102 protein-coding genes and 1 tRNA gene (2 of these 103 cut by a window edge) are annotated in these 115,343 nt (G+C 71.0%); 68 read left to right on the top strand and 35 right to left on the bottom strand.

Features of this window, described 5'->3' with window-relative positions:
• A protein-coding gene (gene dnaE, locus AB8O64_RS09725) for a DNA polymerase III subunit alpha (protein ID WP_366685359.1) crosses the window boundary here: on the top strand, window positions 1–555 show its end. 2,985 nt of this gene lie to the left of the window's left edge; 555 of the gene's 3,540 nt are visible here — the last part of the coding sequence; the start codon falls outside the window, past its left edge; its stop codon occupies window positions 553–555.
• A gap of 173 nt (window positions 556–728) precedes the next feature.
• Here the strand turns inward: dnaE and AB8O64_RS09720 are convergent, their stop codons facing one another.
• Complete coding sequence (locus AB8O64_RS09720) at window positions 729–902, bottom strand: hypothetical protein (protein WP_184730600.1); 174 nt, start codon at window positions 900–902, stop codon at window positions 729–731.
• A gap of 267 nt (window positions 903–1,169) precedes the next feature.
• Between AB8O64_RS09720 and AB8O64_RS09715 the strand changes: the two genes are divergently transcribed.
• The 4 genes from AB8O64_RS09715 (at window position 1,170) to AB8O64_RS09700 (ending at window position 5,312) form a co-directional block, all read left to right on the top strand.
• Window positions 1,170–2,504 (top strand): NYN domain-containing protein, encoded by a 1,335-nt coding sequence (locus AB8O64_RS09715; protein WP_370418783.1) that lies wholly within the window; start codon window positions 1,170–1,172, stop codon window positions 2,502–2,504.
• 166 nt (window positions 2,505–2,670) lie between these two features.
• The gene (locus tag AB8O64_RS09710; protein ID WP_365190739.1) at window positions 2,671–3,699 is read left to right on the top strand and encodes an ABC transporter ATP-binding protein; all 1,029 of its coding nucleotides are present in this window, start codon (window positions 2,671–2,673) and stop codon (window positions 3,697–3,699) included.
• Window positions 3,700–3,747: 48 nt separating this feature from the next.
• Complete coding sequence (locus tag AB8O64_RS09705) at window positions 3,748–4,608, top strand: ABC transporter permease (protein ID WP_370418782.1); 861 nt, start codon at window positions 3,748–3,750, stop codon at window positions 4,606–4,608.
• A gap of 59 nt (window positions 4,609–4,667) precedes the next feature.
• Complete coding sequence (locus tag AB8O64_RS09700) at window positions 4,668–5,312, top strand: ABC transporter permease (RefSeq protein ID WP_370418781.1); 645 nt, start codon at window positions 4,668–4,670, stop codon at window positions 5,310–5,312.
• A gap of 260 nt (window positions 5,313–5,572) precedes the next feature.
• Here AB8O64_RS09700 and ybaK read toward each other — a convergent pair whose 3' ends face one another.
• From ybaK to AB8O64_RS09685, 3 genes are all read right to left on the bottom strand, one after another.
• On the bottom strand, window positions 5,573–6,073 hold the full coding sequence (gene ybaK, locus AB8O64_RS09695) for a Cys-tRNA(Pro) deacylase (RefSeq protein WP_370418780.1): 501 nt from the start codon (window positions 6,071–6,073) through the stop codon (window positions 5,573–5,575).
• 56 nt (window positions 6,074–6,129) lie between these two features.
• On the bottom strand, window positions 6,130–6,867 hold the full coding sequence (locus tag AB8O64_RS09690) for an LON peptidase substrate-binding domain-containing protein (RefSeq protein ID WP_356450901.1): 738 nt from the start codon (window positions 6,865–6,867) through the stop codon (window positions 6,130–6,132).
• A 64-nt stretch (window positions 6,868–6,931) separates the two neighbouring features.
• A complete protein-coding gene (locus AB8O64_RS09685; RefSeq protein ID WP_370418779.1) occupies window positions 6,932–8,530 on the bottom strand; it encodes an oxidoreductase in 1,599 nt (532 codons plus the stop codon).
• A gap of 189 nt (window positions 8,531–8,719) precedes the next feature.
• On the opposite strand from AB8O64_RS09685, the gene hisD reads away from it, so the two are divergent.
• The 8 genes from hisD to hisF all read left to right on the top strand — a co-directional run bounded on the left by hisD (window position 8,720) and on the right by hisF (window position 14,585).
• The gene (gene hisD, locus AB8O64_RS09680) at window positions 8,720–10,027 is read left to right on the top strand and encodes a histidinol dehydrogenase (RefSeq protein WP_370418778.1); all 1,308 of its coding nucleotides are present in this window, start codon (window positions 8,720–8,722) and stop codon (window positions 10,025–10,027) included.
• A complete protein-coding gene (locus tag AB8O64_RS09675) occupies window positions 10,028–11,152 on the top strand; it encodes a histidinol-phosphate transaminase (RefSeq protein WP_370418777.1) in 1,125 nt (374 codons plus the stop codon).
• A 118-nt stretch (window positions 11,153–11,270) separates the two neighbouring features.
• A complete protein-coding gene (hisB, locus tag AB8O64_RS09670; protein ID WP_370418776.1) occupies window positions 11,271–11,864 on the top strand; it encodes an imidazoleglycerol-phosphate dehydratase HisB in 594 nt (197 codons plus the stop codon).
• Window positions 11,861–12,028 (top strand): hypothetical protein, encoded by a 168-nt coding sequence (locus AB8O64_RS09665; protein WP_165451513.1) that lies wholly within the window; start codon window positions 11,861–11,863, stop codon window positions 12,026–12,028. Before hisB ends, AB8O64_RS09665 begins: the two co-directional genes overlap by 4 nt.
• A complete protein-coding gene (gene hisH, locus AB8O64_RS09660; protein ID WP_362217533.1) occupies window positions 12,025–12,666 on the top strand; it encodes an imidazole glycerol phosphate synthase subunit HisH in 642 nt (213 codons plus the stop codon). Before AB8O64_RS09665 ends, hisH begins: the two co-directional genes overlap by 4 nt.
• Window positions 12,667–12,697: 31 nt before the next feature.
• Window positions 12,698–13,429, top strand: a complete 732-nt coding sequence (gene priA, locus AB8O64_RS09655; protein WP_130877296.1) for a bifunctional 1-(5-phosphoribosyl)-5-((5-phosphoribosylamino)methylideneamino)imidazole-4-carboxamide isomerase/phosphoribosylanthranilate isomerase PriA — start codon at window positions 12,698–12,700, stop codon at window positions 13,427–13,429.
• On the top strand, window positions 13,426–13,833 hold the full coding sequence (locus tag AB8O64_RS09650) for a RidA family protein (RefSeq protein WP_362217536.1): 408 nt from the start codon (window positions 13,426–13,428) through the stop codon (window positions 13,831–13,833). Before priA ends, AB8O64_RS09650 begins: the two co-directional genes overlap by 4 nt.
• Window positions 13,830–14,585, top strand: a complete 756-nt coding sequence (gene hisF / locus AB8O64_RS09645; RefSeq protein WP_370418775.1) for an imidazole glycerol phosphate synthase subunit HisF — start codon at window positions 13,830–13,832, stop codon at window positions 14,583–14,585. The genes AB8O64_RS09650 and hisF overlap by 4 nt, the downstream gene beginning before the upstream one ends.
• Before the next feature lie 268 nt (window positions 14,586–14,853).
• On the opposite strand, the gene AB8O64_RS09640 is transcribed toward hisF, so the two are convergent.
• The 3 genes from AB8O64_RS09640 to AB8O64_RS09630 all read right to left on the bottom strand — a co-directional run bounded on the left by AB8O64_RS09640 (window position 14,854) and on the right by AB8O64_RS09630 (window position 17,025).
• Entirely contained in the window at window positions 14,854–15,393 is a 540-nt protein-coding gene (locus AB8O64_RS09640; RefSeq protein WP_370418774.1) for a DoxX family protein, read from the bottom strand.
• Between the two features lie 61 nt (window positions 15,394–15,454).
• Window positions 15,455–16,087 (bottom strand): TIGR03085 family metal-binding protein, encoded by a 633-nt coding sequence (locus AB8O64_RS09635; protein WP_370418773.1) that lies wholly within the window; start codon window positions 16,085–16,087, stop codon window positions 15,455–15,457.
• Between the two features lie 80 nt (window positions 16,088–16,167).
• On the bottom strand, window positions 16,168–17,025 hold the full coding sequence (locus tag AB8O64_RS09630) for a septum formation family protein (protein WP_370418772.1): 858 nt from the start codon (window positions 17,023–17,025) through the stop codon (window positions 16,168–16,170).
• An 82-nt stretch (window positions 17,026–17,107) separates the two neighbouring features.
• Between AB8O64_RS09630 and hisI the strand changes: the two genes are divergently transcribed.
• From hisI to AB8O64_RS09550, 16 genes are all read left to right on the top strand, one after another.
• On the top strand, window positions 17,108–17,530 hold the full coding sequence (hisI, locus tag AB8O64_RS09625) for a phosphoribosyl-AMP cyclohydrolase (protein WP_370418771.1): 423 nt from the start codon (window positions 17,108–17,110) through the stop codon (window positions 17,528–17,530).
• Window positions 17,531–17,622: 92 nt separating this feature from the next.
• Entirely contained in the window at window positions 17,623–19,110 is a 1,488-nt protein-coding gene (locus AB8O64_RS09620) for an anthranilate synthase component I (RefSeq protein WP_370423831.1), read from the top strand.
• A gap of 108 nt (window positions 19,111–19,218) precedes the next feature.
• Window positions 19,219–19,887 carry a TIGR02234 family membrane protein gene (locus tag AB8O64_RS09615; protein WP_370418770.1) on the top strand — a complete coding sequence of 223 codons (669 nt, stop codon included), beginning with the start codon at window positions 19,219–19,221 and terminating at the stop codon, window positions 19,885–19,887.
• Window positions 19,888–19,999: 112 nt separating this feature from the next.
• Window positions 20,000–20,236: an HGxxPAAW family protein gene (locus tag AB8O64_RS09610; RefSeq protein WP_370418769.1), complete on the top strand. Its 237-nt coding sequence runs from the start codon at window positions 20,000–20,002 to the stop codon at window positions 20,234–20,236.
• Between the two features lie 222 nt (window positions 20,237–20,458).
• Window positions 20,459–20,881, top strand: a complete 423-nt coding sequence (locus AB8O64_RS09605; RefSeq protein ID WP_370418768.1) for a DUF2752 domain-containing protein — start codon at window positions 20,459–20,461, stop codon at window positions 20,879–20,881.
• Between the two features lie 132 nt (window positions 20,882–21,013).
• A complete protein-coding gene (trpC, locus tag AB8O64_RS09600; RefSeq protein WP_184730640.1) occupies window positions 21,014–21,823 on the top strand; it encodes an indole-3-glycerol phosphate synthase TrpC in 810 nt (269 codons plus the stop codon).
• A gap of 8 nt (window positions 21,824–21,831) precedes the next feature.
• Window positions 21,832–22,119: a tryptophan biosynthesis modulator TrpM gene (gene trpM, locus AB8O64_RS09595; RefSeq protein ID WP_370418767.1), complete on the top strand. Its 288-nt coding sequence runs from the start codon at window positions 21,832–21,834 to the stop codon at window positions 22,117–22,119.
• Between the two features lie 56 nt (window positions 22,120–22,175).
• Window positions 22,176–23,420, top strand: coding sequence for a tryptophan synthase subunit beta (trpB, locus tag AB8O64_RS09590; RefSeq protein WP_370418766.1), 1,245 nt, complete (start codon window positions 22,176–22,178; stop codon window positions 23,418–23,420).
• Window positions 23,420–24,235, top strand: coding sequence for a tryptophan synthase subunit alpha (gene trpA, locus AB8O64_RS09585; protein ID WP_370418765.1), 816 nt, complete (start codon window positions 23,420–23,422; stop codon window positions 24,233–24,235). The genes trpB and trpA overlap by 1 nt, the downstream gene beginning before the upstream one ends.
• Before the next feature lie 65 nt (window positions 24,236–24,300).
• Window positions 24,301–25,080 (top strand): DsbA family protein, encoded by a 780-nt coding sequence (locus tag AB8O64_RS09580; protein ID WP_370418764.1) that lies wholly within the window; start codon window positions 24,301–24,303, stop codon window positions 25,078–25,080.
• 129 nt (window positions 25,081–25,209) lie between these two features.
• Entirely contained in the window at window positions 25,210–26,244 is a 1,035-nt protein-coding gene (lgt, locus tag AB8O64_RS09575) for a prolipoprotein diacylglyceryl transferase (RefSeq protein WP_370418763.1), read from the top strand.
• A 215-nt stretch (window positions 26,245–26,459) separates the two neighbouring features.
• A complete protein-coding gene (locus tag AB8O64_RS09570) occupies window positions 26,460–27,191 on the top strand; it encodes a VIT1/CCC1 transporter family protein (RefSeq protein ID WP_356450864.1) in 732 nt (243 codons plus the stop codon).
• Window positions 27,192–27,476: 285 nt separating this feature from the next.
• Window positions 27,477–32,066, top strand: coding sequence for a glutamate synthase large subunit (gene gltB / locus AB8O64_RS09565; protein ID WP_370418762.1), 4,590 nt, complete (start codon window positions 27,477–27,479; stop codon window positions 32,064–32,066).
• Window positions 32,059–33,519, top strand: coding sequence for a glutamate synthase subunit beta (locus AB8O64_RS09560; protein ID WP_370418761.1), 1,461 nt, complete (start codon window positions 32,059–32,061; stop codon window positions 33,517–33,519). Before gltB ends, AB8O64_RS09560 begins: the two co-directional genes overlap by 8 nt.
• A gap of 303 nt (window positions 33,520–33,822) precedes the next feature.
• A complete protein-coding gene (locus AB8O64_RS09555) occupies window positions 33,823–34,314 on the top strand; it encodes a DUF2975 domain-containing protein (protein WP_370418760.1) in 492 nt (163 codons plus the stop codon).
• Window positions 34,314–34,535: a helix-turn-helix domain-containing protein gene (locus tag AB8O64_RS09550; protein ID WP_370418759.1), complete on the top strand. Its 222-nt coding sequence runs from the start codon at window positions 34,314–34,316 to the stop codon at window positions 34,533–34,535. Before AB8O64_RS09555 ends, AB8O64_RS09550 begins: the two co-directional genes overlap by 1 nt.
• A 93-nt stretch (window positions 34,536–34,628) precedes the next feature.
• Here AB8O64_RS09550 and AB8O64_RS09545 read toward each other — a convergent pair whose 3' ends face one another.
• The 6 genes from AB8O64_RS09545 to AB8O64_RS09520 all read right to left on the bottom strand — a co-directional run bounded on the left by AB8O64_RS09545 (window position 34,629) and on the right by AB8O64_RS09520 (window position 39,139).
• Complete coding sequence (locus tag AB8O64_RS09545) at window positions 34,629–35,015, bottom strand: nuclear transport factor 2 family protein (protein ID WP_370418758.1); 387 nt, start codon at window positions 35,013–35,015, stop codon at window positions 34,629–34,631.
• Window positions 35,016–35,221: 206 nt separating this feature from the next.
• A complete protein-coding gene (locus tag AB8O64_RS09540) occupies window positions 35,222–35,419 on the bottom strand; it encodes a contact-dependent growth inhibition system immunity protein (RefSeq protein ID WP_370418757.1) in 198 nt (65 codons plus the stop codon).
• 268 nt (window positions 35,420–35,687) lie between these two features.
• The gene (locus tag AB8O64_RS09535; RefSeq protein WP_370418756.1) at window positions 35,688–36,359 is read right to left on the bottom strand and encodes a calcium-binding protein; all 672 of its coding nucleotides are present in this window, start codon (window positions 36,357–36,359) and stop codon (window positions 35,688–35,690) included.
• Window positions 36,356–37,549, bottom strand: a complete 1,194-nt coding sequence (wecB, locus tag AB8O64_RS09530) for a non-hydrolyzing UDP-N-acetylglucosamine 2-epimerase (protein ID WP_370418755.1) — start codon at window positions 37,547–37,549, stop codon at window positions 36,356–36,358. The genes AB8O64_RS09535 and wecB overlap by 4 nt, the downstream gene beginning before the upstream one ends.
• A gap of 175 nt (window positions 37,550–37,724) precedes the next feature.
• On the bottom strand, window positions 37,725–38,978 hold the full coding sequence (locus tag AB8O64_RS09525) for a glycosyltransferase (protein WP_356450855.1): 1,254 nt from the start codon (window positions 38,976–38,978) through the stop codon (window positions 37,725–37,727).
• Window positions 38,975–39,139, bottom strand: a complete 165-nt coding sequence (locus AB8O64_RS09520; protein ID WP_165451512.1) for a hypothetical protein — start codon at window positions 39,137–39,139, stop codon at window positions 38,975–38,977. Before AB8O64_RS09520 ends, AB8O64_RS09525 begins: the two co-directional genes overlap by 4 nt.
• A 368-nt stretch (window positions 39,140–39,507) precedes the next feature.
• Between AB8O64_RS09520 and AB8O64_RS09515 the strand changes: the two genes are divergently transcribed.
• On the top strand, window positions 39,508–41,457 hold the full coding sequence (locus AB8O64_RS09515; protein ID WP_370418754.1) for a DUF2334 domain-containing protein: 1,950 nt from the start codon (window positions 39,508–39,510) through the stop codon (window positions 41,455–41,457).
• Window positions 41,454–42,542, top strand: a complete 1,089-nt coding sequence (locus tag AB8O64_RS09510; protein ID WP_370418753.1) for a hypothetical protein — start codon at window positions 41,454–41,456, stop codon at window positions 42,540–42,542. The genes AB8O64_RS09515 and AB8O64_RS09510 overlap by 4 nt, the downstream gene beginning before the upstream one ends.
• Window positions 42,543–42,562: 20 nt before the next feature.
• Here the strand turns inward: AB8O64_RS09510 and AB8O64_RS09505 are convergent, their stop codons facing one another.
• Window positions 42,563–43,435, bottom strand: coding sequence for a hypothetical protein (locus AB8O64_RS09505; RefSeq protein ID WP_370423830.1), 873 nt, complete (start codon window positions 43,433–43,435; stop codon window positions 42,563–42,565).
• 284 nt (window positions 43,436–43,719) lie between these two features.
• On the opposite strand from AB8O64_RS09505, the gene AB8O64_RS09500 reads away from it, so the two are divergent.
• The 5 genes from AB8O64_RS09500 to AB8O64_RS09480 all read left to right on the top strand — a co-directional run bounded on the left by AB8O64_RS09500 (window position 43,720) and on the right by AB8O64_RS09480 (window position 48,452).
• Window positions 43,720–44,526, top strand: a complete 807-nt coding sequence (locus tag AB8O64_RS09500; protein WP_370418752.1) for a trypsin-like serine protease — start codon at window positions 43,720–43,722, stop codon at window positions 44,524–44,526.
• A 309-nt stretch (window positions 44,527–44,835) separates the two neighbouring features.
• Window positions 44,836–45,639: a hypothetical protein gene (locus AB8O64_RS09495; protein ID WP_370418751.1), complete on the top strand. Its 804-nt coding sequence runs from the start codon at window positions 44,836–44,838 to the stop codon at window positions 45,637–45,639.
• Window positions 45,640–45,825: 186 nt separating this feature from the next.
• Window positions 45,826–46,503 (top strand): response regulator, encoded by a 678-nt coding sequence (locus AB8O64_RS09490; RefSeq protein ID WP_370418750.1) that lies wholly within the window; start codon window positions 45,826–45,828, stop codon window positions 46,501–46,503.
• Window positions 46,500–47,660, top strand: a complete 1,161-nt coding sequence (locus AB8O64_RS09485) for a sensor histidine kinase (RefSeq protein WP_370418749.1) — start codon at window positions 46,500–46,502, stop codon at window positions 47,658–47,660. The genes AB8O64_RS09490 and AB8O64_RS09485 overlap by 4 nt, the downstream gene beginning before the upstream one ends.
• Before the next feature lie 96 nt (window positions 47,661–47,756).
• The gene (locus AB8O64_RS09480) at window positions 47,757–48,452 is read left to right on the top strand and encodes an MBL fold metallo-hydrolase (protein WP_370418748.1); all 696 of its coding nucleotides are present in this window, start codon (window positions 47,757–47,759) and stop codon (window positions 48,450–48,452) included.
• A gap of 61 nt (window positions 48,453–48,513) precedes the next feature.
• Here the strand turns inward: AB8O64_RS09480 and AB8O64_RS09475 are convergent, their stop codons facing one another.
• A complete protein-coding gene (locus tag AB8O64_RS09475) occupies window positions 48,514–48,912 on the bottom strand; it encodes a VOC family protein (protein WP_370418747.1) in 399 nt (132 codons plus the stop codon).
• Window positions 48,913–49,092: 180 nt separating this feature from the next.
• On the opposite strand from AB8O64_RS09475, the gene AB8O64_RS09470 reads away from it, so the two are divergent.
• From AB8O64_RS09470 to pepN, 4 genes are all read left to right on the top strand, one after another.
• A complete protein-coding gene (locus AB8O64_RS09470; RefSeq protein WP_370418746.1) occupies window positions 49,093–52,251 on the top strand; it encodes an endo-alpha-N-acetylgalactosaminidase family protein in 3,159 nt (1,052 codons plus the stop codon).
• A 173-nt stretch (window positions 52,252–52,424) separates the two neighbouring features.
• Window positions 52,425–53,315, top strand: coding sequence for an AraC family transcriptional regulator (locus tag AB8O64_RS09465; protein WP_365371119.1), 891 nt, complete (start codon window positions 52,425–52,427; stop codon window positions 53,313–53,315).
• An 11-nt stretch (window positions 53,316–53,326) separates the two neighbouring features.
• Window positions 53,327–53,659 (top strand): chorismate mutase, encoded by a 333-nt coding sequence (locus AB8O64_RS09460; RefSeq protein WP_356450834.1) that lies wholly within the window; start codon window positions 53,327–53,329, stop codon window positions 53,657–53,659.
• Window positions 53,660–53,805: 146 nt separating this feature from the next.
• Entirely contained in the window at window positions 53,806–56,433 is a 2,628-nt protein-coding gene (pepN, locus tag AB8O64_RS09455; RefSeq protein ID WP_370418745.1) for an aminopeptidase N, read from the top strand.
• A 108-nt stretch (window positions 56,434–56,541) separates the two neighbouring features.
• Here the strand turns inward: pepN and AB8O64_RS09450 are convergent, their stop codons facing one another.
• On the bottom strand, window positions 56,542–57,093 hold the full coding sequence (locus tag AB8O64_RS09450) for a F0F1 ATP synthase subunit B (protein WP_184730681.1): 552 nt from the start codon (window positions 57,091–57,093) through the stop codon (window positions 56,542–56,544).
• Between the two features lie 382 nt (window positions 57,094–57,475).
• Here AB8O64_RS09450 and AB8O64_RS09445 point away from each other — a divergent pair, with 382 nt between their 5' ends.
• The 11 genes from AB8O64_RS09445 to AB8O64_RS09395 all read left to right on the top strand — a co-directional run bounded on the left by AB8O64_RS09445 (window position 57,476) and on the right by AB8O64_RS09395 (window position 69,748).
• On the top strand, window positions 57,476–58,900 hold the full coding sequence (locus AB8O64_RS09445; protein WP_370418744.1) for an aspartate aminotransferase family protein: 1,425 nt from the start codon (window positions 57,476–57,478) through the stop codon (window positions 58,898–58,900).
• On the top strand, window positions 58,897–60,324 hold the full coding sequence (locus tag AB8O64_RS09440; protein ID WP_370418743.1) for a lysine N(6)-hydroxylase/L-ornithine N(5)-oxygenase family protein: 1,428 nt from the start codon (window positions 58,897–58,899) through the stop codon (window positions 60,322–60,324). The genes AB8O64_RS09445 and AB8O64_RS09440 overlap by 4 nt, the downstream gene beginning before the upstream one ends.
• 211 nt (window positions 60,325–60,535) lie before the next feature.
• Complete coding sequence (locus AB8O64_RS09435; protein WP_370418742.1) at window positions 60,536–61,150, top strand: phosphoribosylanthranilate isomerase; 615 nt, start codon at window positions 60,536–60,538, stop codon at window positions 61,148–61,150.
• A 401-nt stretch (window positions 61,151–61,551) separates the two neighbouring features.
• On the top strand, window positions 61,552–62,787 hold the full coding sequence (locus AB8O64_RS09430; protein WP_370418741.1) for a hypothetical protein: 1,236 nt from the start codon (window positions 61,552–61,554) through the stop codon (window positions 62,785–62,787).
• 89 nt (window positions 62,788–62,876) lie between these two features.
• On the top strand, window positions 62,877–63,509 hold the full coding sequence (pdxH, locus tag AB8O64_RS09425) for a pyridoxamine 5'-phosphate oxidase (RefSeq protein WP_370418740.1): 633 nt from the start codon (window positions 62,877–62,879) through the stop codon (window positions 63,507–63,509).
• Between the two features lie 20 nt (window positions 63,510–63,529).
• Complete coding sequence (locus AB8O64_RS09420; RefSeq protein WP_356450824.1) at window positions 63,530–64,222, top strand: phenylalanine--tRNA ligase beta subunit-related protein; 693 nt, start codon at window positions 63,530–63,532, stop codon at window positions 64,220–64,222.
• A gap of 23 nt (window positions 64,223–64,245) precedes the next feature.
• A complete protein-coding gene (locus AB8O64_RS09415) occupies window positions 64,246–64,947 on the top strand; it encodes a YggS family pyridoxal phosphate-dependent enzyme (RefSeq protein ID WP_370418739.1) in 702 nt (233 codons plus the stop codon).
• Window positions 64,948–65,004: 57 nt separating this feature from the next.
• Window positions 65,005–67,116, top strand: a complete 2,112-nt coding sequence (locus AB8O64_RS09410) for an NAD(P)-binding protein (protein ID WP_370418738.1) — start codon at window positions 65,005–65,007, stop codon at window positions 67,114–67,116.
• Between the two features lie 132 nt (window positions 67,117–67,248).
• Window positions 67,249–68,262 carry an anthranilate phosphoribosyltransferase gene (gene trpD, locus AB8O64_RS09405; RefSeq protein WP_370418737.1) on the top strand — a complete coding sequence of 338 codons (1,014 nt, stop codon included), beginning with the start codon at window positions 67,249–67,251 and terminating at the stop codon, window positions 68,260–68,262.
• 45 nt (window positions 68,263–68,307) lie between these two features.
• Window positions 68,308–69,102 carry an indole-3-glycerol phosphate synthase TrpC gene (trpC, locus tag AB8O64_RS09400; RefSeq protein WP_370418736.1) on the top strand — a complete coding sequence of 265 codons (795 nt, stop codon included), beginning with the start codon at window positions 68,308–68,310 and terminating at the stop codon, window positions 69,100–69,102.
• A 25-nt stretch (window positions 69,103–69,127) separates the two neighbouring features.
• The gene (locus AB8O64_RS09395; protein WP_356450815.1) at window positions 69,128–69,748 is read left to right on the top strand and encodes a LysE family translocator; all 621 of its coding nucleotides are present in this window, start codon (window positions 69,128–69,130) and stop codon (window positions 69,746–69,748) included.
• Between the two features lie 93 nt (window positions 69,749–69,841).
• Here AB8O64_RS09395 and AB8O64_RS09390 read toward each other — a convergent pair whose 3' ends face one another.
• Both AB8O64_RS09390 and AB8O64_RS09385 read right to left on the bottom strand, forming a co-directional pair.
• On the bottom strand, window positions 69,842–70,393 hold the full coding sequence (locus AB8O64_RS09390; protein WP_370418735.1) for a hypothetical protein: 552 nt from the start codon (window positions 70,391–70,393) through the stop codon (window positions 69,842–69,844).
• A 91-nt stretch (window positions 70,394–70,484) separates the two neighbouring features.
• Complete coding sequence (locus tag AB8O64_RS09385; protein ID WP_370418734.1) at window positions 70,485–72,290, bottom strand: bifunctional UDP-sugar hydrolase/5'-nucleotidase; 1,806 nt, start codon at window positions 72,288–72,290, stop codon at window positions 70,485–70,487.
• A 182-nt stretch (window positions 72,291–72,472) separates the two neighbouring features.
• Here AB8O64_RS09385 and AB8O64_RS09380 point away from each other — a divergent pair, with 182 nt between their 5' ends.
• The gene (locus tag AB8O64_RS09380) at window positions 72,473–73,174 is read left to right on the top strand and encodes an SIMPL domain-containing protein (RefSeq protein ID WP_370418733.1); all 702 of its coding nucleotides are present in this window, start codon (window positions 72,473–72,475) and stop codon (window positions 73,172–73,174) included.
• A 155-nt stretch (window positions 73,175–73,329) separates the two neighbouring features.
• Window positions 73,330–74,754, top strand: coding sequence for a pyruvate kinase (gene pyk / locus AB8O64_RS09375; RefSeq protein ID WP_365371091.1), 1,425 nt, complete (start codon window positions 73,330–73,332; stop codon window positions 74,752–74,754).
• Between the two features lies 1 nt (window position 74,755).
• On the opposite strand, the gene AB8O64_RS09370 is transcribed toward pyk, so the two are convergent.
• Together AB8O64_RS09370 and AB8O64_RS09365 are read right to left on the bottom strand one after the other, a co-directional pair.
• Window positions 74,756–75,526, bottom strand: a complete 771-nt coding sequence (locus AB8O64_RS09370) for a transcriptional regulator (protein ID WP_370418732.1) — start codon at window positions 75,524–75,526, stop codon at window positions 74,756–74,758.
• Window positions 75,527–75,644: 118 nt separating this feature from the next.
• Window positions 75,645–75,719 (bottom strand) — tRNA-Leu (locus tag AB8O64_RS09365).
• 94 nt (window positions 75,720–75,813) lie between these two features.
• Between AB8O64_RS09365 and AB8O64_RS09360 the strand changes: the two genes are divergently transcribed.
• Entirely contained in the window at window positions 75,814–76,476 is a 663-nt protein-coding gene (locus AB8O64_RS09360) for an ANTAR domain-containing response regulator (protein WP_370418731.1), read from the top strand.
• A gap of 69 nt (window positions 76,477–76,545) precedes the next feature.
• Here the strand turns inward: AB8O64_RS09360 and AB8O64_RS09355 are convergent, their stop codons facing one another.
• The 7 genes from AB8O64_RS09355 to AB8O64_RS09325 form a co-directional block, all read right to left on the bottom strand.
• The gene (locus tag AB8O64_RS09355; RefSeq protein ID WP_370418730.1) at window positions 76,546–77,262 is read right to left on the bottom strand and encodes an ABC transporter ATP-binding protein; all 717 of its coding nucleotides are present in this window, start codon (window positions 77,260–77,262) and stop codon (window positions 76,546–76,548) included.
• Window positions 77,259–78,149 (bottom strand): ABC transporter ATP-binding protein, encoded by an 891-nt coding sequence (locus tag AB8O64_RS09350; protein ID WP_370418729.1) that lies wholly within the window; start codon window positions 78,147–78,149, stop codon window positions 77,259–77,261. Before AB8O64_RS09350 ends, AB8O64_RS09355 begins: the two co-directional genes overlap by 4 nt.
• 5 nt (window positions 78,150–78,154) lie before the next feature.
• Window positions 78,155–79,969 carry a branched-chain amino acid ABC transporter permease gene (locus tag AB8O64_RS09345; RefSeq protein ID WP_370418728.1) on the bottom strand — a complete coding sequence of 605 codons (1,815 nt, stop codon included), beginning with the start codon at window positions 79,967–79,969 and terminating at the stop codon, window positions 78,155–78,157.
• Window positions 79,970–79,974: 5 nt separating this feature from the next.
• Entirely contained in the window at window positions 79,975–80,904 is a 930-nt protein-coding gene (locus AB8O64_RS09340; protein WP_370418727.1) for a branched-chain amino acid ABC transporter permease, read from the bottom strand.
• 120 nt (window positions 80,905–81,024) lie between these two features.
• Window positions 81,025–82,239, bottom strand: a complete 1,215-nt coding sequence (locus AB8O64_RS09335; RefSeq protein ID WP_370423829.1) for a branched-chain amino acid ABC transporter substrate-binding protein — start codon at window positions 82,237–82,239, stop codon at window positions 81,025–81,027.
• A gap of 631 nt (window positions 82,240–82,870) precedes the next feature.
• Window positions 82,871–83,329, bottom strand: coding sequence for a PaaI family thioesterase (locus AB8O64_RS09330; RefSeq protein WP_370418726.1), 459 nt, complete (start codon window positions 83,327–83,329; stop codon window positions 82,871–82,873).
• Window positions 83,330–83,414: 85 nt separating this feature from the next.
• A complete protein-coding gene (locus AB8O64_RS09325) occupies window positions 83,415–85,697 on the bottom strand; it encodes an FdhF/YdeP family oxidoreductase (RefSeq protein WP_370418725.1) in 2,283 nt (760 codons plus the stop codon).
• 244 nt (window positions 85,698–85,941) lie between these two features.
• Between AB8O64_RS09325 and polA the strand changes: the two genes are divergently transcribed.
• The 4 genes from polA (at window position 85,942) to AB8O64_RS09305 (ending at window position 90,189) form a co-directional block, all read left to right on the top strand.
• A complete protein-coding gene (gene polA, locus AB8O64_RS09320) occupies window positions 85,942–88,599 on the top strand; it encodes a DNA polymerase I (protein ID WP_370423828.1) in 2,658 nt (885 codons plus the stop codon).
• A gap of 189 nt (window positions 88,600–88,788) precedes the next feature.
• Complete coding sequence (locus tag AB8O64_RS09315; RefSeq protein ID WP_370418724.1) at window positions 88,789–88,923, top strand: SPW_0924 family protein; 135 nt, start codon at window positions 88,789–88,791, stop codon at window positions 88,921–88,923.
• A gap of 13 nt (window positions 88,924–88,936) precedes the next feature.
• Window positions 88,937–89,890, top strand: coding sequence for a DUF3068 domain-containing protein (locus tag AB8O64_RS09310; protein WP_370418723.1), 954 nt, complete (start codon window positions 88,937–88,939; stop codon window positions 89,888–89,890).
• A 107-nt stretch (window positions 89,891–89,997) separates the two neighbouring features.
• Window positions 89,998–90,189 (top strand): hypothetical protein, encoded by a 192-nt coding sequence (locus AB8O64_RS09305; protein WP_356450794.1) that lies wholly within the window; start codon window positions 89,998–90,000, stop codon window positions 90,187–90,189.
• A 54-nt stretch (window positions 90,190–90,243) separates the two neighbouring features.
• Here the strand turns inward: AB8O64_RS09305 and hrpB are convergent, their stop codons facing one another.
• Window positions 90,244–92,856 (bottom strand): ATP-dependent helicase HrpB, encoded by a 2,613-nt coding sequence (gene hrpB, locus AB8O64_RS09300; protein ID WP_370418722.1) that lies wholly within the window; start codon window positions 92,854–92,856, stop codon window positions 90,244–90,246.
• Window positions 92,857–92,927: 71 nt separating this feature from the next.
• Window positions 92,928–93,731, bottom strand: a complete 804-nt coding sequence (locus tag AB8O64_RS09295) for a class I SAM-dependent methyltransferase (RefSeq protein ID WP_370418721.1) — start codon at window positions 93,729–93,731, stop codon at window positions 92,928–92,930.
• A gap of 389 nt (window positions 93,732–94,120) precedes the next feature.
• Here AB8O64_RS09295 and rpsA point away from each other — a divergent pair, with 389 nt between their 5' ends.
• From rpsA to coaE, 3 genes are all read left to right on the top strand, one after another.
• Window positions 94,121–95,635 carry a 30S ribosomal protein S1 gene (gene rpsA / locus AB8O64_RS09290; RefSeq protein WP_130877236.1) on the top strand — a complete coding sequence of 505 codons (1,515 nt, stop codon included), beginning with the start codon at window positions 94,121–94,123 and terminating at the stop codon, window positions 95,633–95,635.
• 296 nt (window positions 95,636–95,931) lie between these two features.
• Window positions 95,932–96,876: a PAC2 family protein gene (locus AB8O64_RS09285; protein ID WP_356450788.1), complete on the top strand. Its 945-nt coding sequence runs from the start codon at window positions 95,932–95,934 to the stop codon at window positions 96,874–96,876.
• Window positions 96,877–96,901: 25 nt separating this feature from the next.
• Window positions 96,902–97,510, top strand: coding sequence for a dephospho-CoA kinase (gene coaE, locus AB8O64_RS09280; protein ID WP_370418720.1), 609 nt, complete (start codon window positions 96,902–96,904; stop codon window positions 97,508–97,510).
• Window positions 97,511–97,528: 18 nt separating this feature from the next.
• Here the strand turns inward: coaE and AB8O64_RS09275 are convergent, their stop codons facing one another.
• Window positions 97,529–97,798 (bottom strand): DUF6343 family protein, encoded by a 270-nt coding sequence (locus AB8O64_RS09275; RefSeq protein ID WP_356450996.1) that lies wholly within the window; start codon window positions 97,796–97,798, stop codon window positions 97,529–97,531.
• 225 nt (window positions 97,799–98,023) lie between these two features.
• Here AB8O64_RS09275 and AB8O64_RS09270 point away from each other — a divergent pair, with 225 nt between their 5' ends.
• Window positions 98,024–100,924: a DEAD/DEAH box helicase gene (locus AB8O64_RS09270; protein WP_370418719.1), complete on the top strand. Its 2,901-nt coding sequence runs from the start codon at window positions 98,024–98,026 to the stop codon at window positions 100,922–100,924.
• Window positions 100,921–102,120 carry an SWIM zinc finger family protein gene (locus tag AB8O64_RS09265; RefSeq protein ID WP_370418718.1) on the top strand — a complete coding sequence of 400 codons (1,200 nt, stop codon included), beginning with the start codon at window positions 100,921–100,923 and terminating at the stop codon, window positions 102,118–102,120. The genes AB8O64_RS09270 and AB8O64_RS09265 overlap by 4 nt, the downstream gene beginning before the upstream one ends.
• A gap of 27 nt (window positions 102,121–102,147) precedes the next feature.
• Here the strand turns inward: AB8O64_RS09265 and AB8O64_RS09260 are convergent, their stop codons facing one another.
• Together AB8O64_RS09260 and AB8O64_RS09255 are read right to left on the bottom strand one after the other, a co-directional pair.
• Window positions 102,148–102,720, bottom strand: coding sequence for a methylated-DNA--[protein]-cysteine S-methyltransferase (locus AB8O64_RS09260; RefSeq protein ID WP_370423827.1), 573 nt, complete (start codon window positions 102,718–102,720; stop codon window positions 102,148–102,150).
• A gap of 80 nt (window positions 102,721–102,800) precedes the next feature.
• The gene (locus AB8O64_RS09255) at window positions 102,801–103,745 is read right to left on the bottom strand and encodes a glycerophosphodiester phosphodiesterase (RefSeq protein WP_370418717.1); all 945 of its coding nucleotides are present in this window, start codon (window positions 103,743–103,745) and stop codon (window positions 102,801–102,803) included.
• A gap of 215 nt (window positions 103,746–103,960) precedes the next feature.
• Between AB8O64_RS09255 and uvrB the strand changes: the two genes are divergently transcribed.
• From uvrB to AB8O64_RS09235, 4 genes are all read left to right on the top strand, one after another.
• Entirely contained in the window at window positions 103,961–106,093 is a 2,133-nt protein-coding gene (gene uvrB, locus AB8O64_RS09250) for an excinuclease ABC subunit UvrB (protein WP_370418716.1), read from the top strand.
• Between the two features lie 214 nt (window positions 106,094–106,307).
• Window positions 106,308–106,886, top strand: a complete 579-nt coding sequence (locus tag AB8O64_RS09245) for a TerD family protein (protein ID WP_130877228.1) — start codon at window positions 106,308–106,310, stop codon at window positions 106,884–106,886.
• A gap of 116 nt (window positions 106,887–107,002) precedes the next feature.
• Window positions 107,003–108,970 (top strand): TerD family protein, encoded by a 1,968-nt coding sequence (locus AB8O64_RS09240; RefSeq protein WP_370418715.1) that lies wholly within the window; start codon window positions 107,003–107,005, stop codon window positions 108,968–108,970.
• 188 nt (window positions 108,971–109,158) lie between these two features.
• Window positions 109,159–110,154, top strand: a complete 996-nt coding sequence (locus tag AB8O64_RS09235; protein WP_370418714.1) for a TerC family protein — start codon at window positions 109,159–109,161, stop codon at window positions 110,152–110,154.
• A gap of 157 nt (window positions 110,155–110,311) precedes the next feature.
• Here AB8O64_RS09235 and AB8O64_RS09230 read toward each other — a convergent pair whose 3' ends face one another.
• From AB8O64_RS09230 to AB8O64_RS09220, 3 genes are all read right to left on the bottom strand, one after another.
• Window positions 110,312–111,598, bottom strand: a complete 1,287-nt coding sequence (locus tag AB8O64_RS09230) for an MFS transporter (protein ID WP_370418713.1) — start codon at window positions 111,596–111,598, stop codon at window positions 110,312–110,314.
• 328 nt (window positions 111,599–111,926) lie between these two features.
• Window positions 111,927–112,583, bottom strand: a complete 657-nt coding sequence (locus tag AB8O64_RS09225; RefSeq protein WP_370418712.1) for an MBL fold metallo-hydrolase — start codon at window positions 112,581–112,583, stop codon at window positions 111,927–111,929.
• A gap of 9 nt (window positions 112,584–112,592) precedes the next feature.
• Window positions 112,593–113,291 carry a maleylpyruvate isomerase family mycothiol-dependent enzyme gene (locus tag AB8O64_RS09220; protein WP_370418711.1) on the bottom strand — a complete coding sequence of 233 codons (699 nt, stop codon included), beginning with the start codon at window positions 113,289–113,291 and terminating at the stop codon, window positions 112,593–112,595.
• A 249-nt stretch (window positions 113,292–113,540) separates the two neighbouring features.
• Between AB8O64_RS09220 and uvrA the strand changes: the two genes are divergently transcribed.
• Window positions 113,541–115,343, top strand: the 5' portion of a protein-coding gene (gene uvrA, locus AB8O64_RS09215) for an excinuclease ABC subunit UvrA (RefSeq protein ID WP_370418710.1). Its footprint extends 1,278 nt past the window's final position; 1,803 of the gene's 3,081 nt are visible here — the first part of the coding sequence; it begins with the start codon at window positions 113,541–113,543; the stop codon falls past the right edge of the window.

Genomic DNA, 115,343 nt, shown 5'->3' with positions numbered 1-115,343 from the left:
CACGTGCTGAACGACAAGGCCGACGCCGCGATCTCCCAGCTCACCGGCGGTGAGCACGCCGACGGCGCGATCGTGACCATCGGCGGCATCATCTCCGGCCTCCAGCGCAAGATGACCAAGCAGGGCAACGCCTGGGCCATCGCCACCGTCGAGGACCTGGCCGGTTCCATCGACTGCATGTTCTTCCCCGCCACCTACCAGCTGGTCTCCACCCAGCTCGTCGAGGACGCCGTCGTCTTCGTCAAGGGGCGGCTCGACAAGCGCGAGGACATCCCCCGTCTGGTCGCCATGGAGCTGATGGTCCCCGACCTGTCCAACGCCGGGACCAACGCCCCCGTGATCATCACCATCCCCACGGTCAAGGTCACCCCGCCGCTGGTGGAGAAGCTCGGCCAGGTCCTCACCCACCACCGCGGCTCCACCGAGGTGCGGATCAAGCTCCAGGGCGCGCGCAAGACGACCGTGCTGCGCCTGGACCGCCACCGGGTGACACCGGACCCGGCGCTTTTCGGCGACCTCAAGGTCCTGCTCGGCCCCTCCTGCCTGGCGGGCTGAGCGGATCCGGCCGGGCCTGACCGGGGGTCCGGCCGGGGTCCGGCCGGGGGTCGACCGGGACAGACTGACAATTCCGTCATATGGCAACGTGGGGCGCGCCCGGGTCAACCGGACGCGCCCCACTCGCACTTCAAGGCGCCGGGCCGGTTCCGGCCGGATGGTCCGGCGGCCGCTCAGTTGTGGCCGAAGCGCTTCTGCCGGCCCTTGCGCGCCATGTCCCCCGGGGTCACCTGGGACTGCCGCTGGTCGGCCTGGGCCTCCATCGAGGAGCTCTTCGCCTGCTGCGTACCGCGCTCGGCCGCACTGCTCTTCTGCTGCTCCCGGTTCTGCTTCCTGTTCTTGGCCATGCTGCTGTGCCTCCAAGTCGGGGTTGCCCCCCGCCGAACACATTGGCACGCGCCGGCGAACCGTGCATTTCGGGTAATTACCGTGCGTGATAGATGCACTTATCGATCTGTGCCCGTATCCGCCACGCCGATGATCCAGTTCGGACTGATAACCCCCGTGCGGTCGGGCAGACTCCAAGGAAAGCCAAGGCAAACCAGGGGCACGACCGTGCCGGGGGGCGACCGCACTTCTGGACTGACAGCAAACTGACAGAAAGAGGGTGGAACGTGGACCGCTGCGTCGTCCTGGTGGACGCCGGCTATCTGCTGGGCGCCGCCGCGAGCCTGCTGGCCGGGGAACCCGCCCGGTCCCGCATCACCGTCGATCACGCGACCCTCATCCAGGGGCTGCGCGAGCGGGCCGAAGCCGAGACGCAGCGCCCGCTGCTGCGGATCTACTGGTTCGACGGGGCCCCCGACCGGGTGCCGCAGCCCGAGCACCGCAGGCTCCGGGTCATGCCCCGGGTCACCGTCCGGCTGGGCGCCCTGACCCGCAGCGACGGCCGGTGGGCCCAGAAGGGGGTCGACGCGGCCATGCACGCCGAGCTCACCGAGCTGGCCCGCAACCGCGCCTGCTCCGACATCGTGCTCGTCACCGGCGACGGCGATCTGCTCCCGGGGCTGATGTCCGCCAAGGAGCACGGCGTCGCCGTCCACCTGTGGGCCGTCCAGGCCGCCGACGGCGACTACAACCAGTCCGAGGACCTCGTCGCCGAAGCCGACGAGCGGCGCGTCCTGGACCGCACCTGGATCACCCGGGCCGTCCGCGCCAAGGAGCTCACCGGCATCTGCGCCCCGCAGCCCGCGCCCCGGCCCGAGATCGCCGCGATCCTCTCCGCGCCGCTCCCCGAGACCGCGGCGGCCGCCGCTGCCGCCGCCGCGAGCCGCGCGGCCGAGGCCCGCCCCGACCGGCGCAACGGCACCCGGCCCGCCGCCCCCGCCGAGCCCTGCCCCGACACCTGCCCCGAGTCGGAACGTGGCTCGGAGTCCCCCGGCAGCAAGGGCGTGCCCACCCCGAAGGACCTCGCCGGCCTCGCCCGGGGCCTGGCCGGATCGACACCCCAGAACGGCTCGGACCGGCCGGGGCAGGCCGCCGGTCAAGGAAGCCAAGGCGGCCAAGGATCGGCCCCCGCCCCCAACGCCACCCTCCGCTGGTCCTCCGACAAGGGCTGGGTCGAGCGCGCCGGGAACGGCCTGGGCGAGCCGCCCGAAACGGCCTCCCTCCCCATGCTCGCCCAGCTCACCAGCGCCGAGCAGCGCTGGGCCGACCGGGAGGAGGACATCACCACCGTCGGCGGCGACCCCTTCGAGGTCGGCCAGGTCTTCGCCCGCCGCTGGACCGAGCGCCTCACCGACTCCGTCCACCTCCAGCACCTCTCCACCGAGTACCCGCGCATCCCGCACCGCATCGACGGCGAGCTGCTGCGGTACGCGGCCCGCTTCGGGCTGCTCGCGCACAAGGACGACCAGATCGACGAGCACGACCGCTATGCGATCCGGGCGGGATTCTGGCGCGAGATCGACGCGCGCACGGCCGCGGAGCACGCCCCCGCGGGCGACTGAGCAGGAGAACGAGCCGGAGAACGAGCCGATGAACGCCCCAGGCCTCCTTCCCGCCGCGACGGCGGCCACCTGCGGGGGCGGGCCCGGCGGCACGGAACGTCCCCCGCGTGCGCCACCCCGAAGCAAGCCGCGGGCGCCGGAGCGCGTACCCTCATAGCTCGTGAGGATGGGCGCGAAACAGGCGGAGCGGGGCTCCCCAGGGCGGGCGACGGACGACGCGGTGTGCACCGTGCGCGGCCTGGTCAAGACCTACCCCGCCGCGCGCGGCCGGCGGGGCGCCCCCGGCGCGGCCGCCGTGCGGGCCTCCGACGGCATCGACCTCGACGTCCGGCGCGGCGAGATCTTCGGGCTGCTCGGCCCCAACGGCGCCGGCAAGTCCACGCTCGTACGCCAGCTCACCGGTCTGCTGCGGCCCGACGCGGGCAGCGTCGACCTGCTCGGCCACGACCTCGTACGCCACCCCGAGCGCGCCTCCAGGCTCGTCGGCTACCTCGGCCAGGAGTCCACCGCGCTCGACGAGCTCACGGTGTCCCTGGCCGCGGAGACCACCGGACGGCTGCGTGGCCTCGCCCTGCGCGACGCCCGCGCCGAGCGCGACGCCGTCATCGACGAACTGGGCCTCGCCCCGATCGCCGGCCGGCCGCTGAAGAAGCTCTCCGGCGGCCAGCGCCGGCTCGCCTGCTTCGCCGCGACCCTCGTCGGGGAACGGCCCGTGCTCGTCCTGGACGAGCCCACCACCGGCATGGACCCCGTCGCGCGCCGTGCCGTCTGGGCCGCCGTCGACCGGCGGCGCGCCGAGCGCGGCGCGACGGTGCTGCTCGTCACCCACAACGTCATCGAGGCCGAGACCGTCCTCGACCGGGTCGCCGTCCTCGAACGCGGCCGGATCATCGCCTGCGACACCCCCACCGGCCTCAAGGAGCTCGTCGGCGACGAGGTCCGCGTCGAACTCGTCTGGCGCGCCGAGCCCCCGCTGGACATCCCCGAGGTCGCGGCACTGCGCGACGCGGCCCACGAGTCGGGCCGCCGCTGGTCGCTGCGGCTCGCCCCCGCCGAGGCACGGGCCGCCGTGGCCGCCGTGACCGGCGGTCCCGCCTTCGCCGCGCTCGACGACTTCACGCTGGCCACCCCGAGCCTGGAGGACGTCTATCTGGCGCTCGGCGGCGACCGCACGGAGGGACTGGTGAAGGGGTGACCCATTCATGACGGGCCACTGGACCGGACCGAACAGGAGCTGTGCCGGGTGACTGCTGTATCCGCAGAGGTGGTGTCCGGCCGGGCCGGGACCAAGGACCCGGCACGCTCCGAGGACCGCGCCCGCCCCCGGTCCGACGGCGACGGTGACGGCGCCGCCCCGCTCGCTCCCCGGGCGCGGCTGCTGCCCGCCCTGGTCGCCGTGTACCGGGCGCAGCTCTCGCGCGCCCGGGTGGCCCGGATCCCGCTGCTGTTCGTCGCGACGTTCCAGTCCGTCGGGATCATGGTCCTGATGCGCGGCGTCGTGGACGGCGGGGACGAGGCGCGGGCCGTGGTCGCCGGGTCCAGCGTGCTGGTCGTGGCGTTCGTCGCGCTGAACCTCCTCGCCCAGTACTTCGGGCAGCTGCGCGCCAGCGGCGGACTCGACCACTACGCGACCCTCCCGGTGCCGCCCGCGGCGGTGGTGCTGGGCGCGGCGGCGGCGTACGCGTCCTTCACCGTGCCCGGCACGGCCGTCACGGCGGTCGTCGGAAGCGCCCTGTTCCATCTGCCGATGACCCATCTGTGGGTGCTCGTCGCGGTGATCCCGCTGGCCGGTGCGGCCCTCGCCGGGCTCGGCGCGGCGCTCGGGCTGCTCGCGCCCCGGCAGGAACTGGCGACGCTGTGCGGTCAGTTGGGCATGTCCGCGGCACTGCTGCTGGGTGTGCTCCCGGCCGCGCACCTGCCCGCCCCCATCGGCTACGCACGCGATCTGCTGCCCTCCACCTACGGCGTGGAGGCCCTGGCGCGGACCTTCGACGAGCGGCCCGACTGGCTGCTGGTGGCCGCGGACCTCGGGGTGTGCGCCGCCGTCGGCGTGGTCTCGCTGGCCGTCGCCACCTGGGCGTACCGCCGGGCGGCCGTGCGGTGACGCGCCGCAGCGGCGGTCCTGCCGCCGACGGCACGTCGTCGACCTGGCACGATGGCAAGGTGACCGCACCGCTGACGCCGCACGAACCCCCGCACGACCCCGCGCACGATCCCTCGCAGGTCCCGCCGCACACTCTCGTGCACCGGGAGACCGCCGACGGGGCCGCCGACGGCCCGGGGCTCCACGTCGAGCTGCGCCAGGCCGCGGCCGTCGCCGCGGTGGTGAGCCTGGCCGGGGTGCTGCTGGGACTGCTGTGGCTGTGGCTGGCACCGCGCGTGCCGCTGATCTCGGACGGCAAGGCCGTCTACCTCAAGGCCACCGAGGGCGAGCAGGCGATCGGCGCGGACGGCACCTTCGTGCTGCTGGCGGTGGGCTTCGGCGCGGTGAGCGCGGCCCTGGTCTTCTGGTTCTTCCGCCGCGGCGGGATCCCCCTCGTCATCGGGCTGGCGCTCGGCTCGCTGCTCGCGTCGGTGATCGGCTGGCGGCTGGGGGTGTGGCTCGGCCCGAGTTCCGATGTGGCCGCGAGTGCCCGGGCCGCCGGCCGGGGCGTGGTCTTCGACGCCCCGCTCCGGCTGGCCGCCAAGGGCGCCCTGCTGTTCTGGGCCCTGTCCGCGATGGCCGTCCACCTCGGCCTCACCGCGGCGTTCGGCCCCCGCGACCCCGAGCCGGACTGGGCCGAGCCCGGCCTTCCGCCGAAGCCGTAGCGCCCTGCGGGCGCGTCCTCAATCGCCGGACGGGCTCAAAGAGCCCGTCCGGCGATTGAGGACACCGCCGCGCTACGCGGGACGCCTCCCGTGGTTGGCCCGGTTCTTCTTCAGGCGCCAGCGGCGCTTGCGGGTGCGCTTCGACATGGGCGGTCCCTCCCTGGACGGGACGCGCGTACGGCGGCCCGCCCCTCGGTCGTAATGGAGGGACGCGCAACAGTCCAGGCCCACGGCAAGGAGCGCGGGAGCGTACGGGTCGTTCAGGGGCGGGCGATGGGCGCGAGCACCGCGCCCGTCAGCGTCGCGAGGTCGTCGGGCGACAGCTCGACCTCCAGGCCGCGCCGCCCCGCCGAGACACAGATCGTCGCGAACGTCCCCGCCGAGGCGTCCAGCGCCGTCGGCAGCCGCTTGCGCTGGCCGAGCGGCGAGATCCCGCCCCGCACATACCCCGTGGTGCGCTCCGCGGCCGCCGGGTCGGCCATCGCCGCCCGCTTGCCGCCGACCGCGGCCGCGAGGGCCTTGAGGTCGAGCGAACCCGAGACGGGCACGACGGCCACGGTCAGCGCGCCGTCCACCTCGGCCACCAGGGTCTTGAACACCCGGCTCGGATCGACGCCGAGTGCCTCGGCGGCCTCCTCGCCGTAGGAGGGGGTGGCCGGGTCGTGCTCGTAGGCGCGCACGGAGAAGACGGCGCCCGCCTTCTCCAGGGCGACGATCGCGGGCGTGGCACCGGACTGCTGCTTCCTGGCCTTCTTCGCCAAGACCGACGCCTTTCGTTGGAGTTCTCTGGGGAGCTCCGCCGGAGTACCGCCGGGGCTCAGTTGGGGCTCGTCGGCCGCCGGGTGAGATCCGTGGCCGGGAGCGACGGGAGCTTACCGATCACCGCGGTCTCGGCGCGCAGCAATTTCAGCTCCGCCGCCAGCCGGGCCGCCGTGTCCGGGGCCTCCAGCAGCCGCTGCTTGGCCGGGGTGTCCAGCACCGCCGCGGCCGCCACCAGATAGGACAGCACCGACGGCTCGCCGGGCAGGTCCGCCTCCCCGTTCAGCGAGCGCTCGCGCGCCCCCGCCAGCCGCTTCTGGTAGGCCCGGAAGGCCCGCACGACACCGGAGGCCAGCGCGCCCGCCTCCTCGCCCTGCTCCTCCTCGATGGTCTCGACCTCACCCGTCAGATACGGGCCCGAGGCGTCGACGGACAGCAGCCGGAAACGGGTGGTGCCGGTGGCCAGCACCTCGTACGTGCCGTTCTCCCGCTCGCGGATCGTCGCCGCGTCCGCCGTGCAGCCCACCAGGTGGAACGCCTTGATCGGGTCGGCGCCGAAGCCGGAGGCCGGCCCCGGCTCCGGCCGGGCGCCCTCGGGCAGACCGGGCGCGCTGGGCGCGACCTCGCTGCCGTCGCGGATGGCGACGACGCCGAAGCGGCGCGGCTCGTCCTCCGGCAGGGCCGACAGATCGCGCATCAGCGCGCGGTACCGCTGCTCGAAGACGTTCAGCGGGAGGACGAGTCCCGGGAACAGCACCGAGTTCAGCGGGAAGAGCGGAAGGCGCGCGGTGGTCACAGCCGGTAAGCCTAATGGCCCCGGAAGGCGGCGAAGGCGGCCGGGATTTTCCCGGACCGCGGTTTCACTGACGGCGCAGCAACCGGGAGGCCCCGGCGGCGACCGTGGTGGCCAGCACCCAGCCGAGCAGGATCAAGACCGTCACCACCCACTGGGCGGCCCCGACGGGTTTCCAGAAATTGCCCTGCCCCAGGTCGATGACCGGCAGCAGCAGATCCAGGGTGTACAGCACGGGACTCCAGTCCGGCCCCTCGCCCTCCTTCAGGGGCGCCACCGGGCGCCAGGTGAAATACACCGTGCCCAGCGCCCACAGCACCGCCATCCACACCGCGGCCCGCCCGGGGCGGTAGCCGTACGCCACCGTCCAGTCCTGGAGGTACCCCCACGCCTTCCCGGCCAGCGGCAGCGTCTCCCGTCTGCGGCGCTGCTTGGCGAGCAGCACCGCGCGCGCGTCCGCGTCCTCGCCACTGGCCCGCAGGGCGCCCGCCAGCCGCTCGTACGGCTCCGGGGCGTACTCCGGGGTGGCGGCCGCCACCCACTCCAGCCGCCGGCCCAGCGGGAACTGGCCCAGCGGTATCAGGTGCTCGTAGAAGAACCCCGCCATCACCAGGCCCCCGGGCCCCGGCCAGCTGTCCGCCCGGTCGACCAGATTGGCCACCCGCGCCCCCGACAGCACCACCCGCCCGCGCTGCTGCCGCTCCCCGAGGAAGCGCAGCTCGGGCGTCTGGACCCGGCGCAGCGACAGCTCCTGGTCCGCCTCCATCACGAAGCGGGCCTGGCTGAGGTCCACCGCGTCGCCGAACCGCCCGTCGTCGAGCCGCACCCCGCCCTGGCACTCGAAGCTCTGCAGCCGGGTGCCGCGCTCGGGGGTGTTGGTGATGCCGTACGGGGGAGTGGCGCCGGCGAAGGGCGAACCGCTGACGCCGGCCGCCGTCAGATAGAGAGTGCGCTCCACGGTCAGCTGCGGGGCGTTGAAGGCCCGCCGGCCGAAGGGGTTGTTCAGCGAGCTGCCGCGCAGGCTCAGCGAGGCGCCTATCTTCGCGCCGCGCATGCTCAGCTCCCCGTCGGAACGCATCATCTCGGCCTGCAGGTCCTGCCCGACGGTCAGCCCGTCCGCGGCGATGGACAACCCGCGCCGGTCCCGGCGCACCATCATCTGGTTGAGCAGCAGGTCCGACCCGATGTGCGCGTCCGTCAGCCGGATGCCGCTGGGGATGACACAGCGCGGCAGATGCAGATCGCCCTCGGTGGTCAGCCGGGCGGCCTCCAGCCGGGGGATCGCGCAGCCCACCAGCCGCAGGGTGGTGAAACGGCTCTCCGGTAACAGGATCTGCTGCTCGAACCGGCAATTGTGCATCTCGACATACGGGACGACCGTCCCGCCCGAGAGATCCAGCGTGCCGGTGACGTGCACGCCGTTGAGCTTCAGGGCACAGACCCGCCCCGGCTGGGCGGGCGGGCCGTCCAGGAGCAGCAGGGCGACGACCCGGGCCCGCACACTGCGCTCGGGGCCCCAGGTGTGCGGGCCGGTCGGGTCGTTGCGCTCGGGATAAGGGGTGCGCAGATCGTGGGTGCTGCCATTGCGGAACGCCTGCCACATGCCCCACTCGGCGGTGGTGAGATCGAGCCCGATGGGCGGTTCGCCGTCACGTGGCTCGGTCACGGCCGTTTCCCTCCCGTCACCTGTACCACTTGTACAGGGTCCCCATTCCCGCTCTGTGCCCGCTTGAACGCCGATAGTGATGATCAACTGTTCTTCGGGCACCCGACCGTGGCCGACGGCCCCGACGCGACGTATCACTGAGTGGTACGGCGCGCCGTGTGCCGGGACGGGTCTGAGACAATTGGCGGTGTGATCTCCCGAATCGATCTGCGCGGTACCGCCTCGGGCGTCGACCGCGACCTGCTGCCCCGAGCCGAACTCGACGTCGAGGCCGCCCTGGAAAAGGTGCGGCCCATCTGCGAGGACGTGCATCATCGCGGCACCGCGGCCCTGATCGACTACGCGGAGCGGTTCGACGGCGTCCGGATCGACCGGGTGCGTGTCGCCCCCGAGGAGATCACCGGCGCCCTCCAGCGGCTGGATCCGGCCGTCCGGGCCGCGTTGGAGGAGTCCATCCGCCGCGCCCGCATCGTCCACCGCGAGCAGCGGCGCACCGACAAGACGGTCAAGGTCGTCCCCGGCGGCACCGTCACCGAGCGCTGGGTCCCGGTCGAGCGCGTCGGGCTGTACGTGCCCGGCGGCAACGCCGTCTACCCCTCGTCCGTCGTGATGAACGTCGTCCCCGCGCAGGAGGCCGGCGTCACCTCGCTCGCCGTCTCCTCACCGCCGCAGAAGGACTTCGGCGGCCTGCCGCACCCCACGATCCTCGCCGCCTGCGCCCTCCTCGGCGTCGACGAGGTCTACGCCGCCGGCGGCGCCCAGGCGATCGCCATGTTCGCCTACGGCACCGACGAGTGCCGCCCCGCGCAGCTGGTCACCGGCCCCGGGAACATCTGGGTCGCCGCCGCCAAGCGGCTGCTCAAGGGCCGCATCGGCATCGACGCCGAGGCCGGCCCGACCGAGATCGCGATCCTCGCCGACGACACCGCCGACGCGGCGCACGTCGCCGCCGACCTGATCAGCCAGGCCGAGCACGACGTGCTGGCCGCCGCCGTCCTCGTCACCCCCTCCGAGGCGCTCGCCGAGGCCGTCGAGGCCGAGCTGAAGACACAGGTCGCCGCCACCAAGCACCAGGAGCGGATCACCGAGGCGCTCGCCGGACGCCAGTCCGGCATCGTCCTCGTCGACGACCTCGACCAGGGCCTCGCCGTCGTCGACGCCTACGCGGCCGAGCACTTGGAGATCCAGACCGCGAACGCCGCCGAGGTCGCCGCCCGGGTACGCAACGCCGGAGCGATCTTCGTCGGCCCGTACGCGCCGGTCTCGCTCGGCGACTACTGCGCCGGCTCCAACCACGTCCTGCCCACCGGTGGCTGCGCCTGCCACTCCTCCGGCCTGTCCGTGCAGTCCTTCCTACGCGGCATCCACGTCGTCGACTACACCCGCGACGCGCTCGCCGAGGTCACCCACCACGTGGTCACCCTCGCCGAGGCCGAGGACCTGCCCGCACACGGAGCCGCGCTCAAGGCGAGGTTCGGCTGGAAGGTACCGAAGTAAGTGACCGGCAATCCCCCCACGTCCCCCTGGGACGACCTCCCCGTCCGGGACGAACTGCGCGGCAAGTCCCCCTACGGGGCGCCCCAGCTCGACGTGCCCGTCCGCCTGAACACCAACGAGAACCCCTACCCGCTGCCCGAGCCCCTCGTCGCCCGGATCGCCGAGCGCGTCACCGAGGCGGCCCGGCACCTCAACCGCTACCCCGACCGGGACGCGGTCGAGCTCCGCACCGAGCTGGCGAAGTACCTCACCCGCACCGCCGGGCACGAGGTCGGCCTCCCCAACGTCTGGGCGGCCAACGGCTCCAACGAGGTCCTGCAGCAACTGCTCCAGACCTTCGGCGGCCCCGGCCGCACGGCGATGGGCTTCGAGCCCTCGTACTCCATGCACGCCCTGATCTCGCGCGGCACCGGCACCGGCTGGATCGCCGGACCGCGCACCGCGGACTTCACCATCGACGTCGACGCGGCCGTCCGAGCCATCGGCGAGCAGCGGCCCGACGTGGTCTTCATCTGCTCCCCGAACAACCCCACCGGCACCGCCGTCGACGCCGGCACCGTCCTGCGGCTGTACGAGGCCGCGCAGGCGGCGAAGCCCTCGATCGTGGTCGTGGACGAGGCGTACGGCGAGTTCAGCCACCACCCCTCGCTGCTGCCGCTCATCGAGGGCCGCCCGCACCTCGTCGTCTCCCGGACCATGTCCAAGGCCTTCGGCGCGGCCGGACTGCGCCTGGGCTATCTGGCCGCCCACCCCGCCGTGGTCGACGCCGTCCAGCTCGTCCGCCTGCCGTACCACCTCTCGTCCGTCACCCAGGCCACCGCCCTCGCGGCCCTGGAGCACACCGATACGCTGCTCGCCTACGTCGAACAGCTCAAGGCCGAGCGCGACCGCATCGTCACCGAGCTGCGCGCGATGGGCTGCGAGGTGACGGAGTCCGACGCCAATTTCGTGCAGTTCGGACGCTTCGAGGACAGCCACGCGGCGTGGCAGGCCATCCTCGACCACGGCGTCCTGGTCCGGGACAACGGCGTACCGGGCTGGCTGCGGGTCACCGCGGGCACCCCGGCGGAGAACGACGCGTTCCTCGACGCGGTACGTGCCATTCGCAAGGAGATCAACCGATGAACCGCGTGGGCCGCACGCCGCGTTTCCCGGGGGGCAACCCCCGGACCCCCGGCCGAGCCCGGGTCGCCGCCGACCGTAGTGCGCGCCCTGAACAGCGCGATCGCAAGGAGATCAACCGATGAACCGCGTGGGCCGCATTGAGCGCACCACCAAGGAGACGTCCGTACTCGTCGAGATCGATCTCGACGGCACGGGGCAGGTCGACGTGTCGACAGGCGTCGGCTTCTTCGACCACATGCTCGACCAGCTCGGCCGGCACGGCCTCTTCGACCTCCGGGTCAAGACCGACGGCGATCTGCACATCGACACCCACCACACCATCGAGGACACCTCCCTCGCGCTCGGCGCCGCCTTCAAGCAGGCGCTCGGCGACAAGGTGGGCATCTACCGGTTCGGCAACTGCACCGTCCCGCTGGACGAGTCCCTCGCCCAGGTCACCGTGGACCTGTCCGGCCGCCCGTACCTCGTGCACACCGAGCCCGAGAACATGGCACCGATGATCGGCGCCTACGACACGACGATGACCCGGCACATCCTGGAGTCCTTCGTCGCGCAGGCCCAGATCGCCCTGCACGTCCACGTGCCGTACGGGCGCAACGCCCACCACATCGTGGAGTGCCAGTTCAAGGCCCTCGCCCGCGCCCTGCGCTACGCCAGCGAGCGCGACACGCGGGCCGCCGGAATTCTCCCGTCTACGAAGGGCGCGCTGTGAACGGCCTGTCGACCATCCTGATCGTCGTGGGCCTGTTCCTCGTCGGCGGGATCATCTCCTTCGCCAAGCAGGGCATGCCCAAGGGCCTGATCGTGCTGCTCGGCATAGCGTCCGCGATGTGCCTGGTGGCCGGTGTGCTGCGACTGCAGGGGGTCTGGGAATGAGCGACCGCAAGAAGGTCGTCGTCTTCGATTACGGATTCGGCAACGTCCGCTCCGCCGAGCGCGCCCTCGCGCACGTCGGCGCCGATGTGGAGATCACCCGCGACTACGACCGGGCGATGACCGCCGACGGGCTGCTCGTCCCCGGCGTCGGCGCGTTCGACGCCTGCATGAAGGGCCTGCGCGCCGCCCGCGGCGACTGGATCGTCGGGCGCCGGCTGTCCGGCGGCCGGCCCGTGATGGGCATCTGCGTCGGCATGCAGATCCTCTTCGAGCGCGGCATCGAGCACGGCGTCGAGACCGACGGCCTGGACGAGTGGCCCGGCACGGTCGAGCCGCTCAAGGCCCCCGTCGTGCCGCACATGGGCTGGAACACCGTCACCCCGGCGGCGGACTCCCGGCTCTTCGCGGGCCTCGACGCCGACACCCGCTACTACTTCGTGCACTCCTACGCCGTGCGCGAGTGGGGCTTCGAGATCACCGCGGACCACATCCGCCCGCCCCAGGTCACCTGGGCCACCCACGGCGAGCCGTTCATCGCCGCGGTGGAGAACGGACCGCTGTGCGCGACCCAGTTCCATCCCGAGAAGTCCGGCGACGCCGGCGCCCAGTTGCTGACCAACTGGCTCGCCACCCTCTAGCCCTGCCGACCCTGCTATCTAGGAACATGCCTTGAGCGCCAACCGCCTCGAACTCCTCCCCGCCGTCGACGTCCGTGACGGCCAGGCCGTCCGTCTCGTCCATGGCGAGTCCGGCTCCGAGACGTCGTACGGCGACCCGCTGTCCGCTGCCCTCGCCTGGCAGCGGGCGGGCGCCGAGTGGCTGCATCTGGTGGACCTGGACGCCGCCTTCGGTACCGGGGACAACCGTGCGCAGGTCGCCGAGGTCGTCCGTTCGATGGACATCAAGGTCGAGCTGTCCGGCGGCATCCGCGACGACGCCTCGCTGGCCGCGGCCCTCGCCACCGGCTGCACCCGCGTCAACCTCGGCACCGCCGCCCTGGAGAGCCCCGAGTGGGTCGCCAAGGTCATCGCCGAGCACGGCGAGAAGATCGCCGTCGGCCTGGACGTCCGGGGCACCACCCTGCGCGGCCGCGGCTGGACCCGCGACGGCGGCGACCTCTACGAGACCCTCGCCCGTCTCGACGCCGAGGGCTGCGCCCGCTACGTCGTGACCGACATCGCCAAGGACGGCACCCTCCAGGGCCCCAATCTGGAGCTGCTCCGGGGCGTCTGCGCGGCCACCGACAAGCCGGTCGTCGCCTCCGGCGGTGTTTCGTCCCTTGACGATCTGCGGGCGATCGCCACTCTGGTACCGGAGGGCGTCGAAGGTGCCATCGTCGGCAAGGCGCTCTACGCCAAGGCGTTCACCTTGGAAGAAGCCCTGGAGGCAGTGTCCGTATGACCGAATCCCCAGCCCCGCGGCGCGTGCAGACAGACAGCTCCTGGGAGGAGTCGATCGGCTTCGCACGTGCCGTGGCGGCGGGGGACCGGGTCCTCGTCGCCGGGACGATGCCGCTGGTGCACGGCGTCCTGCAGGGCGAGGGCGATCCCTATGAACAGACGCTCGCGGCCTTCGGCAACGCGCTCGCCGCGCTGCGCGAGTTCGGCCTCGGCGTCGAGTCCGTCATCCGCACCCGCATGTATCTGACCCACGCGCGGGACGTGGACGCGGTCGGCCGCGCCCACAAGGAACTCTTCGACGCCGTGCGGCCCGTGGCGACCCTCGCCGTGGTCTCCGGCTTCGTCGACTCGCGCGTCCTGGTCGAAGTAGAAGTAGAAGCTTACCGAGGAGCATTGAGCACATGACCCTGGCGGTCCGAGTCATCCCCTGCCTGGACGTGGACAACGGCCGGGTCGTCAAGGGCGTCAACTTCCAGAATCTGCGCGACGCGGGCGACCCCGTCGAGATGGCAAAGATCTACGGCGAGGAGGGCGCCGACGAGCTGACGTTCCTCGACATCACCGCCTCCTCCGGCAACCGCGAGACGACCTACGACGTGGTGCGCCGCACGGCCGAGCAGGTCTTCATCCCGCTGACCGTGGGCGGTGGCGTCCGCACCGCCGACGACGTCGACAAGCTGCTGCGGGCCGGCGCCGACAAGGTCGGGGTCAACACCGCGGCCATCGAGCGGCCCGAGCTGATCCGGGAGATCGCGGAGCGCTTCGGCCGTCAGGTGCTGGTGCTGTCCGTGGACGCCCGCCGCACCCCGTCCGGCAGTTTCGAGGTCACCACGCACGGCGGCCGGCGCGGCACGGGCCTGGACGCCGTGGAGTGGGCCCACCGGGCGGCCGAGCTGGGCGCCGGCGAGATCCTGCTGAACTCGATGGACGCCGACGGCACGCAGGGCGGCTACGACACCGAAATGATCACGGCGGTGCGCCGGCACGTCACGGTCCCCGTCATCGCCAGCGGCGGCGCCGGCAAGCTCGCGGACTTCGCCCCGGCCGTCGAGGCGGGCGCGGACGCGGTCCTGGCCGCGTCGGTCTTCCACTTCGGCACGCTGCGCATCCCGGAGGTCAAGACGGCCCTGCGCGACGCGGGGCACCCGGTGCGTTAGGCCTGTCCGGCGGATCTTGGCGGGCTCCCGACGCCCGGCACGCGCGCTCGCCGCGTTGTCGAAAGGCGCCCGAGTACGCCCGGTACGAGGGTGATCCTCCGCCTTGCGATCGCACGCCCCGGACGCCGCTCGCTGATCCACGAAGAGTCGCCGGACGGGCTGATTTCAGCCCGTCCGGCGATTGAGGACAAGGCACAGCAGCCCGTCCGGCGATTGAGGGCCGGGGTCCGGGGCGGAGCCCCGCTCTCGAGGATCCGCCGGACAGGCGCTAGTCCCGGATCAGCAGGACCACCGCCCCCGCCACCACCGCCAGCGCGATCGCCGCCACCCCGTACGCCGGCCGGTTCGCCCGGAGTACCGGCAGATAGCGGTCCGCCGCGTACCGGCCCGGTCCCGTCAGTGCGAGTGCCGTTGCCGCCAAGGCGACCAAAAGGGTGAATTCCACCCCCTTCGGGAGGAAGAATCCGCCGTCCCAGGTCACATCCAGCGCATTGATCATCGTGCCCAGCACGGCGGCGGCCGCCAGTGGGGTGAGTAGGCCCAGGGCGAGCCCCACGCCGCCGAGTGTCTCGCTGAGCCCGGCGATGACCGCCATGGTCCTGGGGGCCGGGTAGCCGACGTCGTCGAAGCCCTGCGCCGTCCCGTCGAGACCGGGCCCGTTGTACCAGCCGAAGAGCTTCTGCGTGCCGTGGCCCACCATGATGATGCCGAGCATGAGGCGCAACAGCAGCAGCCCCAGCGAGATGCCGACCGGTGGCAGTGCGCCCGCATGGTCGCCGGGAATGCGGGTTCTGCTGGGGAAAGCCATGGCGGGAACCTTTCTTCGAGACGGTGTCCGAGTCGGTGTCCGGGCCGGCCCCCCCGAGGCCTCAGATTCCCAGTTTCGCTTCGAGCAGCTTCGCCTGCGCGTCCTTGTCGCCCTCCAGCTCGACCCGGGCGGCGTCCTGGCGGCCGAAGGCGAACAGGGTCAGCTCGCCCGGCTCACCGGTGACCGTGACCACCGGGGTGCCGCGATGGGCCACCGCCGTACGGCCGTCGGGCCGCCGCAGCACCAGGCCCACCGGCGACCGGCGGCCCAGCATCCGCGCCATCCGTTCGACCCGGCTCCACAGGGCGTCCGAGAAGACCGGGTCGAGCACCCGCGGCGTCCACTCCGGCTGCGCCCGGCGGACGTCCTCGGTGTGGATGTAGAACTCGACGGTGTTGGCCGCCTCGTCGACCTGCTTGAGGGCGTACGGCGAAAGACGCGGCGGACCCGTACGGATCAGCTGGAGCAACTCCTCGTACGGCTTCGCGGCGAACTCGGCCTGCACCCGCTCCAGGCGGGCGGCCAGGGGCTTGAGCACCAGCCCCACGGCCGCGTCGGAGCGGCGCTCGCGGACCACGACGTGCGCCGCGAGATCACGGGTCCGCCAGCCGTCGCAGAGCGTCGGGGCGTTCGGACCCGCCGTCTCCAACAGGTCGGCGAGGAGCAGGCGTTCGCGCTGGGCGTGGGTTGACATGCCGTCAGCCTACGACCGTCGCCCCGGCAGTGCCATGGCGCCGCGCCTGCCACCGTGCCCCCACCAGCCGCGCCGCGGCCCTACTCGGGCAGTGGTGCGGTCAGTTTCGCGCCACCCCGGGCATTGCTGAGGGTGATCGTGCAGGACAGCTGGTTCTGCCCGCGGTCGTAGGTCGTCTTGGCGGGCATCAGCGTGTACGAGTAGTAGCGGCGGCCGTCGGCTATGGAGCGCACGCGCTTCTCCGCCTCGGTGGCGCACAGCTCCACGGCCTTCTCCTGGATGTCCCGCTGCGTGGCGAACGTGCCCGTCAGGGTCTCGTTGGCCACCACCTCGCCGTCGTGCGCGCCGTCGCACGACCGCGTCTCCACCTTGGTGACGGCGCTGCTCAGCGCCGGGTGGTCGTAGCACTGGCCGGGCTTGAGGACCACGTAGGGCACCCGGTTCGGCAGGGAAGGCAGGCTCGGGTCGGCCGACTTTCCGCTGTCCACCGCGCCGCCCTCGCCCGGGGAGAGGCCCGTGGAGTCCTGGGAGGCCGACGGGGCCGACGACGGGGTGGCACTCGGCGAGGACGTCCCCCGCGCGGCAGGCTTGTCGTCCTTGTCGCCGCTCTGCGAGAGGATCACTCCGCCGACGGCCAGCCCCACCACCAGCACCGAGGCGACCACGATCGCGGCGACCTTCGCGCCGTTACCGCCCGAGGGCGGCGGGGGCGGCGGCATGGGAGGCGCGAACTGCCCGTACTGCTGCCCGAAGCCCGGCTGCTGAGCGCCGTACGGCTGCTGGGCGCCGTACCCCGGCTGCCCGTAGGGCCGGGCCGGCTGACCGGGCGCCCCCTGCGGGACCTGCTGCCCGTAGGGCTGGCCGAAACTCTGCGGTGGGCCGAATCCACCGCCGTCGCCGGGCGATCGGGGTGTGTTCGGCGGAGGCGGAGAGGTCATGGTCGAAGCATGCCGCATGCCACTGACAGCCCCGCCAGTGGGTTACGGCGGCCCCACCGGCGCGAAGCGGCAGAATGGCCACATGACCGGCAACGCCCTCCCCAGCAACCCCACCGGCCCCCGCTCTTCCGGAGCACCGTCCGGAGCAGTGCCCGGATCCGGCCGTCTGGATCCCGCCATCGCCGCCCGCCTCAAGCGCGACGCCGACGGCCTGGTCCCCGCCATCGCCCAGCAGTACGACACCGGCGAGGTGCTCATGCTCGGCTGGATGGACGACGAGGCGCTCCACCGCACCCTCACCACCGGCCGCTGCACCTACTGGAGCCGCAGCCGCCGCGAGTACTGGGTCAAGGGCGACACCTCCGGGCACGTACAGCACGTCAAGTCCGTTGCCCTGGACTGCGACGCGGACACCCTCCTCGTCAAGGTCGACCAGGTCGGCGCCGCCTGCCACACCGGTGACCGCACCTGTTTCGATGCCGACGTCCTGCCCCTGGCCAAGTAGGCTCCGCTGCCATGGCTGCCACGACCTCAGGCGTCCCGGCCCCCCGCGCCGCGACCACGGGTACCACCACCCCCGACGCCGACACCTTCCGCATGCTCGCGAAGGACCGTCGGGTCATCCCGGTCACCCGACGCTTCCTCGCCGACGGCGACACCCCCGTCGGCCTCTACCGCAAGCTGGCGGCCGAACGGCCCGGCACCTTCCTGCTGGAATCCGCCGAGAACGGCCGCACCTGGTCCCGCTACTCCTTCATCGGCGTCCGCAGCGACGCCACCCTCACCGTCCGCGACGGCCGGACCCACTGGCTCGGCACCCCGCCCGTCGGCGTCCCCACCGCGGGCGACCCGCTGGAGGCGCTGCGCGACACCGTGGCGGCCCTGCACACCCCGCGCGACCTCATAGAGGGTTCCGGGCTGCCGCCCTTCACCGGCGGCATGGTGGGCTACCTCGGCTACGACATCGTCCGCCGCCTCGAGAAGATCGGCGAACTGGGCGAGGACACCCTCGGCCTGCCCGAGCTGACGATGCTGCTCACCTCCGACCTCGCGGTGCTCGACCACTGGAACGGCACCGTGCTGCTGATCGCCAACGCGATCAACCACAACGACCTCGACACCGGCATCGACGAGGCCTACGCCGGCGCCGTCGCCCGGCTCGACGCGATGGCCGCCGACCTCCACCGGCCCACGCCCACCGCCCCCACCGTCCTGCCGCCCTCCGAACTCCCCGAGTACACCGCCCGCTGGGGCGGCGCCGACTACATGGCGGCCGTCGAGGACATCAAGGAGCGCATCCGCGCGGGCGAGGCCTTCCAGGTCGTGCCCTCCCAGCGCTTCGAGACCCCCTGCACCGCCTCCGCCCTCGACGTCTACCGGGTCCTGCGGGCCACGAACCCCAGCCCGTACATGTACCTGTTCCGCTTCCCCCACGAGGACGGCGGCGCCTTCGACGTCGTCGGCTCCAGCCCCGAGGCGCTCGTCAAGGTCGAGGACGGGCACGCCATGGTGCACCCCATCGCGGGCACCCGTCCCCGCGGGGCGAGCCCGCAGGCCGACGCCGCGCTCGGCGACGAACTCCTCGGCGACCCCAAGGAGCGCGCCGAGCACCTCATGCTCGTCGACCTCGGCCGCAACGACCTCGGCCGGGTCTGCGAGCCCGGCAGCGTCGAGGTCGTCGACTTCATGTCGATCGAGCGCTACAGCCATGTGATGCACATCGTCTCCACGGTCACCGGCCGCCTCGCCGCCGGCCGGACCGCCTTCGACGTGCTCACCGCCTGCTTCCCTGCCGGCACCCTCTCCGGCGCGCCCAAACCACGCGCCATGCAGATCATCGAGGAGCTGGAACCCGCCCGCCGCGGGCTGTACGGGGGCTGCGTCGGCTACCTCGACTTCGCGGGCGACTCCGATACCGCCATCGCCATCCGCACGGCGCTGCTGCGCGACGGCACCGCCTACGTCCAGGCGGGCGCGGGCGTGGTCGCCGACTCCGACCCCGCCGCGGAGGACGCCGAGTGCCGGAACAAGGCCGCCGCCGTGCTCCGCGCCGTCCACACCGCCAATCGGCTGGCCGCCGGCTAGGGGTCCGGCGGGCCTTCGCCCTGCGGGCGCGGCCTCAATCGCCGGACGGGCTTGCCGGCCGGGCCCCCGCGTTGGGGTCGGGCGTCCGGGCGGGGGATAGTGGTAACCGTGAGCGCAGCCGTTCCCCACCCCCGCCCCGTAGTCCAGCCCGCCCCGCGCACCGGCAACGGCGCCAGACGCAGTGTCGGCGTCGCCCTGCTCTTCGGCGCGCTCGGCGCGGCGCTCGTCCTCCTCTCCGGCGGCCGCACCTGGGCCGAGGGGACCGTCGCCGTGGCCCAAGGCAGCGTCGTCCGGCAGGCCACCGGCCAGGACGTCAGCGGCCTGCCCGGCGCGCTGGCCATCGTCGGCCTCGCCGCCCTGGTCGCCGTCTTCGCCGTCCGCGGCGTCGGCCGGATCGCCGTCGCCGCGCTGCTCGCCCTGAGCGGCGCCGGGGTGATCGCGGGCGCGCTCGGCGGTGTCTCCGACACCGCCGCCCTGAAGGAGAAGGCGAGCAAGATCGGCGGCCTCACCGACGGCGCCGTCGAGAACGTCACCCACACCGCCTGGCCGTGGGTGGCCTTCGCCGGCGGTGTGCTGCTGCTCCTCGCCGGGCTGCTCGCCCTGCGCTACGGCCGCCAGTGGCCCGCCATGTCCGGCCGCTACGAGCGCGACGGCACCCCCCGTCCGCGCCGTGCCCGCACCGCCCCCGATCCGGACCGCCCCGAGGAGCTGTGGAAGGCCCTCGACCGCGGCGAGGACCCCACCGGCGAAACCACCGGGGACACCTCCCGGAAGTAGCCGGGACAGACACGCCCACCCCAGCTCAAGGCAGCCCCGGCCGTCGGGGACAATGGCATCGAGCGTTCTCTCTGCGCCCGCAGGCGCGATAAAGCAACGAGGAGTCATACTCATGTCGGGTAGCAGCCACGGACACACTCCGGCCGCCTGGACCGGTGTCATCATCGCCTTCATCGGCTTCTGCATCTCCGGCGCGTTCACGGTGATGGCCAAGCCCATGGGCTTCTGGGCCGGGATGATCGTGATCGCCCTCGGTGGCGTCGTCGGCATGGCCATGCGGGCCGCGGGCCTCGGCCAGGCCCGCAAGCGCCCCGTCGCGCCGCAGTCGCACGCGCAGACGCAGGGCTGACCCTCCGCCTCGTCCCACGCAGACCTTCTCGCCGCCGCCCGGCACCACGGGCGGCACCCGCGGGCGCACATGGCGCGGCCCGGACCCGTACGGCTGTCCGTACGCGGCCCTGAGCTGCGCCTTCGTCGTTCCCGGGGGAGACTCGACGGTGTGAGGGACCACGTGAGCCGTCCTCGGGATCCACGGGCCCCCGGCGGCATCACCGTGCCGCCCGGTCGGCCTGTGCCCCCCGAGCCCCTGTCGCACCGCCTCGCCGCCCCGCTCGGCGTCGCGGCGGCGCTCGCCGCGGCCGCCGTCTACATCGGCGCCGTGGACCCCAACGAGCCCGGTCATTACCCGGCCTGCCCGCTGCTGCGCCACACCGGGCTGTACTGCCCCGGCTGCGGCGGGCTGCGCGGCGTCCACGCCCTCGCCCACGGCGACCTGGCCACCGCGCTCGGCGCCAACGCCCTGGCCGTCGTCGGCTACGCGGCCTTCGCCGTCTTCTGGGCCGTATGGCTGGCCAGGGCCCTGCGGCCGGTCCCCGCCGCCCCCGCCGCCCCTGCCAGGGCCCCCCGACCCGGCCACTGGTGGGCGCTGGGCGGCATCGTCCTCGTCTTCACCGTCCTGCGGAATCTGCCGTTCGGGTCGGCTCTGATCCCATGAATGTCCACCTGGCGGGACCTGCGTCAACCGGATGCGAGTCCTTCGCCCTCCGGCAAGTACCATCGCAAGTCCTGGTGGGGTGAATTCCAGCCGCCAGCCCAGACCATCCGAGTCCGGAAGGGGGCCGCTCGCGTGAGTGTGCTCGACGAGATCATCGACGGTGTCCGTGCCGACCTCGCGGAGCGGCAGGCGCGCGTCACCCTCGACGAGCTCAAGCAGCGGGCCGCCAAGGCCCCGCAGGCCAAGGACGGCGTAGCGGCCCTCAAGGGCGAGAACGTCACCGTCATCTGCGAGGTCAAGCGCTCCAGCCCCTCCAAGGGCGCGCTCGCCGCGATCGCCGACCCCGCCGGGCTCGCCGCGGACTACGAGGCGGGCGGCGCGGCCGTCATCAGCGTGCTGACCGAGCAGCGCCGCTTCGGCGGCTCGCTCGCCGACCTGGAGGCCGTCCGGGCCCGGGTCGACATCCCGGTCCTGCGCAAGGACTTCATCGTCACCGCCTACCAGCTGTGGGAGGCCCGCGCGTACGGGGCCGACCTGGCCCTCCTGATCGTCGCCGCCCTCGAGCAGGAGGCCCTGGTCTCCCTCATCGAGCGGGCCGAGTCGATCGGCCTCACCCCGCTGGTCGAGGTGCACGACGAGGAAGAGGTCCAGCGCGCGGTCGACGCCGGCGCCCGGATCATCGGCGTCAACGCCCGCAACCTCAAGACCCTCGAGGTCGACCGCGACAACTTCGCCCGTGTCGCGCCCGAGATCCCGGACCACATCGTCAAGATCGCCGAGTCCGGGGTGCGCGGCCCGCACGACCTCATCGCCTACGCCAACGAAGGCGCCGACGCGGTGCTCGTCGGCGAGTCCCTGGTCACCGGCCGCGACCCGCGCGGCGCGGTCGCCGACCTCGTCGCCGCCGGCGCCCACCCCGCCCTGCGGCACGGCAGGGGCTGACCCCTCCCATGATCCGCCGCCGCAGCCGTCCGGGGCCGAGCACGCACTCGGCCCCCGTCGGCATGGCGGCGTACGCGCGACTCGCCCGCGGCTGCCGCCCGCGCGGCTGCCGCGCGCCCGCCCGCCGGGTCCACGGCCGCCGGGTGCGCTACCACATCGGCTGTGAGCCGGGCCAGATCAACGGCATGCGATGGCGTCGCCCCACGATGCGCACGACGACGGACCGCCCCCACCGGGCCACGGCACAGCCCCGCGCGGGAGTCGCGGTCGGCGGTCGTCCTCTCCGCATAGCGTGATGCCCGTCCATCGAGACCTAGCGGGGCCCGCGGGCCCCGACTGAGGAGTACGTCGGATGTCGTCTGACTTCTTCATCCCGGACCCGGAGGGTCACATCCCGAGCCCCGAGGGCTACTTCGGCGCCTTCGGTGGCAAATTCATCCCCGAGGCGCTCGTCGCCGCCGTCGACGAGGTCGCCGCGGAGTACGAGAAGGCGAAGGCGGACCCCGCCTTCGCGGCCGAGCTCAATGAACTGATGGTCAATTACACCGGTCGGCCGAGCGCCCTGACCGAGGTGGCGCGCTTCGCCGAACACGCGGGCGGCGCCCGGGTGTTCCTCAAGCGCGAGGACCTCAACCACACCGGCTCCCACAAGATCAACAATGTGCTGGGCCAGGCGCTGCTCACCAAGCGCATGGGCAAGACCCGTGTCATCGCCGAGACCGGTGCCGGGCAGCACGGCGTGGCCACCGCCACCGCCTGCGCGCTCTTCGGCCTGGAGTGCACCATTTACATGGGCGAGGTCGACACCGAGCGCCAGGCGCTCAACGTCGCCCGGATGCGGATGCTCGGCGCCGAGGTCGTCGCGGTGAAGTCCGGCAGCCGCACCCTGAAGGACGCCATCAACGAGGCGTTCCGCGACTGGGTCGCCAATGTCGACCGCACCCATTACCTCTTCGGCACCGTCGCCGGCCCGCACCCCTTCCCGGCGCTGGTCCGCGACTTCCACCGGGTGATCGGCGTCGAGGCGCGCCGCCAGATCCTGGAGCGGACGGGCCGCCTCCCGGACGCCGCCGTGGCGTGCGTCGGCGGCGGGTCCAACGCCATCGGTCTCTTCCATGCCTTCCTGCCCGACACCGGTGTCCGGCTGATCGGCTGCGAGCCGGGTGGCCACGGCGTGGCGAGCGGCGAGCACGCGGCCACCCTCACCGCCGGCACCCCCGGCATCCTGCACGGCTCCCGCAGCTACGTCCTCCAGGACGAGGACGGCCAGATCACCGAGCCGTACTCGATCTCCGCCGGGCTCGACTACCCCGGCATCGGCCCCGAGCACTCCTACCTCAAGGACCTCGGCCGCGCCGAGTACCGCGCCGTCACCGACGACGAGGCCATGGAGGCGCTGCGGCTGCTGTCGCGTACTGAGGGCATCATCCCCGCGATCGAGAGCGCCCACGCGCTGGCGGGCGCCCTCGACCTCGGCAAGGAGCTCGGCCCGGACGGCCTCGTCCTGGTCAACCTCTCCGGGCGCGGCGACAAGGACATGGACACCGCCGCGCGCTACTTCGGGCTGTACGACGACGACGCTGCGGGGGCGAAGTGATGGCGGGCAACATCGAACTGCTCAGCTCCGTACTGGCCACGGCCAGGGCCGAGGGGCGCGCCGCGCTCGTCGGCTACCTCCCGGCCGGCTTCCCGACCGTGGACGACGGCGTCCGGGCCGTCACCGCCATGGTCGAGGGCGGCTGTGACGTCGTCGAGGTCGGACTGCCGCACAGCGACCCGGTCCTGGACGGCCCCGTCATCCAGACCGCCGACGACATCGCCCTGCGCGGCGGCGTCAGAATCGTCGACGTGATCCGCACGGTCCGCGAGGCGCACGCCGCGACGGGCGCCCCGGTGCTCTGCATGACCTACTGGAACCCCGTCGACGCCTACGGTGTCGAGCGGTTCGCCGCCGATCTCGCCGAGGCCGGGGGAGCGGGCTGCATCCTGCCGGACCTGCCGGTCGAGGAGTCCGAGGTGTGGCGCAAGGCCGCCGAACAGCACGGCCTGGCCACCGTGTTCGTCGTCGCGCCCAGCAGCCGCGACGAGCGGCTCGCCAAGATCACGGCAGCGGGCAGCGGTTTCGTCTACGCGGCCTCGCTGATGGGCGTCACCGGCACCCGCGCCTCCGTCGGCCAGGAGGCCGAGGAGCTGGTGCGGCGCACCCGCGCGGTCACCGAGCTGCCCGTCTGCGTCGGACTCGGCGTCTCCAACGCCCGGCAGGCCGAGGAGGTCGCCCGGTTCGCCGACGGCGTCATCGTCGGATCTGCCTTCGTGAAGCGGCTGTTGGACGCACCCGACCTGGAGACGGGCCTGGCGGGAGTGCGCGCACTGGCGGGTGAACTCGCCGCAGGCGTCGCGGGGCGCGCGTAATCCGTTTGAAGGAAAACTCGGCCGGGGGCGCGCATGGGCGCGCCCCCGGTTCGTTGTAGCGGGATGTGAGCCAGAAGAACAGCGACGGAAAGCGCAGCGCCCGCGAGCGGCTGCAGGAACAGCGTCAGAGGGAGGAGTCCCGCGCCAAGCGCAAGCGGGCCCTGATCGCCGGGGCCGTGGTCGTGGGCGTCCTGGGCATCGCGGCCGGGGTCGGCGCCCTGGTGGCCAATGCCGGCAAGGACGAGAAGGAGAGCGCGGGCCCGCTCGTCCAGCCGCAGGGCGCCATGGGCAAGGACGCCGTCACCATCCCGGTCGGCAAGCCCGCCTCCAAGGCCACCCTCACCGTCTACGAGGACTTCCGCTGCCCCGGCTGCGCCCAGTTCGAGAACGGCTTCCGCGACACGATCCACGCCCTGGAGGCCAAGGGCCGGCTGAAGACCGAGTATCACCTCGTCACACTGATCGACAACAACCTCGGTGGCTCCGGCTCGCTCAACGCGGCGAACGCGGCGGCGTGCGCGCAGGACGTCGGCAAGTTCTCCGCGTACCACGACCTGCTCTACAAGAACCAGCCGGCGGAGACCGACGACGCCTTCGGCAAGAAGGCCCGTCTGCTGGAGCTGGCCCGCCAGATCCCGGGCCTGGACTCCCCGGCCTTCCGCACCTGTGTGAACGAGGGCACCCACGACAGCTGGGTGAAGAAGTCCCACGAGGCCTTCGGCAGGTCCGCCTACCATGCCACCCCGACCGTCCTCCTCGACGGCAAGAGCATCTACGGCGACCAGGCCAACCCGCTCACCCCCGAGAAGCTGCGGCAGATGGTCGCGGGCACGGCGAAGAACTGAGGCCGTCACGGGCCGCTGCCGGCGGTGCGGGAGCCCCGGTGACGCCGGGCGGCCGGAGGGCCGTTACGCAGCCGTTGCGCCGGGCGGGTTGCCGGGGCCGCGTCCCGGCAAGGTAGCGTCGGTGCTGCCATGGACATCGCTTACATTCCCAGCCCGTCGACCGGTGTGATCCACCTCGGACCGGTCCCGCTGCGCGGCTATGCCTTCTGCATCATCATCGGCGTCTTCGCCGCCGTCTGGCTCGGCAACCGGCGCTGGATCGCGCGCGGTGGGCGGGCCGGGACGGTCGCCGACATCGCCGTGTGGGCGGTGCCCTTCGGGCTCGTCGGCGGCCGCCTCTATCACGTGATCACCGACTACCAGCTGTACTTCGGTGAGGGACGGGACTGGGTCAACGCCTTCAAGATCTGGGAGGGCGGGCTCGGCATCTGGGGTGCCGTCGCGCTCGGCGCGGTGGGCGCCTGGATCGGCTGCCGGCGCCGTGGGATCCCGCTCCCGGCCTGGGCGGACGCGCTGGCGCCCGGCCTCGCGGTGGCGCAGGCCATCGGCCGCTGGGGCAACTGGTTCAACCAGGAGCTGTACGGCAAGGCCACCGATCTGCCGTGGGCGCTCAAGATCGACGCGGACCCCGGAATCGGGCGGGTCGCGGGGACGTACCACCCGACGTTCCTGTACGAGTCGCTGTGGTGCCTCGGCGTCGCGGCGCTGGTGATCTGGGCGGACCGCCGGTTCACGCTCGGCCACGGCCGGGCCTTCGCCCTGTACGTCGCCGCGTACACGGTGGGCCGCTTCTGGACCGAGTACCTGCGCGTCGACGACGCCCACCACGTGCTGGGCCTGCGGCTCAACGGCTGGACCTCGATCGTCCTGTTCCTCGCCGCGGTCGCCTACATGATCGTCTCCGCGAAGCGCCGGCCCGGCCGGGAGACCGTGGTCGAGCCCGCGGCCGCCGAGGACGGGCCGGGGGCGGAGAAGGCCGCGAAGGTGGAGAAGGCGGGGAGCGTCGCCGGGAAGCCGGCTGCGAAGCCCGTCAAGGAGCTGTCCCGCAAGCCGGTCAAGAAGCCCGGCGAGAAGCCCGCGGATGCCCCTGCCGCCCCTTCCGGGGGCGCCACCACCGGCGCCGCCGGCGACGCGCCGGCCGACAAGCCGGGCAAGAAGCTCTGACCCGAGACGTTGTCACCCCCGAGGGCCGCCGGACCGCCAAGGTCCGGCGGCCCTCGGTCATTTCCCGGGAATTTTTCCGGGCCCTTCGCGTTTGCGCAGGTCAGAGAGGTAAGTTCGGCCTTCCTTGCTAGCGGATCACTGCAATTCGTGCGTACCTTCGACTCATTGAGGGGCGGGCGGCAGGCCCTCCCCTGGGGAAGGGAGCACAAGCGAAGATGTCTGTCCTCGACACGGCAGAGGCACCGCACATAGCGCACCGCGACAACCACACGCACCGCGATGTGAACGGTGGCTGGCTGCGCCCCGCGGTCTTCGGGGCCATGGACGGACTGGTCTCCAACGTCGCCCTCATGACGGGCGTCGCGGGCGGTTCCGCCTCTTCGCAGACGATCGTGATCACCGGGCTGGCCGGGCTCGCGGCCGGTGCCTTCTCCATGGCGGCCGGTGAGTACACCTCGGTCGCCTCCCAGCGCGAGCTGGTGCTGGCCGAGCTGGACGTGGAGCGGCGCGAGCTGCGCAAGCACCCCGCCGACGAGCTCGAGGAGCTCGCCGCGCTGTACGAGTCGCGTGGCGTCGAGCCCCGCCTCGCGCGGGAGGTCGCCCGGCAGCTGTCCGCCGACCCCGAGCAGGCGCTGGAGATCCACGCGCGCGAGGAGCTCGGCATCGACCCCTCCGACCTCCCGTCGCCCACCGTCGCCGCCGTCTCCTCCTTCGGCTCGTTCGCCCTGGGCGCCCTGCTGCCCGTCCTGCCGTATCTGCTGGGCGCCACCCAGCTGTGGCCCGCGGTGCTGCTCGCCCTGCTGGGGCTGTTCGCGTGCGGCGCCGTGGTGGCACGGGTGACGGCGCGCTCCTGGTGGTTCAGCGGGCTGCGCCAGCTGCTGCTGGGCGGGGCCGCGGCCGGTGTGACGTACGTCCTGGGTATTGCCTTCGGCGCCACCTTGGGGTGATGCTTTATGCGCGCCGCCGCATAACATGCGGGTAACCCCGCTGTTTCAAGTCCGCGCGGTCCGGGCATAGACCGGAAGCGCCGCAGGCAATGTCGCCACCGGCTGCGCCGACGTCCGGTACGGGCCGGGCCGGGTGTCCCACCACTCCAGGGACACCCCGCCTCGCGCACGCGGTGTCCACATGCTGGAACGAAGTAGCCCGCTTTTCGAGAAACGGGCCATCCTGTAACCTGCACCAAATTCTTTCGCAGAGGGCCAACGTCGTCCCTCGGCACCGCAAATGCCATGACGACGACGGGAGAGCCGATGCGCCCCTTTTTTGCCGCATCCCACCCCGCCCAGCAGGGGATGTACGACCCGCGCAATGAGCACGACGCCTGTGGCGTGGGCTTTGTCGCGACCCTGACCGGCGAGGCGAGCCATGCGCTCGTGGAGCAGGCCCTCACCGTCCTGCGCAATCTGGAGCACCGCGGTGCCACCGGCTCCGAGCCCGACTCCGGCGACGGCGCGGGCATTCTTATGCAGGTCCCCGACGCCTTCCTGCGCGAGAGCGTCACCTTCGACCTTCCCGAGGCAGGCGCCTACGCCGTCGGCATCGCCTTCCTCCCCGCCGGTACGGACGGGACGGAACCGCAGGCCGACGCCGCCGTCTCACAGATCGAGACCATCGCCGCCGAGGAGGGCCTCACCGTCCTCGGCTGGCGCGAGGTCCCCGTCGCCCCCGAACTGCTCGGCAACGGCGCCCGCACCACCATGCCCGCCTTCCGGCAGCTGTTCGTGGCGGACGGCGAGAGCGAGGGCCTCGCCCTCGACCGCAAGGCCTTCGTCCTGCGCAAGCGCGCCGAGCGGGAGGCGGGTGTCTACTTCCCCTCCCTCTCCGCCCGCACCATCGTCTACAAGGGCATGCTCACCACCGGGCAGCTGGAGCCGTTCTTCCCGGACCTCTCCGACCGCCGCTGCGCCACCGCCATCGCCCTGGTGCACTCCCGGTTCTCCACCAACACCTTCCCCTCCTGGCCGCTCGCCCACCCGTACCGCTTCGTCGCCCACAACGGCGAGATCAACACGGTCAAGGGCAACCGCAACTGGATGCGGGCCCGTGAGTCCCAGCTGGCGAGCGAGCTGTTCGGGGACCGGGACCTGGCGCGGACCTTCCCCGTCTGCACCCCCGACGCCTCCGACTCCGCCTCCTTCGACGAGGTGCTCGAACTCCTCCACCTCGGCGGACGCTCGCTGCCGCACAGCGTGCTGATGATGGTCCCCGAGGCCTGGGAGAACCACGCCTCCATGGACCCGGCCCGGCGCGCCTTCTACCAGTACCACTCCACCCTGATGGAGCCCTGGGACGGCCCGGCCTGTGTCACCTTCACCGACGGCACCCTCGTCGGCGCCGTCCTCGACCGCAACGGCCTGCGCCCCGGCCGCTACTGGGTCACCGACGACGGCCTCGTCGTCCTCTCCTCCGAGGTCGGTGTCCTCGACATCGACCCCTCGAGGATCGTCCGCAAGGGCCGCCTCCAGCCCGGCAGGATGTTCCTCGTCGACACCGCACAGCACCGCATCATCGAGGACGACGAGATCAAGGCGGAGCTCGCCGCCGAGCAGCCCTACGCCGAATGGCTGGAGAGCGGCCTGATCGACCTGGCCGACCTCCCCGAGCGCGAGCACATCGTGCACACCCACGCCTCGGTCACCCGCCGCCAGCAGACCTTCGGCTACACCGAGGAAGAGCTGCGCGTCATCCTCGCGCCCATGGCCAAGTCCGGTGCCGAGCCCATCGGCTCGATGGGCACCGACTCGCCCATCGCCGCCCTCTCCGAGCGCCCCCGGCTGCTCTTCGACTACTTCACCCAGCTCTTCGCGCAGGTCACGAACCCGCCGCTGGACGCCATCCGCGAGGAACTGGTCACCTCGCTGATCTCCTCCCTCGGCCCGCAGCGCAATCTGCTGGAGCCGACCGCCGCGTCCTGCCGCAGCGTCACCCTGCCCTTCCCCGTCATCGACAACGACGAGCTGGCCAAGCTCATCCACATCAACGCCGACGGCGACCTGCCCGGCCTGAAGGCCGCCACCATCTCCGGCCTCTACCGGGTCAGCGGCGGCGGCGAGGCGCTCGCCGCCCGGATCGCCGCGATCCACGCCGAGGTCGACGCCGCCATCGAGGACGGCGCCCGCCTGATCGTCCTGTCCGACCGGCACTCCGACGCCGAGCACGCACCGATCCCCTCCCTGCTGCTCACCTCCGCCGTCCACCACCACCTCATCCGCACCAAGCAGCGCACCCAGGTGGGCCTGCTGGTCGAGGCCGGTGACGTCCGCGAGGTGCACCACGTCGCGCTGCTCGTCGGCTACGGCGCCGCCGCCGTCAACCCCTACCTGGCGATGGAGTCCGTCGAGGACCTGGTCCGGGCCGGCACCTTCCTGCCCGGCATCGAGCCCGAGACCGCCATCCGCAACCTCATATACGCCCTCGGCAAGGGCGTGCTGAAGGTGATGTCCAAGATGGGCATCTCCACCGTCGCCTCCTACCGCGGCGCGCAGGTCTTCGAGGCCGTCGGCCTCGACGAGACCTTCGTCGACACCTACTTCCACGGCACCGCCACCAAGATCGGCGGCGCCGGCCTGGACGTCATCGCCCAGGAGGTCGCGGCCCGCCACGCCAAGGCCTACCCGGCCACCGGCATCGCCGCGACGCACCGCCGGCTGGACATCGGCGGCGAGTACCAGTGGCGCCGCGAGGGCGAGCCGCACCTCTTCGACCCCGACACGGTCTTCCGCCTCCAGCACTCCACCCGCTCCCGGCGCTACGACATCTTCAAGCAGTACACCGAGCGCGTGAACGAGCAGTCCCAGCGGCTGATGACCCTGCGCGGGCTGTTCGCCCTCAAGACCGACCGCACCTCCGTGCCCCTCGACGAGGTCGAGCCCGTCAGCGAGATCGTCAAGCGCTTCTCCACCGGCGCCATGTCGTACGGCTCGATCTCCCGCGAGGCCCACGAGACCCTCGCCATCGCCATGAACCAGCTGGGCGCCAAGTCCAACACCGGCGAGGGCGGCGAGGACCCCGACCGCCTCTACGACCCGGCCCGGCGCTCCAGCATCAAGCAGGTCGCCTCCGGCCGCTTCGGCGTCACCAGCGAATACCTCGTCAACTCCGACGACATCCAGATCAAGATGGCGCAGGGCGCCAAGCCCGGCGAAGGCGGCCAGCTGCCCGGCCACAAGGTCTACCCCTGGGTCGCGAAGACCCGGCACTCCACCCCCGGCGTCGGCCTGATCTCCCCGCCCCCGCACCACGACATCTACTCCATCGAGGACCTCGCCCAGCTCATCCACGACCTGAAGAACGCCAACCCCGCGGCCCGCATCCACGTGAAGCTGGTCTCCGAGGTCGGCGTCGGCACGGTCGCGGCGGGCGTCTCCAAGGCCCACGCCGATGTCGTGCTGATCTCCGGTCACGACGGCGGCACCGGCGCCTCCCCGCTGACCTCGCTCAAGCACGCCGGCGGCCCCTGGGAGCTCGGCCTCGCCGAGACCCAGCAGACCCTGCTCCTCAACGGCCTGCGCGACCGTATCGTCGTGCAGACCGACGGCCAGCTCAAGACCGGCCGCGACGTGATCATCGCCGCCCTGCTTGGCGCCGAGGAGTTCGGCTTCGCGACCGCCCCCCTGGTCGTCTCCGGCTGCGTCATGATGCGCGTCTGCCACCTGGACACCTGCCCGGTCGGCATCGCCACCCAGAACCCGGTGCTGCGCGAGCGGTTCTCCGGCAAGGCCGAATTCGTCGTCAACTTCTTCGAGTTCATCGCCGAGGAGGTCCGTGAGCTCCTCGCCGAGCTGGGCTTCCGCACCCTGGAGGAGGCCGTCGGCCACGCCGAACTCCTCGACACCGCCAAGGCCGTGACCCACTGGAAGGCCCAGGGCCTGGACCTGGCCCCGCTGCTGCACGTGCCCGAGCTGCCCGCCGGTGCCGTCCGCCACCGGGTCACCGAGCAGGACCACGGCCTGGCCAAGGCCCTCGACAACGAGCTGATCGAGCTCGCCGCCGACGCCCTCGCCGCCCGGTCCGCCGAGGAGGCCCAGCCCGTACGGGCCCAGGTCGCGATCCGCAACATCAACCGCACCGTCGGCACCATGCTCGGCCACGAGGTGACCAAGAAGTTCGGCGGCGCGGGACTGCCCGACGACACCATCGACATCACCTTCACCGGCTCCGCGGGCCAGTCCTTCGGCGCCTTCCTGCCGCGCGGCATCACCCTGCGCCTGGAGGGCGACGCCAACGACTACGTCGGCAAGGGCCTCTCCGGCGGCCGCGTCGTCGTCCGCCCCGACCGCGGCGCCGACCACCTCGCGGAGTACTCCGTCATCGCCGGCAACACCCTCGCCTACGGCGCCACCGGGGGCGAGATGTACCTCCGCGGCCGCGTCGGCGAACGGTTCTGCGTCCGCAACTCCGGCGCCACCGTCGTCTCCGAGGGCGTGGGCGACCACGGCTGCGAGTACATGACGGGCGGCCGGGCCGTCGTCCTGGGCGAGACCGGACGCAACTTCGCGGCCGGCATGTCCGGCGGCGTCGCGTACGTCATCGACCTGGACCCCCACAACGTCAACAAGGAGCTGACCGCCGCCGTCGACACCCTCGACGCCGACGACCAGCGGTGGCTGCACGACGTCGTGCGCCGCCACCACGAGGAGACCGCCTCCACCGTCGCGGCCAAGCTCCTCGCCGACTGGGACACGGCCGTGACCCGCTTCAGCAAGGTCATCCCGGCCACGTACAAGGCAGTGCTCGCCGCCAAGGACGCCGCCGAGCGAGCGGGGCTCTCCGAGACGGAGACCCACGAGAAGATGATGGAGGCGGCGACTCATGGCTGACCCCAAGGGCTTCCTGACCACCGGCCGCGAGGTCGCCCGTACCCGCCCCGCCGGCGAGCGCGTCAAGGACTGGAACGAGGTCTACGTCCCCGGCTCACTGCTGCCGATCATCAGCAAGCAGGCCGGGCGCTGCATGGACTGCGGCATCCCGTTCTGCCACAACGGCTGTCCGCTGGGGAACCTCATCCCCGAGTGGAACGACTACGCCTACCGCGAGGACTGGCAGGCGGCCAGCGAACGGCTGCACGCCACCAACAACTTCCCCGAGTTCACCGGCCGGCTGTGCCCCGCGCCGTGCGAGTCCGCCTGTGTGCTGGGCATCAACCAGCCCGCCGTCACCATCAAGAACGTCGAAGTCACCATCATCGACAAGGCCTGGGACTCCGGCGACGTCACCCCGCAGCCGCCCGAGCGGCTGTCCGGCAAGACCGTCGCGGTCATCGGCTCCGGCCCGGCGGGCCTCGCCGCCGCCCAGCAGCTGACCCGGGCCGGCCACACCGTGGCCGTGTACGAGCGCGCCGACCGCATCGGCGGCCTGCTGCGCTACGGCATCCCCGAGTTCAAGATGGAGAAGCGGCACATCAACCGCCGCATCGAGCAGATGCGCGCGGAGGGCACCAAGTTCCGTACGGAGGTGGAGATCGGCCGGGACATCGACGCCGCGAAGCTGCGCAAGCGCTACGACGCCGTCGTGATCGCCGCCGGTGCCACGACCTCCCGCGATCTGCCCGTCCCCGGGCGAGGGCTCAAGGGTATCCACTTCGCCATGGAGTACCTGCCCGTCGCCAACAAGGTGCAGGAGGGCGATCTGACGGTCTCCCCGATCAGCGCCGAGGGCAAGCACGTCGTCGTCATCGGCGGCGGTGACACCGGCGCCGACTGCGTCGGCACGGCCCACCGCCAGGGCGCGGCCTCCGTCACCCAGCTGGAGATCATGCCCAAGCCGGGGGAGGAGCGGAACCCGGGCCAGCCCTGGCCCACCTTCCCCATGCTCTACAAGGTCACCTCCGCGCACGAGGAGGGCGGCGAGCGGGTCTACTCCGTCTCCACCACCCACTTCGAGGGCGACGAGGACGGCAACGTCCAGTGGCTGCACCTCGTGGAGGTCGAGTTCACCGGCGGCAAGCTGGAGCAGAAGCCCGGCACCGAGCGGCGTATCCCCGCCCAGCTCGTCACCCTCGCCATGGGCTTCACCGGCACCGACCGCGAGAACGGCCTCGTCGAGCAGTTCGGCCTGGAGCTGGACGAGCGCGGCAACATCGCGCGCGACGGCGAGTACGCCACGAACGTCCCCGGCGTGTACGTCGCCGGTGACGCCGGCCGCGGCCAGTCGCTCATCGTCTGGGCCATCGCCGAGGGCCGCTCCGCGGCTCGTGGTGTGGACCGCTTCCTCACCGGCACCAGTGCCCTGCCGGCTCCGGTGCGGCCGACGGACCGCGCACTGACGGTCTGACCCGGCCGGCTCCCGGCGGCCTTCGCCCCGCCGGGCCCCCAGCACGCGGCACCCGCCTTTCCCCGACCGGGGGCGGGTGCCGCGGTCATTCCCGGGGCTCCGCCCCGGAACCAAGCAGTGGTCTTTATGGCTGAGCGAGGTCGACTTCGGCGAGATCGAAAACCTTCGCATCGCGCCCTGCCGCGGGAGGGCGCGGCGGCATCCCGTCATGGTGCGAAACAGCCGCCCGCCCTCCGACTCAACCCTTGCGGCGCCTATCGAAACTCGATAGATTCCCATCGTGAATCGATGGAAAGATGGGTCATGGGAAAGTTGACCGTACGCGCGCTGCGTGCCGTGCTTGTGCTGGTGCTCACGGGCACCGTGTTCGTACAGGCATTGATGGTGTGGGCGTTGGTCAGCGGGAGCGACCCGGAGGACGGGTCGCTCCCGCTGACCCCGCTGCGTGTGATCACGATCCTGGGCATCGGGACGGCCCAGGTCGCCCTGGTCTGCATATGGCGACTGGTAACGATGGTGCGACGCGGAACCGTGTTCTCCCACGCCGCCTTCCGGTACGTGGACATCATCATCGGCGCGATCGTCGCGGCTGCTCTCATGTGGTTCGCGGTCACGGCCCTGAATGCGCCCGGCCAGCGGGACGACCCGGGCGTCACCCTCATCATGGGCGGGATCGGCGTGGCCGTCCTGGGAGTCGCGCTCATCGTGCTCGTGCTGCGGTTGCTGCTCGCCCAGGCCGTCGCCCGCGACGTCGAAGCGGCTCAGATGCAGGCCGAGCTGGACGAAGTGATCTGATGCCGATCGTCGTCGACATCGACGTGATGCTGGCCAGGCGGAAGATGTCCGTGGGCGAACTCGCGGACCGCGTAGGGATCACGCCCGCCAACCTGGCGGTACTCAAGAACGGCCGCGCCAAGGCGGTGCGCTTCGCGACGCTCGCTGCGCTCTGCGAGGTGCTGGAGTGTCAGCCGGGCGACCTGCTTCGCTGGGAGGCCGAGGACGCCGCGGGCGAATGAACCGTGCCCGCCGACGCGTCATCACCGATCCCGCTTGCCTATGACCGACTCCGCGAGCATTTCGCCGAAGCCCTGGCCCGGGACCACCGGCCGTCAGAACATCGTGTTGTCGTTCTTGGAGCTGGGGGGAATGACCTGAAGCACATCCCAGTGCTCGACGATCTTTCCGTCGGCGTCGAAGCGGAAGATGTCGATGCCGGCGTATTCCTCCTCCGGCCACACCTGATGGCAGTGCAGGACGACGTGGTCGCCCTCGGCGAAGGCGCGCTTGAACTCCACCCGCTTGCCGGGGTACCCGGCGGCCATACGCTCGAAGTAGTCGATGAAAGCCTGCTTGCCGTCGGCTACCTCCGGGTTGTGCTGGATGTACGTGGCGCCCACGTACATCTCCAAGGCCTCCGCCGGTCGGCACTGATTGAACATCAGGTCGTAGAACGCCTTGGCCGTGGCCTTGTTACGTTCGAGGTCAGCATCGGACATGGCGATCACTATAGGACGCGCCAGTCTCGCGACAGAGCACGATGACACCAAATTCTGAACAACCAGATACACACGTCTTGACGATTGCTCCGGAGGCCGTGAGGCCACCCGTGCGGGGATTGTGCCGCTCATGAGTACGGTGCCCCGAAACATCTACCGAGCCAAGAACCTTGCGGTCTCCTGCGTCAAGGACGGCGGCAGATCGGTCAGCTCCGAGACAATGACGCCCAGCTCCCGGCCGAGCTCGGGCCACTCTTCCGGACTGCTGGACTTCTGGTCAGAACGGCGGACAGCAGATCGCCCTCGTACATGTCGCCCTCGGCCATCGGGTCGCCCCGCAGTACCTCCAGCGCGAGAGGCAGAAGATGAGCAAGTCCCACGTCCCGCCCGATCAACAGACGCATGCCCTCGACGGTCAGCTCGCCGATCGGCCGACGCCGAAGGGCGTGCACACCCTCGCAACAAGGCGACTTGCCTCAGCCGACGGGGTCGGCCAACGGTCGCGCTCAAGCTCCTCCAGAACACCCTGGACGCCCGGCGACCCGGCGCAGGGCGGGGCGCTCCGCCATGGGGCGGGCCCCCGGCTCGTCCCATTCCCCGCTGATTCGCGCCTCCGTTCCCGCCGTGCACGGGACCAGCGCTTCCGAAGGAGCGGGTAGGGGAAATCCCCCGTCAGTCGTCCGGCTTCCGTGCCACCAGGTCCCGGAACTCCACCCGCGCGTCCTCCGTGTACACCCCCACGTTCCCCTTCAGCAGCGGGCGTTCGCGGTCCTCGAAGGCGACCAGGCCCCGCCCGTCGACGCTGACCTCCATCCGGGCGCCCCGCTGGGCGACCCGGACGTCGGACCACGAGCCGATCGGGAACTTCCCGCCCCCCGTCGCCAGGAAGCGCTGCCCCCCGGGATACGCGGGGTCGCGCTTGCCCAGCTCCCAGCCGTTCGGCTTGAGGGTGATGTAGTAGAAGTGCTCCGGGTCGGTGTACGCCCAGACCAGCCACGGCACCTCCCACGGGTTGGGCCGGGGCACGCGCAGTTGGGCGACCGTCCGCATCCTGGACCGGAAGTCCACGTCGGTGTACTCGGCGGTGGAGACGATCAGCCCCGCGTGGGTCTCCTCGGGCACCCGGGACGGCATGGGGGACAGGGTCAGGGCGTCATCGCTGCCCACGTTGTCCCCGTGGCCGTCGAACACCGACCGCCACGGGCCGTGGACCGATCCCTCGGCCCACGGCCGGTCGGGCTTGTCGTCACCGCCTCCCCACAGCCCGGCCACCGCGAAGGCGGCGCCCACGAGCACGGCGGCGGCGAGCAGGGTGAGACCGAGGAGCCGGTGAACTCTCGTCATGCCGTCGAGTATGACCCCGGACCGTCGGGCCGGCTGGCGATCAGCGGACCCGACGGCGGTGCCGTTTCCGCGTCCGCCCCGAAGTCCTCGGCGAGTTGGGCCACGATCCGGTCGGTGGCGTGCCCGTCCCCGAAGGGATTCCCGGCGGTCGCCATCCGCTCGTACGCCTCCGCGTCATCCAATAGGTGGACGGCCGCGTTGAGGATGACTTCCGGCTCGGTGCCCACCAGCCGTGCCGCGCCCGCCTCGACGGCCTCCGGCCGCTCGGTGGTCGTCCGCAGGACCAGGGCCGGCTTGCCGAGGCTCGGTGCCTCCTCCTGGATGCCGCCGGAATCGGTCAGGACGAGATCGCAGGCGGCGAGGGTCGCGGAGAAGTCGAGATAGCCCAGCGGCTCGACGACGCGGATGTTCGGGTGGTCGGTCAACTCCGGGAGCAGCGCGTCACGGACGGCCGGGCTCTTGTGGAGCGGCACCACCATCTCCACGTCACCGCGGTCGGCGAGCCGTCGCATGGCCTTGCCCATGGCCCGCATCTTGTCGCCCTGGTTCTCCCGGCGGTGCAGGGTGAGCAGGACCCGCCGCAGCCCGGTGCGGAAGAGATTGTTCCCGGTGCCCTCCTCGAGCACCCACAGCAGATTGTCGATGACGGTGTTGCCGGTGGTGAACACCTGGGTGGCGGGGACGCCCTCGGCGGTCAGATGCCGGGCGGCCCGGGGCGTGGGCGCGAAGTGCCAGCGGGCGAGCCGTCCGATGAGCCGCCGGTTGGCCTCCTCGGGGAAGGGGTTGTCCAGCACCCCCGTGCGCAGCCCGGCCTCCACGTGGGCGACGGGGATGTGCTCGTAGAACGCGGCGAGCGCGCCGGTCAGCGCGGTGGTGGTGTCGCCCTGGACGATGACGAGGTCCGGGCGGTGCTCGCGGACCACCTCGCCGAGGCCGTCGACGAGCCGGGCCGTCAGTTTCGACAGGTCCTGCCGGTCGCGCATCACGTCGAGTTCCGTGCGGACCTCGACCCGCAGGAGGTCCAGCATCTGGTGCAGCATCTCGCGGTGCTGGCCGGTGGTGACGACGATGGGGTCGAAGAGCGGGGAGGCGGCCATGGCACGGGCCACGGGCGCCAGCTTGATGGCTTCCGGACGGGTGCCCAGTACGAGCATGGCCCGTACGGGCGCGCTGATGATGTTCGGGGACATGCGGTCTCCCTCGGCAGGGTGGTGACTGCGGGCGGATGTCGGGCAGTGGGTGCGCGCGGGGTCGAGGCGCGTGTGGTCGACGTGCGCGGGGCCGGGGCCTGTCCGGCGGATCTTCGGGTGGGCGGTGCCACCGGTGCCGGGCGTCGGGAGCCCGCGAAGAACCGCCGGTGAGGCTCTAGGTGCGCGCGGTCTTGAGCCAGGTCTGCTTGCCGGTGAGCATCCGCCACAGACCCATCCATCCGGCGGCGAACCAGATGTAGCCGTAGAAGATGAAGACGTGCGAGAGCAGGATCGCGCGCAGCAGCCCGAGGTCGCGTTCGCGCCGGTGGTAGACGAACCCGTACGCGTACGCCGCGGTGAAGGACAGGACGTACGGCCCGAGGATCCACATCGGGGAGATCAGCGGGTGTCCGGCCTGGACGGAGCCGACGACGGTGCCGGCCGTGGCGACGAGGAAGGACAGCGGCAGCAGTGAGGTGAGCAGGATCAGCACCGGGCTGGAGAGGTGGTACAGCAGGTCCAGCGCGGGCCGGGTGGGGATGTCGCGCAGGATCGTCGGCACCAGCCCCGCCGACTGCAGATGGCCCTGGAACCAGCGGGACCGCTGGCGCACCAGCCGGCGTACGTCGAGGACGGCCTGCTGGGAGACCGCCGCGGCGGTGCAGTGCTGATTGGTCCAGCCGTGCGCGATCAGCCGCACCCCGAGGTCGAGGTCCTCGGTCAGGGAGTCGCTCCACGGGCCGCTGCCGTCCTCGCCCATGAGGCTGTCGAGCGCGGCGAGCCGCATGAACTGGCCGTTGCCGCCCATGCCGACGCTGCCGATGTAGCGGCGGGCCTTCTGGAAGATGTCGCCGTAGATCACGAACTCCATGTCCTGGAGCCGGGCGAGCAGGCCCTTGTCCCGGTTGTACATCCGGACACCGATCTGGGTGCCCCCGGTACGCGGGTTGTCGAAGAAGGGGTCGACCGACTGGACGACGTGCTGGTCCAGCCGGCCGTCCGCGTCGACGACGCAGACGATGACGTCGCGCGGGTCGTGGCCGTCGAGGATCCCCGACTCGCGGAGGTGGCGGATGCCGTTGTTGAGAGCCGCGCCTTTTCCTTTACGGGCGTCCGGCAAATACCGCTGGAGCAGATGGACCCGCTCCGGATCGGCGGCCCGTGCGATGGCGGCGGTGCCGTCGTCCGAGGCGTCGTCGATGACCAGGGCGATGAATTTACCGGCTGGCAGGGCAGTAATGCGGGCGAGGCTCTCGGCGAGCACCGTCTCCTCGTTCAGACAGGCGAGGAGAAAGATATAGAAACGCTCCTCCCGGGGTCCGCGTTTACGGCGGATCCGGCGTCTGGAGAGAACGAAGAGCGTGGTGTTGTAGCCGCCGGCCATCACGATGATGGCAATGCTGGCCCAGATGAGGATTTCGGAGATCATGACCGTTCACCGAGGTTTCGCACGGCGAACCACAGTTTGACTGATATAAGAGTCAGCGCGATCGCGCAGTAGAGCAGGAATCCGGCCCCGGCGGCTTCCTGCAGTCCCCGGGCAAAGGGGATGCCCGGCAGCACCTCGGGTGCCGCCGTCAGCCCGGCCATAGGCAGGACTGTCCCCAGAGCGGGTTTTCCGTACATGGGTTCCCCCCCATTTTTCGCCTCGCTTGAGGCGTGCGGAGGGAAAGTATCAGACTCAACCGGTCTTCTTGTCGGACTTGGTGGGAGTTGTTTGAACGGAATCTCAAATTCTCTGGACCGAACGGTAATTAGGCCTGCTGAGGCGAGCGTGTGACGGATGTGATCTATGGTCTGTACCAATGCGGATGTCGGGAAATGAACGCTCTGGATCGTTGTTGTCTATTGACACCGGTCAAACCCCACAAGAAGAATCTGTCAACTGTCGGGCCTCCGAACTCCCGGAGGTGGCGGCACGGGTTCGTGAAAGAGGGGGGAACCGCACGGTGAGAAAAATGAGAAGGAGATCAGGGATTTCCCGGATCTCCATCGTCTTCGTGATTGTCGCCGCCCTATGGGGCGGCATAGCGCTTTCCGGCGCACAAGCGGCAAAGGACCCGGGTGACCGCCGGTGGCCGCAGCATCTGAAGGGCATCGACCCGGTGTCGCTGTCCGGCCCCAAAGCCGCGGAGCTGAAGGCCTGGGCCAAGGCCCGCCTCGCCAACGACAAGAAGCGCCGCGCGGGCACCCTCACCATCCGGCCCGCCAAGCCCGTGGCGCCCACCGCGCCGGCCGCGCCCGCCAAGCCCGTGGCCGCGCCCGTCAAGCCCGCGGCGCAGCCCGCGAGTTCGGCCGGGGCCACCACGACGCGCACCGCGCTCTTCACGAAGCCGGCCGCTCCCGCCAAGGCGGCGACGCGGGCCGTCCAGGCCGCCGCCCCCGCCGGGACCTCGGCCCTCGTGCTGTACGACACGGCCGGCCCCTACGGACACCTGGGTGAGCTGTACGCGATGGCGGCGGCCAACCTGGCCGGCCACTTCGGCACCGTCACCGCCAAGCCCGTCTCCGCCTACACACGGGGCATGGTCGAGCAGCACACCGCCACGGTCTACCTCGGCTCCACCTACTACGGGGGCTCCCTCCCCGACGCCATTCCCGCCGCCTTCTACCAGGACGCCCTGGCCACCAGCCGTCCCGTGACCTGGATCGGCGACAACATCTGGGGCATGGCCAACGCCGTCGGCGTCTCCGCCTTCCAGCAGGCCTACGGCTGGGACCCCACCAACTCGTACTACGAGCAGGGCGGCACCGTCGGGCGGATCGACCGCGTCGACTACAAGGGCCAGCGGCTGACCCGGAAGATCCCGACCGGCTTCGACAGCGGGGTGCTGCACCCCGCCCTCTCCACCGGCCCCGGCTTCCCCCAGGTCACCCAGCTCGCCGAGGCCACGGACGCCAACTCCGGTGACACCAGCCCCTGGGCGATCCGTTCCCGCAATCTCACCTACGTCGGCGAGATCCCGTTCAGCTACGTCTCCGAGACCGACCGCGTCATCGTTTTCGAGGACCTGCTCTTCGACGTGCTCGCCCCGCAGACCGCCGAGCGGCACCGGGCCTTCGTCCGGCTGGAGGACATCAGCCCCGAGGCCGACCCGGCCCAGCTGCGGACCATGGCCGACTACCTCCACTCCGCGAAGGTCCCCTACGGGATCAACGTCGTCCCCGTCTACACCGACCCCAAGGGCGCCTACAACAACGGCGTGCCCAAGACCTCCACCCTGGCCCAGCGCCCCCAGGTCGTCGCCGCCATCAAGTACATGCTCGAACGCGGCGCGGTCCTGATGAACCACGGCAACACCCACCAGTACGGCAACGTCGCCAACCCGTACAACGGCGTCACCGGCGACGACTTCGAGTTCTTCCGCGCCCACGTCGACGCCGGCGACAACGTCGTCTACGACGGGCCGGTCCCCGAGGACTCCACCGCCTGGGCACAGAGCCGCGTCACCGCGGGCCTCGCCGCCTTCACCGCCGCGGGGCTGCCGAAACCCACCCTGTGGACCACCCCGCACTACGCCGCCTCCGCCACCGACTACCGCGTCTTCGGCAAGAACTTCTCCGCCCGGCTCGAACGGTCGCTGTACTTCGCGGGCACGCTCAGTGGCGGCACCGTGAATCCCAGCCGATACATCGGCCAGTTCTTCCCGTACGCGGTGAAGGACGTCTACGGTACGACCGTGCTTCCCGAGAACCTCGGCAACTACGAGCCGGAGCCGTACAACAACCACCCGGCCCGGCTGCCCGCCGACCTGATCAACTCCGCCAAGGCCAATCTGGCGGTGCGGGACGGCGTGGCCAGCTTCTTCTACCACCCGTACTTCACGGTGGAGCCGCTCAAGCAGACGATCGAGGGCATCCGCGCCCTCGGCTACACCTTCGTCGCCCCCGCGGACCTCAGCCAGTGAGTGCGAAGAAGGGGACGGCCGCCCTGCTGGCGGCGGCCGTCCTCTTCCTCGCCGCGTGCCAGTCCGACGGCACGGCCGGGCGGGACGCGCCCACCGGCCGGGCGACCGGCCGTGAGGCGACACCCGACGACAGGAAGGTGAGCGGGCTGCGCGGCATCACCCTCCCCTCGTGGAACACCGACGACTACAGCAGCCCCGAAGCCGCCCGCTATCTGCGGCAGATCGCGGCCACCGGCGCCCGCTGGGTGACCTTCACCCCCACCTGGTACCAGGGCCGTGTCACCGACTCACAGCTGCGCACCACGGACGAGACCGCCGACGACGACAGCCTGCGCCACATCATCGGCCTCGCCCACGCCGCCGGCCTCAAGACCATGCTCAAGCCGCACATCGATCTCGTGCGGGGCGGCGACCGGGCCGAGATCCGGCCCCGTGACGCCGACGCCTGGTTCGCCGCGTACGAGCGCTTCATCACCCACTACGCGCGCCTGGCCGCCGACACCGGCACCGAGCAGCTCGCGGTCGGCACCGAACTCGCGGGCACCTCCGGCGACGGCCCGCGCTGGCGGCGGGTCATCGCCGCCGTCCGCGAGCGCTACCACGGCCCGCTCACCTACGCCGCCAACTACGACGAGTACCAGAAGGTCCCCTTCTGGAAGGACCTCGACGTCATCGGCATCGACGCCTACTGGCCGCTGGCCGGCAAGGCCACCGCCGACCCCGCGCGGCTGCGCCGGGCATGGCAGCCGATCATCGGGGAACTGGCGGCCTTCGCCGCCCGCCGGGACCGCAAGATCCTCTTCACCGAGGCCGGCTACGTCAGCCAGCGCGGCACCACCACCGCCCCCTACTCCTGGACGATCAGCAAGCGCGCCGGCGAGGACGAACAGGCCGCCGCCTACGAGGCGCTGCTGTCGGCCTTCGACAAGAAGCCCTGGTGGGCCGGGGTCTGCTGGTGGATGTGGGACGACTGGCCGGACAGCGGCGAGACGGCCGAGCGGCTCGCCTACACCCCCCACGGCAAACCCGCCGAGAAGGTCCTGCGCCGCTGGTGGTCACCCGCCGGCCCGTCCGGCGACCGGTAGCGACACCCCGCCGGACGGCGCTACGTGTCGCAGTCGAGCACCGTGCGGCACAGCCCGCACCGCGCGCGCAGCCGTCCCTGGACCGGCACCCGGATGCGCTGGTGGCACGTCGGACAGGGAAAGCTGACGCGCGTCGGGTCATGGCCCTCGAAGGCGTAACCGTCGGCAGCCGAACCGCGCGCGGTACGGCGGTCCCGGCTGTAGCGGTGGCGGCCGAGCCGCCCCGCGGCGGCGAGCGGCGGGCGCCGCTCGTCCCGGCGCGCCCGGGCCAGGCCCTTGGTGTACGCCTCGTAGGCCTGCGGGCTGGTGAACCAGGGGGAGGGGTCCTCGTCGAAGACTAGCGCGCGCTTGGCGAGGACGTAGCCGAACTCCTCCGGGGTGAGATAGCCGAGCTTCTGCGTCGAGACCGAGGACTCGCGGTAGGCGTCCAGCAACAGCCAGCCCGCGCCGAGATAAGCGGCCGCGGTGTCCGTGAGGATCTCGTTGTCGCGGGTGCCGGGGAAGGCGAGGTCCAGCCGGTGCAGATAGACGTGCATCACCTCGTGCGCGAGAGCCGCGCCGATGTCCTCGCGGTGGGACTTGAAGCGTGAGTTGAGCTCGATGAAGTACTCGGGCCCGGCGGCGAGTTCGATGCTGCCCGCGTGCCGCATCTCACGGAACGAGACGATCATCCGGGCATCGGGCAGCCGCAGATGCCGCACCATGGCGCCGGCGACGCGCTGCACCCCGAGATACGGGTCCTCGTCGGCCGAGAAGGCCACATCGACCGGGAGCACGCTCACGCCGAAGGTCCGCACCGTATCGGGGGAGAGCCGCTTGTACAGCGCGGTGATCGCGGTGCGCACGGTCTCGAGATGCGGGAATCCGTGCTCGATCTCGACGTCCGACCCCACCCCGTGCCCCCCCGTCAGGTCCACCGGTCCTGTTCCACTCTACGGGCGTGGGCTCCGCACGGAAGGGGACCCGCCCGAGATGAGCCTGCGCCCGAATGTGACCGCATGGGACTGGCTGAGACCGGACCTGACTGAACCCGACTGGCCGAAACGCCACCCTTGTTGCTGCTGTCACACGCCCTCATAATCGCACCGCGCTCCGAAGAGGCATGTCCGGATATCGGATTGTCATGATCCTGACAACAATCCCCGTAGGAGCGCAACCTCCCACGAAAGGAACCACGTTGCGCAACTACCTCAAGGCGTTCAAGAGAGCGGCAGCAGTCGGCGCGGTCGCTCTCGCCGTGTTCAGCCTCCAGCCCGGCAGCGCGCAGGCGGCCCAGGACCGGGACCCCGGCGCGAGCCCCAGCCCCGGTGTCGTCGGCGGCACCCGTGCCCAGCAGGGCGAATTCCCGTGGATGGTGCGGCTGTCCATGGGCTGTGGCGGTTCCCTCTACACCAAGCAGATCGTCCTCACCGCCGCGCACTGCGTGAGCGGCAGCGGCGCGAACACCTCGATCACCGCCACGGCCGGTGTCGCGGACCTCAACTCCACCTCGGCGATCAAGGTCAAGTCGACCCGGGTCCTGCAGGCCCCCGGCTACGACGGCCAGGGCAAGGACTGGGCGCTGATCAAGCTCGCCAAGCCCATCGACCTCCCCACCCTCAAGACCGCCGACACCGACGCGTACAACTCCGGCACCTTCACCATCGCCGGCTGGGGCGCCAACCGGGAGGGCGGCAGCCAGCAGCGCTACCTGCTCAAGGCCACCGTCCCCTTCGTCGACGACGCCACCTGCAAGAACGCCTACAGCAACCTCGTCGACGACGAGGAGATATGCGCCGGGTACCTGCAGCAGGGCGGCGTGGACACCTGCCAGGGCGACTCCGGCGGTCCGATGTTCCGCAAGGACAACGCGGGGGCCTGGGTCCAGGTCGGCATCGTCAGCTGGGGCCAGGGCTGCGCGCGGCCCGGCTACCCCGGTGTCTACTCCGAGGTGAGCACCTTCGCCGCGGACATCCGCAGCGCCGCCGCGAGCCTGGGCGGCTGACCCGGCTCCAACCCCGCTGACCTGGTGTTTCCGGGCACCCGCGGCCTCGTCGGCGAGCCGCTGCCCGCATACCGGGTACGACGTGAGACGGCCCGCCCGCGCGACTTCGGTATGACGCGGACGGGTCCCGCTCATCCTTTCGGCCGAGGTGGGACGGGCCGAGAATGGGTCGGACAGTCGAGGTGTGGGACGGATAAATGTCCGTAACGTGAGGGGCGTGGTGCGACGGCGGCCGAAAGGCGACCCGAAGCGGCGTGATCCTTCGGAGCCCGGCACCGCGGTCCGAGCCGTACGAACGGAAGGCACTCCGTGTCCGCCCAGTCCCGCATCGTCGCCGTCACCGTCCTCACCGCAGCCACCGGCGCGGTGCTCTGGCCGGTGGCCGGCGCCTTCGCGGCGGACAAGGACCACCACCGGCCCGCCGCACGCACGGTCACCCAGCAGGTGCTGCTCCCCGACGGCAGCCGGGCCCGCCTGCACTCCGGCAGCGCCGGCGCGAGCGTCGACGTGATCTCCCGCGGCACGCGGCGGACCCTCGACGCCACCCGCCCGGCGGCCGACGCCGGCCGGCTGCACCTGCGGATCCTCGGTGGCGACGGCACCCACCCCACCCTGCGTGCCGCACTCGACGGATCCCGGCTGACCCACTACTACGACTTCGCCTCCGGCTCCCTGCGGTACACGCCCGACGGCTCCGACCTCGACCGCCTCGCCGCCGGCGGCGACACGCTGAAGGACTACCGGCGCGGTGCCAGGACGGCCGCGGCCCCCGCGACCCGCGCCACCCCCGTTGGCGACGCGGCCCGCGCCGACCTCCGCACGGGGCATCACACGGACGCGGGCGGCGATCACGCGGACAGCCGCACGGACAACCGCACAGCTGCCCGTGAGAGCGGCGGCACGGTCAGCGGCAAGGACGACGGCACGAAGCACGAGACGCGTCTCGCCACGTCCAGCAACCCCGTCAAGCGCGTCGTCCAGGCCGGCGCCGCCATCAACGGCCGGCACGACATCGGCGCCCCCGCCCTCGCGGGCGCCGTCCTGCTGACCCTCGGCGGCGGGGCCTACGCCGTCCGCTTCGCGGTCCGCCGCTCCGGGCGCGCCGACGCCTGAGGCGGGCCCGCGTTCCACCGCCACGCTGCGGTTGCGGCACCACGACGCCCCCGGTGACATGGAGGGACCGCCCCGGCCCGGGGCGCGCACCCTTCCGGCACCGACGACCCATCACGCGTACGCGGGACCGATGACGACCGCCCCGTACCGACCAGCACGCGAGCCGAACGCAGGCAAGGGGACAGCATGGCGATCACCGTGGTCATCGCGGACGACCAGGAAATGGTCCGCACCGGCTTCCGGATGATCCTGGAGAGCCAGCCCGACATCGACGTCGTCGCCGACGTCGTGGACGGCGAGGCCGCCCTGGCGGCCGTCGAGGAACACCGGCCCGACGTGCTGCTCCTCGACATCCGCATGCCCAAGCTGGACGGCCTGGAGGTCACCCGCCGGCTCTCCGCCCTCGCCGCCGAGCACCCCGAGCGCGGCCGCATCCCGCGCATCGTCATCGTCACCACCTTCGACCTCGACGAATACGTCCACACCGCCCTCCGCAACGGCGCCTCCGGCTTCCTCCTGAAGGACGCCAGCCCCGCCATGCTCGTCGAGGCCGTCCACGCCGCCGCCGTCGGCGACTCCCTCATCTCGCCCGCCATCACCGTCCGGCTGCTGCGCGACATGGCCCCCGGCACCACGGCGAGCCCGGCCCGGCAGCCGTCCGAGCCGCTCACCGAACGCGAGGCGGACGTCGTCCGCTGTCTGGCCCGCGGCGCCACCAACGCCGAGATCGCCGCCGAACTGTTCGTCTCCCTGTCCACGGTGAAGACCCACCTGGCCAATGTGCAGATCAAGCTCGACGCCCGGAACCGCGTCGAGATCGCGGCCTGGGCCTGGGAGAGCGGGCTGGCCACGAGCGGCACATGAACACAGTGGCCGGGTGGGCCGCCCGGCACCCCCGGCGCGCGGCGGTCGCGAAGGCGGCCCTCGGGGCCTTCCTGCTCTTCCTCGTCGGCTTCGAGTCCATCACCCTCGCCCGGCAGCCCAGCCCACCGCACGCCGTGGTCCTGGCCTCGGGCGTCGCCGTATGCCTGTGCGCCGTCCCCTACGGCTGGATCCCGCTGGAGGTACGGGCCGCCGTCGCCGTCGCGGTCTCCTGGGGCACCACCGTCGCCCTCACGGCCGGCCCGCACCCGACCGTCGTGTGGGGCATGGGCGAGGCCATCGCCCTGCTCGTCCTGCTGACCGCCGTCGTCCAGCGCTCCACCACCCGGACGGCCGCCGTCCTCGGCCCGATGCTCGCGACCGCCTGCGTCGCCGCCCCCATGCGCGACCTCCATCCGGGCCGCTTCACCGCCCTGTTCGCGGTGCTCACCGTCGTCGTCGGCACCTACTCCCTGCTGCTGCGCAACCAGTCCGGACAGCGGGTGCGCGACCTCGCGGCCGTACGCACCGCCGAACGGCTCGAACTCGCACGGGAACTGCACGACCTCGTCGCCCACCACGTCACCGGGATCGCCGTGCAGGCCCAGGCCGCCCGCTTCACCTCCCTCGACGGCCGGGCCGCCGCCGCGGCGTTCCAGCGGATCGAGACCTCGGCGAGCGAGGCCCTCGGCGCGATGCGACGGCTGGTCGGTGTCCTGCGCGAGGGTGACGCCGAGACCGAACCCGTCGCGGGCCTGCCCGAGGTGCGGGCCCTGACCGAGGCGTTCGCCCGCACCGGCCCGCCCGTCGTCCTCTACATCGAACAGGGCATGGAGTCCTGGATCCCCGGGGAGGTCGCGGCGGGCGTCCACCGCGTCGTCCGTGAGGCCCTGACCAACATCCGCAAGCACGCCGCCGACGCCACGGCCGTACGCGTCGGGGTGCGCGGCGTCGCCGAGGGCGTCGAACTGCGCGTCGCCGACGACGGCAAGAGCGCGGCCGGGCTCGCCGAACAGGCCCGGGGCGGCGGCTTCGGCCTGGTCGGCCTCAGCGAACGGGCCAAGGCCATGGGCGGCCGGCTGCACGCGGGCCCCGCACCGGAGGGCGGCTGGGAGGTCACCGCCCTCTTCCCCCTGGACCGCCGGCCGACCCCTTCGTAGGGTGCCCCCGCATGCGGGCGGCCGTTCGCCTCGGGCTCAATCCGCCCTGAGCTCAAACCATTTGGGGCCGATCCCGTGATCATTAACGTCATCCCCATGGACATCACTCACGTCACCCAGGACATCCGGATGCTGCGCTTCGCCGTCGGCCAGGCCTACGCCGTGCGGCTGCCCGACGGCTGGGCCCTCGTGGACACCGGGATCGCCGGATCCGAGGGGGACATCCTCGACGCCCTCGCCGGCCTCGGCTGCGCCCCCGGTGACCTGCGCGAGATCGTGCTCACCCACAGCCACGGCGACCACACCGGCTCGGCCGCCGCCCTCGCCGCAGCCACCGGCGCCCGCGTGCTGGCCGGCGCCGACGACGCCCCGGTCATCCGTGGCGAGGCCCCCGAACCGCCGCCCGTCCTCCTCGACTTCGAAATACCCCTCCACGCGACCATCACCCCCAACGTCCCCCCGGCCCCGCCGTCTCCCGTCCACCGCGAGCTCGTCGACGGCGACATCCTCGACTGGGGCCAGGAAGCGCGGATCGTCCACGTCCCCGGCCACACGGCGGGCAGCGTCGCCGTGCACCTCCCGGCGGTCAAGGCGCTCTTCACCGGCGACACCATCGCCTCCCACGAGGGCGCCGCCATACTCGGCATCTTCAACGTCGACCGGGAGCAGTCCATCGCCTCCTTCCGACGCCAGGCCGCCCTCGACGTCGAAACCGCCTGCTTCGGCCACGGCGACCCGATCGTCAAGGGCGCCGGCGACGCCCTGCGCGCCACCGCGGCACACCTGCGCTGACGGGGTCCGCCGCGGCGGCACCGCACCCGGCAGGAGGGCGACGGACAGACACCAGGAGCCGTCAGCCCTGCCCGTCGGCCTTCAGCTCCTGCCCGTAGCAGAGGCAGAACGGATGGCCCGCGGGGTCGGAGAACACCCGGAATCCGGACCGCTCGCCCCCGCTGTCGTGGAGGAACGTCGCCCCCAGCGCGATCACCTCGCGCTGCGCCCGCTCCATGTCCTCGATCGTGGGGACGTCGAAGTCCAGATGCATCTGCTGCGGACGGGCGGGATCCGGCCAGCGCGGCGGCTGGTGGTCCTCAGCGAGCTGGAAGGCGATCCGACGGCCGTCCTCGGCGGTCAGCCACACCCACTCCGGGTCCTTGTCGTCCACCCGCCAGCCGAGGATCGCGGCGTAGAAGGCCGCCAGCGCGGTCGGGTCCGGACAGTCGATGACGGTGCACTGAAGTTTCGCGATCATGAAGAGATCCTGCCCGGCCCGGGCCGATTGTCCACCCACCGGGCCACCCGGCCCGCATTTGTCCAACAACCGCTCACTTTTGTCCATGGTCCCACCCGCCACTACCGCCCCACGGTGTCCGTACTTCGTCGCGACCTGTCGAAGTGACGTGACCCCACGGCGTACGGAGGAGCGAGCAGCGTGGACCCCGAAGGCGTGCAGACACCGGCGGAGCCCCGGGACACCCCCGGCCCCAGCCGACGGACCGTGGTCGTCACCACCGCACTCGTCGGCCTCGGCGCCGCCCTCACCGCCGCCGGCACCGCCCACGCCCGCACCGCGGACGAGACCACCCTGCGCTCCACCGCGCTGGAGGTACGCCTCGACACCGCCTTCCCCCGGATCCTCTCCTACACCGACCGCACCACCCGAGCCGTGCTGTACGGGCAGGTGGACCCCGTCACCTCGGTGCTCATCGACGACACCCCGCACACCCCGGACGTCACCCTCACCCTCGCCCCCTCCGGCGACCTGGCGACGTACGCTCTCGCCTTCAGCGGCGGCACCCGGATAACCATCGACATCCAGGTCTCAGGCCGGCGGGTGGACTGGCGCGTCACCCGCATCGCCGACACCGCCGCCCTCCGCGTCGGCACCCTCCGCATCCCCGGGCTGGCGCTGCTCGGCGTCCGCAGCACCCAGCCGGGCGCGACGCTCCTCGCCGCCCGCGTCGAGCTCGACAAGGACAGGAGCGGCGACACCCTCATCGAGCTCACCGCCGACACCCCCGCCGAGCCCGCCCCCACCGGCTGCGCGTACGCCGTCGTCAGCACGGACCTGCTCGCCGCCGCCCTCGAGACCAACACCGTCCACGACACCCCCGACCGCGCCACCGCCTGGGAGAACGGCCGCCTGTGGCGACAGACCGTGGGGCGTCCCGGCCACACCGAGGCTCGTATCGGCTGCGGCCAGTGGACACACCGCGCCGCCACCGCGCCCGTCGAGGCCACCGAACCACTGCCCTACGCCACGGTCGTCCTCACCGGTGACCGCAACGGCGACGGCAAGGTCGACTGGCAGGACGCCGCCATCGCCCTGCGCGACATCATGGTCAACCCCCTCGGAGCCGACGAACAGCACCTGCGGGTCGTCCCGCACATCGCGTTCAACTTCGCGAGCCAGGCCACGAACCCCTTCCTCACCACCCTCGACAACGTCAAACGGATCTGCCTCGCCACCGACGGACTGCGCCAGTTCACCCTCCTCAAGGGCTACCAGTCCGAGGGCCACGACTCCGCGCACCCCGACTACGGCGGCAACCACAACAGCCGCGCCGGCGGGCTCGACGACCTCAACACCCTGGTCCGCGCCGGGAAGACCTGGCACAGCGACTTCGCCGTCCACGTCAACACCACCGAGTCCTACCCCGTCGCCCACGCCTTCTCCGAGACCCTCGTCGACAAGGACGACCGGCAGTGGGACTGGCTCGACCAGTCCTACCGCATCGATGCCCGCCGCGATCTGGTCTCCGGCGACATCGCCCGCCGCTTCCAGCAACTGCGCGACGAGACCGACCCCGCCCTGAACACCCTCTACATCGACGTCTTCCGGGAATCCGGCTGGAACTCCGACCGCCTCCAGCGCCATCTGCGCGACCAGGGCTGGCAGATCACCACCGAATGGGGCCACGGCCTGGAACGCTCGGCCCTGTGGTCCCACTGGGCGTGCGAGACCGACTACGGACCCGACACCTCACGCGGCATCAACTCCCGGCTGATCCGCTTCATCCGCCACCACCAGAAGGACGTCTTCGCCGACAAATGGCCCCTCCTGGGCACCGCCAAGCTCGGCACCTTCGAAGGCTGGCAGGGCAAGACCGACTGGGCGCCGTTCTACCGCCTCATCTGGACCGAGAACCTCCCGGCCAAATACCTGCAGGCCTTTCCCGTCCAGACCTGGGAAGAGCACCGCATCACCTTCGCCGGCCCGACGCGCACCACCGTCACCTCCCGGCCCGGCGGGGACGGCACCCGCCGCATCACCACCGACGGCCGCACGGTCTACGACGGCGACACCTACCTCCTGCCGTGGGAACCGCGAAAAGCCACCGACCCCGCCAAGCTCTACCACTACAACCCCCGGGGCGGAGCCACCACCTGGGCCCTGCCCCGCGGCTGGGCCGGACTGCGGAGCGTCGTCCTGCACCGCCTCACCGACCAGGGCCGCGCCGACCCCCTCGTCCTGCCGGTGCACGACGGAAACATCACCGTCCGGGCCGCGCCGGACCAGCCGTACGTCCTCACCCGCGAACGGACCCGCACCCGTCGCGACCCCGCCTGGGGCGAGGGCACCCCCCTGCGCGACCCCGGCTTCAACTCAGGGAACCTGGACGCCTGGACGGTCACCGGCCCCGCCGCCGCGGCCCTCGGCGAACGGGGCGAGTGGGAACTCGTCATCGGCGCCGGACCGGCGGCCACCGTGAGCCAGCGGGCCGCCCGGCTGAGGCCCGGCACCTACGCCGCGTCCGTGCAGGTCGAGGTCGGATCGTCGGCGGGGGAGCGGCGCCGGGCGGCCCTCCACGTCCGCACGGCCGACGGGATCACGGCGGTGAACTGGACGGACACCTCCACCGCCGGCAACCACGTGGCGGCGGACCGCAAACACGGCACCCGCTACCAGCGGATGTTCACGTACTTCACCGTGCCCCGCGGCGGGGGACCGGTGACACTGTCCCTCACGGCCGCCGCGGGCCGGGCCCGGGTCCGCTTCGCGAACGTACGGATCGTGGCCGCGCGCCGCACCCCCACGCACGGCGCCCTCGTCCACGAGGACTTCGAGCACGTACCCCAGGGGTGGGGCCCGTTCGTCAAGGGCGACGCGGGCGGCGTCACCGACCCCCGCACCCACATCGCCCAACGGCACGCGCCCTACACCCAACGCGGCTGGAACGGAAAGGCCGTCGACGACGTCATCGACGGCACCCAGTCCCTCAAATCACGCGGTGAGAACACGGGCCTGGTCTACCGCACCGTCCCGCACACGGTCCGCTTCACCCCCGGACACCGCTACCGGGTGGCGTTCCGCTACGAGAACGAGACGGCCGGCCAGTACGCCTGGGTCACGGCCGTCGACGAACCCGCGGCGCGGGAACTGACCCGCACACCCCTGCCCGTCGCCACCCGGCCCACCACCCACACCCACGAGTTCACCGCGCCCCGGACGGGCGAGGCATGGGTGGGCCTGCGGAAAGTGGGCGACAGCGGGACCGCGGAGTTCGTCCTCGACGGCTTCACCGTGCACGACCTCGGCCAAGAGCCCCCCACAGGGCCCGTCCCGGTGGTCACCGCCACCGGCCGGTGACCACCGGGGAGAACGGGCACCCCGGGCCCCCGCGCTCCCGTCCACCGGCGCCCGCCGCCGAGCCGGACCACGCCTTCCGGCCGATCGCGCCCGCCCTCTGGCGGGCGACCGGCCCATCGGCGAAGATCGGCGCTGCGTGCGACGAACCGGCAGCGGAAGGAGGCCCCGGACGCGTGTATCACACCTGGATGCGGTACTTCACGCCCGGCCCGGTCCACCACCGGCTCGGACTGGTCTGCCTCGGCGTCGGCCTCCAGCACGGCGCCCTCCCCGCCGTCGGACCCCGCACCCTCGACCACCACGTCGCCGTCGTCGTCAGCGCCGGCACCGGCTGGCTGCGCACCCCCGACGGCCGTACCCTGCCCGTCACCGCCCCCGCCCTCCTGTGGCTCAGCCCCGGCGTCCCGCACCACTACGGCGCCGGACCGGACAACGGCTGGGACGAGAGCTTCGTCGACTTCACCGGTCCCGCCGTCACCGCCTACACCGAACTCGGCCTCATCGAACCCGACCGGCCCCTCGTCCCCCTCACCGAGACCACCGCCGCCCGCGCCGCCATCGGCCGCATCGCCCGCGCCGCCCACCGCGGCAACCCCCTCCTCGAAGTCGAGACCTCCGCCGCCGTCCACGAACTCCTCGTCGCCCTCCACCGCGCCCGCGCCGACCTCGGCGGCGACGGCGAACCCGTCCTGCGGGCCCTCGCCCGCGACGCCTTCCTGCCGCTGTCCGTCACCGAACACGCCGCCCGGCACGGTATGACCCCCGCCGCACTGCGCTCCGCCGTACGCCGCGGCGCCGGCTGCAGCCCGAAGGACTACCTCCTGGCCATCCGCCTGGGCCGCGCCAAGGAACTCCTCGCCGCCACCGAACTGCCCGTCTCGGCCGTCGCCCGCCGCGTCGGCTACGACGACCCGGCCTACTTCAGCCGGCTCTTCACCCGCCGCGTCGGCACCGCCCCGGTACGGTTCCGCGAGCGCCAGGGCCGTAGCGTCCCCGGCGGCTGGAGCCGACGCATCCCCGACCCGGAGCACCCACCGGTCACGGGAACCCTTCCGCCCGCATAGGGTCGGTGGACATGACCGACAGTGCCAACAGCTTCAGCGGTGCCCCCGGCGCCGACGACGAGTCCGTACGCGCCGAGCTGGGCCGGCTGCGCGACAGCATCGACAACATCGACGCCGCGGTGATCCACATGCTCGCCGAGCGATTCAAATGCACCCAGCAGGTCGGCCACCTCAAGGCCGCCCACAAACTGCCGCCCGCCGACCCCGCCCGCGAGGCCCGGCAGATCACCCGCCTCCGCGAGCTGGCCGAGAACGCCAAACTCGACCCGGCGTTCGCCGAGAAGTTCCTCAACTTCATCATCGCCGAGGTCATTCGCCACCACGAGACGATCGCGCGGGCGTAGTGGGTTCGCCGGACGGGCTGCAACGCAGCCCGTCCGGCGTTTGAGGACCGGGACCCGGGGCGGAGCCCCGCAACGGCGCGCACCCCCCCCAGCACCCCGGCCAAAACCCCATGGGCCAGCGCCCAGCGATACGGCAGCATGACCCCATGCCCGTACTCACGCGCGACGAAGCGCAGACCCGAGCCCGACTCCTCGACGTGCACCGCTACGCGATCGACCTCGATCTCACCCGCGGCGACGAGCACTTCGGCTCCACCACCGTCATCCGCTTCACCGCGCGCGAAGCCGGCACCACCTTCGTCGAGGTCCGCCCCGCGGCCCTCCATCGCGCCACCCTCGACGGTCACGCCCTCGACGTCGCCACGCTCGACGACAACCGGCTGCCGCTGACCCTCACCCCCGGGGACCACGAGCTGCGTGTCGAGGCCGACATGCGCTACTCCCACACCGGCGAGGGCATGCACCGCTTCACCGACCCCGCCGACGGCGAGACCTACCTCTACACCCAGTGCTTCCTCGACGACGTCCAACGCGTCTTCGCCGCCTTCGACCAGCCCGACCTCAAAGCCGTCTTCGACGCGACCGTCACCGCCCCGCCGCAGTGGACCGTCCTCGGCAACGCCATCGCCACCCGCGTCGGCGCCCCCGCCGACGGCCGCTGGCAGCTCGCCACCACCGCCCCCTTGAGCACCTACTTCGTGGCCTTCGCCGCCGGCCCCTGGCACACCGTGCGGACCGAGCACGCCGGGCTGCCCTTCGCCCTCCACTGCCGCCGGTCCCTCGCCCCCCACCTCGACGCCGACGCCGAGGAACTCTTCGACATCACCCGCCGCTGCTACGACCGCTACCACCAGATCTTCGACGAGCCCTACCCGTTCGACTCCTACGACCAGGCCTTCGTCCCCGAGTTCAACGCCGGCGCCATGGAGAACCCGGGCCTCGTCACCTTCCGCGACGAATTCGTCTTCCGCTCCGCCGTCACCGACACCGAGCGGCAGACCCGCGGCATGGTCATCGCCCACGAGATGGCCCACATGTGGTTCGGCGACCTCGTCACCCTCCAGTGGTGGGACGACATCTGGCTGAACGAGTCCTTCGCCGAGTACATGGGCTACCAGGTCCTCTCCGAAGCCACCCGCTTCACCGGTACGTGGACCGACTTCGCCGTCGCCCGCAAGAGCTGGGGCTACGACGCCGACCAGCGCCCCTCCACCCACCCCGTGGCCCCCGACCCCGACGCCGTCCGCGACACCGCCTCCGCCCTGCTCAACTTCGACGGCATCTCCTACGCCAAGGGCGCGAGCGCCCTGCGCCAGCTCGTCGCCTGGCTCGGCGAGAAGGACTTCCTCGCCGGCATCAACGACCACTTCGCCCGCCACCGCTTCGGCAACGCCACCCTCGCCGACTTCATCGACTCCCTCGCCCGCGCCACAGGCCGCGACGTCCACGCCTGGGCCGACAGCTGGCTGCGCACCAGCGGCGTCGACACCCTCACCCCCCGCATCACCGAAGACGGCGCCGAGGGCGACCCCGGCGCGGCCGGAGCCGGTGGCACGACCGGCTGGCGCCTCGACCTCCACCACGACGGCACCCGCCCGCACCACCTCGCCATCGGCCTCTACGACCACGCCCCCGACGACCCCCGGGCCCTCGTGCGCCGCGACCGCGTCGAAGCCGACCTGCCCGCCGGCGGCGGCACCCGCACCCTCGCCTTCACCGGTGCCCGTCCCGCCCTGCTGCTTGTCAACGACGGCGATCTGACCTACGCCAAGGTCCGCCTCGACGCCGGCTCCTGGGACACCGCCCTGCGCACGCTCTCCTCACTGCCCGACCCCGTCGCCCGCGCCGTCGTCTGGAACGCCGCCCGCGACATGGTCCGCGACGGCGAACTGGCCCCCGCCGCCTACCTGGACGCCGCCCGCGCCCACATCCCGCACGAAACCGACATCGCCATCGCCCAAGCCGTCCTCGGCTTCGCCCGCACCCAGATCGCCGACCGCTACACGTCGGCCACCGACCGACCCACGGCCCTCACCACGCTCACCGACCTCGGCCACGAGCTCCTGCGCCGCACCGACGGCACCGGCTCGCCCGACGCGCAGGGCCTCCGGCTGATCGCCGTCCGCACCCTCATCGACAGCGCCACCACCCCCGGCACCCTCCAGGACTGGCTGACCGCGGGCACCGTCCCCGGCGGCCCCGCCCTCGACCCCGAACTGCGCTGGCGCAGCCTCGCCCGCCTCGCCGTCCTCGGCGCCACCACCCCCGACGCCATCGACGCCGAACTCGCCCGCGACCCCAGCGCCACCGGCCAGGAAGGCGCCGCCCGCTGCCACGCCGCGCTCCCCGACGCCACCGCCAAGGCCACCGCCTGGCAGGCCATGTACCCCGGCGAGGACCGCGCCGACGCGGCCGAACCCGCGGAGCTGTCGGAGCTGCCAGAGCTGTCCAATTACCTCTTCACCGCGACCGCCCAGGGCTTCTGGCAGCCCGAACAGCTCGACCTCCTGCGCCCCTACCGCGCCCGCTACTTCCCCGCCGCCGTCACCGTCGCGGCCCGCCGCGGCCCCGCCCTCGCCATCGCCGCCGGCGCCCACGGCTTCCCCCACCCCCTGGTCGAGGCCGAGACCCTGCGCCTCGGCGAAGCCTGCCTGCGCGACGGCGACCCCACCCCCGCCCTGCGCCGCAAACTCGCCGACCAGCTCGACGACCTGCGCCGCGCCCTGAAGATCAGGAAGATCCCCACGGAGGACGACACCCCGGCGCAGGCATAGGCGCCCGCGCGCGAGGGCGCACCGGGGGCCGCCGGAAGCGCCCCGGAAAACGACGAGGCTCCCGCACCCCCAACGGGGTACGGGAGCCTTGGCCGGTTGTCTCGACGGTCAGGCGCGCTTGTCGGTCGCGGCGTCCGACGGCTGGGCCGTGCGCAGCTCCTCCAGGAAGCGGTCCACGACACCGCTCTCACGGGCGAAGTCCGTGACCGGCTCGCCGACGATGCGGCCCGACAGATCGGTGGCCAGCACGCCGACCTGCTGACGCAGCTCGGCCTCGGCGACCGCACGCTCCGCGTCGATCACCGCGTGACCCGCGGCGATGATCTCCTCGCGCTGACGCTGGCCCTCGGCCCGCAGCTCGGCGATGATCGCCGTACCCTGCTCGACCGACTCCTGACGCAGCCGGGCGGCCTCGTGCCGCGCCTCGGCCAGCAGCTCCTGGTACTCGGCGTGGACCCGCGCGGCCTCGGCGCGCGTCTCCTCGGCCTCCTCGAAGCGGCCGTCGGTGGCCTCCTCACGCTCGGTGAGGACCTTGTTGATCCGGGGCAGGATCACCTTCGCCATCACGGCGAAGAGGATGAAGAAGAGCGCCAGCCCCAGGATGAGCGGCGCGAGCTCGGGCTTGAGCGGACCGACGTCGATAGCAAGTTTCATGGCCATGGGGTGCAGATTAGTCGAAGCCGAGCCCCGAGTCCGCTTCGCACCCCTCTAGGGCCTGTCTCTCAGATCCCGCCTTGCCCGCGACGCCTGGCACGGCACCTCGCTGCGTTGTCGGACCGTCCGAGTAGCCCACTACGAGGACGGCCCTCCGCCTTGCGATGTACCGCACCAGACGCCGCGGGCACCGCCTCCGGCGGACGGCGCTATCTGAGAGACAGGCCCTAGCAGATCCCACCGGGCCGCGCCCCAGGGCGGTACCACCATCGGGCGAAACCCCGAGGCCCCATGGTCACCGAGTGTGCGACGCCAGTAACTTGAGGCGATTAGCCCTGCCCGGACCAGCCGGACCATGTGATAACCCGACCCAAAAAGGGGCACACCCATGCCTGCGCCCGGCGCCGACCAGACCCCCGCACCGCTGGCGGGCGGCACCGACGGCCCCCGCGCGCTGCGCCCCCTGCTGGAGACGGTCCTGCACGCCCTCGGCCGAGGCGCCACCGCCCGCGGTGGTCCCTTCCCGCCCGGCGGCCCCGACGCCGTCACCGCCCGGCTGCGCACCGCCGTCGGCCCCGCCCTCCCCGAGCACGGCACCGGCGCCCACGAAGCCCTCCACACCCTCGTACGGGCCCTCGCGGAAGGCTCCGCCGACCCCGCCGACCCGCGCTGCGCCGCCCATCTGCACGGCCCGCCCCTCGCCCTGGCCGCCGCCGCCGACCTCGCCGCCGACGCCCTCAACCCCTCCCTGGACTCCTGGGACCAGGCCCCCGCCGCCTCCGCCCTGGAAATCCTCACCACCCGCGCCCTGGCCACCCTCGTCCACCCCGCCGGCCCGGCCCCCGACGCCCTCGTCACCACCGGCGGCACCGAGTCCAACCAGCTCGCCCTGCTCCTCGCCCGCGAAGCCGCCCGCGCCCGCAGCGCAGCCCCCCTCACCGTCGTCTGCGGCGCCAACGCCCACCACAGCGTCCACCGCGCCGCCTGGCTCCTCGGTCTGCCCGCCCCGCGGACCCTGCCCACCCCCGCGGGCGTCCTCGACCCCGCCGACCTCGCCGCCGACCTCGCCGCCGCCCTCGACGGCCGCCACGGCGCCCCCACCCTCGTCGTCGCCACCGCGGGCACCACCGACACCGGCCGCATCGACCCGCTGCCCAAGCTCGCCGACCTCTGCGACGCCCACGACGTCCCCCTCCACGTCGACGCCGCCTACGGCGGGCCGCTGCTGTTCAGCGACACCCTCCGCCCCGCGCTCGACGGCCTCGACCGCGCCCGGACCGTCACCCTCGACCTCCACAAACTCGGCTGGCAGCCCGTCGCCGCCGGCCTCCTCGCCGTGCCGGACACCACCTGGCTGGCCCCCCTCGCCCACCGGGCCCCCTACCTCAACCCCGCCGACGACATCGAGGCCGGCCACCCCGACCTCCTCGGCCGCTCCCCGCGCACCAGCCGGCGCCCCGACATCCTCAAGATCGCCGTCACCCTCCGCGCCCTCGGCCGCCGCGGCCTGGGCGACCTCGTCGAGCGGGTCTGCGTCACCGCGCAGCTCCTGGCCGACCGCATCGAGGCCCACCCCGCCTTCGAGCTCCACGCCCGCCCCACCCTCAGCACGGTCCTCTTCCGCCCCACCGGCACCGACGACCGCGCCCTCGCCGACATCAGACGCCGCCTCCTGGACCACGGCACCGCCGTCCTCGGCCGCGCCACCACCCCCGAGGGCCTCTGGCTCAAGGCCACGCTCCTCAATCCCCACACCCGCCCCGACGACCTCGACGCCCTGCTCGAACTCGTGGAAGGCCACACGCCCCGATGACCAATCCTCCGCCCCCCGCCACCGCACCCGACCAGCCCTTCGACCTCGCGGGCATCGGCATCGGCCCCTTCAACCTCTCGCTCGCCGCCCTCGCCCAGTCCCTCCCCGACCTCCGCACCGCCTTCTACGACCAGAGCCGCGTCTTCCAATGGCACCCCGGCCTGCTCATCGACGACACCGCCCTCCAGGTGCCCTTCCTCGCCGACCTCGTCACCCTCGCCGACCCCGCCAACCCCTGGACCTTCCTCAACTACCTCAAGGCCCGCGAGCGCCTCTACCCCTTCTACTTCGCCGAGCGCTTCCACATCCAGCGCGCCGAATACGACGCGTACTGCCGCTGGGTCAGCGAATCCCTCCCCGGACTCCACTTCGGCCACCAGATCGACGCCGTCCGCTGGAACCCCGAGCGCGCCCTCTTCGAGATCGACTACACCCGGCTCGACACCGACGGCGAAGCCGAGGCCCTCGGCCGCAGCTACGCCCGCAACCTCGTCCTCGGCGTCGGCACCGCCCCCTACGTCCCCGACCCCCTGCGGCCCCTCGTCGACGCCCCCGCCGTCCCCGTGATCCACTCCGCCGACTACCTCGACCACCGCGAGCGGCTCCTCGCCGCCGACCACATCACCGTGATCGGCGCGGGCCAGTCGGGCGCCGAGGTCTTCCTCGACCTCCTCCGCAACCGCCCCGCCGGCCGCGAGAAGCTCCACTGGCTCGCCCGCAGCCCCTCCTTCGCCCCCATGGAATACAGCAAGCTCGGCCTGGAGCACTTCACCCCCGACTACACCCGCTATTTCCACGCCCTGCCCGAGTCCGTCCGGGACCAGGCCCTGCCCCGCCAGTGGCAGCTCCACCGCGGCGTCGCCGCCGACACCCTCGCCACCATCCACGACGAGCTCTACCGCCGCAGCCTGCACGGCGGCTGGCCCGACACCGTCCTCACCCCCGGCGTCTTCGTCCGCACCGCCGGCCGCGTCGGCACCACCCGCGTCGAGCTCCACCTCGAACACGCCCAGCAGGGCAGCCGCTCCCGCCTCACCACCGACGCCGTCGTCCTCGCCACCGGCTACCGCGAGCGCCGCGTCGACACCCTCCTCGCCTCCCTGGACCCCTATATCCGCCGGGACTCCGCCGACCGCCCCCGCATCGACGAGCACCACCGGCTCGTCCTCGACCCGCACGTCAAGGGCGCCGTCCACGTCCAGAACGCCGAACGCCACACCCACGGCGTCGGCACCGCCGACCTCGGCCTCGCCGCCTGGCGCAGCGCCCTCATCCTCAACTCCATCACCGGGAAGACGGCTTACCCCCTCCCCGAGCGCACCGCCTTCACGACCTTCGGTCTGGAGCCGCGCCCCCAGACCCGGCCGCAGCACAAGACCTCGGAGAACCGGCGCACGATCCCGCGCCAACTGCCCGTCCACTGACGGCCGCCCGGCGCCCCGAGGCACCGGCGCCCCGGGGCGGGCCGCGCCAGGCGGCCCGCCAGGGCCTTTCGGCCACTGGCGGAAGGGGACCGGTCGCGTTTGGATGGGCGGTGGCCGAGGAAGGACAGTGAACTATGAGCATGCTTGACGTGATCCGGGCAAGACGTGACAGCCGCGGCAGCCGTGGCAGGGGAGTCGGGGGGCGTCGCGCGTGAGCTCGCCGCTGTTCATCAAGATCTGCGGGCTGCGCACCGCCGAGGATGTGGACGCCGCGGTCGAGGCCGGAGCCGACGCGATCGGCTTCGTCTTCGCCGACAGCCCGCGCCAGGTGGACGCCGCCACCGCGGCGAAGCTGGCCCGGCGGGTCCCCGAGCACGTACTGACCGTCGGTGTGTTCCGCCGACAGCCCGTGGCGCAGGTGCGGGACCTCGCGCTGGCGAGCGGGGTCCGCTCCGTACAGCTGCACGGCGACGAAGGCCGTGACTACTACGACACCTTGCGGCCGCAGGGGTGGACGCTGATCCGTGCCACCTCCTCCGCAGAGGGGCGGACCCCCCGCTGCGGCGAGCTGGGGGAGGACTGTCTCCTGCTCGACGCCCCCGACCCCGGCGCGGGCCTGCCGTGGAACTGGGCCGACGACCGCTTCACCCCGCCCACCGGACGCTGGCTCCTCGCCGGCGGCCTCGACCCGGAGAACGTGCGGCGGGCCGTGCGCACGATCGCGCCGTGGGGCGTGGACGTCTCCAGCGGAGTGGAAGCCCGCCGAGGCGTCAAGGACCCTGCTCTGATCAGGGAGTTCATCCGAGCGGCCCGCTCGGCGGAATGACCGCGGCCGCTCGGCGGCCTGTCCTGATCCAGTACCAACTCGGCTGTGTGGCTGTAGACTTCGGCCACCGGTATGCGGCCACCATCCGCCTGCCCGCTTACGGGCGAACTCATCCCATCGCGTCTCCTCGGCGCTTCGTACCGTCCCCCTGTCGGCCACTGAAAGCACGTGCGCGCGTTCTCAGCCGATGCGGCAATGCCGCCTCGTATTGCTCCTTATTCGGAATCAGCGCTCCCGGTTCTGAACGGACACATGGATCTTCTTAAAGCCTTGTGTTCCCGGGCCTGACACTGATAAATCTGTATTTCAGCACCCCAAGATCTCAAAACAAGATCATCTATGGCCAGAGATCTTGCGCGACCGGAGAGTGAGGGTACGTGACCACCGCAAACTCCTGTAAATTGACCCACTGTTGGGTCAACGAGATCGACCTCAAAGCGATAGCCGACCAGGTAGGCACCCCGGTCTTTGTCTACAGCGAAGCCCAGATATTAAAGAATGTCGGCCGCATCCAGGATGCCGCCAAGGCCGTCGGACTCGACTCCCGAGTCGAATTGTATGTCCCCTTCTTCCCGAACTCTAATCCACATGTATTGAAGCCGCTCCAGCAGATGGGAGTCGGCCTGCTTCTGCAACTGCCCAGCGAATACCGGATCCTGCGCGAGTACGGATTCGACAAGTTCATCGTCTCCCCCGGCCATGTCTCCGACGAGGAGATCGGCTTCTGGGACCAGGCCGGCTACCCGACCTTCCTCTCCAGCCTCGACGAGGTCGCCTACTCGCTGCGGACCAACGCGCCCACCATCAGCGCCCGCATCGACAGCCTCGACTCCGGCAAGCCCGGCATCAAGTACAGCGAACTGAAGCGCCTCTCCGACCTGCTCGAGCAGTACGACCGCGAACTCGAATGCTTCGAGGTCTACTGCGGCAGCGGCAACTCGCGCGACGAGATGATCAGCGTCATCGAGAAGCAGTTCGAGATCTTCAAGACGCACTTCCCCCACGCGAAGTCCATCAACTTCGCCGGCGGCCACGGCTTCGTCTACGAAGCCTGGGACGAGACCACGAAGCACTTCGACTGGAACGAATACTTCAAGGCGCTCCGCGAAATCGCGGACCGCATGGAGATCCCGGACCACGTCAAGTTCCTCTTCGAGCCCGCCCGGGACGTACTGGCCGACACCGGCGCCCTCCTGCTCGGCGTCAAGCGCAACGTCATCACCAACGCCGTCGGCAGCCTCGTCGTCACCGACGGCTCGCGCATGCTCATGCCGTCCGCACAACTGCGGGACCGCCGCCACAACGTGGTCTTCCTCGACGCGGACCTGAAGGAAATCCCCCTCGCCGACGACGCGGACGGCGTCTCGGCGGCACTCCGCGGCCGCAGCATCCTGCGCCACGACTACATCCTCCCCGGCGAATACCGGGTGCCCGCCGGGGTCGACGCCGACAGCCACCTCGTCATCCTCGACGTCGGCGCCTACTGCGCCACCCAGCACATGGAATTCCTCAACATCCCGCCGGCCGCCGAAGTACTCGTCGACACCACCGGCACGGCACACCTCGTCACCTCCCGCGGCGACGACCTCGACAAATGGCGCAACCTCCTCGCGGAGAAGAAGGAACTCAAGCGCTGAAGCAGACCGGAGCGCCGGGGGAAACCAACACCCCCGGCGCCCGACGCTTCCCTCCTTCACCCGTGAATTCCCCAGCGAGGAGCACCCGCATGCAGTCCCCGACGCCCGACGCCCCGGCGCAGGACATCCCGTCACCGCACGACGCCACCGACCCCTTCACCCTGTTCGGCCAATGGCTCGCGGCAGCCGAAGCCGCCGAAATCAACGACGCCAACGCCATGGCCATCGCCACCGCCGACACCGACGGCCTGCCCGACGTCCGCATGGTGCTGCTCAAGGGCTTCGACGCGGACGGCTTCGTCTTCTACACCAACACCCAGTCGCGAAAGGGCACCGAACTCCGCGACAACATGCAGGCCGCAGGCGTACTGCACTGGAAGTCCCTGCGCCGGCAGGTGCGCTTCCGCGGCCCCGTGGAGCCCACCACCGCCGCCGAGGCCGACGCCTACTTCGCCTCCCGCCGGCGCGACAGCCGCCTCGGCGCCTGGGCCAGCCAGCAGTCCCGCCCCCTGGCCAGCCGCGCCGAACTCGAAGAGGCCGTGGCCCGTGAGGCCACCCGCTTCCCCGACGACGTACCGCGACCGCCCCATTGGTCCGGCTATCGCATCAGGCCGCTGTCCATCGAGTTCTGGTCGGACAGGCCGTTCCGTCTCCATGACCGGCTCGTTTTCACAAGAGACAAGCCCGAAGGCGACTGGAACACCACACGGCTCTACCCGTAAGGCAATCGAGGAAAGTTCACATGTATTTCACGCACGCTGATTCGGTCTGGACCGCTCACCCGAGCCTGCACGCCCTGACGATGGTCATCGACAACGTCCGCGGCATGGAGAGCGACCCGGAGCGGCTCAAGAAACTCACCCCGAAGGTCGAGGAACGACTGGCCTCGGGCACCGAATCCGAGATGCCCGCCATCGCCTCCTGGCGGGACGCCTTCTCAAAAATGGGACTGAAGCCCACCCAGTACCGGTGCGCCTCGGAAGCACTGCTCAGGCGGTACCGCAAGGACCGCAGCATGCCGAGCTTCCACCCCCTCGTGGACTACCTCAACTTCGCCTCGATGGCCTCCGCCATCCCCATCGCCGCATTCGACTGCGCGAAGATCTCGGAAGGCATCACCGTCCGCCACGCCGACGGCACCGAGACCTATGAGACGTTCCAGGGCGACATCGAGAACCCCCTGCCGAACGAGGTCGTATTCGCCGACCCCGAAAACCACGCGCACTCCCGGCGCTGGACCTTCCGGCAAAGCGCCCGATCCGTCGTCTCGGCACAGACCGACCGTGTACTGATCGTGGCCGAGGCCCATCACGACGCCGCTCCGCAGGACCTCGACGCGCTCGAACACGAGCTGAAATCCGGGCTGACCGAAGCCGGCGTCCACATCACCGGCGCCCTGCGGATCAGCACCGTGGAGCGCCGACTGGAATTCTGATTCGTGTGTGAGGAGACCCTCTGATGTCCACACCCGGCAACATATGTCGACCTGACCCGACCGACGGTCTGGAAACGGTCCGGCGTGCCATCGCCGACGCCTGCACCCGGGCCCGGCGCGATATCGCATCGGTGACCCTCGTCGCCGCCTCGAAGACGGTCCCCGCGGACACCATCGAGCAGACCGTCCTGGCCGGTCACACGGTCTACGGCGAGAACCGCGTCCAGGAGGGCAAGGCCAAATGGCCGGACCTCCGGGCGCGGTACCCCGAGGTCGAACTGCATCTGATCGGGCCACTGCAGTCCAACAAGGCCCGTGAAGCGGTGGCGCTGTTCGACGTCATCCACTCCGTCGACCGCCCCGGCCTCTGCGAGGCCCTCGCCAAACAATGCGAGAAGCAGGGCCGCCGCCCCAAGCTGTTCGTCCAGGTCAACACCGGGGCCGAACCGCAAAAGGCGGGCGTCCTGCCCGACGCCGCCGATGACCTGCTGACCACCTGCCGCGAAACCTACGCCCTCGACGTCGTGGGCCTCATGTGCATTCCCCCGGCCGGCGAACCGCCGGAGCCGCACTTCGCCCAACTCGCGAAGATCGCCGCCCGCAACGGACTCGACTGCCTGTCCATGGGCATGAGCACGGACTACGCGTCGGCCATCGAATTCGGCGCCACACACGTACGCGTGGGCAGCGCGATATTCGGCGCACGGGCATACGACACCCGATAACACCGCCCGTCGAAGATCCCTGGCACGACAGCCGCGTACCGCAACGGAGAACCACATATGACCCGCCCCGCCCGCTACGACATCCTTTTCGAACCGTTGAGGATCGGCCCCGTCACCGCCAAGAACCGCTTCTTCCAGGTACCCCACTGCAATGGCATGGGACGTGCCTTTCCCAGTTCGATGGCCGCGATGCGGGGAGTCAAGGCCGAGGGCGGCTGGGGCGTCATCTGCACCGAACAGTGCGATGTGCACTACTCCGGCAACCACCAGCGGGAGCTCCGCCTCTGGGACGAGAAGGACATCCCCTACCTCGCCCGCGCCACGGGCCTCATCCACGACCAAGGGGCCCTGGCGGGGGTCGAGTTGGTGCACAACGGCTCCCACGTCGGCAATCTGGAGAGCCGCGCGATACCCATCGCCCCCAGCCTGCGGCCCACCCGGGGCGTCTTCCCGGCCACCGCCCGCGCCATGGACAAGAACGACATCCGGGCCGCCCGCCGCTGGTACCGCACCGCCGCGATCAACGCCCGACGAGCCGGCTTCGACATCATCTACGTCTACGCCGGCCACGACATGACGCTGCCCATCCACTTCCTCTCCCGCCGCCACAACCACCGCACCGACGAATACGGCGGCAGCCTCGAGAACCGCGCCCGCTTCCTGCGCGAACTGGTCGAGGACGCCAAGGAGGCCGTCGGCGACACCTGCGCGGTCGCCATCCGCTTCGGCGTCGACGGACTCATGGGCGCAGGCGGCGACGAGGACGAGGGCCGCGACGTCGTCGAGATGCTCGCGGAACTCCCCGACCTGTGGGACGTCAACCTCAGCAACTTCGACTACGACGGCAGCACCTCACGCTTCAGCGACGAGGGCTACCAAGAGCAGTACATCAAGTTCGTCAAAAGCGTCACCAGCAAACCCGTCGTCGGCGTCGGCCGCTTCACCTCACCCGACACCATGGTCTCCATGATCAAGGGCGGCACCCTCGACTTCATCGGCGCCGCCCGTCCCTCCATCGCCGACCCCTTCCTGCCCCGCAAGATCGAGGAAGGCCGCTTCGACGACATCCGCGAATGCATCGGCTGCAACATCTGCGTCGCCGGCGACCGGGCCGGGGTGCCCATGCGCTGCACCCAGAACCCCACCATGGGCGAGGAATGGCGCCGCGGCTGGCACCCCGAACACATCCCGCCCAAGGACACCGACGACACCGTCCTCATCATCGGCGCCGGCCCCGCCGGCCTCGAAGCCGCCCGCGCCCTCGGCCAGCGCGGCTACAGCGTCATGCTCGCCGACCGCAGCCGCGAACTCGGCGGCCGCGTCAACCGCGAATGCCGCCTGCCCGGCCTCGGCACCTGGGCCCGCGTACGCGACTGGCGCCTGACCCAGCTCCGCAAGATGCCGGGCGTGCAGCTCCTGCCCGACAACGAGATCACCGGCGACATGGTCCTCGAAGCCGAGTCCTCCCTCATCGCCATCGCCACCGGCGCCACCTGGCGCGCCGACGGCGTGGGCCGCACCCACAGCGACCCCATCACCGGCCTCGGACAGATCCCGGTCTTCACACCGGACGACATCATGGACTCCCGCCTGCCCACCGGCCGTGTCGTCCTCTTCGACGACGACCACTACTACATGGGCGGCGTCATCGCCGAACGCCTCGTCGAGCACGGCTGCGAGGTCACCTTCGTCACGCCCGAGAGCACCGTCTCGGCCTACACCCAGTTCACCGCCGAACAAAAACGCGTCCAACGACGCGTCATGGAGAGGTGCGCGGACGTCCGCACCGCCACCGCACTGCGCCGCACCGAAGCCGGCACGGCCCACCTCTCCTGCGTCTACACCGGCCGGGAAACCACCGTCCCCGCGGACGCCGTCGTGGTCGTCACCGGCTCCATCCCGCGCGACGAGCTCTACACGGACCTCAAGGGCCGCGACGAGAGCACCCTCACCGCCGCCGGCATCCGCCGCGTCGTACGCCTCGGCGACTGCCTCGCCCCCGGCATCATCGCCGCCGCCGTCCACAGCGGCCATCTCTTCGCCCGCACCCTGAACACCGCGCTCACCGACCGGACACCCTTCCGGCGGGAGAACGTCGAACTCGGCTGGGACCAGCCCCTGCCCGCCACGGGCGACGACCCCCTCGCCCCGAGCGGCGTATTCGGCTGAAACACCACGCCCGACCGGCCCACACCATGACAACCGCCGCACACCAACGCCACCATGGCCCCGACGATCGATGACGCCGGGGCAGAGCGCACATCGTGCCGTCGGACCGGGGCCCGCCTCAAGGAGAAGCCCATGGAAGAATTCAAGGCCCTGATCGGCAAGGTAGCGACCGGCGCCACGCTGACACTCGAGGAATCCGCCCGGGCCTTCGACCGGATGATGACGGGCGAAGCCACCGCCTCACAGATGGGCGCCTTCCTGATGGCGCTGCGCATGCGCGGCGAGACCGTCGAGGAGATCACCGGCGCCGTCACCACCATGCGCTCCCAGATGCTCACCGTCGACGCGCCCCCCGGCGCCATCGACCTCCTGGGCACCGGTGGCGACTCCTCCGGTTCCTACAACATCTCCACCTGCGCGGCCTTCATCGTCGCCGGAGCCGGCGTCCCCGTCGCCAAACAGGGCAACCGGGCCCTGTCCTCACGCTGCGGCGCCGCCGACGTCCTCGCCGCCCTCGGCGTCCGCATCCACCTCGCCCCCGACGCCATAGAACGCTGCCTCACCGAAGCCGGAATCGGCTTCATGTTCGCCCCCGACCACCACCCCGCGCTCAAGCACATGAGCCCCACCCGCATCGAACTGGGCACCCGCACCATCTTCAATCTGCTCGGCCCCCTCCTCAACCCGGCCGGCGTACGACGACAGATGGTCGGCGTCTACGCCGCGCACTGGGTCGAACCCATCGCCCAGGTCCTGGGCAAACTCGGCTCCGTACGCGCCTATGTCGTCCACGGCTCCGACGGCCTCGACGAAATCACCACCACCGGCCCCACCACCATCGCCTCCCTCGACCACGGCACGATCCGCACCTTCGAGGTCACCCCCGAGGACATGGGCCTCGCACGCGCCACCCCCGACCTGCTCAAAGGAAGCGACGCACAGGGCAACGCCGAAGCCCTCCGCGGAGTCCTCCAAGGAGAAAAGGGCCCCTACCGCGACATCGCCCTCTTCAACGCGGCCGCCGCACTCGTCGTCTCCGGCCGCGCCGAAGAACTGCCCCACGGCATCGAACTCGCCACCAAGTCGATCGACACCGGAGAAGCCCACCACCGCCTCGACCGACTCATCGCCGTCTCGAACGCCTGAGCACCCCCGCGGAACACGGCCCGAACCCACGAGAGGACCCCCGACATGACCGACATCCTCACCAAGATCGAAAGCTATAAGCGCGAAGAGATCGCCACCGCCAAGCGCACCCGCCCCCAGGCCACCCTCGAAAAGGAAGCCCAGGCCGCCCCCGCCCCCCGCGGCTTCCGCACCGCCATCGAACGCCGCATCGCCCAGGGCGACTACGCACTCATCGCCGAAATCAAAAAAGCGAGCCCCTCGAAGGGACTCATCCGCGCCGACTTCGACCCGCCCGCCCTCGCCACCGCCTACGAAGCCGGCGGAGCGGCCTGCCTCTCCGTACTGACCGACACCCCCTCCTTCCAAGGTGCCCCCGAACACCTCGCCGCCGCCCGCGCCGCCACCGCGCTCCCGGCCCTGCGCAAGGACTTCATGTTCGACCCCTACCAGATCGTCGAAGCCCGCGCCTGGGGCGCCGACTGCGTCCTGATCATCCTCGCCGCCGTCGACGACGCCACCGCCAAGGACCTCGAGGACACCGCCCACGACCTCGGCATGGACGTCATCCTCGAAGTCCACGACGGCACGGAACTCGACCGGGCACTCGAGCTGCGTTCCCGCCTCATCGGCATCAACAACCGCAACCTCAAGACCTTCGAGACGACCCTCACCACCAGCGAGACCCTCGCCCCCCGCGTGCCCGACGGACGGGTGATCATCGGCGAAAGCGGGGTGGCCGGCCCCTCCGACCTCGCCCGCCTCGCTAAGGTCGGCATCTCGACCTTCCTCGTCGGCGAGAGCCTCATGCGCAACGAGGACGTCGAAACGGCGACCCGGGCGCTACTCGCCCAGGGTTGATATCAGCAACAGAGGAGCGCCGCCCATGAGCATCGAATTCTTAGTCACCTCATTCATCGTCACCGCATCCCCCGGCACCGGAGTCCTCTACACCCTGGCCACCGGCCTCTCCAGAGGATTCCGCCCGAGCATCGTGGCGGCGTTCGGATGCACCCTGGGCATCGTCCCCCACATGGCCGCCACCATCATGGGACTGGCAGCACTCCTCCAGGCCAGCGCCCTCGCCTTCCAGATCTTCAAATACCTCGGCGTCGCCTACCTCCTCTACGTCGCCTGGAGCACGCTCCGCGAAAGCGGCACCCTCAAGGTCGAAGAGGAAAACGGCACGGACACCGCCCCCTCCGCCACCAAAGTCACCATCACCGGCGTACTGATCAACATCCTCAACCCGAAGCTGACCATCTTCTTCCTGGCATTCCTGCCCCAGTTCGTCAGCACCGACGAATCCAGCCCCGTCATGCGCATGCTTGAACTGAGCCTTGTCTTCATGCTGATGACCTTCGTGATCTTCGTCGGCTACGGCCTGCTCGCCGCCGCCGTCCGGGACCACGTCATCTCCCGCCCCAAGGTCCTCACCTGGATGCGCCGCACTTTCGCCGGAGCCTTCGTCGCCCTCGGCGCCAAACTCGCCTTCACCAATATCTGACACCCGAACCGCCCGCCCCACACCGAAACGGCCCCACTGACAGAACGTGCGTCAGTGGGGCCTCGGCCTGCCGGTGGGAGCCGCATCCGAAAACTACGACGGTATCTCCCACTTCAGCTGAGCCGGCGCCGACGCAGGACTTCCCGTGTACTTCGTCGTGTACGCGGGCGCCTTCCCGTAGTCATCACCCCCGGCACCCAAATACCAGCCGTTCCCCTCGTTCTTCACCAACTTGGTGCTCGCGTCATACGACCACTTCAGCTCCGGGGGAGCGGCCGCCGGATCCCCCGCGTACTTCACCGTGTACGCCGGCGACTTGGCGGCGGAATCACCACCACTACCGAGATACCAACCGTTCGCCTCATTCTTGACGAGCTTCGTGGCGGGATCGTAGGACCACTTCAGATTGCCCGGCGCCGACGCGGGCTCTCCCGTGTATTTCACCGTGTACGTCGGGGCCTTGGCCGAGGACTTCTCACTACCGCTGTCCAGATACCACCCCGAACCCTCGTGCTTGATGGGTTCCGGGGAGGCGGCGGCATGACCCACACCAGGGGTCAGGACCACCAGAGTCGCAGCAGCTGCGAAGATCACGGACCGCCGGACAGACATACGGCTCAGCCAGAAGCCCGGCGGCGCCGCCACGCGCTCGAAGCACCCACCCCACGCCCGAGGGCGCCGCCGCCCGTGAACACCGCTCCACGCAGCACGAGCGACCCCGCCCCCGCACACCACCTCAGAACACCGGCACACCATCCCGCGTCAGCTTCCAGTCCACCGAAGCGAACCGCGCCACATCGATCGCCCCCTGCGCCTTCACCCACCCGATGATCGTGTTACGAATCTCCTCCGAATTCGCCCACACCTGCTTCGCAGCCGCCACATGCGGGAAGTTACCGCCACCACTCGCCCGGTAATTGTTCACCGCCAGCACGAACTGCGCCGCATCATCCAACGGCTTCCCCTCGAACGACAGATTCACGATCCGCGAACCCGGCGCCTTCGCGATATCGATCTCGTACGACAGGCCACTCACCGCGTCATAGTTGTAATCCGGAATGCTCTCCGCATTCGTCAGCTTCGCCGGGTCCACCGGCGCACCCGCAGCGGTCCGCACGTAATAACGCGCCGAGAACTCCAGATACGCCCGCAACTGCGCACCCGTCAGCACCCGCGCCTCCAGCGTGTTCTCGAACGGATACAACCCCGCCACCTCGCGGATCGTCACCTTCCCCGCCGGCACCGCAGCCGTCCGCGAGAAACACGACGCCTGCGACAACACCGGCAGCGACGCATACGCCGTCCCCGCCAGCGCCGACTTCACCGTCTCCGCCTGCACATGATTGATGAAATCAATGATCGGCGTGTCCTTCACCGGCGCCTCCGCCGCCCCCATCGCAGCCGACGACGTACCGATCACCTGATTCACATACGCCACGACCTTCTCGTGCTCATCACGCAGCAGACCCGTGATCTTCCGGTCCTCGGCCACCGTATTGGAATTCAACACCTTCGCCGACACCGACTCGACCTGCCAGCACCCCTTGCCCCACACCAACTCGAAGTCGAACAACGTCAACCGCTGCCCCCACTTCAACGGCTCCGACAGAACAACCTGCTTCCCCGACTTCTTGTTCGTCACCCGATACTCAGGAATCTCCGTATGCGCATGCCCCACCAGAATCGCATCGATACCCGGCACCTGCTCCGCCACCAAAGCCGCCGCATTCTCGATATGCGGCAACTGATCCCCGTACGACGACGTACCGCTGCTCCCCGAGTGAGCCGACACGATCACCACATCCGCACCCATCGACCGAAGCCTCGGCACCCACTTCGCCGCCTGCTCCTCCAGCCCCGGGAACGTCATCTTCCCCTGCACATTCGCCTTGTCCCAGATCGCGATCCCCGGGTTCGTCAGCCCCAGCACCGCCACCTTCACATCACGACCGTGCGGCGTACACACCCGCTTCATCACATACGGCGCGAACGCCGGACGCAACGTCTTCGCATCCAACGCATTGGCACCCAGCAACGGAAAATCACACTGCTTCTCGAACTTCCGCAGCACCGGAATCCCGTAATTGAACTCATGATTACCGAGCGCCGCCGCGTCATACCCGATCGCATTCATCGCCTGCGCCATCGGATGCACCGGACCACCGACCCGCGTGATCGGATCGACCTTCGCGTAGTAGTACGACAACTGCGTACCCTGAATCGTGTCACCCGCGTCGATCAACAGCGTGTTCCGTCGGCCCTTCTCCTTACGGACCTGCTCCACCAACGTCGAGATCTTCGCCAGACCCACATCATTGTGCGCCTTGTCATCGAACTCGGCATCGGTGAAATAGTCCCAGTTGAAGACATTGCCATGCAGATCCGTGGTCCCCATCACGGTGAACGCGTACCGCTTCTTCCGCCGATCCCGGTGCCCGAAATCCTGAGCCTCCGCCGGCCCGGCAGCCGCAGCCCCCGCCAACGCGACCCCCGCACCCGTCGCGGCGGTACGCCCCAGAAACTTCCTACGGTTGAGCGGCATCTCTTCTCCCCATCAGTGACGGCCGAAACCTCGGCAAACAGCACAACGCGCGTAGATTCTGACCCAGCCCGCCACACCCACGACAGACCCCCAAGGTTGCGATCCGGTGACTCCCCAGTAACCCCGCCACACCACACCCGCCACACCGGTCACCAGCGCCACCCACCTGAGACGCTGACCTCATGACGACACCACCGGCACCCCTCCCGTACGGCACCCCCGAAGCCCCCCGCCTCGCCGTCCGAGGCGAAGCCCGCCTCGAAGTCGACCCCGAAATCGCCCGCCTCGGCATCACTGTCAGCGCCCGCGGCACCGACCGCCGCACCGCACTCGCCGACCTCACCCACCGCAACAACCAAACCCTCGAACTCATCAAGTCCTACGACCAAGCAATCGAACAACTCGAAACCGGCTCCTTCACCATCACCCCCCAACTCACCGACAAAGGCCGCCACGAACGCATCCGCGCCTACCACGGCACCGTCCACCTCACCGCCACCCTGGGCGACTTCACCGCCCTCGGCGAACTCACCACCCGCCTCGCCGACCTCGACCTCACCCGCGTCGACGGCCCCTGGTGGGCCCTCCGACCCGACTCACCCGCCCACCGCGAAGCCCGCCAACAAGCAGTACGGGAAGCCGTACAACGCGCCCGCGAATACGCCGGAGCACTCGGCGCCGAACTCGTCGCCATCGTGGAACTCGCCGACATCGGCGCCGAGAACGCCACCCCCGCCGGCCTCCCGCCCGCCCCCGGCGGAATGATGCGATCAGCCGGCTACGGAGGCGAAGCCCCCGCCCCCGCCCTCGACCTCGAACCCCAGCGCCAATTCGTCTACGCCGAAGTCAACGCCCGGTTTACGATGACCCGCCCCGCCCTCTGACACCCCCGCGCGGGGGACCACCGGGACCACCCGCGACGCTCATCGGAGCACCCCCGCGCACGTTTCACTAATTGTCAACAACCTTTCGCCCAAACGCCGTTGGGCTGTTGCGGACGCCCAATTGTCTACCCGTCGGTAAGTCATAAGCTCGTGCCATGCGCCGAGCAAAAATCGTCTGCACACTGGGCCCCGCCACCGACTCGTACGAGCAGATCAAGGCACTCGTCGAAGCCGGCATGGACGTCGCCCGCCTCAACCTCAGCCACGGCATCTACGCCGACCACGAGACGCGCTACGAGCGGGTACGCAAAGCCGCAGAGGAAACCGGCCGCAACGTCGGCATCCTCGCCGACCTTCAAGGCCCGAAGATCCGCCTCGGCACCTTCCGCGAAGGCCCTGTACTCCTTGAACGCGGCGATGACTTCACCATCACCGTCGACGACGCCGAAGGCGACCGCCACATCTGCGGCACCACCTACCCCGGCCTCGCCGCCGACGTCACCAAGGGCGAACGCATCCTCGTCGACGACGGCCGCGTCACCCTCGAAGTCACCGAAGTCGACGGCCCCCGCGTCAGGACCATCGTCATCGAAGGCGGCATGGTCTCCGACCACAAGGGCCTCAACCTCCCCGGCGTCGCCGTCTCCGTCCCCGCCCTCTCCGACAAGGACGTCCACGACCTCCGCTGGGCCATCAGGACAGGCGCCGACATCATCGCCCTCTCCTTCGTACGCAGCGCCCACGACATCGAGGACGTCCACCGCATCATGGACGAGGAAGGCTGCCGCCTCCCCGTCATCGCGAAGATCGAAAAGCCGCAGGCCGTCGCCAACCTCGACGGCATCGTCGCCGCCTTCGACGGCATCATGGTCGCCCGCGGCGACCTGGGCGTCGAGATGCCCCTCGAAACCGTGCCCATCGTCCAGAAGCGCGCCATCAAGCTGGCCAAGCGCAACGCCAAGCCGGTCATCGTCGCGACCCAGATGCTCGACTCCATGATCGACGCATCCCGCCCCACACGCGCGGAGGCCTCCGACGTCGCCAACGCCGTCATCGACGGCACGGACGCGGTCATGCTTTCGGGTGAGACCAGCGTCGGCAAATACCCCGTCGAGACCGTGAAGACGATGGGCCGCATCGTCCGGGCGGCCGAGGAAGACGTCCTAGCCAAGGGCCTGCCGCCCCTGACCGAACGCAGCAAGCCCCGCACCCAGGGCGGCTCTGTGGCCCGCGCGGCGGCCGAGATGGGCGACTTCCTCGGCGCGAAGTTCCTGGTGGCCTTCACTCAATCCGGTGACACGGTCCGCCGACTGTCCCGCTACCGCTCACCGATCCCCCTGCTGGCCTTCACCCCGGAACCGGCGACGCGGTCGCAACTCAACCTGACGTGGGGGGTGGAGACCTTCCTCGGTCCGATGGTCCAGACGACGGACGAGATGGTCGACCAGGTCGACGAATACCTGCTGCGGATCGGACGCTGCCGGAAGGGCGACATGGTCATCATCACGGCGGGCTCGCCGCCCGGGGTGGCGGGGACGACGAACCTGGTGCGGGTGCATCACATCGGGGAGGAGGAGTAGGTCAGTACTTGGGCCCGATGTGGGCGTCCATGAGGGCGACGGAGTGTTTGCGGGCGACGGATATGTTGTACGGGTCCGTGCCGCGCCGCGTGATCTTCCATTCGACGCCGACGATGTCGAGGGCATCGGCGTAGAGGAAGAGGATGTCCTCGGACTTGTTGGTGAAGAAGTACCGCGGGTACTCGTAGCGCTTGCGCACACCGCCGACGAGGCGGGTGGTCCAGTTGGTGATCCGGCAGCCGTCGGAGTGGATGAGCCCGCGTATGAACTCCCAGGGGAACTCCTCCACGATGGCTTCCTGCCAGGGTTCGAGCGCGATGAGCCGCTCGTGCTTTTTGCCGGGGCCGTGCTGCGGGAACAGGCAGGGCCAGTGCTTACTGGTGCTGGTGACCATGACACAGCCCTGCTTGCGGACGGTGCAGACGTTGCTCGCCGGGCGTACGCGTCTCATGGCGTCCCGGCAGGAGTCGATCAGGCCGGGCCAGGCATCCGCGCACGCGATGCGTAAGGCGTAGACACCATTCCGACCGAGGCTGAGGCAACCGTCGCCCAAGTAGAGGCCGAGCAAGTAGGCGTATGCGGCGCGATCTTGTGGAGGCTGCGGGTCGGCACCGCACCTTGAGCACTCGGCTGAGCGAGTGAGGGGGTCGATCCTGGATTGCCACTCGCGTATCGCGGACCGGGATATGCCGGTCTGCCTGCTCACGGAGTTGAGGCTGTGGCCCTGGCTGACGAGCGCGAGTGCGCGCTTGCGCGTATCGAGGTCGTACATGCCGACGAGCTTGGCCGAGCCGCTGCCGTCATGGACCTAATCGAAGCTTTGTTCATCAAGGCGAGTGAAGATCGCCAACCGTTGCGGATTTCAGGCGACCTTCGAATCGAAGGTGAAGTACCCCGGGTCGGACTCGAACCGACACTGGATGGGTTTTGAATCCATTGCCTCTCACCAATTGGGCTACCGGGGCCTTGCAATCCAAGGGAAGTATATACCCCTCCGGTGCTCAAACATACAGGACTAGGTACGCTCGTGGGGCACCACCTGTCCTAACGAGGAGTCCCGTGACCGCCGCCGAGCCCCAGCCGCCTGTCGACGACGAGCAGCCGCACACCCCTCCCCACACGACCCGTGTCGTCATCGCCGAGGACGAGGCCCTCATCCGTCTCGATCTCAAAGAGATGCTCGAAGAAGAGGGGTACTCCGTCGTCGGTGAGGCGGGTGACGGCGAGACCGCCGTGGCGCTGGCGCGGGAGCACAAGCCGGACCTGGTCATTCTTGATGTGAAGATGCCCGTCCTCGACGGGATCTCCGCCGCCGAGCGGATCGCCGCCGAGTCCATCGCGCCCGTCCTGATGCTCACCGCCTTCTCGCAGCGCGAGCTCGTCGAGCGCGCCCGGGACGCCGGTGCCATGGCCTACCTCGTGAAGCCGTTCAGCAAGAGCGACGTCGTGCCCGCCATCGAGATGGCGGTCTCGCGGTTCACCGAGCTGAAGGCCCTGGAGCAGGAGGTCGCGGACCTTTCCCAGCGGCTGGAGACGCGCAAGCTCGTGGACCGGGCGAAGAGCGTGCTGCAGACGCAGTACGGGCTGACCGAGCCCGCCGCGTTCCGCTGGATCCAGAAGACGTCGATGGACCGTCGGCTGTCGATGCAGCAGGTCGCCGAGGCGGTCATCGAGGACGCCCAGGAGAAGCAGAACAAGCAGTCGGCTCCCAAGGAGCAGTAGTCCCGCGGCGCGCTGCACGAAGGGCCCCGTCCGATCGCCGGACGGGGCCTTTCGCGTACCGGTCGGGTGTCAGTCCTCGCCCAGATACGCCTTGCGTACGGACTCGTCGTGCAGCAGATCGGCCCCCGTGCCGGACAGGACGATCTTGCCGATCTCCATGACATGACCCTGGTCGGCGAGGGAGAGCGCGGCCTGTGCGTTCTGTTCGACGAGCAGGATGGTCGTGCCGGAGGCCTTGAGTTCGGTGATGGTCTGCATGATCTTCTGCATCATGATCGGGGAGAGGCCCATGGAGGGCTCGTCGAGCATGAGCAGCTTGGGGCGGGACATCAGGGCGCGGCCCATGGCGAGCATTTGTTGTTCGCCGCCGGAGAGGGTTCCGGCGGCTTGTTTGGCGCGTTCGCCGAGGATGGGGAAGAGCTCGTAGACGCGCTGGATGTCGTGGGTGATTCCGCCGGTGTCCTTGCGGAGGAAGGCTCCGAGCTGGAGGTTCTCGGCGATGGTGAGCCGGGGGAAGATGTGGCGGCCTTCGGGGGAGTGGGCGAGGCCGCGGGCGACGATCTGGTGGGCGGGGACGCCGGTGAGGGGGGTGCCGTTGAAGCGGATGGTGCCGGCGAGGGGTTTGAGGAGTCCGGAGAGGGTGCGCAGGGTGGTGGTTTTCCCGGCGCCGTTGGTGCCGATGAGGGTGACGATCTGGCCGGCTTCGACGGTGAAGGAGATGCCTTTGACGGCTTCGATCTTGCCGTAGGCGACGCGGAGGTTGTCGACTTCGAGGAGGGGGGTCATGGGGTTTCCTCCGGGAGGTCGGCGCGGGCGTCGGCGTGGGCTTCGGCGGCTTCGACTTCGGCGAGTTCTTCCTGTCCGGGTGCGCCTTCGAACGGGGTGCCGAGGTAGGCGGCGATGACGCGTTCGTCGGCTTGGACGGCGTCGGAGGTGCCTTCGGTGAGTTTTTCGCCTTGGACGAGGACGGCGACGCGGTCGCAGAGGTTGAAGATGAAGCGCATGTCGTGCTCGATGACGAGGACGGCGATGCCTTGGTCGCGGATGGCGCGGACGAGGGCTTCGGTGGCGCGGGTCTCCTGGGGGTTCATGCCGGCGGTGGGTTCGTCGAGGAGGAGGAGGCCGGGGTCGCTGGCGAGGGCGCGGGCGATTTCGAGCTTGCGTTGTTCGCCGTAGGGGAGGTTGCGGGAGAGGTGGTCGGCTTTGTCGGCGAGGCCGGTGAAGTCGAGGAGTTCCATGGCGCGGTGGGTGGATTCGCGTTCGGCTTTTTTGAAGCCGGGGCCGCGGAGGAGGGCGGAGAAGAGGCCTTCTTTGGTGCGGGTGTGGCGGCCGACGAGGACGTTTTCGAGGACGGTCATATTGGCGAAGAGGCGGATGTTCTGGAAGGTGCGGGCGATGCCGGCTTGGGTGACGAGGTGGGGTTTGGGGGGTAGGACGGTGTCGCGGTAGGTGACGGTGCCTTCGGTCGGGGTGTAGAGGCCGGTGAGGCAGTTGAAGAAGGTGGTTTTTCCGGCGCCGTTGGGGCCGATGAGTCCGACGATTTCGCGTGGGTGGACGGCGAGGTCGACGGAGCGTACGGCGGTGAGTCCGCCGAAGCGCATGGTGACGCCGGTGGCGTGGAGGACGGGGTGGGTGCCGTCGGGGGCCGGGGTTTTCGTCAGGCTGGTCGTCATGCCGGTCACGCCTCCGCCTTGGTGACGCCGACTGCCCCGTCGGGGAGGCCTCGTTCGGGTACGTCGAGTTGGTCGGTCTCGTGGAATTCGAGTTGTTTGCGGCGGTCGGCGACCATGCCTTCGGGGCGGAAGCGCATGAGGAGGACGAGCGCGAGGCCGAAGAGCAGGAGTTGGTAGTCCTGCATGAATTCCATTTTGTTCGGGATGAGGTAGAGGAGTGCGGCGCCGATGACGGGGCCGCTGATGGTGCCCATGCCGCCGAGGATGACGGCGGCGAGGAGGAAGGCGGAGTTGGGGGGTACGGTCCCGGCGAATTGGTAGCTGTCGGGGGTGGTTGTGGTGATGACGTGGGCCTGGACGGTGCCGGCGAGTCCGGCGAGTGCGGCGCCGAGGGCGAAGGCGAGGAGCTTGAGCCGGAAGGCGTTGATGCCCATGGCGGTGGCGGCGGTCTCGTCCTCGCGGATGGCGACCCAGGCGCGGCCGATGCGGGATTCGGCGGCGCGGCGGAAGACGAGGACGACGACGGCGGTGGCGAGCAGCATCAGCAGGTAGTAGTTGCCGAAGCGGCCGATGGGGACGCCGAGGATGTCGTGGGTTTTGCCGAATTCGAAGCCGAGGATTTCGAGGTCGGGGATGTTGGGGATGCCCATGGAGCCGTTGGTGATGTCGGGTCCGGTGGTGCCGTTGAGGTTGAGCATGGTGATGCGGAAGATCTCGCCGAAGCCGAGGGTGACGATGGCGAGGTAGTCGCCGCGGAGGCGGAGGGTGGGGGCGCCGATGAGGACGCCGAAGACGAGGGAGGCGCCGATGCCGGTGAGGACGGCTGCCCAGAAGGGGAAGTGGACGCCGAGGGCGGATTCGGGGGAGCCGGAGACGAGGGCGGCGGCGTAGGCGCCGACGCCGAGGAAGGCGACGTATCCGAGGTCGAGGAGGCCGGCGAGGCCGACGACGACGTTGAGGCCGAGGGCGACGGTGGCGAAGATCAGGATGCTGGCGGCGAGGTTGGTGTAGGTGTCGTTGGTCTGGGTGAGGGGGAAGCAGGCGGCGGCGATGAAGGCGGCGGCGAGTGCGATGTTGCGGTGTTTGGCGGTGAGGTGGCTGAGGCGGGTGGTGAGTCCGGCGCGGCCGAGGGCGGCGATGGTGAAGCAGGCGAGGATGAGGTAGCCGACGAAGAGTTCGCCGTATTCGGTGTCGATGCCGTAGGTGAAGGCGTAGAGGCCGGTGGCGTAGGCGGCGGCGATGATGAGGATGTCGGCCCAGGTGGGGAGTTCTTTGGGGCGGGGTGCTCGGCCTGTGGTGAGGCTGTGGCGGAAGCGGTTCCAGGGGGTGGGGGGTTTGGTGCCGCCGCGGTCGTCGTAGGGGCGGTCGGCGGGGAGGGCGAGGGCGCCGGCGAGGGTGAGGAGGGTGGCGAGGGCGGCGACGTATGCGCCGGGTTCGAGGTGGGCGAGGCCGCCGAGTTGGGTGCTGATGGCGCCGAGGGTGTACCAGGTGGTGGCGAGGGTGCCGAGGGCGAGGAGGAGGGTGGGTGCGGTGGTTCCGGCGGGGGTGAGCCAGCGGAGGCCGCGGGGGCGGTAGGCGGTGAGGGCGTGGAGGAGGGTGAGGATGCCGCCGGTGAGGGTGATGTTCTGGAGGCCGCCGGGGTAGCCGGTGACGGTGAGGTTGCCGGGGAATGCGGTGGTCCAGGTCCAGGCGAGGAAGGTGGAGAGGATGGTCAGTGCGGCGCCGGCGATGGTGGTGATGCGGGCGATGTTGGTGGGGAGGGGTATGAGTGAAGTGGCGTCCCTTGAAGGGGAGTCGGGTGCCGTGTTCTTGTCGGTCATGGGTATCACGCCCGATCCGCGACGCGTTCGCCGAGCAGGCCTTGTGGCCGTAGCAGCAGGACGAGGATGAGGAGGACGAAGGCCCAGACGTCCTTCCAGGACCCGCCGCCGAACTGGGTCATGCCGGGGATCTCCTCGATGTAGCCGGTGGCGAGGGCTTCGGCGACGCCGAGGACGACTCCGCCGAGCATGGCGCCGTAGATGTTGCCGATGCCGCCGAGGACGGCCGCGGTGAAGGCCTTGAGGCCGGTGATGAAGCCCATGCGGAAGTCGATCTGGCCGTATTTGAGGCCGTGGGCGACGGCGGCGATCGCGGCGAAGGTGGCGCCGATGGCGAAGGCGATCACGATGATGCGGTCGGTGTTGATGCCCATGAGTTTGGCGGTGTCGGGGTCCTGTGCGGTGGCCTGCATGCCGCGGCCGGTGCGGGTCCTGGCGACGAACAGGCCGAGGGCGATCATGCACAGGGGGGCGGCGACGAGGAGGAAGATCTCGCCGCGTTGGACGGTGGCGCCGAGGATGTCGATGGCGTCGCCTTGGAACTGGGGGAAGACGCGGGCTTTCTTGGCGTCGGGGTACCACTTCCAGATGGCTTGCTGGAGGGCGATGGACAGGCCGATCGCGGTGATGAGGGGGGCCAGCCGGGGGGCGCCGCGCAGGGGCCGGTAGGCGAAGCGTTCGGCGGCGACGGCGATGGCGCCGGAGGCGAGGATGCCGCCGATGATCATGAGGGGGAGCGCGAGCAGCAGGCCGGTGCCGTCGGGGAGGATGAGGTAGGCGGTCAGTGCGCCGAAGCCGCCGACCATGAAGATCTCGCCGTGGGCGAAGTTGATGAGCTGGACGATGCCGTAGACCATCGTGTAGCCGATCGCGATGAGTCCGTACATCGCGCCGAGGATGAGTCCGTTGGCCAGCTGTTGCGGCAGTTCGTGCACCGCCGGGCCTCCGTGGTGGGAGAAGGGGTACTGGGCCGGTCGGGCGGGCCGTGCGGGGTGCGGGTGGTGGTGTCCCGCACGGCCCGGGCTGTTCGACGGGTGGTGCCGGGCGGGGCGGGGTCAGCCCTTGTACTCCGCGCTGTGGCGGGCTTTCCAGGTGGTTCCGTCGACCTGGTAGGCGGTGATCATGGTGTTGGTGGTGTCGCCGTACTTGTCGAAGGAGACGGGGCCGGAGACGCCGTCGAATTTCACCTTGTTCAGGGCTTCCACGACCTTGGCGCGGGCGTCGGTGGGTAGCGTGCCGCCGTTGTCGGTGACGGTGGCCTTGACGGCTTGGATGATGGCCCAGGCGGCGTCGTAGGCGGTGCCGCCGTAGGCCTCGTAGGCGTCCTTGTAGCCGGCGGCCTTGTAGTCGGCGATGAACTTCTTGGCGGAGTCGAGTTGTTCGACGGGTTTGCCGACGGATGTGGCGTAGTCGCCGGCGGCCTTCTTGTTGAGGTTGATGTAGTGGGGGCTGTAGAGGGCGTCGCCGCCGAGGGTGGGTGCTTTGACGCCGCCGTCCTTGAGCTGCTGGCTCAAGGGGGCGGCGGCGGGGTATTCGCCGCCGTAGAAGACGAGGTCGGGATTGGCGCTCTTGGCCTTGGAGACGATGGCCTTGAAGTCGCGGTCCTCGGGGTTGACGTGTTCGGTGCCGACGACTTTTCCGCCGAGGGAGGTGAATTTGGCGGCGAAGGCGGCGGCGAGGCCGACGCCGTAGGTCTTCTGGTCGTCGATGACGTAGACCGTCTTGGCTTTGATCTTTTCGTAGGCGTACTGGCCGCCGAAGGCGCCCTGGACCTCGTCGGTGGTCGAGGTCCGGAAGTAGGTGGTGAATTGGCGCTTGCGGTTGTTCTGTTTCCAGTCCTTGCCCTGGGTGAGGTCGGGGGTGGTGTTGGCCGGGGATATGAGGGCCATGTTGTTGGCCTGGGCGACCTGTTGCATGGACTGGGCGACGCTGGAGTTGAGGGGGCCGACGGTGGCGACGACGTTCTTGTCGCCGGTGAGTTTGGTGGCGTTCTGCTGGCCGGAGGTGGGTTGGCCCTGGTCGTCGAGGGCTTTCATCTCGAAGGTGACGCCGGGGACTTCCTTGGCCTTGTTGGCGATCTTGATGGCGAGTTCGGTGGAGTTCTTGATGCCTTGGCCGAGTGGGGAGAGGTCGCCGGTCAGCGGGGCGTCCACGCCGATCACCACGGTGGTGTTCTTGCTTCCGTCGGTGTCGCCCCCTTTGTCGTCGCGTGATCCGCAGGCGCTGAGGGTGAGGGCCCCGGTGGTGATCGCGGTGGTGAGGATGAGCAAGGAACGGTGTCGCACGGTGCTTCCTTTCCCTGGCGAGGCCCCCTCTGCTGAGGTGCCGTTCGCGTGCCGGGCGGCGTGGTGGAGGCGTGCCTGATGTGCGAAACCGCCCGGCGGGGTGGTAACTGGCCGTGACTCTAGGGGTGGGCGGCGATCTGGGGCAGAGGTGCTGGCGATGATGTGACTGTCTTGTTATGACGAAGGTCACTCGGGGGTGTCCGTGTAGCGGAATTGACCGGATGATTGGGATGTATCGGGTGATAACCGTTGTCCGGATATTGTGAAGGTGCAGTTCCGCTAAGGAGTGGGCGGCGCCTCGGTGGCCGCTGCGGGAAGCGCGGGCGGCTGCGCCCGCGAAAGATCGTCAGCGGGCGGGGTGCGGGGAGTGGATCTACGGGTTGCTCGGCGCGGTGATGTCACGCACCGTTACGGATCGCGGGGCCGGCCGTGTCGTGTGCACCCCCGCTGCGCGGTGGTGTCCTCAAACGCCGGACGGGCTTGATGTGGCTGAGCTCAGCCGCCAAGCCCGTCCGGCGTTCGAGGACACAGCACAGCAGCCCGTCCGGCGATTGAGGACGCGCCCGCAGGGCGCCCGCCGCCGCAGGCAGCACGGGCGGGCGCACTCAGGGGCAGATCAGCCCTCGTTGTCACGGATGAGGCAGGTGAGGCGCGCGGTGCACACCCGCTTGTCCTGGTCGTCGGTGATGACGATCTCGTACGTGGCGGTGGAGCGGCCGCGGTGCACGGGGGTGGCCACGCCCGTGACCATGCCGGAGCGCGCGCCGCGGTGGTGGGTGCAGTTGAGGTCCACGCCGACGGCGAACCGGCCCGGGCCGCCGTGCAGCATGGCGCCGACCGAGCCGAGGGTCTCGGCGAGCACGGCGGAGGCGCCGCCGTGCAGCAGCCCGTACGGCTGGGTGTTGCCCTCGACGGGCATGGTGCCGACGATGCGCTCGGGGGCCGCCTCGACGACGGTGACGCTCATGCGCTCGCCGAGGTGCCCGGCGGAGAACAGGGCGGCCAGGTCGAGGCCGCTGCCGGCCCACTCGTCCAGGATCTCCTGCGGGAACGTGGTCGTGATCTGCTCGCCCATGCGTCGCGGCTCCGATCGTCCTTGGTGGGCACGGTGTGCACCACGTGTTCAGATGATCCGTCCTACCAGGTCGGCCGGCCCGCGCTCAGGCCGGGTCCGCCTGTTCGAGCCTGATGACCAGGGACTTGCTGGCGGGGGTGTTGCTGGTGTCGGCGGTGTGGTCCAGCGGGACCAGGACGTTGGTCTCCGGGTAGTAGGCGGCGGCGCAGCCGGGGGTGGTGGGGTAGTGGATGACCCGGAAGCCGGGGGCGCGCCGCTCGGTGCCGTCGGTCCACTCGCTGACCAGGTCGGCGTACGTGCCGTCGGCGAGGCCGAGGGTGCGGGCGTCGTCGGGGTTCACGAGGACGACGCGGCGGCCGTTCTTGATGCCGCGGTAGCGGTCGTCGAGGCCGTAGATGGTGGTGTTGTACTGGTCGTGGGAGCGGAGGGTCTGCAGCAGCAGCCGTCCCTCGGGGGCCTTGGGGTATTCGACGGGGGCGGCGGTGAAGTTGGCCTTGCCGGTCGCGGTGGGGAAGCGGCGTTCGTCGCGGGGGGCGTGGGGCAGGGTGAAGCCGCCGGGGCGGGCGACGCGGGCGTTGAAGTCCTCGAAGCCGGGGACGACGCGGCTGACGCGGTCGCGGATCGTGGCGTAGTCCTTTTCGAACTCCTCCCACGGGGTGGTGCTTTCGGTGCCCAGGACGCGTCGGGCGAGGCGGCACACGATGGCGGGCTCGGAGAGCAGGTGGGGGCTCGCGGGTTCCAGGCGTCCGCGGGAGGCGTGGACCATGCCCATGGAGTCCTCGACGGTGACGAATTGGTCGCCGCCGCTCTGCCGGTCGCGCTCGGTGCGGCCGAGGGTGGGGAGGATCAGGGCGCGGGCGCCGGTGATGACGTGGGACCGGTTGAGCTTGGTCGACACGTGGACGGTCAGCCGGGCGCGGCGCATGGCGGCTTCGGTGACCTCGGTGTCGGGGGAGGCGGCGACGAAGTTGCCGCCCATGGCGAAGAAGACCTTCGCGTCGCCGTCGCGCAGGGCGCGGATGGCGCGGACGACGTCGAGGCCGTGCTCGCGGGGCGGGGTGAAGTCGAATTCCTTCTCGAGGGCGTCGAGGAAGGCGGCGGAGGGGCGTTCGAAGATGCCCATGGTGCGGTCGCCCTGGACGTTGCTGTGGCCGCGTACGGGGCAGACGCCGGCGCCGGGGCGGCCGATGTCGCCGCGCAGGAGGAGGAGGTTGACGACTTCCTTGATGGTGGGGACGGCGTGTTTGTGCTGGGTGAGGCCCATGGCCCAGCAGACGACGGTGCGCCGGGAGGCGAGGATCATGCGGAGGGCTTCTTCGATCTCCGCGCGGCGCAGGCCGGTGGCGCGCAGGGTCTCGTCCCAGTCGGCGGCGCGGGCGGTGCGCTCGTATTCCTCGAAGCCGTGGGTGTGTTCGCGGATGAAGTCGGTGTCGACGGCGCCTTCGGTTTCGAGGACGAGGCGGCCGAGGGTGCGGAAGAGGGCCTGGTCGCCGCCGAGGCGGATCTGGAGGAAGAGGTCGGTGAGGGGGGTGCCGACGCCGGCGAGGCCGCGGGCGTTCTGCGGGTTCTTGAAGCGCTCCATGCCGGCTTCGGGGAGCGGGTTGACCGTGATGATCTTCGTGCCGCCGGCTTTGGCCTTTTCCAGGGCGCTGAGCATGCGGGGGTGGTTGGTGCCGGGGTTCTGTCCGGCGACGATGATCAGGTCGGCCTGGTAGAGGTCTTCGAGGAGGACGCTGCCCTTGCCGACGCCGATGGTTTCGGTGAGGGCGGAGCCGGAGGACTCGTGGCACATGTTGGAGCAGTCCGGCAGGTTGTTGGTGCCGAACTCGCGGGCGAAGAGCTGGTAGAGGAAGGCTGCTTCGTTGCTGGTGCGCCCGGAGGTGTAGAAGAGGGCCTCGTCGGGGGTGGTGAGGGCGTGGAGTTCCTCGGCGATGAGGTCGAAGGCGCGCTCCCAGGTCACGGGTTCGTAGTTCGTGGCGCCTTCGGCGAGGTACATGGGGTGGGTGAGCCGGCCCTGCTGGCCGAGCCAGTAGCCGCTGCGGGTGGCGAGGTCGGCCACGGGGTGGGCGGCGAAGAAGTCGGGGGTGACGCGGCGCAGGGTCGCTTCCTCGGCGACGGCCTTGGCGCCGTTCTCGCAGAATTCGGCGGCGTGGCGTTTGTCCGGCTCGGGCCAGGCGCAGCCGGGGCAGTCGAAGCCGTCCTTCTGGTTGACCTTGAGGAGGGTGAGCGCGGTGCGTCGCACGCCCATTTGTTGCTGCGCGACGCGCAGGGTGTGGGCGATCGCGGGCAGCCCGGCGGCGGCGTGCTGCGGGGCGGCGACGTCGGGTGCGTCCTGGACGGGATCGCCTGTGGGCGGCTTGCCTGCCATCTCGCTCCCCCTTGAGCGGGTCGGGGTGTACGTGGAGTCGTACGGGGTCGATCCTGTCACGGCCCGCTGACAGTCCGCTGACGGGCGGGGGCCGGGGTGGTGCGGCGGGGTGGCCGGGGTGGTCGTGTGGCCGGGATTGTCAGTGGGCCGTGGCAGGATCGGGGGCGTGGCAGCAAAGGCATCGAAGACGAACGAGACGACCGGCACCGAGGCAGTGGAGGGAGGCCGTCCGCGTCTGCTCCTGATGGACGGGCACTCCATGGCGTATCGCGCGTTCTTCGCGCTGCCGGCGGAGAATTTCACGACGTCCGGCGGTCAGCCGACGAACGCGGTGTACGGCTTCGCGTCGATGCTGGCCAATACGCTGCGTGACGAGCGGCCGACGCATTTCGCGGTGGCGTTCGACGTGTCGCGCAAGACGTGGCGGTCGGAGGAGTTCCCGGAGTACAAGGCGACGCGTTCGAAGACGCCGGACGAGTTCAAGGGGCAGGTCGATCTGATCGGCGAGCTGCTGGACGCGATGTCCGTGCGGCGGTTCGCGGTGGACGGTTTCGAGGCCGACGACGTCATCGCCACGCTGGCCACCGAGGCGGAGGCCGAGGGGTTCGACGTTCTGATCGTCACCGGTGACCGTGACTCCTTCCAGCTGGTCAGTGACCGGGTCACGGTGCTGTATCCGACGAAGGGCGTCTCGGAGCTGACGCGGTTCACCCCGGCGAAGGTCGAGGAGAAGTACGGTCTGTCCCCGCAGCAGTATCCGGACTTCGCCGCGCTGCGCGGTGACCCGTCGGACAATCTGCCGGGCATCCCGGGTGTGGGGGAGAAGACCGCCACCAAGTGGATCACTCAGTTCGGGTCGTTCGCGGAGCTGGTGGAGCGGGTCGACGAGGTCAAGGGCAAGGCCGGGCAGAACCTCCGTGATCATCTGGAGGCCGTCAAGCTCAATCGCCGGCTCACCGAGATGGTGCGGGATGTGGCGCTGTCGACCCATCCGCAGGAGCTGTGCCGTGAGGCGTACGACCGGCTGGCGCTGACGACTTTCCTGGAGCGGCTGGAGATCCGTAATCAGGGTCTGCGGGATCGGCTGCTGGCGGCGGACCCGGGTGCGGAGCAGGCCGAGGAGGCCGCTCCGGCCGCCGGGGCCGAGGTGGACGGCGTGGTGCTGGGCGCGGGGGAGCTGGCGCCGTGGCTGGCCGAGCACGGTGGTGCCCCGTTGGGTCTGGCCATGGTCGACAGCTGGTCGCAGGGCAGTGGCCGGGTCGCCGAGATCGCTCTGGCGACGGGTGAGGGGCCCGCGGTCTGGTTCGATCCGTCGCAGGTGGACGAGGCCGATGAGCGGGCGTTCGCCGCGTGGAGCGCGGACGCCGCGCGTCCCAAGGTGATGCATGACGCGAAGGCCGCCATGCGGGTCTTCGCGGAGCACGGCTGGTCGGTCGCGGGCGTCACGATGGACACCGCGCTGGCCGCTTATCTGGTCAAGCCGGGGCGTCGTTCGTTCGCCCTGGACGCGCTGTCGGTGGAGTATCTGGGCCGCGAGCTGGCCACGGCCGCCGCGGGCGACGGCCAGCTGGCCTTCGGTGCCGATGAGCAGGCGGAGGCCGATGCCCTGATGGGCCGGGCCCGTACGGTCCTCGATCTCGGTGGGGCCTTCACGGGCCGGCTGAAGGACGTGGGCGCGGCGGAGCTGCTCACGGATGTGGAGCTGCCGACGAGTGCGTTGCTGGCCCGGTTGGAGCGGGCGGGCATCGCCGCGGACCGGGGCTGGCTGGAGCGGATGGAGCAGCAGTTCGCGGGTGCCGTGCAGCAGGCGGTGAAGGAGGCGCACGCGGCGGCGGGCCGTGAGTTCAACCTCGGTTCGCCCAAGCAGCTCCAGGAGGTGCTGTTCGGCGAGCTGGGCCTGCCGAAGACGAAGAAGACCAAGACCGGGTACACGACGGACGCGGACGCGCTGGCCTGGCTCGCGGCCCAGACGGAGAACGAACTCCCGGTGATCATGCTGCGGCACCGGGAGCAGTCGAAGCTGCGGTCCACGGTCGAGGGTCTGATCAAGGCCATCGCTCCCGACGGTCGCATTCACACGACGTTCAACCAGACGGTGGCGGCGACGGGCCGGCTGTCCTCCACGGACCCCAATCTGCAGAACATCCCGGTGCGTACGGACGAGGGCCGGGCCATCCGCCGGGGCTTCGTGGTGGGCGAGGGTTTCCAGGAGCTGATGACGGCCGACTACAGCCAGATCGAGCTGCGGGTCATGGCTCATCTGTCCGAGGACGAGGGTCTGATCGAGGCGTTCGCGTCGGGTGAGGATCTGCACACCACGGTGGCCTCGCAGGTCTTCGGTGTCGCCAAGTCCGAGGTCGACCCGGAGATGCGCCGCAAGATCAAGGCCATGTCGTACGGCTTGGCGTACGGGTTGTCGGCGTTCGGTCTGTCGCAGCAGCTGAACATCGCGCCGGACGAGGCGCGCCGGCTGATGGACACGTTCTTCGAGCGGTTCGGCGGGGTGCGGGATTATCTTCAGCGGGCCGTCGAGGAGGCCCGTGCCACGGGTTACACGGAGACGATGCTGGGCCGTCGCCGCTATCTCCCGGATCTCAACAGCGACAACCGTCAGCGTCGTGAGATGGCGGAGCGGATGGCGCTGAACGCCCCGATCCAGGGGACGGCCGCCGACATCGTGAAGATCGCGATGCTGCGGGTGGCGGAGGCGCTGGAGGCCGAGAAACTCACGTCGCGGATGCTGCTCCAGGTGCACGACGAAATCGTGCTGGAGATCGCTCCGGGCGAGCGTGAGCGGGTGGAGGAGCTGGTCCGCCGTGAGATGGCGGGGGCCGTCGAGCTGCGTGCGGCGCTGGATGTGTCGGTCGGCGTGGGCGGGGACTGGGAGTCCGCAGCGCACTGACGCCCCTACGTCGGTTCGTTCACCGCCCCCTCACCGCACTGCGGTGAGGGGGCGGTGGTGTGCCGGTCGTCAGGGGGTCGCCTGTGGGGGGAGTCGCCTCGGCGGCACGGGTTCTCATCTCCGTCCGGCGTTGCTACGGTGCCCGCACCCCCTTACCCTGACGCCCCATCAGCTTCCGGGAGGCCGAGCATGCGCGCACTGGCCGCCGCGGCCATCGGACTGGCCGCCGCCCTCGCGCTCGTCGTCACCCTCACCGCCGTCGGCCCGCCCGACGGCGAGACCTCGCCGAAGCCCCTGCTGACCTCCCCTCCCGCGCACCCGTAGGAGAGGAGGCCCCATGCGCCGTAAAGCGAGCCTGGTGCTCCTCGCCCTCGCCGTCTTTTTCGCCGCCCTGTCGCCGCTGCTGCGCTGGTACGCCTTTCCCCGGCTGGCGAAGGTTCCCGCCGGGCGGTACCAGGCGGTCGTCACCGAGGCGAAGGACGCCACCCTCGTCGACTACGCCACCCTCGAACCCAAGACGGTCTCCAAGGTCACCGTGATCCAGACCCTCAAGGGCAATGTGGAACAGGCCAGGAAGGTCAAGAAGGAGACCGGCCGCGACGCCGTCGTCTGGGACACCCTCACCTATATCGCCGGGCCCGACGGAAAGATGGTCTCCCGGATCCCCGAGCGCTATGTCTTCGACGGACACACCCAGCAGCCCGTGCACGCGGGCGGCGAACACGTCGACGGCACCCCCGTACGCCGCGAGGGCATCGCGTACAAGTGGCCCTTCCTCGTCGAGAAGCGCGACTACCGGTACTTCGACATGCAGACCCGCACCTCCGCGCCCATCCACTACAAGGGCACCCGTACCTACCGCGGGATGGAGGTCTACTACTTCGAGCAGACCGTGCCCTGGACCAAGGTCCCGCTGCCCCGGACGCTGCCGCTCGGCATCAGCCCCGACACGGTCCGGCAGCTCGGCCTGGAGAACTGGTACACGACCACGCGCATGTTCTGGGTGGAGCCCACCACGGGCGCGCCCGTCAACGCCGAGGAACGCCACCACACGCAGATGCGCTGGACCGGTCACCCGGAGAAGAAGCCGATCACCGCCTTCGCCGGTCATGTGAAGCTGCGCCCCGACTACGCCGACGACACGGCCCGGCTCGTGAAGTCCCAGCGGCAGCTGGTCCTGCTGCTCACCACGTACCTTCCCTGGGGTTTCCTCGCCCTCGGCGCTGTCCTGCTGGCCCTGTCCGTCGCCCTCGAAGCCCGCTCCCGCCGCCCCGGCCGGGGCGGGGCCTGAAATCCGGGGCGAGATCGTCGTGCGTTTGCCGGGCAACGGGCACAGGATGGAGGGAAACCCGAAGCGCCGGGCCCCCGGCGGGGGCACGCCGACCAAGGAGGCTCACCGTGAAGGAGAGTCCAGAGGACCAGTCCACCGCATCCAGGCCCCGGCAGCTCTACACCGGGGGAGAGCGGCCGTTCGACCCCGAGGACCTGGTCATGGCATCCGGCAGGGACGTCACGCCGGAGCGGGTCGAGGCGGCCAAGCGCCTCATGGAGGAACAGGGCTCCGCCGCCATCGAGAGGTACCTCCCCTGACCGCCCGCCCCTAGGGCCTGTCCGGCCCCGCCCTCCGGTCTTCCACCCCCGCACCTACGTGCCGGACCGACGAGCGTTCGTCCGGCGCGTAGGCGCGGCCGTGGACGGGTCCTCCGGCCACGGATGCCGGGGATAGCGGCCCCGCAGCTCGGCACGTACGGACCGGTAGCCGTCCTGCCAGAACGACGCGAGATCCGCCGTGACGGCCGCCGGGCGACCGGCCGGCGACAGCAGGTGCACCAGGACGGGGACACGCCCGCCCGCCAGCCTCGGCGTCTGCTGCCAGCCGAACAGTTCCTGGAGCTTGACCGCCAGCACGGGCTGCTCGCCCCCGTAGTCCACCCGCACCCGGGAGCCGCTCGGCACCTCGATCCGCTCGGGGGCCAGCTCGTCCAGGCGGGCGGCGTCGCCCGTCGCCCACGGAAGCAGCCGCTCCAGTGCGGTGCCGGCGTTCAGCCGCTCCAGATCGGCCCGCTTGCGGGCCCGGCCCAGATCCCAGCCGAGCCAGTCGTCCGCGCTCTCCAGCAGGGCCGCGTCGGACACATCCGGCCACGGTGCGCCCACCGCACCGTGCAGGAACGCCAGCCGCTGCCGGAGACCGACCGCCTCCGGCGTCCAGCGCAACAACCCCAGCCCCTCGCGCCTCAGCCCTTCCCGCAGAGCCGCCGCGACGCGCTCGGGGTCGGGGGACGGCAGCGGACGCTCGGCCAGCTCCAGCGCCCCCAGCCGCTCGACACGACGCGCCACCACATCACGCCGCTCCTCCGACCAGACGATCTCCTCGCACCGGTCGTGAAGCGCAGCGGCCGCCGCCCGGGCGGTGCCCTCGTCGATCACGGCGCCGAGCCGCACCCGCGCCGACGCGGCCGTGACCGGCCGGTCCGCCACGGCCACCGCGAGCCAGCGCGCGCTGCGCAACCGCGACCCCTCGCCCAGCTCCGCGCCCGTACCGGACGCCATGAGATACGCCCCTTCGCCCCGCGCCCGCGCCACCCGCTCCGGGAACGCCAGCGCGGCGATCAGCCCGGCCACGGCGTCGTCGGTACGGGGGGTACCCGTGCCACCAGGGTCCTCGCCGGTGGTGGGCTCGTCCGGCCGGGCGCCCTGGGCCGCGCCCTCCAGCCGCCGGGCCTCCGCACGCCAGCGTGCGGCGTACGCGTCGCCGCCGCGCCGCGCCGAACGCCACGCGGCCGCCAGATCGTCCCCGTACTCCCGCGGCGGTTCCTCGCTCAGCAGCGCGACCACCTCCGCCGCCCGGCGCGCACCCACCTCCCGCGCGCCGTCCAGCAGAGCCCGCGCCAGCCGGGGGTGCAGACCCACCCGGGCCATCCGCCGGCCCCGCCCCGTCGGGCGGCCGTCCGCCGAGACCGCGCCCGTCGCCACGAGCACGTCCCGCGCGGCGGCCATCGCACCGGACGGCGGCGGGTCGAGCAGCGCCAGGCCCGACGCGTCCGGGTCGCCCCAGCACGCGACCTGCAGCGCGAACGCCGTCAGATCCGCCACCGTGATCTCCGCCGCCGGGAACCTCGGCAGCCGCGCGTCGTCCGCCTCCGCCCAGCAGCGGTACACCGCGCCCGGCGCCTCACGTCCCGCCCGTCCCGCGCGCTGCCGGGCCGCCGCCCGGGACGCCCGTACGGTCGTGAGCGCGCTCAGCCCCCGCGCGTGGTCCGTGCGCGGCTCCCGCGCGAGTCCGGCGTCGACCACGACGCGCACGCCCGGCACGGTCAGGCTCGACTCCGCGACCGAGGTCGCCAGCACTACCCGCCGGCCCCCCGAACCGCCCGCCAGCACCGCGTCCTGCACGGCGGCCGGAGCCCGGCCGTGCACCTGGAGCACCTCGGCGCCCAGGGCCTCGGCCCCGCCCAGCCGCCCCGCGACCCGCGCGATCTCCCCGACGCCGGGCAGGAAACACAGCACGTCCCCGTCGCGTTCGCGCAGCGCCCGCCGCACGACGCCCGCGACGTGCTCCAGCAGGGCGGGGTCCACCCGCATGCCGTGCGGCGGGCGGACCTGCCGCTCCGGCGGGGCCCACACCACCTCCACCGGATGGGAGACGCCCTGCGCCTGAACGACCGGCGCACCGCCGAGCAGCCGTGCCCAGCCCTCCGCGTCGGTGGTGGCGGAGGCCGCGACGAGCCGTAGATCCGGCCGGAGGGTGGCGCGTACGTCGAGGAGGAAGGCGGCCGAGGTGTCGGCGTCGAGATGGCGTTCGTGGCACTCGTCGAGGACGACCACGTCGACCCCGGCCAGCTCGGGGTCGCGCTGGAGCCGCTGCAACAGCACGCCCGTCGTGACCACCTCGACCACGGTCCGCGGCCCGACCCGGCGCTCCCCGCGGACCGTGAAGCCGACCCGCCCGCCCGCCGAGCCGCCGGACCCGCCGCCCGGCACGGTCTCGCCGAGCAGCCATGCCATGCGCCGCGCCGCGGCCCGCGCGGCGATCCGGCGCGGCTCGGCGACCAGGACACGCCGGACGGGCGCGTCCGCGTGCGGCCCGTCGTGGTCCGTGAGTTCGGGAAGCCCGGCGAGCACCAGCGGCACCAGCGTCGTCTTGCCCGTTCCCGGCGGTGCGCACAGCACGGCCACGCCGTGCTCGTCCAGCGCCCGGGTCAGCGCGGGCAGCACGGTCCGTACGGGGAGGCGGTCGAGGGCTTCGGTGCGGATCACACGGCCCAGTCTCGCCCAGCGGCGCCCGCGCCCGGGCCCCGGGCTTCCCCCAGGGCCTGCCCGGACAGGTCCTAGTCCCGCTCGCAGACGAAGATCGCCGTGCCGGGGATCAGATTGCCGCGCAGCGGGGACCAGCCGCCCCACTCCTGGTGGTTCCAGGCGGGCCATTCCGGTTCGACCAGGTCGATCAGGCGGAAACCGCCGGCGACCACGTCGCGCACCCGGTCACCGAGGGTGCGGTGGTGCTCCACATAGACGGCCTGGCCGGTCTCGTCCTGTTCCACATAAGGGGTGCGGTCGAAGTAGGAGGCCGCCACCGACAGGCCCTCGGGGCCCGGCTCGTCCGGGAACGCCCAGCGGATGGGGTGCGTGACGGAGAAGACCCACCGGCCGCCGGGGCGCAGCACCCGCCGCACCTCCCGCATCACCCGTACCGGGTCGGCGACGAAGGGCACCGCGCCGTAGGCCGAGCACGCCAGGTCGAAGGAGCCGTCGGCGAAGGGCAGTGCTGCCGCGTCCGCCTCCACCAGGGGGACGTCCCCGCCGATGCGCAGGGCGTGCTGGAGCTGGCGGTGGGAGAGGTCGAGGGCCACCGGGTGCGCGCCCTGGGCGGCCAGCCAGCGCGAGCACTGGGCAGCGCCCGCGCCGATCTCCAGGACGTCGAGGCCCTTGAGGCCGTCCGCCGGGCCCAGCAGCGCCGCCTCGGCCTCGTCGAGGCCCTCCGGACCCCAGACGAAGCGGTCGTCCCCGAGGAAGCCGCCGTGCTCGCTCTGGTACTCGTCCGCGTTGCGGTCCCACCAGCCCCGGCTGGCCCGGCTGCTCTCCGCCTCGTCGCTCTCCCGCCGTGTCGCTTCCGGCTCGTATTCTTGGATCATTTCGACCGTGGCGCCCTTGGCAGTAGTCTCTTCGTCTTCACCCGAGCGGAAGCTACGGGCTGCGGCGGGGCCTCCGTGGCCTCGCGACACATGAGTTGTGCCGGTTATGGGGTGTTTCATCCCGGGTGTGCGCCTTCGCGCATTGACCCTGTCCGGCTGCCCCCGTATGCTACAAGTTGCGCTGCGGGCCTGCGCGCCTCAGACCTAGCAGGCCGCGCTCGCACTTGTTGTATGTCCCCTCGGTTGTCGAGGTGCTCCCGGTGTCTTCGGATTCGTCCGAAGCCTTCGGAAACGAGCCCCTCCAAGGCTGTCCGGCTTCGGCGGTGCGATACGGGCTCTCGGCGTAGCAGTACCTACGACTCACTGTCCGTACCGGAGCCCTTTCCCACATGACGAGCAGCACCGAGACCACCGCCACCACTCCGCAGGTTGCGGTCAACGACATCGGTAACGAGGAAGCCTTCCTCGCCGCGATCGACGAGACGATCAAGTACTTCAACGACGGCGACATCGTCGACGGCGTCATCGTGAAGGTCGACCGGGACGAGGTCCTGCTCGACATCGGTTACAAGACCGAAGGCGTCATCCCTTCCCGCGAGCTTTCGATCAAGCACGACGTCGACCCGAACGAGGTCGTCAAGGTCGGCGACGAGATCGAGGCCCTGGTTCTCCAGAAGGAGGACAAGGAAGGTCGTCTCATCCTGTCCAAGAAGCGCGCTCAGTACGAGCGTGCCTGGGGCACGATCGAGAAGATCAAGGAAGAGGACGGGATCGTCACCGGTACCGTCATCGAGGTCGTCAAGGGTGGTCTCATCCTCGACATCGGCCTCCGTGGCTTCCTCCCGGCCTCCCTGGTCGAGATGCGCCGCGTCCGCGACCTCCAGCCCTACGTGGGCAAGGAGCTCGAGGCCAAGATCATCGAGCTGGACAAGAACCGCAACAACGTGGTCCTGTCCCGCCGTGCCTGGCTGGAGCAGACCCAGAGCGAGGTCCGTCAGACCTTCCTCACGACCCTGCAGAAGGGCCAGGTCCGCTCCGGCGTCGTTTCCTCGATCGTCAACTTCGGTGCGTTCGTGGACCTCGGCGGCGTCGACGGTCTCGTCCACGTCTCCGAGCTCTCCTGGAAGCACATCGACCACCCGTCCGAGGTTGTCGAGGTCGGCCAGGAAGTCACCGTCGAGGTTCTCGACGTCGACATGGACCGCGAGCGTGTCTCCCTGTCGCTCAAGGCGACGCAGGAAGACCCGTGGCAGCAGTTCGCCCGGACCCACCAGATCGGTCAGGTCGTCCCGGGTAAGGTCACCAAGCTCGTTCCCTTCGGTGCGTTCGTGCGCGTCGACGAGGGCATCGAGGGCCTGGTCCACATCTCCGAGCTGGCCGAGCGCCACGTGGAGATCCCGGAGCAGGTCGTCCAGGTCAACGACGAGATCTTCGTCAAGGTCATCGACATCGACCTCGAGCGTCGTCGCATCAGCCTCTCGCTGAAGCAGGCCAACGAGTCCTTCGGTGCCGACCCGTCCGTGGTCGAGTTCGACCCGACCCTGTACGGCATGGCCGCGTCCTACGACGACCAGGGCAACTACATCTACCCCGAGGGCTTCGACCCCGAGGCCAACGACTGGCTCGAGGGCTACGAGAAGCAGCGCGAGGAGTGGGAGCGCCAGTACGCCGAGGCGCAGCAGCGCTTCGAGCAGCACCAGGCGCAGGTCATCAAGTCCCGCGAGGCCGACGAGCAGGCCGCTGCCGAGGGCGCTGCCGCTCCGGCCGGTGCCTCCTCCTCGACCGGCGGCGGCAACGTCTCCGGCGGTTCGTACTCCTCGGAGTCGGCCGACAACTCCGGCGCCCTGGCGTCGGACGAGGCGCTCGCCGCGCTCCGCGAGAAGCTTGCCGGCGGCCAGAGCTGAGGCTCTGACCGGCAGCAGCTGACAGCTGACTGAAGTAAGGCCCGTTCCCCTTGGGGAGCGGGCCTTACTGCTGTCCGGGGGGCACGGTGGGGCGGGCCCTGGGTAGCGCGGGACAGGGGCGCGATCGGCCCACTGCCTGCCTGCTCCCCTGGTGACTCCTGATGCCCCGTCAACCTCATGAGGCGACCCTCGCCTCATGACGACCCGTCTCTTCGTCCGGGTCACCAGGGCGGACGGGAATGAGCCGGACCTCCACGGGCGTTCCCTGATACGGAACATGAGGAGGAACGGTCACTGTGTTGGATCCGCAGGGTTTGTACGAATGGGAGCCCAAGGGGCTCGCCGTGGCCGACCTGGCCCTGGCCCAGGACACGGCCGGTCTGGTCATGCTCTACCACTTCGACGGCTACATCGACGCCGGTGAGACCGGCGAACAGATCGTCGAGCGGCTGCTGGACGGTCTGCCGCACCAGGTCGTCGCCCGCTTCGACCACGACCGGCTCATCGACTACCGGGCGCGCCGCCCCCTGCTCACCTTCGAGCGGGACCACTGGAGTGCCTACGAGACGCCGAAGATCGAGCTGTATCTGGTGCAGGACGCGACGGGCGCGCCCTTCCTGCTGCTGACCGGCCCCGAGCCGGACGTCGAGTGGGAGCGGTTCGCGGCGGCCGTCCGGCAGCTGGTGGAGCGGCTGGGCGTGCGACTGTCGGTCAACTTCCACGGCATCCCCATGGGCGTCCCGCACACCCGGCCCGTGGGCATCACCCCGCACGGCAACCGCACCGACCTGATGCCCGGTCACCGTGGCTATTTCGACGAGGCACAGGTGCCCGGCAGCGCCGAGTCGTTCGTCGAGTACCGCCTGGCGGAAGCCGGCCACGACGTCCTGGGTGTCGCCGCCCACGTCCCGCACTACGTCGCCCGCTCGCCCTACCCGGATGCCGCACTGACCGCCTTGGAGGCGGTCACCGCCGCCACCGGCCTGGTCCTGCCGAACGCCGCGCACGCCCTGCGGACCGAGGCCCTGCGCACCCAGGAGGAGATCGAGCGGCAGATCGACGAGGGGGACGAGGAGCTCGTCGCGCTCGTCCGGGGCCTTGAGCACCAGTACGACGCGGTGGCCGGCTCCGAGACGCGCGGCAGTCTCGTCGCCGAGCCGGTCGAACTGCCCTCGGCCGATGAACTGGGCGCGGAATTCGAGCGTTTCCTCGCCGACAGGGAGGGCGACGGCGGCCGTTGACGGCCGGGCCGATAGCGTGGGGCCCATGCTGAAGGTGGGCCTCACGGGCGGTATCGGATCGGGCAAGAGCGAGGTGTCGCGGCTCCTCGCCGCGTACGGGGCGGTGATCGTCGACGCCGACCGCATCGCGCGGGAGGTGGTCGAGCCGGGAACGCCCGGACTGGCTGCCGTCGTCGCCGAGTTCGGCCCCGGCATCGTCACGGCCGACGGCGCCCTCGACCGGCCCAAGCTCGGTGCGATCGTCTTCGCCGACACCGGCCGCCTCGCGGCGCTCAACGCCATCGTGCACCCCCTCGTCCGCGCCCGCTCCGCCGAGATCGAAGCGGCGGCGGCCCCGGACGCCGTCGTCGTCCACGACGTGCCCCTCCTCGCCGAGAACGGCCTCGCGCCCCTCTACGACCTGGTCATCGTCATCGACGCGACGGAGGAGACCCGCCTCGACCGCCTCGTCCGGCTGCGCGGCATGACGCCCGACGAGGCCCGCGCCCGGATGGCCGCCCAGGCGACCCGTGAGGAGCGGCTGGCGGTCGCCGATCTCGTCATCGACAACGACGGCCCGCTCGAAGCACTCACGGCGCAGGTCGCGAAGGTCTGGGCGGACCTGCTCGCACGGTCGGCGCACCACGCCGAATAGGCGCCCGCGAGGGCTTCCCTACCGCCGGCGCGGCTTCCGGACGGGCTCGTAGGGCGGGACGTCCCGGCCCGGCTGGTAGTGCGGGCCCTGGCGCATGTGCCGCACCACCATGATCAAATCGGTGGCGGTCACCGCGATCAGCACCGCGCAGGCGATCGCCCACCCGGGCTGCCCCGCCGCCGCGAAGAGCACGGTCCCCGCCACGGCCCAGAGCAGCCCCCACAGGGCCAGCCCGCAACGCAACCGCAGCGGACTCCGCGCGGTCACCGGTTCGCTGCCCGTACGCATGGCACTCATCTCCCACTGCCCAGGATCCACCCGGCGCGGGAAGGGGGGGAAAGTGGACGTACCGGGTCGTTTCGTGGTCGGTGAGGGCCGCCGACGGCGGTGGACCGGTGATGTCAGTGCCTCTCCGTAGACTCGGTCCTTGCCATCGGGCGAGTGCCGCGGAAGCCCGGCGATCACCCGATCAGGCGGCGGTGAGCGGCACGAGACGGGCGAGGTGATGGTCGGGTGGCACAGGGACTGCCCTCACGGGCACGGGCCGACCACGGCCCGGCCGCGCCCGGGCCCCCGCGGAGCGAGCCGCTGGCCCGCTGCGCCGCGGTGCTGCTGCCCGCCGACCCGCCGAGGGCCACCACGGTCGCCTTCTGGCGCCCGGACGGCGGCCCCCTGCCCGAGGCGACGAGCAGCACATCCGGGGCGGACCCGACGGGGACGACGCCCGCCGAGCTCACGGTCGTGCGCCCCCACGGCCGTGGTGTCCGGCGGCACACCGTGCCCGCCGTCGTGCTGCCCCTGGACCAGGCCGTGCCGCTCCTCGCCCGGGCCCGGCACGACCCGTACGCCCACCCGGCGACCGTGTGCTGGGGAGCGGCCGTGCTGCACGCGATGGGCCTCGTCGCGCGGGGCCGCTTCCGGCCGGGACTCACCCCGGCCGGGCATGACGCCTGGCGGGCCGGCCCGCTGGACGCCGACGACCTCACGCACCTCCGGGCGATCGCCGCCGCCATGCCGCCCGAGGCCCACGCGGTGCCGCTACCGGGCTCCGGCCCGCTGCGGCTGCCCGCCCCGGAGGGGCTCGTGCGGGAGCTGCTCGACGCCGTCACCGACCGCCTGCCCCGCACGCCCGCCGCCGCCCACGCGGCCGGAGACCTCTACGCGGCACCGGGCCGCCCGTCCCGCCCGCCCGGCTCACCGGCCCTGAGCGCCTGGTGCGCCGAGGCCGCGACCGGTGCCGACACGGGGGTGCGGATCTCGCTGCGCCTGGACCTGGGGGCGCACGACCTCGATGACGAGGGCGGTCACGCGACGGTCGTCGTACAGGTCCACAGCCTGGTCGACCCGACCCTGCTCACCGACGCGGCCGAGCTGTGGGCGGGACGGGCGGGGGAGCACTTCGGTGCACGCAGCCGCATCGACACGGTCCTCGCCCTGCGGCGCGCGGCCCGCCTCTGGCCACCGCTCGCCCGTCTCCTCGACCGGCCCGTGCCCGATGTCCTGCCCCTCGCCGAGGAGGAGCTGTACGAGCTGCTGGGGCCCGTCGCGCGGCGCCTGTCCGCCGCGGGCATCGCCGTGCACTGGCCCCGGGAGCTCGCCCGTGGGCTGACCGCCACGGCGGTCGTCCGGATGGCACCGGGCACCGCGTCCGACGAGCCCGCCTTCTTCGACACCGCGCGGGCCCTGGAGTTCAGCTGGCAGCTCGCGCTGGGCGGGGCCCCGCTCACCGAGGAGGAGATGGACGCCCTCGCGGAAGCGCACCGGCCCGTGGTGCGCCTGCGCGACCAATGGGTGCTGGTGGACCCCGCGCTCGTCCGCAAGGCGCGCGCACGCCGCCTCGGCCGCCTCGACGCCGCCGAGGCCCTGTCGGTGGCCCTCACCGGCACCGCCGACATCGACGGCGAGCGTACCGAAGTCGTACCGACGGGAGCGCTCGCCGCCCTCCGCGACCGGATCACCGGCCAGGCGCGGCCGGTGGCCCCGCCGCCCGGGCTGCACGCGACGCTGCGCGACTACCAGCTGCGCGGGCTGGCCTGGCTGGACCTGATGACCTCGCTCGGCCTGGGCGGCTGCCTCGCCGACGACATGGGCCTCGGCAAGACCGTCACGCTCATCGCCCTGCACCTGCACCGTGCGTCGCGCTCGGCGGGCACCATGCCCCCGACCCTGGTGGTCTGCCCGGCCTCCCTCCTCGGCAACTGGCAGCGCGAGATCGAGCACTTCGCGCCCGGCGTCCCCGTCCACCGCTTCCACGGCACCGGCCGGGCACTGGACGCGATGACGAGCGGCTTCGTCCTCACCACCTACGGCACGATGCGCGCCAGCGCCGCCCTGCTCGCCGAGCACCCGTGGGGCCTGGTCGTGGCGGACGAGGCACAGCACGTCAAGAACCCGCACTCCCGGGCCGCCGTCGCCCTGCGGACCATTCCCGCGCCCGCCCGGGTCGCCCTCACCGGCACCCCCGTGGAGAACAACCTCTCCGAGCTGTGGGCGCTCCTGGACTGGACCACCCCCGGCCTGCTCGGCTCCCTGAAGAACTTCCGCGCCCGCCACGCCCGCGCCATCGAGAGCGAGGACCAGGGCGAGCGGGAGGACGCGGCGGAGCGTCTCGGCCGGCTCGTGCGGCCCTTCCTGCTGCGCCGCAGGAAGTCCGACCCCGGCATCGCCCCGGAGCTGCCGCCGAAGACGGAGACCGACCACCCGGTCCCGCTGTCGCGCGAACAGGCCGCGCTCTACGAGGCGGTCGTGCGGGAGACCCTCACGCACATCGAGGAGGCCGCCGGGATGGCACGTCGCGGCCTGGTGATGAAGCTGCTGACCGACCTCAAGCAGATCTGCAACCACCCGGCCCAGTATCTGAAGGAGGACACCGCCCGGCTGACGGGGCGTTCGGGCAAGCTGGAGCTCCTCGACGAACTGCTGGACACGATCCTCTCCGAGGACGGTTCCGTCCTGGTCTTCACCCAGTACGTCTCGATGGCGAGGCTGCTCTCCGCCCACCTCACGGCGCGCGGCGTGCCGTCCCGGCTGCTCCACGGCGGCACACCGGTCGCCCGGCGCCAGGAGCTGGTGGACGAGTTCCAGTCCGGCGGGGTGCCGGTGTTCCTGCTGTCGCTGAAGGCGGCCGGCACGGGCCTGAACCTCACGCGGGCGGGCCACGTCGTGCACTACGACCGCTGGTGGAACCCGGCGGTCGAGGAGCAGGCCACCGACCGCGCCTATCGCATCGGGCAGACACAGCCGGTCCAGGTGCACCGCCTCATCGCCGAGGGCACGGTCGAGGACCGGATCGCCGACATGCTGGAGAGCAAACGGGCGTTGGCCGACGCGGTGCTGAGCGGCGGCGAGTCCGCGCTGACCGAGCTGAGCGACGCCGAGCTCGCCGACCTGGTGGCCCTGCGGAGGCCGGCATGACCGGCGCCACGTCCTGGTGGGGCCGCGCGTGGACCGAGGCCCTGGAGACCATGTCCCTCGACGAGGGCCGTCTCTCCCGGGGCCGTCTCTACGCCCGCGGGGGCCATGTCCGTGACATCACGGTCGCTCCCGGCCGGGTCACGGCCCGGGTCGAGGGCAGCCGCTCACGCCCGTACCGCACGGGCATCGGGCTCCGGACGCTCTCCGACGACGACTGGGACCGCTTCCTGGACGCCGTCGCGGACCACCCGGACCACCTCGCGGCGCTTCTCGACAAGGGCATGCCGCACGCCCTGGCCGACGCGGCCACCACCGCGGGCGTCCGACTGCTGCCCGGCCCCGGTGACCTGTCCCCGCACTGCACCTGCCCCGACCGCGGCCACCCGTGCAAGCACGCGGCAGCCCTCTGCTACGAGACGGCCCGGCTGCTGGACGGTGATTCCTTCCTGCTGCTGCTCATGCGCGGCCGGGACGAGCGGGAACTCCTCGACGACCTCGCCCGCCGCAACGCCGTCCACGCGGCCCGGGAAGCAGCCGCCCCGCCCACCGGGGTCAGCGCCCGCGCGGCCCTGTCCGCGACCCGACGCCCGCCGCTGCCTCCGCCGTTGCCCGTGCCCGCCCACCCCGGCCGGCCGCCGGCGCTCCCCGACGCGGAGGGCCTGCCGCTGGACCCGGACCTCCTCGAATTCCTCGCCGCGGACGCGGTGTCCCGGGCCCACACCTTCCTCACCACCGGCGGTGCGCCCTTCCCGGACCTCACCCCCTGGCAGGACGCGGTGCGCCTGGCCGCCGCCCACCCCACCTCCGGTCTGACCTCCGCCACCCGGGCCCTCTACCGCGCCCTCGCGGCGGGCACCGGCCGCACGCCCACCGACGTGGCCCGCGCGGTGGCCGCCTGGCGTCAGGGCGGCCCGGAGGGCCTGTCCGTCCTCGAAACCCCCTGGGACCCCCCGGCCGGCCCCTTCGACCGCGCCCGCTCCACCCTCACCGCCGCCGGCCTCCCCCCGCTCCGCCCCCGCCACAACCACCTCACGGACGAAGCCCGCGGCATCCAGCTCCGCTACGGCCACGACGGCCGCTGGTACCCCTACGAGGCCGACCCCCCGGCCCCCACCCCCGTCTGGTGGCCGACGGGGCCGGCCACCGAGGACCCGGTGAGCGCACTGGTGGAGCTGATGGAGGCGTCGGCGGCGTAGGGGCCGCTCCGGTGTATGGGCCGAGCCTCAGAAGAGGGGTTCGGGCAGTACTCCTTCGAGGGCCAGCAGGTCGCGCTTGGTCTCCAGGCCCGGGCCGAAGCCGCCCAGGCCGCCGTTGCTCTCGATGACGCGGTGACAGGGCACCACGACGGGCAGCGGGTTGCTGCCCATGGCCACGCCCACCGCGCGGGCCGCGCCCCGCTCGCCCACCCGGTCGGCGAGGTCCTGGTAGCTGGCCAGCGTGCCGTAGGGGACGTGGGCGGCCAGCTCGCGCAGTACCCGGCGGTTGAATCCCGAGGTCAGCGACCAGTCCAGCGGGACCGAGAAGGTCCGCAGCCGGCCGTCGAAGTACGCCGTCAGCTCGGCCGTCGCCGTGGCGAGGACCTCGTGCGCCGCACAGGGCGGCGGGACGGGGCCGGAGCCGAGGCGGCGGGTCAGCCGGGCGACCGTGTCGGCCGCCGTCGCCGCGTCGGCGTGGAAGGCGACGCACAGCAGGCCCTTCTCCGTCGCCGCGAGTCCCAGGGGGCCGACGCGTGTGGCGACCGTGGTCCAGGCCCACGCCTGGGGCCCGGTCGGCGCCGCACGCCCGGCACCCGTCACATCAGTCACGTCCGTCACTTCGGTGTCCGTCACAGCATCCAGCGTAGAACGGACGCTCCCCGTGGCGGCCCGGCGTGCTCCTACAGCGAGCCCCCGCCGCCCATGGCCGAGATGATGCCGGATTCCTCGTCGAGCGCCTCCTCCACCACGTGCGGCGCGTTGCTGATGATGCCGTCCACCCCCAGGCGCGCGAGGGCCACCGCCCGCCGGCCGTCGTCGACGGTCCACGCCGAGACCGTCAGCCGCTTGCCCTGCGGGCCCTTCAGCGCGTGGACCGCCTTCACCCAGTCGGCGGTGACGCTCTTGTGGTTGGGGTTGATCTGATCGACGAACTTCGCGTACGAGCGGAGGTCCGCGGCCTTCGGGGCGCCCAGGAAGCCCGTTTTCACGTCCGGGCGGAGCCGGTGGAAGGTCTTCAGGGAGTTCGCGTCGAAGCTCTGGACGACCAGCCTGCGCGCCACGTGCCGCGCGTCGAGCCAGCCCGCCCGGCGCAGCTCCGTGACCAGCTGCTCCTCGATGCCCGGGTAGAGGCCGGGCTCCTTGACCTCCAGCAGCAGCTTCTGCCGGTTGTGGTCCACCCGCCTGAGGTAGCTGCGCAGCGTCGGCACCCGCTCGCCCTTGAAGCGCCGGTCGAACCAGCTGCCCGCGTCCAGCTTCCGGATCTCGGCGAGGGTGAAGTCCGCGACCTTCCAGGGCGCGCGGCGCGGATAGCGCTGTTCGACATCGGTCGTCCGGGCCAGGGAGGTGTCGTGCATGATGATCAGGACGCCGTCCTTGGTGCGCTGGACGTCGTTCTCCACCCATTCGATACCCAGCCCGGCGGCTCTGTCGATCGACGCCAGGGTGTTCTCCGGGGCTTCGACCGGTACCCCCCGATGGGCGATCGCGAAGGTGTTCAGCGGGGTGACGGCGGTGGTGGGCCGTGCCGCGACGGGCTGCGCCGCGGCCGGGCCGGCGAGGAGCAGGGCGGGCAGGGACAACCCGAGAATCGCGCTGGTCACGGTGGAGACGGGGCGGATGCGCATAGGGGGCTCCTCGCGGCGTCTGGGATCGCGGACGCGGTGGCGTCCAGGCCCTGTGTCTACGGAAAAGATGTACAGAAGACAAGTACGCGATCGCGCCGCCCCGGACACCCGGAGCCGGAGACCTTCGCCGGCTCTTCGCCGCCCGTTCGCCTGGAAAACAGGGGCCGAACGCACGGAGCCCGGCCGTTGTCAGTGGTGGGCCGTACGGTGGTCTCATGCGGCCCGTATCAAAGATCGAACGCACGGTGGCGCCCTTCGAGGTCGTCAGTCCCTTCCAGCCCAGCGGTGACCAGCCCACGGCCATCGCCGATCTGGAGCGGCGCATCCGCGCCGGTGAGAAGGATGTCGTCCTGCTCGGGGCGACCGGCACCGGCAAGTCGGCGACCACGGCGTGGATGATCGAGAAGCTCCAGCGGCCGACGCTCGTCATGGCGCCGAACAAGACCCTCGCGGCCCAGCTCGCCAATGAATTCCGCGAGCTCCTGCCCAATAACGCGGTCGAGTACTTCGTCTCGTACTACGACTACTACCAGCCCGAGGCGTACGTCCCCCAGTCGGACACCTACATCGAGAAGGACTCCTCGATCAACGAGGAGGTCGAGCGGCTGCGCCACTCCGCGACGAATTCCCTGCTCACCCGGCGTGACGTGGTCGTGGTGGCCTCGGTCTCCTGCATCTACGGCCTCGGTACGCCCCAGGAGTACGTGGACCGCATGGTGCCGCTCAAGGTCGGCGAGGAGATCGACCGGGACCAGCTGCTGCGCCGCTTCGTGGAGATCCAGTACACGCGCAATGACATGGCCTTCACGCGCGGCACGTTCCGGGTGCGCGGTGACACCATCGAGATCTTCCCGGTCTACGAGGAACTGGCCGTCCGGATCGAGATGTTCGGTGACGAGATCGAGGCGCTCTCCACGCTCCACCCGCTCACCGGCGAGGTCATCTCCGACGACCGGGAGCTGTACGTCTTCCCCGCCAGCCACTACATCGCCGGCCCCGAGCGGATGGAGAAGGCCGTCGCGGGGATCGAGGCCGAGCTGGCGGAGACCCTCGCCCGGATGGAGAAGCAGGGCAAGCTCCTCGAGGCCCAGCGGCTGCGCATGCGCACCACGTACGACATCGAGATGATGCGCCAGGTCGGCTCCTGCTCCGGCATCGAGAACTACTCGCTGCACATGGACGACCGCGAGCCCGGCTCCCCGCCGAACACCCTGATCGACTACTTCCCCGAAGACTTCCTGCTGGTCATCGACGAGTCGCATGTCACCGTCCCGCAGATCGGCGCGATGTACGAGGGGGACGCCTCCCGTAAGCGCACCCTCGTCGAGCACGGCTTCCGGCTGCCGTCGGCCATGGACAACCGCCCGCTGAAGTGGGAGGAGTTCGTCGAGCGCATCGGGCAGACCGTCTACCTCTCCGCGACCCCGGGGAAGTACGAGCTGTCCCGCGGCGACGGCTTCGTCGAGCAGATCATCCGGCCCACCGGTCTCGTCGACCCCGAGGTCGTCGTCAAGCCCACCGAGGGGCAGATCGACGACCTGGTGCACGAGATCCGCACCCGCACGGAGAAGGACGAGCGGGTCCTGGTCACCACGCTGACCAAGAAGATGGCCGAGGACCTCACGGACTACTTCCTCGAGCTGGGCATCGCCGTGCGCTATCTGCACAGCGACGTCGACACGCTGCGCCGCATCGAGCTGCTGCGCGAGCTGCGCGCCGGTGAGTACGACGTCCTGGTCGGCATCAACCTGCTGCGTGAGGGCCTCGACCTGCCCGAGGTGTCCCTGGTCGCCATCCTGGACGCCGACAAGGAGGGCTTCCTGCGCTCGGGGACCTCCCTGATCCAGACCATCGGCCGCGCGGCGCGCAATGTCTCCGGCCAGGTCCACATGTACGCCGACAAGGTCACTCCGGCGATGGAGAAGGCCATCGAGGAGACCAACCGCCGCCGCGAGAAGCAGATCGCGTACAACAAGGAGCGGGGCATCGACCCGCAGCCGCTGCGCAAGAAGATCGGTGACATCGTCGCCACGATCGCCCGTGAGGAGATCGACACCCAGGAGCTGCTGGGTTCCGGCTACCGCCAGGCCGAGGGGGGCAAGGCCCCCGTCCCCACGGCCGCCTCCGGCAAGGCAGGAGGCAAGGCGGCCAAGGGCAAGGGCAAGGGCAAGGCGGTCGTCGCGACGGACCGCCCCGCGGCGGAACTGGCCCAGCTCATCGAGGACATGACGGACCGCATGCGGGCGGCCGCGGCGGAGCTGCAGTTCGAGGTCGCCGCCCGGCTGCGCGACGAGGTGGGCGAGTTGAAGAAGGAGCTGCGGCAGATGCGCGAGGCCGGCCTGGCCTGACGGGACCTGCCTGGTCTGACGGGGGCCTGCCTGGTCCTGACGGGACCGGGCAGGAGGGGCGCCGGCCGGCCGTGTCGGCGGAGATGTTGCAAGACCGCCACAAACCCTCCTCGGGTGTGCTCGCGGCCGGTGACAGTGCATAGGGTCGTGGGAGGAGACCGCGCCGAGCGCGCGGTCACGGGGCAACACGAGAGAAAACGAGAAGGGACTGCGCGTGACGGTCAACTTGTCCAAGGGTCAGGGCATCAGCCTGCAGAAGGCCGACGGGGGCACCCTGACCGCGGTACGGATGGGGCTGGGCTGGCAGGCCGCCCCCCGCCGCGGACTGTTCGGGTCGCGCACGAGGGAGATCGACCTCGACGCGTCGGCGCTGCTCTTCGCCGACAAGCAGCCCGTCGACGTGGTCTTCTTCCAGAAGCTGGTCAGCGACGACGGCTCGGTGCGGCACACCGGCGACAACCGCGTGGGCGGTGCGGGCCAGGGCGGCGACGACGAGGCGATCCTCGTCGACCTGCAGCGCGTCCCCGTGCACATCAACGAGATCGCCTTCACGGTGAACTCCTTCACCGGCCAGACCTTCGGCGAGGTGCAGAACGCGTTCTGCCGCCTGGTCGACGAGACCACCGGCCAGGAGCTGGCCCGCTACACCCTCGACGGCGGCGGGCAGTACACCGCGCAGATCATGGCGAAGGTGCACCGCGCGGGCAACGGCTGGGCGATGACGGCCATCGGCACCCCGGCCAACGGCCGGACCTTCCAGGACCTCATCCCGGCGGTCCAGGCGAGCCTGTAGGGCTCGGCGGCAGACAGTCAGCGGTAGGACCGGGCCCGGCGGAGACAGTTCCGCCGGGCCCGCTCGGTACAGACGAGCGCGGCGCGACGAGCGCGGCACAACAAGGGGGAACGGCGATGACGGCCGAGCTGACGCGGGGGCAGAACCACCCGCTGCCCGAGACCCGCCTGGAGATCAGGGTCTCGGCGGGCACTCCGGTGGTGGCGGGAGCCACCCTCGGTGACGCGAACGGCAAGATCGCCGACGCCGCGTGGGTCGCGCACCCCGCCTCGCCCCAGCTCCCCGGACTCGAGGTGTCCCGCCAGGCGGCCGCCGACCACCGGCTGGCCGTCGACCTGGACGCCGTCCCGGAGGCCGTCCACCGTGTCAACGTGCTGCTCGCCCTGCCGGCCGGCGGGGGCGGCCCCGCCCGCTTCGGCGACATGGCGGCGCCGTTCCTCGCCGTCACCTCGCTGGAGGGCGCCGAGGTCGTCAGCTACACCATCACCGACCTGGACGCGGAGTCGGCCGTCGTCGCCCTGGAGCTCTACCGCCGGCAGGGCGCCTGGAAGGTGCGGGCCGTCGGCCAGGGCTACGCGGGCGGTCTGGCCGCGATGCTCGCCGACCAGGGGCTGCCCCGGGCGGCCGAGACGGCCCAGGAGATCGACGAGGCCGTCGCCGGGGGCATGGCGCGCGCCGTCGCCCCACCGCCGCCCCGCCTGGCCCAGCAGGAGGGCGCCGCGCGCCGCGCGGCACAGTCCGGCGGGAGCGCCATGGACGCCGGCCGCCCGGCCGTACGGCCCGGCCACGACCCGGAGGCGCCCGCCCCCGGCGACGGTCTCGCGGGCGGCCCGGCGGGAGCGCAGCCCCCGGCCGCGGGCGGCCCCGTCAGCTACCAGCACCCCCGCCGCCGGACGTCGACGCCGCCGGAGCCCGCGCCCGCCGCGCCGCCGGCCGAGCCGGGGCAGCCCGCCCGGCCTGTGGCGGGTGACGCCAGCGGCTGGACGATGAACGAGCGGCTGTACAACCAGGTCTGGGGCATGTTCGAGGACCTGGCCCGCACCACCGCCGCGTACCGCAGCGCGGTCGACTTCGCCGAGTCCCGCCTGGAGCAGGAGCTGGACCGGGTGCTTTCCGACCCGCGCACCCGGGTCGGGCCCGCTGCCGACGCCGCCCGGCAGGAGGCGCGCGCCAAGCAGGACGCGCTCGTCGAGCAGGCCCGTGCCGCCCTCGACCGGGACCTCGCCCAGCTCGCCGCCGAGTCCGAGGTCGTCGAGCACGCCCTGCCGCCCGCCTTCGCCCGCTGGGACAGCCCGGTCTGGCAGGGGTACCAGGTGCCGCTGGAGACCCCGATGGCCCTGCGCCTGGGCGATCTGCGCCTGCCGGAGCGCACGAATCTGCGCATCCCCATGCTGGTGCGGCTGCCGCTGGAGCGCGGGCTGTGGATCGACAGCGGCCGGTCGGACGGCACGGACGCCGGCCTGGTGGACTCCGCCGAGCTGCGTCGGCTGGCCATGGACACGGCCGTCGCGCACGCCGCGCGGCTGCTGGCCGTCTACCCGGTCGGTGACCTCACGGTGCACGTCATCGACCCGGCGGGGTCGGCTGGTGGCGCCCTGGCGCCGCTGTTGGAGTCCGGGGCGCTGAAGGAGCCTCCGGCGGCCGGGGCCCAGGGGGTGACCGCGCTGCTGGCGCGGCTGACGCGCCGCGTCGACCTGGTGCAGATGGCGGTCCGCAGCGGGGCCGTCGATTCCCTGCCGCCGGACCTCGATGTCGCCGAGCAGCTGCTGATCGTCAATGACTTCCCGCACGGTTTCGACGACCGGGCCGTCACCCAGCTGCGCTACCTCGCGGACGAGGGACCGGCCGTGGGGGTGCACCTGATGATGGTGGCCGACCGGGAGGACTCCCGGGTGTACGGGCCGGTGCTCGACCCGCTCTGGCGTGCCCTGCTGAGGATCACCCCGGTGCCCTCCGACCACCTCGCCGATCCCTGGGTGGGTCATGCCTGGACCTATGAGCCCTCGCTCGTTCCGGCCGGGAGCGAGGTGTTGCGGCAGGTGCTGTGGCAGGTCGGCCAGGCCCGGCGGGCGTACGGGATCTAGCGCGGATCCAGCGCACGGCCTTACTTGGCAAAGAGTGCCTGACCAGGGGTTTTGGTGGTTTCTTTACTATTTCTTGGGCCTTCCTGTACTGTTTTTTGTACGGAGGAGGACCCGTGGACTGAGCGCGGGTGGATGTTCCTCCGGCAGCGACGACGCTGGTAGTTGCCGTACAGAGTGCCGGAGGAACAGTGGACGTTTCCCTGACCCTGTGGGTGCTGACCATTCTTGGTCTGTGTGCCCTCATCGCCGCCGACTTCTTCATAGGGGGCCGCAAGCCCCATGAGGTCTCCATCAAGGAGGCCGGGATCTGGACCGCGGTCTGGATCGCCCTCGCGGGACTCTTCGGGCTGGGGCTGCTCTTCTTCGGCGGCGGCCAGCCGGCCGGTGAGTTCTTCGCGGGCTTCATCACCGAGAAGTCCCTGAGCGTCGACAACCTCTTCGTCTTCGTCCTGATCATGGCGAAGTTCGCGGTCCCGCCGATCTACCAGCAGCGCGTGCTCATGGTCGGTGTGCTGATCGCCCTCGTCCTGCGCGCCGGTTTCATCGGGGCGGGCGCGGCGATCATCGCCAACTTCTCCTGGGTCTTCTACATCTTCGGCGCCTTCCTCATCTGGACCGCCTGGAAGCTCATCCAGGAGGCGCGCGCCGACGCGGAAGAAGAGGAGTTCGAGGAGAACCGCTTCCTGAAGCTGGTCGAGAAGCGCTTCCCGTCCACGGACAAGTACCACGGCACCAAGCTCTTCGTCGTCGAGAACGGCAAGCGCCTGATGACCCCGATGCTGATCGTCATGCTGGCGATCGGCACCACCGATGTGCTCTTCGCCCTGGACTCGATCCCGGCCATCTTCGGCCTCACCCAGGACCCGTACATCGTCTTCACCGCCAACGCCTTCGCCCTGATGGGCCTGCGTCAGCTGTACTTCCTGATCGGTGGCCTGCTGCGGAAGCTGGTCCACCTCTCCTACGGGCTGTCGATCATCCTCGGCTTCATCGGCGTCAAGCTCGTGCTGCACGCCCTGCACGAGAACGGCGTCGGCGTCCCCGAGATCAGCATTCCGGTCTCGCTCGGCGTCATCTGCGCGGTCCTGGTCGTCACGACCGTCACCAGCCTCTACGCCTCCAAGAAGCAGGAGCCGGCCGATGCGGCGGAGCCGGCCGAGGACAGGGACAACAGCCTGGTCTAGAGCCTGTCCGCCGTGGCTTCGGCCAGCGGCCTCGGCGGGCTGGTGGTGGCTGCGCTCGGCCACCACCAGCCCGTCCGGCGTTTGAGGACACAGCCGCGCAGCGGTGGTGCGGACGACACGGCGGGTGAGCCGCCGACAGGGACCGGCCGGCCAGGCCCTACGCGGTCGCGTACTCCGCGGCCGGGCCGGGGGTCGCCGGAGCCGGGCGGGTGTCGGGCAGCAGCGCGAAGCAGCCGAGGCTCAGCAGGGCGATCGCGGTCAGATAGCCGGCGACACCCCAGGGCGGTCCGTCGCCCTGGGACGCCGCGGTCGCCACGATCGGCGTGAGGGCCCCGCCCAGGACGCCCGCCAGGTTGTAGCCGACGGCCGCGCCCGTGCAGCGCACCCGGGGCTCGTAGAGCTCGGGGAGATAGGCCCCGGTGACGGCGAACGTGGCGGTGAAGGACAGCATCGCGACGACGAAGCCCAGCAGCATCAGCACCGGCCGGCCGGTCTGCAGCAGCGCCACCAGAGGGACCATCCACAGCGCCATGGCGGTGCAGCCGATCAGGCACAGCGGGCGGCGCCCATAGCGGTCGCCGAGCAGGGCGGCCAGCGGGGTCGCCACGCCCTGGGCGGCGACCGCGACCATGATGCAGGCCAGCATGACCGTGCGGTCGACGTGGAGCGTCTCGGTGGCGTAGGCGAGCGACCAGGTCGTGACCGTGTAGAAGACGGCGTAACCCGCCGCGAGGCCGCCCGCGGTCAGCAGGACGAGCCGCCAGTGGCCGCGCACGAGCTCGGCCAGCGGCAGCGAGGCGCGGCTCTCCTTGGCGGCCAGTTCCTGGAAGGCAGGCGTCTCGCTGAGCTGGGTGCGCAGCAGCAGTCCGGCCGCCGCCAGGAGACCCGCGGCCCAGAACGGCACCCGCCAGCCCCAGGACAGGAACTGCGCGTCGGTGAGCGTGGCCGACAGGGCGAGTGTCAGACCGTTGGCCAGGACGAAACCCACGGAGGGGCCGACCTGCGGGAAGCTGGACCACAGGACCCGGCGGTGGGCGGGCGCGTGTTCCGCGGTCAGCAGCACCGCACCGCCCCACTCGCCCCCGAGCCCGATGCCCTGGACGAAGCGCAGGACGAGCAGCAGCACCGGGGCGGCGATGCCGATGCTGTCGTAGGTGGGCACCAGCCCGACCGCGACCGTCGCCAGGCCGGTCAGCAGCAGGGACGCGATCAGGACCGGGCGCCGCCCGTGACGGTCGCCGATATGGCCGAAAAGAATGGAGCCGAGCGGGCGGGCGAGGAACCCGACGCCGAAGGTGCCGAAGGCGGCGAGCGTGCCGATCAGCGGTGAGACGGTGGGAAAGAAAAGCGGGCCGAGGACGAGCGCCGCGGCCGTGCCGTAGACGAAGAAGTCGTAGAACTCGATGGCGGTACCGGCCAGCGAGGCGGTCGCCAGCCGGAACATCGACGGTGAACTCTGTGAACGGTCTCGTTGCATGTAATGCCCAACTTCCATGGAGATGGCAGGCAACGGGGCGTGGGGGAGTGCGGCGCGGGGCGCGGCGGATATCGGCCGGTCCGTCGGAACGACAGCGGTGTCCGGGCCCTCCGCCCCCCCGTCCCGGCCCGGCGCCGCCTCCCCTTGGCGGTACCTCCGCGCTGCCGCCCCCTCGGGCAGCGCAGAGTGGTAAGGACCGGCGGCCCATGGCCGCCGGTCCTTACCGTTCAATGCTTCTCGATGTTTCGCACGTCTCTCGACGTGTCATGTGCCCGGCCGGCAGGCCGGGGCGGCGTCACCAGCCGCGCTCGCGCCATTCCGCGAGGTGCGGGCGCTCGGCGCCCAGCGTGGTGTCGTTGCCGTGGCCCGGGTAGACCCAGGTCTCGTCGGAGAGAGCACCGAAGATCTTGGTCTCGACGTCGTCGAGGAGGCTGGCGAACGCCTTGGGGTCGTCGTGCGTGTTGCCCACACCGCCGGGGAAGAGGCAGTCGCCGGTGAAGACGTGCGCGTGGCCGTGCGGGTCGTCGTAGACGAGCGCGATGCTGCCCGGCGTGTGGCCGACGAGGTGGCGGGCCGTCAGCTCCACGCGGCCGACCCGGATGGTGTCCCCGTCCTCGACGAGCACGTCCGTCGCCACCGGGATGCCCTCGGCGTCGTAACGGCCGGCATAGGTACGGGCGCCGGTGGCGGCCACCACCTCGGCCAGCGCGCCCCAGTGGTCGGCGTGCTGGTGGGTCGTCACCACGGAGGCGATACCGCTGTCGCCGATCAGGGCGAGCAGGGTGTGCGGCTCGGCGGCGGCGTCGATCAGCAGCTGCTCGTCCGTCGCCCGGCACCGCAGCAGATAGGCGTTGTTGTTCATGGGTCCGACCGCGACCTTGGAGATCATCAGATCGGCCAACTCGTGTACATCCGCAGGTCCGCCGACCTCTACCGCTCCGCTGTACGTCATGGGATCACCCTATAGCGGAGGCAGAGAAGGCAGCGGAGCGCCACCGGTTTCGAGATCCGAGCCGTCACACCGTCCGGCGAGCCAGCCCATCAGTACCGCCGGAGGGCCGGAGACGGTGACGGGCTCGCCCTCGGGCCGGCCGGTGGACCACTGCTTTCCGCCGTGCTTTTTATCAGTCGCCTCCAGCCTCAACGCGGGGACGCCGGGGTTGCCGGTGAAGCGCTCCGTGAGGAAGTCGATCTCCCGGGCGACGAACTCGTCGGACAGGTCCCTCAGTTCGTAACCGATGCCGAGGTCGACGTGGTGCAGCTCGACCTCGACGAGCCGGCGGAAGGGGACGCGCGCGGCGGAGTCGGTCACGCCGTTGCGCATCTCGATCGTGCGGCTCCAGTCCGCGGGCACGTCGGCCGTCCGCAGGAAGCGGGCGGAGCTGTCGCGCAGGTCCGCGAGCTGCGCCTCGAGCGGACGGGGCGCGTCCCGCTCGATGTCGGCCTCGCGGGCCTCGCCGCTCACGTACATGGGACGGCCCTCCAGGACGTTCACGAGGGCGTCCGCGTTACGGGCGAGATGGGCCAAAAGATGGCCACGGCTCCAGCCGGGAAGCCGTGACGGCTCGGCGACGGCCGCGTTGTCCAGTTCGCCGATCGCGGAGAGCAGCCGGTCGGTGGCCTCACGTACAGCGTCGAGGTCGTGCACATGATCAATCATGCCGCCGACGATAGCGGGGCCACACCTTCGGGTGAAGGTGTCCGATCCCGCCCCTAAATCGAATGTACGTGCTATATGGTCGAGGGTGCCGCTGACGACGCCGCGGGACCGTGCCGATCCGGTGGCCGGCCTTCGCCCGACCCTCGCTTGTCAGTGGCCCCCCGTACTCTGGATCGAGGGGCAGCGAACCCTCCCCGCAGCTCCTCGGAAGCTCCCCGGAGCCGACTCTCAAGAAAGGTGCCGACCGGCGTGGCAGACCGTCTTATCGTCCGTGGCGCTCGCGAGCACAACCTCAAGAACGTCTCGCTCGACCTTCCGCGTGACTCCCTCATCGTCTTCACCGGACTCTCGGGGTCGGGCAAGTCGTCCCTCGCGTTCGACACGATCTTCGCCGAGGGGCAGCGTCGTTACGTCGAGTCGCTCTCCTCCTACGCACGCCAGTTCCTGGGCCAGATGGACAAGCCCGATGTGGACTTCATCGAGGGCCTGTCCCCGGCCGTCTCCATCGACCAGAAGTCGACCTCGCGCAACCCGCGCTCGACGGTCGGCACCATCACCGAGGTCTACGACTACCTCCGTCTGCTCTTCGCCCGCATCGGCAAGCCGCACTGCCCCGAGTGCGCGCGGCCCATCTCCCGGCAGTCGCCGCAGGCGATCGTCGACCGGGTGCTCGAGCTGCCCGAGGGCAGCCGCTTCCAGGTGCTCTCGCCGCTGGTGCGCGAGCGCAAGGGCGAGTTCGTCGATCTCTTCTCCGACCTCCAGACCAAGGGCTACAGCCGTGCCCGGGTCGACGGCGAGACGATCCAGCTCTCCGAGCCGCCCAAGCTCAAGAAGCAGGAGAAGCACACCATCGAGGTGGTCGTCGACCGCCTCACCGTCAAGGACAGCGCCAAGCGTCGTCTGACGGACTCGGTCGAGACCGCGCTCGGTCTCTCCGGCGGCATGGTCATCCTCGACTTCGTCGATCTCGCCGAGGACGACCCCGAGCGTGAGCGGATGTACTCCGAGCACCTCTACTGCCCGTACGACGACCTGTCCTTCGAGGAGCTGGAGCCGCGCTCCTTCTCCTTCAACTCGCCCTTCGGCGCCTGCCCGGACTGCACCGGCATCGGCACCCGCATGGAGGTCGACCCGGAGCTGATCGTCCCCGACGAGGACAAGTCCCTCGACGAGGGCGCGATCAACCCCTGGTCCCACGGCCACACCAAGGACTACTTCAGCCGTCTGGTGGGCGCCCTGGCCGACGAGCTCGGCTTCCGTATGGACATCCCCTGGGCGGGGCTCCCGCAGCGGGCCAAAAAGGCGCTGCTGCACGGCCACAAGACGCAGATCGAGGTCCGCTACCGCAACCGCTACGGGCGCGAGCGCGCATACACCACGTCCTTCGAGGGCGCGGTGCCGTTCGTCAAGCGGCGGCACTCGGAGGCGGAGAGCGACTCCAGCCGCGAGCGCTTCGAGGGCTATATGCGCGAGGTGCCCTGCCCGACCTGTGAGGGCACACGGCTCAAGCCGATCGTCCTCGCGGTCACCGTGCAGGAGCGGTCCATCGCGGAGGTCGCCGCGATGTCGATCAGCGAGTGCGCCGACTTCCTCCGGGACATGAAGCTCACCGGCCGCGAGAAGAAGATCGCCGAGCGGGTGCTCAAGGAGGTCAACGAGCGGCTGCGGTTCCTGGTCGACGTCGGCCTGGACTACCTCTCGCTGAACCGGGCCGCGGGCACCCTCTCCGGTGGCGAGGCCCAGCGCATCCGGCTCGCCACCCAGATCGGCTCCGGCCTCGTCGGCGTGCTCTACGTCCTGGACGAGCCGTCCATCGGCCTGCACCAGCGCGACAACCACCGCCTGATCGAGACCCTCGTGCGCCTGCGCGACATGGGCAACACCCTGATCGTCGTCGAGCACGACGAGGACACCATCAAGGTCGCGGACTGGGTCGTCGACATCGGCCCGGGCGCGGGCGAGCACGGTGGCAAGGTGGTGCACAGCGGCCCGCTGAAGGAGCTGCTGGCCAACAAGGAGTCGATGACCGGGCAGTACCTCGTCGGCAAGAAG

The organism is Streptomyces sp. QH1-20, assembly GCF_041283565.1.
GTDB classification, from domain to species: Bacteria; Actinomycetota; Actinomycetes; order Streptomycetales; family Streptomycetaceae; genus Streptomyces; species Streptomyces syringius.
The sequence above is the reverse complement of the archived record's forward strand: the minus strand, read 5'-3'. Positions and strand labels throughout refer to the sequence as shown.

Excerpts from the sequence above, each read along its gene's own strand:
- AB8O64_RS09720 (WP_184730600.1), bottom strand. The coding sequence starts at position 902 with ATGGCCAAGAACAGGAAGCAGAACCGGGAGCAGCAGAAGAGCAGTGCG.
- AB8O64_RS09710 (WP_365190739.1), top strand. The coding sequence starts at position 2,671 with ATGGGCGCGAAACAGGCGGAGCGGGGCTCCCCAGGGCGGGCGACGGAC.
- hisB (WP_370418776.1), top strand. The coding sequence starts at position 11,271 with ATGAACCGCGTGGGCCGCATTGAGCGCACCACCAAGGAGACGTCCGTA.
- hisH (WP_362217533.1), top strand. The coding sequence starts at position 12,025 with ATGAGCGACCGCAAGAAGGTCGTCGTCTTCGATTACGGATTCGGCAAC.
- AB8O64_RS09650 (WP_362217536.1), top strand. The coding sequence starts at position 13,426 with ATGACCGAATCCCCAGCCCCGCGGCGCGTGCAGACAGACAGCTCCTGG.
- hisF (WP_370418775.1), top strand. The coding sequence starts at position 13,830 with ATGACCCTGGCGGTCCGAGTCATCCCCTGCCTGGACGTGGACAACGGC.
- AB8O64_RS09640 (WP_370418774.1), bottom strand. The coding sequence starts at position 15,393 with ATGGCTTTCCCCAGCAGAACCCGCATTCCCGGCGACCATGCGGGCGCA.
- AB8O64_RS09635 (WP_370418773.1), bottom strand. The coding sequence starts at position 16,087 with ATGTCAACCCACGCCCAGCGCGAACGCCTGCTCCTCGCCGACCTGTTG.
- AB8O64_RS09630 (WP_370418772.1), bottom strand. The coding sequence starts at position 17,025 with ATGACCTCTCCGCCTCCGCCGAACACACCCCGATCGCCCGGCGACGGC.
- hisI (WP_370418771.1), top strand. The coding sequence starts at position 17,108 with ATGACCGGCAACGCCCTCCCCAGCAACCCCACCGGCCCCCGCTCTTCC.
- AB8O64_RS09620 (WP_370423831.1), top strand. The coding sequence starts at position 17,623 with ATGCTCGCGAAGGACCGTCGGGTCATCCCGGTCACCCGACGCTTCCTC.
- AB8O64_RS09610 (WP_370418769.1), top strand. The coding sequence starts at position 20,000 with ATGTCGGGTAGCAGCCACGGACACACTCCGGCCGCCTGGACCGGTGTC.
- trpM (WP_370418767.1), top strand. The coding sequence starts at position 21,832 with ATGATCCGCCGCCGCAGCCGTCCGGGGCCGAGCACGCACTCGGCCCCC.
- trpB (WP_370418766.1), top strand. The coding sequence starts at position 22,176 with ATGTCGTCTGACTTCTTCATCCCGGACCCGGAGGGTCACATCCCGAGC.
- trpA (WP_370418765.1), top strand. The coding sequence starts at position 23,420 with ATGGCGGGCAACATCGAACTGCTCAGCTCCGTACTGGCCACGGCCAGG.
- lgt (WP_370418763.1), top strand. The coding sequence starts at position 25,210 with ATGGACATCGCTTACATTCCCAGCCCGTCGACCGGTGTGATCCACCTC.
- AB8O64_RS09570 (WP_356450864.1), top strand. The coding sequence starts at position 26,460 with ATGTCTGTCCTCGACACGGCAGAGGCACCGCACATAGCGCACCGCGAC.
- gltB (WP_370418762.1), top strand. The coding sequence starts at position 27,477 with ATGACGACGACGGGAGAGCCGATGCGCCCCTTTTTTGCCGCATCCCAC.
- AB8O64_RS09560 (WP_370418761.1), top strand. The coding sequence starts at position 32,059 with ATGGCTGACCCCAAGGGCTTCCTGACCACCGGCCGCGAGGTCGCCCGT.
- AB8O64_RS09555 (WP_370418760.1), top strand. The coding sequence starts at position 33,823 with ATGGGAAAGTTGACCGTACGCGCGCTGCGTGCCGTGCTTGTGCTGGTG.
- AB8O64_RS09550 (WP_370418759.1), top strand. The coding sequence starts at position 34,314 with ATGCCGATCGTCGTCGACATCGACGTGATGCTGGCCAGGCGGAAGATG.
- AB8O64_RS09545 (WP_370418758.1), bottom strand. The coding sequence starts at position 35,015 with ATGTCCGATGCTGACCTCGAACGTAACAAGGCCACGGCCAAGGCGTTC.
- AB8O64_RS09540 (WP_370418757.1), bottom strand. The coding sequence starts at position 35,419 with ATGCGTCTGTTGATCGGGCGGGACGTGGGACTTGCTCATCTTCTGCCT.
- AB8O64_RS09535 (WP_370418756.1), bottom strand. The coding sequence starts at position 36,359 with ATGACGAGAGTTCACCGGCTCCTCGGTCTCACCCTGCTCGCCGCCGCC.
- wecB (WP_370418755.1), bottom strand. The coding sequence starts at position 37,549 with ATGTCCCCGAACATCATCAGCGCGCCCGTACGGGCCATGCTCGTACTG.
- AB8O64_RS09525 (WP_356450855.1), bottom strand. The coding sequence starts at position 38,978 with ATGATCTCCGAAATCCTCATCTGGGCCAGCATTGCCATCATCGTGATG.
- AB8O64_RS09520 (WP_165451512.1), bottom strand. The coding sequence starts at position 39,139 with ATGGCCGGGCTGACGGCGGCACCCGAGGTGCTGCCGGGCATCCCCTTT.
- AB8O64_RS09515 (WP_370418754.1), top strand. The coding sequence starts at position 39,508 with ATGAGAAGGAGATCAGGGATTTCCCGGATCTCCATCGTCTTCGTGATT.
- AB8O64_RS09490 (WP_370418750.1), top strand. The coding sequence starts at position 45,826 with ATGGCGATCACCGTGGTCATCGCGGACGACCAGGAAATGGTCCGCACC.
- AB8O64_RS09485 (WP_370418749.1), top strand. The coding sequence starts at position 46,500 with ATGAACACAGTGGCCGGGTGGGCCGCCCGGCACCCCCGGCGCGCGGCG.
- AB8O64_RS09480 (WP_370418748.1), top strand. The coding sequence starts at position 47,757 with ATGGACATCACTCACGTCACCCAGGACATCCGGATGCTGCGCTTCGCC.
- AB8O64_RS09475 (WP_370418747.1), bottom strand. The coding sequence starts at position 48,912 with ATGATCGCGAAACTTCAGTGCACCGTCATCGACTGTCCGGACCCGACC.
- AB8O64_RS09460 (WP_356450834.1), top strand. The coding sequence starts at position 53,327 with ATGACCGACAGTGCCAACAGCTTCAGCGGTGCCCCCGGCGCCGACGAC.
- pepN (WP_370418745.1), top strand. The coding sequence starts at position 53,806 with ATGCCCGTACTCACGCGCGACGAAGCGCAGACCCGAGCCCGACTCCTC.
- AB8O64_RS09450 (WP_184730681.1), bottom strand. The coding sequence starts at position 57,093 with ATGGCCATGAAACTTGCTATCGACGTCGGTCCGCTCAAGCCCGAGCTC.
- AB8O64_RS09445 (WP_370418744.1), top strand. The coding sequence starts at position 57,476 with ATGCCTGCGCCCGGCGCCGACCAGACCCCCGCACCGCTGGCGGGCGGC.
- AB8O64_RS09440 (WP_370418743.1), top strand. The coding sequence starts at position 58,897 with ATGACCAATCCTCCGCCCCCCGCCACCGCACCCGACCAGCCCTTCGAC.
- pdxH (WP_370418740.1), top strand. The coding sequence starts at position 62,877 with ATGCAGTCCCCGACGCCCGACGCCCCGGCGCAGGACATCCCGTCACCG.
- AB8O64_RS09420 (WP_356450824.1), top strand. The coding sequence starts at position 63,530 with ATGTATTTCACGCACGCTGATTCGGTCTGGACCGCTCACCCGAGCCTG.
- AB8O64_RS09415 (WP_370418739.1), top strand. The coding sequence starts at position 64,246 with ATGTCCACACCCGGCAACATATGTCGACCTGACCCGACCGACGGTCTG.
- AB8O64_RS09410 (WP_370418738.1), top strand. The coding sequence starts at position 65,005 with ATGACCCGCCCCGCCCGCTACGACATCCTTTTCGAACCGTTGAGGATC.
- trpD (WP_370418737.1), top strand. The coding sequence starts at position 67,249 with ATGGAAGAATTCAAGGCCCTGATCGGCAAGGTAGCGACCGGCGCCACG.
- trpC (WP_370418736.1), top strand. The coding sequence starts at position 68,308 with ATGACCGACATCCTCACCAAGATCGAAAGCTATAAGCGCGAAGAGATC.
- AB8O64_RS09395 (WP_356450815.1), top strand. The coding sequence starts at position 69,128 with ATGAGCATCGAATTCTTAGTCACCTCATTCATCGTCACCGCATCCCCC.
- AB8O64_RS09385 (WP_370418734.1), bottom strand. The coding sequence starts at position 72,290 with ATGCCGCTCAACCGTAGGAAGTTTCTGGGGCGTACCGCCGCGACGGGT.
- AB8O64_RS09380 (WP_370418733.1), top strand. The coding sequence starts at position 72,473 with ATGACGACACCACCGGCACCCCTCCCGTACGGCACCCCCGAAGCCCCC.
- pyk (WP_365371091.1), top strand. The coding sequence starts at position 73,330 with ATGCGCCGAGCAAAAATCGTCTGCACACTGGGCCCCGCCACCGACTCG.
- AB8O64_RS09370 (WP_370418732.1), bottom strand. The coding sequence starts at position 75,526 with ATGTACGACCTCGATACGCGCAAGCGCGCACTCGCGCTCGTCAGCCAG.
- AB8O64_RS09355 (WP_370418730.1), bottom strand. The coding sequence starts at position 77,262 with ATGACCCCCCTCCTCGAAGTCGACAACCTCCGCGTCGCCTACGGCAAG.
- AB8O64_RS09350 (WP_370418729.1), bottom strand. The coding sequence starts at position 78,149 with ATGACGACCAGCCTGACGAAAACCCCGGCCCCCGACGGCACCCACCCC.
- AB8O64_RS09345 (WP_370418728.1), bottom strand. The coding sequence starts at position 79,969 with ATGACCGACAAGAACACGGCACCCGACTCCCCTTCAAGGGACGCCACT.
- AB8O64_RS09330 (WP_370418726.1), bottom strand. The coding sequence starts at position 83,329 with ATGGGCGAGCAGATCACGACCACGTTCCCGCAGGAGATCCTGGACGAG.
- AB8O64_RS09325 (WP_370418725.1), bottom strand. The coding sequence starts at position 85,697 with ATGGCAGGCAAGCCGCCCACAGGCGATCCCGTCCAGGACGCACCCGAC.
- polA (WP_370423828.1), top strand. The coding sequence starts at position 85,942 with ATGGACGGGCACTCCATGGCGTATCGCGCGTTCTTCGCGCTGCCGGCG.
- AB8O64_RS09315 (WP_370418724.1), top strand. The coding sequence starts at position 88,789 with ATGCGCGCACTGGCCGCCGCGGCCATCGGACTGGCCGCCGCCCTCGCG.
- AB8O64_RS09310 (WP_370418723.1), top strand. The coding sequence starts at position 88,937 with ATGCGCCGTAAAGCGAGCCTGGTGCTCCTCGCCCTCGCCGTCTTTTTC.
- AB8O64_RS09295 (WP_370418721.1), bottom strand. The coding sequence starts at position 93,731 with ATGATCCAAGAATACGAGCCGGAAGCGACACGGCGGGAGAGCGACGAG.
- rpsA (WP_130877236.1), top strand. The coding sequence starts at position 94,121 with ATGACGAGCAGCACCGAGACCACCGCCACCACTCCGCAGGTTGCGGTC.
- coaE (WP_370418720.1), top strand. The coding sequence starts at position 96,902 with ATGCTGAAGGTGGGCCTCACGGGCGGTATCGGATCGGGCAAGAGCGAG.
- AB8O64_RS09275 (WP_356450996.1), bottom strand. The coding sequence starts at position 97,798 with ATGCGTACGGGCAGCGAACCGGTGACCGCGCGGAGTCCGCTGCGGTTG.
- AB8O64_RS09265 (WP_370418718.1), top strand. The coding sequence starts at position 100,921 with ATGACCGGCGCCACGTCCTGGTGGGGCCGCGCGTGGACCGAGGCCCTG.
- AB8O64_RS09255 (WP_370418717.1), bottom strand. The coding sequence starts at position 103,745 with ATGCGCATCCGCCCCGTCTCCACCGTGACCAGCGCGATTCTCGGGTTG.
- uvrB (WP_370418716.1), top strand. The coding sequence starts at position 103,961 with ATGCGGCCCGTATCAAAGATCGAACGCACGGTGGCGCCCTTCGAGGTC.
- AB8O64_RS09240 (WP_370418715.1), top strand. The coding sequence starts at position 107,003 with ATGACGGCCGAGCTGACGCGGGGGCAGAACCACCCGCTGCCCGAGACC.
- AB8O64_RS09230 (WP_370418713.1), bottom strand. The coding sequence starts at position 111,598 with ATGTTCCGGCTGGCGACCGCCTCGCTGGCCGGTACCGCCATCGAGTTC.
- AB8O64_RS09225 (WP_370418712.1), bottom strand. The coding sequence starts at position 112,583 with ATGACGTACAGCGGAGCGGTAGAGGTCGGCGGACCTGCGGATGTACAC.
- AB8O64_RS09220 (WP_370418711.1), bottom strand. The coding sequence starts at position 113,291 with ATGATTGATCATGTGCACGACCTCGACGCTGTACGTGAGGCCACCGAC.